Genomic DNA, 115,343 nt, shown 5'->3' with positions numbered 1-115,343 from the left:
TACGCCGACGATCCGACCGATGGCATCGCGCTGTTGCGCCGCAACCGCGGCACCGCATCCGAGCTGCGGCAGCGGGATCCGGTGGTGCGCCTGGCGCTGTCGACGCAGGCGATCGTGCTCGGCGATACCGACGCCACCCGCGACCTGCTCACCGAACTCGCCGAGGACTGCCGTGCCCAGGGTGCGGCGGGCTGGCTGGCCACCGTCGAATCACGCGTGGCCCAGGTGGAATTCATGGCCGGGCGGTTTCGCGAGGCGGAGCTGCTGGCCACCGAGGCCGCCCAGCTCGGCGACCATGCCGAGCAGCCGGTGCGCGGCACCCACGCGGCCGCGGTACTGGCACTGACCGCCGCCGCGATGGGCGATGCCGCACGCTGCCTGGAGCTGGTCGAGAGGTACTGGCAGGGGCCGCCCATCGCCGCCATGCACCGCACCCAATTCGATTGGGCGGTGGCGGTACTGGATATGGCCCGCGGAGACTTCGAATCCGCACTGGACCGGATGGAGGCCCTGGACCGCACCCCGATGAATCGGCACGGCCAGTGGCTGTCCGTCTACGCCGACCGCATCGAGGCCGCGGTGCGCACCGGCCGGCCGGAGCGGGCCCGGGAACCGCTGGAAGCCCTGCGGATCTGGGCCGCGGCACTGGAGGCCCCGTGGGCGGAGGCGCTGCTGCTGCGCGGGCGGGCGGTACTGACGGACGACCCGGATGCCTACACCCGAGCCCTGGAGCTGCATGCCGCCGCGGGTCGCTGGTTCGACCGGGCCCGCACCGGTCTGTTGTACGGCGAATGGCTGCGCCACCAGCACCGCTTCGCCGCCGCGCGCACCGAATTGCACACGGCCGCTGACTCGTTCGACCGGGTGGGCGCGAACTCCTGGGCGGAGCGGGCGCGCGCGGAGCTGCGTGCCGCGGGTGCGGTGGCGGCCACCGGCCGCGAATCCGTCGCGGCTTTGACACCGCAGGAACTGCAGGTGGCGCGGCTCGCCGCGACCGGAAGCACCAATCGGGAGATCGCGGCCCGCCTGTTCCTGAGCCCGAAGACGGTGGGACATCATCTGTCGCGGGTCTTCCGCAAGCTCGGGGTCGCCAATCGAGTGGAACTGGCCCGCCTGGAGCTGAATTGAGCCCGTGACGGTCCGGACCGAGACCGTGGTGACGAGGCGGACGTCGAATTCGGGGGAGGCCGCCTCGCCACACGGATCGGCGGCACGGCGAGGGATGCCGTACCGCCGCTGACCAGACTAGGAAGACGGCGGTCGCGCCGGTATCGGGCGAATGCCCTAATCGGCCGTGGCGGGCGGCGATCGATACCAGGGGGCGTCCGGTAAGCGAATGTTCGGAGCTGGCGGGGGCAGCCGGGATTCGGCCGCGACCTCCGCTACGGCACCAGCCCGCAGCAGCATCAGCCCGCTACAGCAGCGACCCGCAGCAGCATCAGCCCGCAGCGGAGCAGACAGCGATCAGCGGGGTGGATGCCAGTCGAGCGTGGGTGCCAGCGAGTTCAGCATCACCCGGCCCGGGAGCAGCCGCAATGCCAGATTCCGGGCCGCGACGGCCGGGAGCGAATGCCGCTGCGCGAGTGCGCCCATGAGATGGGAGCGCTCGGCGATGCCCTGCACGCGGGGACGCCGCGCGCGGTCGTAGGCGGCGAGTGCGGCGGCGGTCTCCTGGTGTGAGTCGAGCGCGGCCGCCAGCGTGAGGGCGTCCTCCAGGGCCTGATTCGCGCCCTGACCCAGATCCGGTGTCATGGCGTGCGCCGCATCGCCGAGCAGCGCGATCCGGCCGTTGGCGAAGCTGTCCAGATGCGGCAGTTCGAGAATGTCGTGTCGGAGCACCGCCGACTCGGTGGCGGCCGCCAACAGTTCGGGAATGGGGTCGTGCCAGGAACCGAAGCGACGTCGCAGCTCCACCAGCTCACCCTCGTCGCCGCACTGTCCGGCCGGAACACTCGCGGCGGCATAGAGATAGACCCGACCGTCCGGCAGCGGCGCGAGCCCGATCCGTTGGCCGCGCCCCCAGGTCTCCCCGCCGGAGCGCACCGGCCGCGGCGGGGAGACAACCAGCCGCCACGCCGTGTATCCGACGTAGCGGGGGCGCGGCGCGTCGGGCCATAGTCGCGTGCGGATCGAGCTGTGCAGACCGTCGGCGGCGATCACCAGATCGGCCCGCACGGTACCGCGGCGGTGCACCACCTCCACCTTGGCTCCGACCGTGCGCACCTCCTCCACCTCGGTGTCCACGTGCAGGGCATGATCGGGGACGGCGGCCCGCAGGCTGTCCACCAGATCGGCCCGATGCAGGACGACGAGGGGACCGAAGCGGCGTTCGAACTCTCGGGTGTCGGTGCGCGACAGCCAGCGGCCCGAGGGGGTGCGGATGCCCGCCGTGGTCTCCGCCAACGCACGCGCCCGGACGACAGCGCCGAGCCCGAGGGCGTCCAGGGCGCGCAGACCGTTGGGGCAGATCGAGATTCCCGCACCGACCGCACCGAAGTCACGGGCCTTCTCCAGCACCGCGACCTCCCACCCGCGCAGCCCCAACGCGCGGGCCGCCGCCAGGCCCCCGATACCGCCACCGACGACGATGGCTTCCCTGCCCATTGCGACTCCCTCCGACGAACACACCAACGCTAGGGACGGGTGTGCCGTGGCGCTATCGGGCGATCGCCCGTATCCGGTTCAGCCCGGCAGGATCTCGGCCAGAGCTTCGTCGAGCGTCGGATAGCGGAAGCGGAATCCGGCCTGCCGCAGTACCTCCGAGGTGGCATGGCGGCCGGTGAGCCCGAGGGCCGCGTCGGTGCGCAGCACCACCGCGCCGATCCGCAGTACGGCCGCCGGGGTGGGTGGTGCGGGCGGCCGGTGCAGGCGACGCCGCAGCGCGGCCATGAGTTCCCGGTTGCGCACCGGAAAATCGGTGGCGGCCACCAGGATTCCGTCGGGCAGCGTGACCTCCGGGGTCATTCCGAGGGCGGCCCGGACGATGGCCAGCCAGTCCTCGCGGTGGATCCAGCTGAACCACTGCTCGCCGCTGCCGACCCGGCCGCCCAGCCCCGCCTTGGTCAGCGTCGCCAGCCTGCGCACGGCGGGGGCGTCGGGATCCAACACGATGGAGGTGCGCAGAATCGTCCGGTGTTCGGCCGCGGCCCCGTCGAAGGCCCGCTCCCACGGTTCGGCGACGCCCGTCATCTGCGGCAGGCCGACCGGCAGCGGCGTGCGTTCGGTGCAGCGGGTCTCCCCCGCATCCGACCAGATGGCCGTGGTGCTGGCCTGCACCCAGTAGTCGAGCGGCCGGTCCAGGGTTTTCGACGCCGCGACCAGTGCGGCCGTGGAATCCACCCGGCTGTCGCGCAGTACGGCGATATTCCGTTCGGTCGGACGGCAGTCCACCAGCTTGCCCGCCAGGTTCACCAGCGCGGTCCGCCCAGGACCGCGCAGCGCCGCGACCCACTCGCCCTGGCCACGGCCGTCCCACTCCACCTGGGTGAACGGCAAGCTCGCGTCCGCACGCCGGGTGAGTACGGTCACCCGCTGCCCCCGGCACACCAGATCCGTCGCCAGGCTCCGGCCCAGCGCACCACTGCCCCCGGCGATCACCACCGTGAGCGCGTCCGCGGCGGGTTCCAGTCCGGCGGCCCGAGCCAGTCGCGCGAATCCGACGCGGGCATCGGCCTCCAGCAGACCACCGACCACCGTCCGCGCCACCGCCGCCGACATGCCGACGAAGGTGATCCGCTGCCCGACCACCGTCCCGCCGGTCCGCGGTGTGAGCGTCCACTCCACCCGCATGGTCCCGGCGGGTTCGGGCTGCTCGAGCACCAGGCGTCGGCCCGGCACCACCGTGGTGATCGTGAACGGATCGGCGAAGCGTTTGTGTACCGCCTCGTAGACCGGCCCTCGCGGCAGATACCCGCCCGTCACACCCACCTCGGGCGGCCCGGCCAACGTCACCGACGTGACCGCCGGATTCCACCGCGGCCACTGCCTCGGGTCCCCCACCACTTCCCAGAGGCGCTCCGCCGGAAGTGCGATGAACTGCGTGTACTCACCCATCGAACGCCGTCCTAACCCCGCGTTGCCGCGCTCCCCGTCGAGCGCGTACCCCCAATCTATTGCCGCCCGTGCGGTCGACACAGCATCTGCGGGCCGTGCTCTTCCTCACCCGGCGAACCGGCCATCGAGGCAGTCGACGAGGTCTTTGTGCCCTGGTCGGACACGACGCCCACCGGGGACGATCGGATCGTGGACACAGCGCCCCACACCTCGAACTTCGATGTGGTGGCCATCGCGTCATCCGCGGGCGGCCCCGCCGCGCTGACCCATGTCATCGGCAGCCTGCCCGCCGACCTGCCGGTGCCGGTGCTGCTGGTGCAGCATCTCGACCCGCGCCATCCCACCCTGCTCACCGGCATTCTCGCCCGCAGGTCCCGGCTGCCGGTCCGGCTGGTGCGCGGTGGGGAGCGGATCGAGCCGGGCACGGTGTATCTGGCTCCGCCCGCTCGTCACCTGCGGGTGGGGTCGAACGGGGAACTCTCGCTGTCCGACGAGAAACCCGGGCATTTCGTGCGCCCCTCCGCGGATGTGCGGTTCGAATCCGTCGCGGACCGCTACGGATCCCGGGCCATCGCCTGCGTGCTGACCGGTTCGGGCAGTGATGGCGCGACGGGTGCCAAGGAGGTCCGCAACCGCGGCGGCACCGTCCTCGTCGAGGATCCGCGCGAAGCGCGCTTTCGCGGTATGCCCGACCGCATACCGCCCGGATCAGCTCACGTAGGCGCGTTGCAGGATCGCCTCGGTGTCGATGCCGGTCGGCAGGGTGCCGAACGCGACGCCCCAGTCACCGCCGAATCGGGTGGCGCAGAAGGCGTCCGCGACCGCGGCGTTGCCGTGTCGCACCAGCTGCGCGCCCTGGAGCACCAGCGCCATCGACTCCACCACGCGGCGCGCCCGGTACTCGATATCGGCGAGATCGGTGAGTTCCTTGCCGATTCGGTCGATGGCCGCATCCAGGTGCGGATTGGCCCCGCGCGCCCGTGACACCTCGTCGAAATACGCCTCGACCGTTTCGGGCTGACGTCCCATGGCGCGCAGGGCATCCAGGGCCGCCACATTGCCGGAGCCCTCCCAGATGGACATGAGCGGGGCCTCCCGGTACAGCCGCGGCATCCCGGAATCCTCCACGTAGCCATTGCCGCCCAGGCATTCCAGCGCTTCGGCGGCATGCGCGGGGGCACGCTTGCACACCCAGTACTTGGTGACGGCCAGGGAGATCCGGCGCAGCGCGGCCTCGGCGGGATCGGTCGCGGCGCGGTCGGTCGCACCCGCCAGCCGCATCATGACGGTGGTGGCGGCCTCGGATTCGACCACCAGGTCGGCCAGCACATTGCGCATGGCGGGCTGGTCGATCAGCTTCTTGCCGAAGGCGTCCCGGTGGCGGGCGTGGTGCACCGCGTGCACCACCCCGGCGCGCATGCCGGTGGCCGAGCCGATCACGCAGTCCAGGCGGGTCATATTGACCATCTCGATAATGGTCTTCACGCCCGCGCCCTCCGCGCCGACCAGCCAGCCGGTGGCGTTCTCGTACTCGATCTCCGAGGAGGCGTTGGACTTGTTGCCCAGTTTGTCCTTGAGCCGTTGCAGGCGAAGGGGATTGCGCGAACCGTCCGGCAGCACGCGCGGCAGCAGGAAGCAGGACAGGCCGCCGGGGGCCTGCGCGAGGGTCAGGAACATGTCCGACATGGGCGCGGAGGTGAACCACTTGTGGCCGACGATGCGGTACGTGCCGTCGGATTGCGGTGTGGCCGTGGTGGTGTTGGCGCGGACGTCGGAACCGCCCTGCTTCTCGGTCATGGACATGCCCGCGATCAGACCGGCCTTGCCGGACGGCTCCCGCAGGCCGTAGTCGTATACCCGCGACGCCAGCAGCGGTTCGTACTTCGCGGCGAGTTCCGGATTGTGCCGCAGCGCCGGAATCACCGCGTAGGTCATGGAGATCGGGCACATATGGCCCGCGTCGGCCAGACCCCAGGTGTAGAACTTGGCGGCGCGCGCGACGTGCGCACCGGCGCGGTCGTCCTGCCAGGGCGTGCCGTGCAGGCCGTGTTCCACCGCCACCCGCATCAGATCGTGCCAGTGCGGATGGAATTCGACCTCGTCCACCCGGTGGCCGTAGCGGTCGTGGGTGCGCAGCACCGGCGGATAGTCGTTGGCCAGCCGTCCCCACTCCTGCGCCCGCGCCCCTCCGGCGAGCGCGCCGAGCTCGCGCACCTCGTCCTCGGCCCAGCCCGCACCCTCGCGGTGCAGGCCCTCGAGCAGCGCGGGATTGCGAGAGTTGTCGAAGGGGACGATGTTCGGCACCTGGTTGAACACGTCGTGGGTGTGCATGGGTGACTCCTATGTCGAGGATGCCCGCACGCCGAGGGCGCGCAGTGCGAAGGCGACGAGATCGGGCAGCACCGTCTCGCGTGGCAGCTCCTGGGCCAGCGGGCCGACCAGCACCTCACCGATCGCGCCGACCAGGGCGGTGGCGCTGGTGCGTGGATCCTGCGGTGGCAGTTGGCCATTGGCGACGCCGTCGGCCACGGCGGTTTCGAAGGTGTCGGCGAAGGCCCGGCGGAAACGCAGTCGCTCGGTGTCGACGGCGGTGTCCACCGGTTCGGCCAGCAGTACGTAGGCGAGTTTGGGATTCTTCAGGGCGCGTCCGGCGAAGGTCTCCACGGCGGCGGTGACCCGCTCCACCACGCCGCCGTCGGCGCTGGCGTCGGCCACGGCGGTGACCTCGCGGGTGACGACCTCGCGGAAGACGGCGGTCACCAGTTCGGCCTTGCCGCTGAAGTTCTTGTAGACGGTGCCGGTGGCGACACCGGCCGCGGCGGCGACGGTGGCCATGGACAGTCCGGCGAATCCCTGTTCGGAGAGCACCTTCATGGCGGCCCGCACGATCGCCCCGGCCTGGGCGTCCAAGCGGGCCTGCACAGCGGGGGTTCTGCGATACGCCACGAAAGAAGTGAAGCACGGATTCATTTCTTCGCGCAAGGGTATGTGCACGGTCGTGTGTACAGCGTATGGTCGGTCCCGTGAGCGTACGAGTCGAACGCAACGGCCCCGTGACCACCGTGATCCTGCACCGCCCCGAAGCCCGCAATGCCGTGGACGGACCCACGGCCGCGGCGCTGGCCGACGCCTTCCGGGAATTCGACGCCGACCCGACCGCCGCCGTGGCGGTGCTGTGGGGCGAGGGCGGCACCTTCTGCGCCGGGGCGGATCTGAAGGCGCTCGGCACCGAACGGTCCAATCGCGCGGCCGAGGACGGCGACGGGCCCATGGGTCCGACCCGCATGCGGCTGTCCAAGCCCGTCATCGCCGCCGTCTCCGGCTACGCCGTGGCGGGCGGACTCGAACTCGCGCTCTGGTGCGATCTGCGAATCGCCGAGCAGGACAGCACCTTCGGCGTCTTCTGCCGCCGCTGGGGCGTACCCCTCATCGACGGCGGCACCATCCGCCTTCCGCGCATCATCGGCACCGGCCGCGCCCTGGACCTCATCCTCACCGGCCGGGCCGTCGGCGCGGCGGAGGCCCTGCAGATCGGCCTGGTCACCCAGGTCGTCCCGCCCGGCGAATCCCGCCGCGCCGCAGAGGAACTCGCCGCCCAGCTCGCCACCCTCCCGCAAACCTGCCTGCGCTCGGATCGCATGTCGGTGCTGGAACAGGACGGCCTCGACGAGACCGCCGCCCTCCGCAACGAGTTCCGCCACGGCATGACCGCCCTCGCTGACGGCGCGCTCGACGGAGCCCAGCGCTTCGCCGCGGGCGCGGGCCGCGGCGGCCGCCCGGCCTGACCCGACCGCGCCGCGCCCGCCCGGCCACAACCGACCGACGGCGTCCAGACCAGGCAAGCGGACGCGGACGCGCCGGGTGAGTGCGTGACCGTGGGGTGAACCGCCACCCGTCGAAGCCATTCACGGCGAACACACCAGCACCGCACCCCGGCGCAGGCCGATCCACTGCGACCGCCCGCCGATCGATGCGGCCACCGTACGAGCCGGATGCGCGGACGTCGCGCGAACCGGCGTAACCATGGCACCAACCAGTGCGGCCGCCGGGAACCGGCGCGCGAACCCATGTGGCCGCCGCGCCCATGGTGCGGCCATCGCACCAACGGGCGCGGTCGTCGGGCGAGCCGGATGCGCGGACATCAGGTGGGCCGGTGCGATCGGGGTTCGGCGGCACCCATCGACTCGGCCGGGATCGAAGCTCGCCGGTTGTCGGTACCGGTCGGTACGCTGCCTGCGATGAACCGGCTGACCGTGGTGGACGAGATGTTCCTGCGGGCGCATCGGGGTATGGGTACGCCGATCGCACTGCAGGGGATTTGGCGTACCGCCGACCGGGTGGGGTCGGAGTTGCTGCGGGATGTGCACGAGGCGTTGCGAACGGGGCCGCTGGGGCGGCGGGTGGTGCGGTCGCGGATTCCGGGGGCGCGGCCCCGCTGGCAGGTGACCGGCTGGGCGCATCCGCTGGTGCTGGCCGGTGAGCCGCTGGCCGCGCACACCCTGCTGGAGTGGGCCGACGGTCAGGGTGCGGACCTCGATCCGGAATTCGGTCCGGGCTGGCGGCTCTCGGCCGCACCACTCGACGACGGCGGATCGGTTGTCGCCCTGACGTGTTCACACGCCCTGGCCGACGGCCGCGCCCTCACCCTGGCCGTGGACAACGCGCTGGCGGGCACACCGCTGGCGACACCCGCGGCCCCCCACTCGGATTGGGCGGACGCCCGCCGCCAATGGTCCGTCGTGCTGGGCGGCACCGCCCGCGCACTGCGCCGCGGCATCCCCCGCCGACCACCTTCTCCTTCGGCACGAGAAACACCGCCCGACCACCCGGACGCCGCCCCGCGCAGCGCCGTACTCCAGATCCCGGCCCGCGACTGGAACCGCGTTGCCGTTGCCCACGGCGGCACCGCCAACAGTCTCTTCGTGCACGCGGTGGCGAATATGCTGTGGTCCACGGGCTTTCCCGAGCCCGAGATCGCCGTCAGCCTCCCGGTGGACACCCGCGACGAACCCCGGGTGGACAACGACCTCGCCATGACCGAGATCGCCGTGCGCCGCACCGACACCCCGGCCACCATCCGCCACCGCGCCCGCGCCGCCTACGAACACCGCATGACCAGCCCGGGCGGTATGCCCGAGGAACTGCTCCAGGTGCTCCCGGACCGCTGGGCGCACGCGCTGGCCCGCGGCGCGGGCGAGCGAGACATCCTGTGCTCCAATATCGGAACCCTCCCGGACTCGCTGCTCACCCTCGGCCCACACCAGTGCACGGGCGTGGCGGCCCGCGCCATCCACCCGGGCCTGCGCGCCGACGCCTTCCCACGCACCCGCCTCTCCGCCTACTTCACCCGCATCGCCGACACCTACACCCTCGGACTGGTCGGCCTCGACCCCCAACGCATCCCCACCGCCGCGGACCTACGCGACCTCGCCAGCACCACTCTGGGTCGACTCGGCCTCACCGCCACACCCTGGTAGCGCCGGCCGCCACAGCCGCGCACCGCGACCTCAGCCCACCTCGTTGATGTAGAGCGAGTACAGGTATTCGCCGAACTGCGCGACCGTCCGGATGTCGGGCGGGGTGGTGAGGTAGTAGCGACGCTCGTACTCCGCGACATCGGCCGCGGTGAGCGGCCGGGTACCCAGATCGAGGGTGAGGTCGTAGGCGGCGCGCAGGGCCTCCAGGCTGAACGGCTCCTTTCCGGAACCGATTCGGGCCGCGGCCAGTGCGGCGGCGGACTCGGCCTCCCGCCGCGCTATGAAATCCAGCAGGCGCGTCGGCCCGCCCTCGGCGTCATCGCTATCGGGATCCATGAGGACCTCCCGGCACTAGATCGAATCACCTTCAGTGTGACCGTGATTCGATCTTTCGGCTACCCCGCCACCGGCGACCCCGCGATCCGGGCCAGCACATGGTCGGGTACCGGCACCCCCGGCTCCAGGTCGTCGGCCGGTACGGGGGCGTCCCACAGCTGCCGCAGCGGCAACACTCCGGCCCACACCCCACCGGCGGCGACATCCTCCGGTTCGTCGATCGGCCCGCCCTCACGCACCTTCACCGACGCCTCGGTGAGGTCGAGCGCCAGCACCAGCGTGCCCGCGAGCTCCTTCTTGGTCGGCTGCCGCACCGCGGGCCAGGCGCCGGGCGTGACATTGTCGACGACGATCCGCATGGCCCGCAGCTGCTCATCCGGATCGGTGACCGTGGTCGGCCGACCGTGGATCACGGCCGACCGGAAGTTGATGGACAGGTGCATCGCGGCACGCGCGTACACGATGCCGTCCACATGGGTGACCGATACCGACACCCCACCGCTGCTCGCGGCGCGCAGATTGCCCGATCCGGTGGAGCCGTGCAGGTAGAGCGTGTCCCCGTCGCGCCCGTAGATGGTGGGCACCACCAGCGGCGCGCCGTCGATCACCACGCCGAGATGGCAGAGGAACCCGGCGTCCAGGACGGCGTCCAGGACCGCTCGGTCGCTCCGAGCACGGTGCCGGTAGCGCGTCGGAGTGCTGCGCGGCGTGGGCGACAAGGGGGTCCGATTCGACGCTGTCTGACTCATATGACCAGCATGGCCGCGCCAATGGCCCAGTAGAATATCCATTTCTGGATGATTTCGACAGACCACTTTAGAGGCGGACCCTTGACGGCGACCACACCCGACGGCGCGGCACACCGCCCGACCGCCGCCGACGACCTCCCGATCGCGCTCGACCGCACGGCATCGACGCCGTTGTCGGCACAGATCGCGGACCGACTACGCGACGCCGCCGCCACCGGGGTCCTGCACCGCGGCGACCGCCTGCCCTCAACGCGGGCACTGGCGCTGCGCCTCGGCGTGAGCCGCACCGTGGTCACCGCCGCCTACGACCAACTGCACGCCGAAGGCTGGCTCGGCGGGCGACACGGATCCGGCACCTACCTGACCGCCGCCCCACGGCTGGCCCCGGAGTGGTCGCCGGCCGCCTCCGATGCGGACGAGGCGATGGATCTGGCCGATCTGGCCCCCGGCGCACCATGCGTGGAGGCCATCGACCGCGCGGCGTGGCGACGGGCCTGGCGGGCGGCCGCCGCCCCGATGCCCCTGGTCCGCCGCAACCGCGCCGGTGACCCCGGCTACCGCGCGGCGGTGGCCGAACACCTGCTGCGGCACCGGGGATTGGGCGCGTCCGGCGGCAGTGCGGTACTGGCCACGTCGGGCACCAGCGCCGCGGTGCGCGAGCTGGCAGCCACGGTGCTGCCCCCGGGCGCGGCGGTGGCCATCGAGGATCCGGGCTACCGCCGGGCCGCGGGCGCGTTCCGAGCGGCCGGAATCGAGTTGGTGCCGATTCCGGTCGACGACCACGGCCTGCGGGTGGACCTACTGCCGGATGGCGTGAGCGCCGTGTATTGCACTCCCGCGCACCAGTTTCCGCTGGGCGCACGGATGCCCGCCGAGCGGCGGGTGCGGCTCGTCGAATTCGCCCGCCGCACCGGCGCTCTGATCATCGAGGACGACTACGACGGCGAATTGCGTTACGACACCGCACCCTTGCCACTGCTGGCCAGCCTCGCCCCCGATGTGGTGGTGCACCTCGGCACCACCAGCAAGATCCTCACCCCCGCCCTGGGCATCGGCTGGCTCGTCGCCGCGCCCGCCGTCGCCGACGCGGTGCTCGCCCATCGCGAACACACCGGCACCGGCCCGGCCGCGGCCGGGCAGCTGGTGCTGGCCGAACTGGCCGCGCACGGCGATCTCGCCCGGCATCTGCGCCGACTGCGCCGCGAAATGCAGACGCGGCGCGCCATGGTGGTGGCAGAACTGCGTCGACACGGGCTCGGGGTGATCGGCGACGCCGCCGGATCACACGTGGTGGTGCCGTTGGCCTCGGCCACCGCCGAGGCGGCCGCGGTGGCGGCGGCGGAGCGGCGCGGCGTGCACCTCGGCCGCCTCGACACCCATTACGTCGGACCGCGACAGCTGTTCGGCGTGGCGCTCGGTTACGCCGCCCTGCCGCGCGCGGATCTGGCGGCGGCGCTGCGGACCGCCGGGGAGTGCCTGGCCGCGCCGTAGCATGGACGCGTGACCCGGCCCGGGTCGCGCCGCAACCGTCGCGGAGTGGAGGCTTCATGACCGATCAGGACATTCTCGCGCGTATCAAGACACTGGTGGATCGCGAGCACGAGCTGCGGTCCAAGACCACCGGCGGTGAGCTGGACCCGGAGAGCGAGCGCGCCCAACTGGCCGAGCTCGAGGTGCAGCTGGACCAGTGCTGGGATCTGCTGCGGCAGCGCCGGGCCCGGCTCGACCAGGGGCGCGATCCCGATTCGGCCCAGCCGAATTCCGCCCAGCAGGTGGAAGGCTATCTCCAGTAGGTTTTTCGGCCCCCGATCGGGGGCCGATTTTTTTGGGATTTGACTTATCCGAATTCGTGCGACACCATTGTCGACGTTCATGCACCTCGATAGGTGAGGCTCCTACGCGAACACAGGCCACTGATCTGACGACGTCGAGAGACGCCCAAGGTTAGGACAGGTCTTCCCGGATTAAGGGATGTACCCGAAGTGGCTTCCCGGCTCGATGCCGAGACACGTCGCGTAGTGCCGAAACTCTGACGAGAGGGGTGCTCACCAGGGAAACGTCCCTGGCCCGCTCCCTGCTGTGCTTTCGATTCGGCGTCCCCGCACGCCTCGGCCGCAAGGAGGTGAGATCCGCAGGATGACACCCGGTGGAAGTCCGTATCCGTCTCGATCACTCTGCATTGTCTCGCCCGGTCGCGGCATTCCTTCGAACTGACAGTTCGGCGAATTCAGCGCATTCTCAGGCAATTGTCATGTCCTCGACAATTGCCCATCCAGCGTGCCCGAATTCGGTTGAAAAGAGTTCGAAGCGATGAATCGCGGCCCTGTCACCGAGGAGTTCGCCATGACCTTCATCGCACGTCGTACCCCAGCCACGCTGACCACCGCCCTGCTCGGCGGCTGCCGCCGTGGCGCGCACCGCCTGTGGGCACGCCGGAATCTCACCCCGCAGGAGCGGGCCAACCTGCTGGCGGGCTACACGCCACCGGCAGTGGTCAGTGCCTCGCTGGGCTGCCACCCGAAGCGGTAGGCGGCCACGCACCGACACCCCACAGTCCCGATGCGGCTACCGCGCGAGGAGTACCTCATGACCATGTCCACTCCGCTGTCCCTCCAGCAGCCGGAACCACCCACCCATCGTCCGTCGCGCCGGGAACGCCGGGCCGCCGAGCTGGAGGACCGTACCCGCGCGGTCGGCGCGAAGCTGGTCGGCATCAGTGCCCGACCGGCGAAACAGGTGCTGCACGACCTGGATTCGGTGCGCGCGGGCCTCGACCACGCCGACGCCGATCAGCGGCTGGCGCAGTACGGCCCGAACAAGATCGCCCACGAATACGTTCCGCACTGGCTGGTGCAGCTGGTGCGGGCGTTCGGGAATCCGTTCATCCTGGTGCTGGCGGGCCTTGCCGTCGTGCTCTACCTGACCGGCGATGCCGAGGGCGTCATCACCATCGCCGTCATGATCACGATCAGTACGCTGATCCGGTTCTGGCAGGAGTTCCGTTCCAACCGGGCCGCCGAAGCACTGGCCCGGCTGGTCACCACCACCGCGGCGGTGGTGCGGCGCGATGCCGGCGCGCCGCGCGGCCGAGCCCGGGAGATCCCCATGGCCGAGGTGGTGCCCGGCGATATCGTGCACCTGGCCGCCGGTGACCTGGTGCCCGCCGATATGCGGCTCATCGCCGCCAAGGACCTCATGGTCGCCCAGGCTGCCCTCACCGGTGAATCGCTGCCGGTGGAGAAAGCCGACACCACCACCGGCGACACCCAGCGGCGCACCCGCGCCGACCCCGCCGATGCCGACAACCTGGTGCTGATGGGCACCTCCGTCACCTCCGGCACCGGTACCGGGGTGGTGGTCGCGACCGGTTCGGACACCTACTTCGGCTCCATGGCCGACATCATGGTCGGCGCGCATCCGGAGACCGCGTTCGACACCGGGGTGAAGCGGGTCGCCTATCTGCTCATCCGGTTCATGCTGGTCATGGTGCCCGTGGTGTTCGTCGTCAACGGCTGGAATCAGGGCGATTGGACCTCGGCGTTCCTGTTCGCGGTGGCCGTGGCGGTGGGCCTCACACCGGAGATGCTGCCGGTGGTGGTGACCGCCAATCTCGCCAAGGGCGCGGTCGCCATGAGCAAGCGCAAGGTCGTGGTCAAGCGGCTGAGCGCGATTCAGAATCTGGGTGGCATGGATGTGCTGTGCACCGACAAGACCGGCACCCTCACCGAGGACCGGGTCGTACTGGACCGATACCTGGACGTGCACGGGCGGCCGAGCGACGAGGTGCTGCGGCTGGCGTATCTGAACAGCCACTTCCAGACCGGATTGCGTAATCTGCTGGACCGCGCCGTCATCGACCGGATGGACGAGGCCGAGGAGGCCGTGGTCGACAGCCGCTATCGGCTCGCGGACGAGATCCCCTTCGATTTCGTGCGCCGCCGGATGTCGGTGGTGGTCAGCGACCGATTGGGCGGCGTCGCGGAGAACCAGCTCGTCTGCAAGGGCGCGGTGGAGGAGGTCGTCGCGCTGTGCCGGTTCGCGCGCGACGGCGACCGCGAGACCGCCATGTCCCCCGAGCTGCGCGAGCGCGTGATCGACGTGGCCGAGCGCACCAATCGCGAAGGGCTGCGGGTGGTGGCCGTCGCCACCCGGGCGGTGCCGATTCGGGACCGCTACACGGCGACCGATGAGACCGAATTGACGCTGGTCGGCTTCCTCGCCTTCCTCGATCCGCCCAAACAGGACGCGGCCGCGGCGCTGAAAGCCCTGGCGGACAACGGCGTCGAGGTGAAGGTGATCACCGGCGACAGCGAACTGGTGGCGGCGCGGGTGTGCGCGGACGTCGGCCTCGAGGTGGGCGAACCGGTCACCGGCACCCGGCTGGAGCTGACCGACGACGCCGACCTGCCCGAATTGGTGGAGCGCACCACGCTGTTCGCCAAGATCGACCCGGCACAGAAGGCTCGCATCGTGCGGACCCTGCACGCGCGCGGCCACACCGTCGGCTTCCTCGGCGACGGCATCAACGACGCGGCGGCGCTGCGCGAGGCCGATGTCGGCATCTCGGTGGACACCGCGGTCGACATCGCCAGGGAGTCCGCGGACATCATCCTGCTGGAGAAGGACCTTATGGTCCTCGAACGCGGCGTCATCGAGGGTCGCCGCACCTTCGGAAACACCATGAAATACATCAAGATGACCGCGTCGTCGAATTTCGGCAATGTGTTCTCGGTGCTGGTGGCCTCGGCGTTCCTGCCCTTCCAGCCCATGCTGGCGGTGCACCTGCTGGTACAGAACCTGCTCTACGACATCTCGCAACTCAGCATTCCGTGGGACCGCATGGACGAGGAGTATCTGCGCAAGCCGCAGCGGTGGAACGCCCGCGATCTCGGCCGGTTCATGCTGTGCATCGGCCCGACCAGCTCGATCTTCGATATGAGCACCTTCGCGCTGATGTGGTTCGTGTTCCAGGCCAACAGTCCCGAACACCAGACGCTGTTCCAATCCGGCTGGTTCATCGAGGGATTGCTCTCCCAGACGCTCATCGTGCACATGATCCGCACCCGGAAGATCCCGTTCCTCCAGTCGCGGGCGGCCCTGCCGGTGCTGCTGACCACGGGCACGATCATGGCCGTGGGCATCTGGCTGCCCTTCTCGCCGCTGGCGGACGTCCTCCGGATGCAGGCCCTGCCGCCGGCGTATTTCCCCTGGCTGGTGCTGACGCTGCTGAGTTACTGCCTGGTGGCGCAGTTGGCGAAGACGCTGTACATCCGGAAGTTCGGCAGCTGGCTCTGATCGGTTCGGCCCGGCCACGTATTGGCAACAAGTCAGTAGGGTCTAGCGGGCGGGTGGGTCGCGCCTATACCGTTTTCCAATGGTGGCAACGATCGATATCACTACTGCCGACGGCGTCGTCCGCGGTTCCCGGGGCCGCCGCGTGGCGCGCTGGCGGTCCGTCCCCTATGCGGCGCCGCCCGTGGGAGAGCTGCGATTCCGGGCCCCGCAGCCGGTGCGGCCCTGGGCCGGGGTGCGCGACGCCCGGGAATTCGGCCTCGCCGCGATGCAGCATCGCAGCGGCGCTCGCATCGGGCCGCGGCAGCAGCAGCCGACCGGTGAGGACTGCCTGACGCTCAATATCACCGCGCCCGTTGGGCACTCGGCCACGCCGCGCCCGGTCATGGTGTTCATCCACGGCGGCGGGTACATGATCGGCACCTCGGCGCTGGGACTGTATTCCGGGGCGCGGCTGGCCGTGCGCGGCGATGTGATCGTGGTATCGCTGAACTATCGGCTGGGCGGGTTCGGCTATGTGGACTTCAGCGAATATTCCACACCCGAGCGGCGATTCGAGTCGAATTTGGGGCTGCGCGACCAGGTGGCGGCGCTGGAGTGGGTGCGGCGCAATATCGCGGCCTTCGGCGGCGATCCGGACAATGTCACGATCTTCGGCGAATCCGCCGGGGCGCACGCCGTGTTGAGCCTGTTCGCGACCCCGGCGGCGGAAGGTCTGTTCCACCGGGGTATCTCGCAGAGCCCGCCCGCGGCGTGGGCGGCCAGCCCGGACGACGCCAAACTCTTCGCCCGCCGCTGCGTGGAGGGTCTCGGGGCCGGCCCGGAGGAGGCATCGCGTGCGCTGATCTCGGCCGGTGCCAATGACATTCGCCGTGCGGTGGACCGGGCCGTCGCCACGGTGCTGCGGGAGCAGCCGGGACTGTTCCCGGCCGTGCCCATGGTGGACGGCGACTTCCTGCCGCGCTCCCCGCTGGACGCGCTCACCGAGGGCAGCGCGCACCGGCTGCCGCTCATCATCGGCAGCAATCGCGATGAGGGGACGCTGTTCGCGCGGCTGTCCGATACGCTGCCGACCACGCCGGAACGCATTCGCAAGGTGCTCGCGCATTCCAGCGCCGAGGCCGCGGCCCAGGTTGTCGCCGCCTACCCGGGCTTCCCGGACCCGAAGGTCGCGGTGCGCATGGGTGGGGATTTCGTGCTGTGGCGGTCCACGGTGACGGCCATGGAGGGACACAGCCGGTACGCGCCCACCTACGGCTACCGCTTCGATTTCGCCCCGCGCGCACTGCATCTCGCCGGATTCGGAGCCACCCACGCCTTCGACCTGATCCCGGTGTTCGGGGCCAGCGACACCCCGTTCGGCCGGGCGCTCACCGTGGCGGGCGGTCAGCGCGGCATGCGCTCGGTGACCAGGCAGTTCCAGGACAACTGGCTGTCCTTCGCCCGCACCGGCGCACCGCTGCCGTCCTGGCCACAGTACACCGACGACCGGCGCACCACCATGATCATCGACTACCCGCCCCGCCTGGAGGACGACCCCGACCGCGCCAAACGCCTCGCCTGGCAGGGAATTACGGTACCGACACTGATTTGAACCGACCCGAGCGCGGCGAGACCGCCGGGCCGCGGGCACCCAGCCCACGCGCGGTCGCGCACGGCCGCGCCGATTGCGATGGCGATTACCGGCCGCCGTGGCCCGCAGGGTCGCCGCCCTACTTCAGCAGGCGCGACATGCGGCGGTCGGCGAGGATCTTGCCGCCGGTCTGGCAGGTGGGGCAATACTGGAAGGACTTGTCCGCGAAGGCCACCTCGCGGACGGTGTCGCCGCAGACCGGGCACGGCATACCGGTGCGGCCGTGCACCTGCATACCGGAACGCTTCTCGCCTTTGAGCCGCGCGGCGTCCTGCCCCACGGAACGCTCGACGGCATCGCGGAGTTCGGCGCGCATGGCCGAATACAGCCGGGACAGCTGCTCCGCGTCGAGAGTTCCGGCATTCGCGAACGGCGACAGCCGCGCGGTGTGCAGGATCTCGTCGGAATACGCATTGCCGATACCGGCGATGATGGTCTGATCGGTGAGCGCGTTCTTCACCCGCTGCGAGGTGCCGTGCAGCAGTTCGGCGAATTCGGGTTCGCTCACCGCCAAGGCGTCCGGGCCGAGGCGGGCGATGCTGGGCACCGCCAGCGGATCGGTGGTGAGCCAGACCGCGAGCCGTTTCTTGGTGCCCGCCTCGGTGAGGTCGAAGGCCGGGGTCGCGCCCTCCGGGGTGAACAGGTGCACGCGCAGGGCGAGCGGCCCCTTCCCCGGTTTGGGTGGGGCGGCGCCGGGTTCGTCGAGCCAGCGCAGCCAGCCCGCCCGCGACAGGTGCGTGATCAGCCACAGCCCGTCGCAGTCGATGCCGAGGTGTTTGCCCCAGTGCCCCACCCCCGTCACATCGCGCCCGGACAGCGCGGTCACCGGCGGATCGAAGGTTTTGAGCACACTCAGCGCCGCAATATCGACCCGACCCACGACCGCGCCCACCGCATGCTCGGCGAGGAATTGCTCCAGCGCCACGATTTCCGGTAATTCGGGCACAAACGCAGCCTACCGGCACCCACCGACATGGCGCCTGATGTGAACACGCCCTGGTCAGACAAGCGAGCGGCCCGCCAGCAACCCTTCGCGCGCCTCGCCGACCAACTCCGCCCACGGCCGCTCCCCGAGTTCGGTCACCCCGGATTCGCCCAGGAAGGCGCTGGAGACCACCGCGTCCGGAGTCAGCTCGGCCAGCACATCCAGGCTCGCGACCAGCGTGTCCTTATCGCTGAAGCCCTCCAGGTAACCGGCCCACCAGCGGCCGTCCTCGCCTCGGATGATGGTGTCGCCGGTGAACAGGTAGCGCTTACCTGCGATGGTGGCCAGGTAGTTGGTGCTGCCCACGGTGTGGCCGGGAGTGGGGATGACCTCCAAACCGTCGAACGCGGTGTGCCGCGTCGTGAACGGATCGTCCACGGTGGTGGCGGTGACCAGGTCCGCCTCCGACTCGTGCAGGTGCAGTCGGGTACCGAACCGCTCCTTCAGCGTGGCCAGGGTGGAGGTGATCTCGTCCTGGTGGCTGAGGTACTGGTCGGCGACCCCGCCGAGTTCGGCCATGCGATCGAACTCGCTCTCGATGCTGGTGTTGTAGAACAGCACGTTGCCCTCCGGGCGGGTCCACAGGTAGGCGCGGGTGGTCAGGCCCGGTGCCGGGTTCTGGGTTTCGGTGACCCACAGGTCGGTGGCGATGCGCTCCATGATTCGCTCCTTCGGTCCGGGCCGTTCGGCGGCCACTCGGTGCTTTCACCCGGAAGGCGCGAGACCGAATCCAGCGCCGCGAGATTCGGCGATTCCCGCGCGACACGGACCGCGAAACAATGTCCGGCACGAAATGTCAGCGGTGCGGGCACAAATGTCATAGTTGTCCAGACGTTTGCCCCCATAGGGTTTCGCGCTGTCGGCCAATTGCGAACGCCCCCTTTTGTAGGGCCGACAGTGTGGAAGCTCCGCCCGGGTGGCCCACCCCGCTCGGACGGGGCTTCCGAACACAGCGGGAAGCGCCCCGGCGACAGGTCGGTGCCGAGCGGCTGTCGGCACCGGTGTGCCGAGGGGATGATTCGATCATCCGGCCCGGCGTCGATCCCACCGGACCGAAGGCTCATCAACCAGCTAGTCGGTGCCCGGCGGCCGGTCGGTGTCCCAGCTGCTAGTTGGTGCCCAGTGGTCAATCGATACCCGGCGGCCGATCAGTGCCCAGCGGCCGGTCGGTACCCCAGCGGATCTCGCGCTGCGGCTGATAGCGGCAGACCAGGCCGAGGGATACGCAGGCGCGCAGATGTTCGGCCAGCTCCGGATGCGCGTGGTCCAGGCGGCGCAGGGCGTCGCGGACGCGGGCGGAGACGGTTTTGCGGGCGCGTTCGGCATCATCGCCGAGGCGGCGGGTGCGACCGCCCAGTCCGGCCGCGCGGCGGAGTTCGTCCAACAGGGCGGCGCGCTCGGTATCCAGTTCGGCGGCGCGGTCGTCGTCGGAGCGGGCTGTGGCGCGGTCGATTTCGTCGTCGAGCCGCTCGAGTCGGCGGCGGAACTCGGCCTTGGCGCGCTCGTCGAGCACGGTGTCGGCACCCAGGCCGCGGGCGGCCGACGCGGTGGCCGCGGCGGTGCCGGTGCCGGTGAGCAGTTCCATCGACGAGATGTCGTGCCCCGGATTCGCGATGAGCGTGTGCAGATCCCGCAGCCCCTTGATATCGGGCAGATGCGCCGTCTTTCCCGCGAACCGCAGCGTCCAGACGCCGTCGGCGAGCCGGAAGACATTGGTGGCCGGTTCGATCGCGGTGTGCGCCCGCAGCACCTCGGCCCGCGTCGGCGTCGTGCCCAACCTCCGCAGTTCCCGCTCCGCAGCCGCCCGCCACGGCACCGACCGCATGCGCCGCGCCGCCTCCGCAGCCGCCTCCAACTCGACCGCGGCACTGTCGCGATCGCCCGCCGCCGCGTCGAGCCGCCCCAGCCAGTAGGCGTACGGCCCGTACACCGCGCCGCCCCCGGCGGTCACCGCCCATAGCTCGCGCAAGGGAGACAGCGACTCCCGCACCGACTTCCGCAACTCCGCGTCATCGAGCACCACCGCCGCTTCCGCCAGCGCGATCAACGCCCCGGCGTGGAAATGCCGCGGATATGTCTCCAACAGCACCCGCACCTCATCCACCCCACGCCGCACCTCATCCACCAGCCCCGCCTCGTCCTGCCCCCACCACGGATCACCGGCCCCGGCAGACGTGGTGTCGCCCCCGGGAGACGTGGTGTCGGCCCCGGGAGACGCGGTGTCGGCCCCGAACGCAGTGGCGACCCCGAAAGAGGCCGTGTCAGTCCCGGATTCAGCACCGGCCCCGAGACACGCCGAGTCAGCTTTGAACGCAGCAGCGGCCTCGGGAGACATGCCGTCGGCCCCAAGCGTAGGGACATCCGAGGGAGACGCCGTGTCAGCCTCGGACACAGTACCGGCTCGGAAAGACGCCGAATCAGCCTCGAACGCAGCAGCGGCCCCGGGAGACGCCGAGCCCACCCCGGACCCAGTGGCGGCTAGGCGGCGCGCTGCGGCGAGCAGGAGGGGTGCGACGGCGTAGGCGCTGGGCAGCTGCCGGTAGCGGGCGGTGAGGCGGGCGATAGCGGGCTCGTCGGCGGCGGTCAGCGCCAGTGCCCAGCGCTGTTCGAGCCACAGTGGCAGGCGGTCGACCTCACCGCTGCGCTCGCCGAGGGCGTACGCGTCGTCGATGGCCGCCGCGGCGGCGTGGCTGCCCGTGACGGTGGCCAGTGCGCCCGCGCGGGAGCGGGCGATGAAGCGGGGGCGGGGCAGGCGGGTGCGGTCGGCGTAGGCGGTGAGGGCGGCCTGTTCGGAGTGTGCGCGCGGATCACCGAGTTCCAGCAGGGCCGCGATGCGCAGCACATACCCCTGAATCCGCAGGTCCTCATCGCCCACGCAGTCGGCGACGATATGGATCTCCGCCGCGAGCGCCAGCCGCTCGGCGGCCGTCCCCGGCCGCCAGACGGCATCGTGTCGCGCCAGCAGGCTCGCCCCGATCGTATGGGCATCCCCGCCGGCCCGCGCCAGCCGCAGCGCCCGCGCACTCATCTCCGCCGTGACCGCCTCGCCCCGGCGAGCCCGCCGCGACCACCCCGTGTGCACCCGCACCCGCGCCGCCGCCGCCAGCACCCGCACCGCCAGCGGATCCCCCTCCGCCCGCTCCCGCACCAGCCTCCGATGCGCCTCGTCGATGAGCTCGACCTCCCGCGCGGCCGCCCCCTCCGGATCCGTCATCCCGAGCCCCTGCAACCCGAGCACGGCCCGCGCGAACAACTCCGCCGCCACCCTCGGCACCGAATTCACCGCGTCGGTAACCGAATTCATTGCACCGGGCACCGACTCCACTCCATCAGGAGTGGACTCCATGTCACCAGGACACCCCTCCACCCGTACATTTGCCGACTCGCCCGCGCCGGGACACGACTCCATCGCTCCTTTTGCCGACTCACCCCCGCCGGGACACGACTCCACCCCAGCGGACACCGACTCCGGCCGCATGTCGCCAGTTGTCTCTCGCGTGTCACCCACGGGTGCCAGCCCACCGTCCGCCGGAGCACCATCCGCTTGGTCCGCACCGGTACGCGCTCCCTCTCCACCGCTCCCGCACACACGCGCGCCGTACCCGAGCTCCGCTGCGCCGCTCCTCCCTGCCGCATCCATCTCAACGTCCGTACCCTCGCCGCCGCGACCTCCACCCATTTCGCGGTCCGTGTCGAGCTCTCGCCTGTCCGTCAACCGTTTCGGATCGGGCCGGTCAGCCGATTCGCGGTGTGCCGCACGGGATTCGATGAGGACGGTTTCGTATGCCGCGCGGGCTTCCGGGAGTTCGCCCGCGCGGTGGGCGGCGGCGGCCAGGGCGAGGCCGAGGCGGCCACGGCGGGGGAGGTTGTCGGGGGGCAGCAGGGTGAGGGCTCGGCGGTAGTGGTGGGCGGCTTCCCCGGCGGCCGAGCGGGTGTCGGCGTCGGCGGCCGCGCTGAGCAGGTAGTGCAGGGTGCGGGCGGCAGCGGAGGGGTCGCCGGATCGGGTCAGCTGGTAGGCGTGGTGGGCGAAATCGCTTGCGGTCGCGCCGGTTACATCGCGGGGCAGGCGCTCCAGGGCGGTGAGGACGTCGGCGTGCCGCCGGTGCAGGTCCGCCGCGTCCAGCCGCGCCAGCAGGGTTTCGCGAATCAGGTCGTGTACGAAGACGAACCGGTCGCCGCTCGGCCCACCGAGGGTGGCGCCGGTGCGGCCGACCAGACGTGCGCGCACCGCCTGGGCGAGAGTGTCGGCCAGTTCGGCCGGGGTGGTGTCGAGCGCGGCGGCGACCACGGGAACGGCGAATTCGCGTCCCACCACCGCCGCAACACCGAGCGCCGCCACCACTCGCTCCGGGAGCGGTGCCAGTCGCGCGTCCAGGGTCTGGCGCACGCCCGGAGTCAGGGTGTCGATGGACCCGCCGCCATGCCACAGCCGCGTGGCCTGTTCCGCCAGAAAGGGATTGCCGCCGCTGGCGCTCGCGATGCGCCACGCGATCTCGGGCGGCGGTGTGCTCCCGGTCAGCCGGGCGGCCAGGGCGGCGGTCTCGACCCCCGACAGCCCCGACAGCTCCACCGTCTGCGCGGCCGCCCACACCTCCGGGAAAACCTCACGCAGCGGATGCTGTTCGGCGGCGAGCTCGGTATCGCGCACCGCGGCAACCACGGCGATCCGCTCGAACCAGGCATGGCGCGCGAGAAAGGTCAGCACCCGCACCGACTCCGGATCGGCATGGTGCAGATCATCGATCACCACGAAGACCGGACGCTGCCGCGCCGCGCTCACCAGTGCGGCGGTGATCGCATCCCCGATCTCGAACAGCGCCCAATTCCCCTGCACCGCTTGGCCCGAGCGCATGCCACCAAGTCCAGCGACATCCGCGGGCACCGCAGTGTCCGAAGTACCCGTGACGCCCGCCCTGCCCGCCGCGTCCGACATCCCCGCACCATCCGATAACCCCGCACTATTCGGGAACTCCACTGCATCCGAGAAGCCCGCTGAATCCGAGAAACCCGCAGCGTCGATGTATCCCGCAACCGCCGAGAATCCAGCGGCCCGCGTGGTCCGCGCCGAGCCCGAAGCCTCCGTAACCCCCGATCCGGGAACGCCTGAAACTCCGTCGCCCTCAGCAGGTCCCGCCTCGTCCGAGGCTCCTACCACGCCCGAGGCCCCCGCGACGCCCGAGGCCCCCGCCCTCTGCGAGGCCCCCGCATCGTCCGAGTCCGCTCCCCCCTGCGAGGCCCTGGGAGCGTCCGAGGCTCCCCCAGCCCCTGGCCGCGCGGCAGCAACCGGACGGCTCCTGGCACCCGGTTGCCCCCTGGCATCCGCTCCGGGCGTCCCCTCCGTCAGCGCGACCAGCGCCGCTCCGGCGGAATCGACGACCGCGGCCCACTCGTCGGCGTCACAACGATCCCGCAGCCGCCGCAGAATCTGCACCCACGGCCAGTACCCGGGCACGCCGTCCCCGCTCCAGGCGGTGGCCGCCAGCACCAGCGCCGCATCGGTGAACTCCCCGAGCACCTGCGTCATGAGCGCGGTCTTGCCGATTCCGGCCTCACCGGCGACGAGGATCAGCCCGCCGTGGCTGGTCAGCGTGCGGCGCAGGTGCTCGCGCAGCACCGCCGCCGACTCCTCCCGGCCGATGAGCGTCACCGGACCCGCACCACCTTCCGAACCCACCACCGGCAGCCTAACCCGGCGGACCGTTCCCGCAGGTCGGGAGCTCGTCGCCGGGCAACTCGGCGGATGATTCAGCTACGGCGCAGCAGATAGATGTCCATGATCCAGCCCTTGGCCGCGCGCAGCTCGGCGCGCCGGGTCACGATCTCCTGCTCCACTTTTCGCAGCGGCCCCGCGATGAGAGTCTCATCGGGCATACCGAGGTAGGCCCCCCACCAGATGTGCACGTCGTCGCCCGGTACGGACGTGAAGGAGCAGTCGCCGTCGAGCATGACGAGGGTGGATCGATCCGACGGCACACCCTCCTCGCGCAACCGCCGACCGGTGGTGATCTGCACGGGTGCGCCGATCTCGTGCAGCACCATGCGATGTCCGGCGGCGAGCGCCTGCGGGCTGGTGATGCCGGGGATGACCGTGTACTCGAACCGCACCCGCCCCCGGTCGAGCACCCGTTCGACCATGCGCAGGGTGCTGTCGTAGAGAGAGGGGTCACCCCAGACCAGAATGCCGCCCACGCCCTCGGTCGCGGCGAAGGCCGCCTCCAGCAGTTCGCTGCGCCGTTCGTGCCAGTCCGCCACCACCCCGCGGTAGGCGTCGTCCGCACCGGCGGCGGGCACCGACCGGTCGCGCGGCGGGTCGGGGATCTCCACGATCCGATACGGCCGCCGCGCGTGCTCCTCGAGGATGGCGGTGCGCACATCCACCAGTTCCCGCTTCTCGGCTCCCTTGCCGATGACGAAGAACACGTCCACCCGACGCAGCGCCTTGATGGCCTGCACGGTGACCTGGTCCGGATCCCCGGCGCCGATTCCGATCACATAGAGCTGCCGCACACTGCGTAAGCTTGCCAGGTGCGGAGTGGGTAGGCTTGCCAGGCGTGGACGCCCCCCGAGACATCCAGCACCGAGACACCCAGTACGAGGACCTGCTGCGGCTGGTGCTGGACAGCGGCACCCCGAAATCGGATCGGACGGGCACCGGCACCCGCAGCATCTTCGGCCATCAGCTGCGCTACGACCTGTCGCGCGGCTTTCCGCTGGTCACCACGAAGAAGGTGCACCTCAAGTCCATCGTCTACGAGCTGCTGTGGTTCTTGCGCGGCGACTCCAATGTGCGCTGGTTGCAGGAGCACGGCGTCAGCATCTGGGACGAGTGGGCCGATGCCGACGGCGAGCTGGGGCCGGTCTACGGCGTGCAGTGGCGTTCCTGGCCGACCCCGGACGGCGGCCATATCGACCAGCTCGCGCAGGTGCTCGAGACGCTGCGCACCGATCCGGATTCGCGCCGCATCATCGTCTCGTCCTGGAACGTGGCGGAGCTGAACCGCATGGCGCTGGCCCCCTGCCACGCCTTCTTCCAGTTCTACGTGGCCGACGGCAGGCTCTCCTGCCAGCTGTATCAGCGCAGCGCGGACCTGTTCCTGGGCGTGCCGTTCAATATCGCGAGTTATGCCCTGCTCACCCACATGGTGGCGCAGCAGGCCGACCTGGAACCGGGTGATTTCATCTGGACCGGCGGCGACTGCCATATCTACGACAACCACGTGGACCAGGTGCGCGAGCAGTTGAGCCGGGAACCGTATCCGTTCCCGCGGCTGCGGCTGCGGCAGGCCCCGACCCTGTTCGAGTACCGCTACCAGGATGTGGAAGTGCTGGACTACCAGCATCATCCGGCCATCAAGGCCCCGGTGGCGGTGTGAGCGCGGACAGCGCGGTGCGGGTGCGGACCGTCGGGCTCATCTGGGCGCAGACCCTGGACGGCGTCATCGGGGTGGACAACACCATTCCGTGGCGAATTCCGGAGGATATGGCGCATTTCAAGGATGTGACCTGGGGACACCCGGTGATCATGGGCCGTCGCACCTGGGATTCGCTGCCCGCGCGCTTCCGCCCGCTGGCGGGCCGCCGCAATATCGTGGTGACCCGCGATCCGGAGTGGGCGGCGACGGGTGCCGAGCGCGCCGGGTCGCTGGAGCAGGCGTTCGCCCTGGCCGGCGACGAGCCGGTATGGGTGATGGGTGGCGGTGAAATCTACCGTGCCGCACTGCCTTCGGCGACCGAACTGATGGTCACCGAGGTGGACGCGGATATCGCCGGCGACTGCTACGCCCCCGCCATCGGCCCGGAGTGGTCGGCCGAATCCGAACCGTGGCGCGAATCCACCACGGGTCTGCGGTATCGCTTTCGGCGCTATACGCGGTAACACGGATCACGCGAATATCGCGTGTACGGCAATTCCCGCACACGAACCGGCGAAATAGCCGAGCGGTTCGAGGCCGTCGGGCATACTCACGGATATCAGCCCGGCGAAAGGCAGTCCATGGACAAGAAATCGCTGACCGCGGTCGCCCGCCAGCAATTGAAGATCGCCGCCACCGCCTCGAGCGGGCGCAGTTCGCAGACGATCTACGGGGGGCACGCCCACTCCCTGCGCCAGACCGTGATCGCCCTGACGGCCGGTCAGAGCCTGGCCGAGCACGAGAATCCGGGTGAGGCCACCATGGTCGTGCTCAGCGGCACCCTGACCCTGATCAGCGGGACCAACGAGTGGAAGGGTTCGGCCGGTGACCTGCTGGTCATCCCCGACGCCCGGCACAGCGTGAAGGCCGTGGACGATGTGGCCTTCCTGCTCACTGTGGCGAAGTAGACGCCGGAGCAAACCTGCTGGTCGGTACAGCTCACCGGCAGACACAGGGCAACCGGAGGACCGCCGCACTCGATCGTGGTTCTAGGCTGGAGCCCATGGGTGAGCCGCAGCCGATACTCGACCCGCTGACACCCGCCGCGATCTTCCTCGTCGCCACCATCGACGAGGGGGGCGAGGCGGTGGTGCGCGATCTACTCGCAGACCTGCCCGGATTACGCCGGTCCGTCGGATTCCGGGTACCCGGCTCGGGACTGACCTGCGTGGCCGCCATCGGGTCCGCCGCCTGGGATCGCCTCTTCGCCGGGCCGAAACCCGCTCGGCTGCACGAATTCCCGGGCTACGAGGGCGACAGGCACCAGGCCCCCGCCACGCCCGGCGACCTGCTGTTCCACCTCAAGGCCGAGAATCAGGACGCCTGCTTCGAGCTCGCCATGAAGATCGGGGAACGGCTGGCCGGGGCGGCCACCATCGTGGACGAGACCCAGGGCTTCCGCTACTTCGAGCAACGCGACCTGCTCGGCTTCGTGGACGGCACCGAGAACCCCGAGGGGCAACTGGCCCGCTCCGCCACTCTGGTCGGCCCGGAGGACGCCGAATTCACCGGGGGCAGTTACGTGTACGTGCAGAAGTACCTGCACGACATGGACGCCTGGCGGGCGCTGTCGGTCCCCGAGCAGGAGCGGGTGATCGGCCGCACCAAGGTCGACGACTTCGAACTCGACGACGCCGACAAACCCGCGGACGCCCATATCGCCGTGAACGATCAGGACGACCTGGGTCAGATCACCCGGGCCAATATGCCCTTCGGCAGTGTGGCGGCCGGAGAGTTCGGCACGTACTACATCGCCTACGCGGCCGACCCGACCGTGATCGAGACCATGCTCGAGCGCATGTTCCTCGGCAGCGACGAGGCCGCCTACGACCGCATTCTCGATTTCTCCACGGCCGTCACCGGTACCGCGTTCTTCGCGCCCGCCACAAGCTTTTTCGATGAGCTGCCGGACGCACCCGCACCGGCGGCGCGGGAATCTCCGGAGGCGGACGATGTTGACATATCCGGTAACGGTTCCCTCGGTATCGGCACGTTGAAAAGGAGCTAAGGCATGAACAACCTCCATCGCGAACTCGCGCCGATCACCTCCGCGGCCTGGGCGGCCATCGAGGAGGAGGCGACACGAACCTTCAAGCGGCACATCGCCGGTCGCCGCGTGGTCGATCTGTCGGGTCCGCACGGGGCCGATTTCAACGCGGTCGGCCTGGGCCGCACCACCGTCATCAACCCGCCCGACGAGGGTGTGCAGGCGCGGCAGCGGCTGGTGGCCCCGCTGGTGGAGCTGCGCGTGCCGTTCAGCCTGACCCGCGAGGAACTCGACAATGTGGAACGCGGTGCGAACGACACCGACCTGGACGCGGTGAAGGACGCCGCCAAGAAGATCGCCTTCGCCGAGGACCGCGCCATCTTCGAGGGCTACCCGGCCGCCGCCATCACCGGCATCCGGTCCAGTACCTCCAATGAGCCGGTGAAGTTGCCCGGCGACCCGCGCCTGGTCCCGGAGACGATCGCGCAGGCGCTGAGCAAGCTACGCCTGGGCGGGGTGGACGGCCCGTACTCGGTGCTGCTGTCGGCCGACCTCTACACGGCGGTCAGCGAGACCTCCGACCACGGCCACCCGATCCGCACCCATATCGAACGCCTCATCGACGGCCAGATCATCTGGGCCCCCGCCATCGACGGGGCCTTCGTCCTGACCACCCGCGGCGGCGACTTCGATCTGCAACTGGGCCAGGACCTCTCGATCGGCTACCTGTCCCACGACGCCAACCAGGTCGAGCTGTACTTCCAGGAGAGCCTGACCTTCCTGGTGTACACCGCCGAGGCCGCGGTCCCACTGGAAGCCTGACCCGATACACCGGTCGTGCCCCGTACGGGGCCGTCGTCGTAGATTTCGCTGGTCACGAGCGTGTCACCAGACCAGCGGCCGCGAGCGCCAGTGCGCCGCCGATCCCCGGCAGCGCGCCGATTTCCGAGCCGTTCCGGCGACAGGCCGGGACCAGTGCGCTGCGGCGTCGGGGTGCGACGGAAAACCGGTCAGCCGGGTTCGACGAAGTCCCGGTACCGTGGCGCGGAACGACGGATGCGGGAGGCGCTATGACCACGGTGGTGCGGGCCGGGGTGGTGCCGCGCGGGCGCGCGGCCACGTACGGGTCGGTGGGGGCGCTGACGCTGCTGGCGGTGTGCGGGGCGACGGTGGCGGCCTTCGGGTTGAACCGGGTGTTCACCGGTATCGCGGTGGGAGCCGTCGCGGCCGTCGCCCTGCTGCTGGCGCTGTTCAAGCGCGACGGGGTGGTGCTCGGCGCGGACGCCATCGTGCGGCGGACGCCGTGGTCGGCGGAGACCATCGCCTGGGATCGGGTGGTGGCGGGCCGTTTCGCACTCGACGAGCACGGCCGCTGGGCGCTGGCACTGGATCTCAACGGGGGCGAGGAGCCGCACGGTGAACTGGTGTTGCTGTCGATTCCCCCGGTGGTGCGGCCCATTGCCAGCGCCTACGACATGCGCAAGCGCGAGCAGGTCGGCGAGATCCGAACCATGCTGCGGCACAAGCGTATTCCGGTGACCGTCCTGCCCGAGATCGCCGACGCGCTGACCCGGCACTGGAAGTTGGCCCCGCCCACGCAGTGAGCCGTCGGCACTCCCTAAGCTGGTTCGGGTGATTCGCACCGCTGCCCTGGCCCATATCCGCGATCGCCGTCTCATTCAGGCCCGATCGGTCGGCAAGGATGTCTTCTACATGGCGGGCGGCAAGATCGATCCGGGCGAGACGCCGGAGGCCGCATTGCACCGCGAGATCCGCGAGGAACTCGGTGTGGGCGTGACGGCGGTGAACGAACTCGGCGTCTTCCGCGCGGAGGCGTACGGCCACACGCCGGGCACCCGACTGCACATGACCTGCTTCACCGCCGAACTCACCGACGATCCGCGGCCCAGCAGCGAAATCGCCGAGATCCGCTACTTCACGGTCGCCGAATACGCCGCCATGCCGCACGTCGCCCCCGGCTCCCTCCTGGTCTTCCACCACCTGCGCGACCTCGGCCTCATCGACTGACCGGAGTCTCGGGCGGCCGGTGCGGGATCAGGGTGGCGGCGGCCAGGCCCAGCAGGAGGAAGATCGTGGCGGCCAGCAGGGTGGTGCGGGTGGCGTCGGTGAAACCTTGGAGCAGGGCGTTCAGCACCTCGGTGACGCCTTCGTGTTCGCGGACGCCCGCGATGGCACCGCCCGCCGATTCCCGGGTGGCGGTGGCGATGGTGTCGGCGGCCTCCTCGGGCAGGTTCGGCACCGCGGCCAGCCGTTCGGCCAGATCGTGGCCGAGCGCCACCGACAGCAGACCGCCCACCACGGCCGTGCCGAACGCCGAGCCGACCTGGCGCACCGTGCTCTGGGTGGCCGATCCCTGCCCGGAGTTCTCCGGCGGCACCTCCCCCAGCACCGTCCCGGTGAGCTGCGCCGACGCCATACCGAGCCCGATGCCGTAGACGGCGAGCATGCCCGCCAGCCACCACGCCGAAATATCCGGCGTCACGAACAACGCGGTCGCCGCCACCGCGACCGCCTCCAACCCCAGCCCGATCTGTACCACCCGCACCGGCCCGTACCGACGCACCAGTCCTTCGGCGATCCCGGCGGCCAGGAACGCACCGGCCGCCATGCCCGCGAGCACATAACCGGCCTGGAGTGTGGACAGCCCCAACACATTCACCATGAACAGCGGCAGCACGAACAGCAGACCGAATTCGCCCAGCGCCACCGCGAAGGCGGCGACATTGCCCCACCGGAAACTCGGAATCCGGAACAGCGCGGGGTCCAGCAGCGCCGAGCGACCGATCAGGATGCGATGCCGCTCCCAGCGCACGAACAGCCCCAGCGCCAGCACGCCCAGGGCCAGCAGCACCGGAACCGGCGATACCGGCGCATCGGCCGACCAGGTGAACCCCGGCAACGGGAACTCTCGCAGCGGCCGCCACCACCCGTAGCTCTGTCCTTCGATGAGGGCGAACACCACGAGCGCGAAACCCGCCGCGCTGAGCAGGAATCCGTCGACATCGAGGCCGGGCGCGGACTTACCCATCCGGGTCTCGGGAACGAACAGCAGCAGCCCGACCAGCACCACCGCCCCGAACGGAATGTTGACCAGGAAGATCCACGGCCAGGTGTGGTCGGTGGTCAGCCAGCCGCCGAGCAGCGGCCCGATGGCGGCCACTCCGGAGATGACCGATCCCCACACCGCGAACGCGATCACCCGATCCCGCCCACGGAAGATCGCGTTCATGGTGGCCAGGGTGCCGGGCAGCACCGCCGCCGCGCCGACGCCCTGCACGATGCGTCCCCAGATGAGCGGCCCGGCGCTGGTCGCGGCGGCGGCGAGCAGACTGCCCGCCACGAAGATCACCACACCGAGGGCGAAGAGCCGTCGACGGCCGAGCCGGTCACCGAGCCGTCCGCCGGTGATCAGCAGCGCGGCCAGCACCACCGCGTAGACGCTGGTGATCCATTGCGCCTGAGTGAAATTCAGGTGCAGATCGGCGATGATCACCGGCAGCGAGACCGCCACGATGGTGCCGTCCAGCACCACCATGGACAGTCCCAGCGCCAGCACCGCCAGCGCCAGCCATTTCCGCGCACCCGCTGGCGTCGCGGCCTCCAGCTCCACTTCCGACATTCGTCGCTCCCCAGGGTCGGGCAAGTCGTGTAGTCGTGCTGATGGTTCGCCACTCACTCCAGGCGGCGACGGAACCCGGTCCAGTGTAGCGGCGAAAAGTCCCATTCAAGAGCTTTGATAACGATTCCGAACGCGTTGTGCTGCACATTTGCCAGAACACCCACCGACAGGTCGGGATGGTGCCGGAAGGTTGCGCCCGACTTCTCCAGGGACAGCGCACCCGTCGATCGGATACGTTGAGAGACGTGTCGATGATGAAGGGCGCCAATGTTCCGGTGCCGAGTTCCGCGGTCCGCGTGGAGTTGGGGTGGCAGTCGGGTCCCGGGGTACCGGATGCCGACGCATCGGCCCTGCTCCTGATGTCATCGGGCAAGGTGCGCTCCGATGCCGATTTCGTGTTCTACAACCAGCGGCAGCATCCGTCGGGTGCGGTCAACCACGAGGGCAAGCAGCAGGGGACGCAGGTCACCGATGTGCTCTCGGTGCGACTGACCCAGGTGGAGCCGCAAATCGAGAAGATCGTCATCGCCGCCTCCTCCGACGGCGGCACCTTCTCCCAGCTGCGCGGCCTGCACGTGCGGGTGGTGGACGCCGATTCCGGTGCGGAGGTGGCCCGTTTCGACAGCACCGACGCCACCTCCGAAACCGCCTTCGTCCTCGGCGAGCTGTACCGCCGCCAGGGCGCGTGGAAGTTCCGCGCGGTCGGACAGGGTTATGCGGCCGGACTCGCCGGTCTGGCAACGGATTTCGGGATCTCCGTCGACGATGCCCCAGCGCAACCGGGCACCACGCAGCCGCAATCGACTCCGGCGCAGCCACCACCGATCCCGACACAGCCGCAACCGGACCCGGCATCCCAGTCCGGACTTCCTCCGCAGCCGCCCCAGTTCAACACCCCACCGCCCCAGCCGTTTACGCCCGCCGCCGCTCCGGGCTACCCGCCGCCGGGCCAGCAGCCGGTACCGCCGGGCCAGCAGTACCCCCCGCCGCCCGGCCACGGCCAGCAGTACCCGTCGCCGCCGCCACCGGGCTACCCCTCCGACCCGCACGGACCGCCCGGCCAGGCCCCCGGCTATCCGCCGCCCGGCCAGCCCGGCTACCCCATGCCGGGGCAGCATCAGTCCGGCCCGCAGGGCTACCCCGCACCGCCCGGCCAACATCACACCGGCCCGCAGGGCTACCCCGCACCGCCCGGCCAACACCACACCGGCCCACAGGGCTACCCGACACCCCCGGGCCAGCAGCAGACAGGCCCGCAGGGCTATCCGGCCCCGCCCGGCCAGTACCCGCCGCCGAATCCCGGCCAGCACCAACCGCCGTCGGCACCAGCCCCGGGTCAGTCCGCGCCCACGCCGTCGGTCAACCTGGGCAAGATCTCGTTGACCAAGGAGGCCCCGGCGGTCTCGCTGACCAAGCAGGGCGCGAATTCCGGTGTGATGCGGGTGAATCTGAACTGGACCGTCCCGAACGCCCCGACCGGCCTGTTCGGCCGCCGTCGCGGCGGCAGCGGCGGCCTGGATCTGGATCTGTGCTGCTTCTGGGAGCTCACCGACGGCTCCAAGGGCTGCATCAGCCCGCTCGACACCATGGGCAATCTGCACCGCGCCCCGTTCATCGAGCTGGATCAGGACGACCGCAGCGGCGCCAGCGCCGGTGGCGAGAACCTGTCCATCAATCTCGACCACACCGCCCAGTTCCGCCGCATCCTGGTCTTCGCCTCGCTGTACGAGGGCGCGAACGACTTCCGCGGCGTGCACGCCACCGCCACCCTCTACCCGGTGGGCTCCCCGCCGATCGAGATGACGGTGGACGGCTGCGTGGACGATTCCCGCGAAATGGTGCTCGCCCTGATCGAGAACATCAACGGCGAGTTGGTGGTTCGCCGCGAGGGCGTCTTCGTCCGCCCGCCGCAGGGCCGCAAGTACTGGGGCAAGCTGGCGGTGGATCAGGCGTACCGCTGGGAGCTCAAGTGGGGCACCTCCAAGGGCAAGTCCTGAGTCAGGGCTGCTCGACCAGGTCGATGGCGGCGGCGCGGATCTCGTCCGCGTCGCCGTGCCAGCCCAGCAGGTGCAGGATGGCGTCGGGGATCAACCGCTCGGCGTAGGCGGGTGACGCTCCTTCGTCGGAGCGGATATTGATCACCGATTCGACGAGTCGGAAGGGCAGCAGTTCGCTGCCGGGTGCGGCGTCGCCCGATTCCGACACCACGCGCGCGGCCAGTGCCTCGTAGTGGCGGCGCAGCTCGTCGCGGCGCTCCCGGAAGGCCGCGAACCGAGGCGAGCGTAGTTCCGGCAGCAGGTACAGCGCCCCGAGATTCCATCGGGCCGCGCACAGCTGCCGCACGTCGAACCAGGCCAGCGCGTACAGGCGCACCACTGCGGGCTCCGGCCGCCGCGCCAGCCGCTCCGCGAGTTCCAATGCCGCCGTGATGGTTTCGGCCAGCAGAGCGTCGAGGATGTCGTCCTTGGCGGCGAAGTGGTGGTACAGCGACGCCTGCCTGATCCCGACCGCGTCGGCGATGCCCCGGGTGGAGGTGCTGCCGTAGCCGTTGGCGGTGAACAGCTCGGCGGCGGCGTCGAGGATCTCGGCGCGCGGCGTCGTGCCCTGTCGGCGGCGGGGCTCGAGGCGGGGACGCCCGGGTCCGATATTGGTCACGGCCTCATTCTGTCCTATCCGGACTCGTAGCCCATTTCACCAGGTGAGAGGTTTCTGTCATTCGATAGAAATACACGCAACGCAGAAGTTACCGGCGGCCACGAGACGGATACACCGCCGTCACCGCCGATGCCATCGCACGGCGAAAACTCTCAGTCGATAGGTATTCGCCTCGATGAAGGACCCGCCGATGGCCGCCCGATCGTTCCCAGAGCCACCCCATCCGTCCTGCGCCCCGTCCACCGGAGGGGGCCGAGCATGATCGTCACCGGTATCGCGATCAGCGTGGTCGCCGTCATCGCCATCGGCCTGTTCGTGGCCCGCAAGGTGGACGGCGACAGCACCAACTTCCTGGTCGCCGGACGCTCCCTGGCGCTGCCTCTGGTGGCGGCCGGCCTGATGGGCCAGGCCGTCGATTCCAATGCGACCCTGGGCAATACCGACCTCACCAGTTCCCTGGGCTTCTGGGCCGGGGCCTCGCTGCCACTGGGCCTGGGCCTGTGCCTGCTCATCACCGGCATCTTCTTCGCCGCGCCGATGAACCGCATGGGCCTGCTCACCCTGCCCGACTTCTTCCGCATCAAGTACGGCCGCGGCATCGAGCTGACCTCGTCGCTGCTGATGATCTTCAGCTTCTGCATTCTGCTGGCGGGCAACCTGGTGGCCGGCGGCTACATCTTCGAGCGGTTCCTCGGCATCCCCTACACCGCGGGCGTGCTGCTCATCGTGACCATCGTGCTGTCCTACACCGTGGTCGGCGGCATGTTCAGCGACGCCTACACCGCGCTGGCGCAGATGCTGATCACCATCATCGGCTCGCTGGCCCTGCTCATCTGGGTCGGCTCCACCATGGGCATCACCATTCCGGAGGGCATGGGCCCCTTCGACTTCGGCCAGCTGACGAACACCTCCGAAGGCGCGCCGATCAACTGGGCGACCCTGATCTCGCTGGGCATCGGCGATATCGTCGCCATCGACTTCATGCAGCGCATCTTCTCGGCGCGGTCGCCGCGGATCGCCCGGCGGGCCTGCTTCGTCGCCGCCGCGGGCACCGCCGTCGTCGGCGTGCCGTACGCCATTGTGGCCCTGTCCATCTCGGGCGTGGTCGGCGACGGCGACGGGCCGATCCTGCTGCGCCTGCTGGCCGACCAGGCTCCGGCCGGACTCGCCATCCTGGTGCTGTCGGCCATTGTCGCGGCCTCCTGTTCGACGGCGAACGGGGCGATCCTCGGCACCGCCTCGGTGGCCACCCGCAATGTGGCCGGTCGACGCCGGGCCACCGACGCGGCCGGACACGACACCCTGCTGCGGCATGTGCGCTTCACCATGATCCCGGTGGTCGCGGTGGCGGTGCTGTTCGCGGTGCAGGTGCCGCAGACCGGCATTCTGCTGACGCTCGCCTTCGATCTCATGCTGGCCGGTCTGATCGTGCCGTTCGTGGCGGCGCACATCACCGATCGGGTGAGCAGCGCGGCGGCGGCCGCGTCCATCATCGTCGGCCTCGGCACCCGGCTGGTGCTGTTCGTGCTCACCCCGACCGTGTACGGCGCGGAGAACACGCTGTGGCATATCGACAATGACCTCATCACCGCGAGCTTCGACGGCTGGCCGACCTTCATCGCCTTCCTGGCGGCGCTGGTGACCTTCCTGGTGGCCCTGGCGGTCTTCCCGGCCCGCCGGGAACCGGTTGCCGCGGCGACCGCACCGCATCCGGCAGACCCGCGATCGGCCGACTCGCCGCCGGTCCCGGCGGACGCGGCCGCGCAGCCCGCCACGGTGCCGACGATATGAGGCGCGTGAGCACGCCGGACGGCGCCCAGCCGGGCCGCCCCGCCCTCGCCGTCATCATCACCGCGCTGCTGGAGCGGCTACTCGTGTGGGCGGTCCACCGGGCATCGGGCACACCGCCGTCGGAGCGGCGACATCCCAGACCCACCAACTGATTCCGCCCACCCCGGCTGTCATCCGGGGTGGGCAGCCATCCCGACTCGCGAAGGGAACCGATATGACAGGCACCGCATCCACCACCGAGGCACGGGCACACGCCCGATCACAGGCGGCGAGCGCGGCCACCGCTGGACCCGACCTGCCGGAAGGAATCGACGGCAGGACAGTCACCTTCGCCGCGCGTATTCCACCGGGCGGATACGCCACGGCGGTGCTCGGCCGGGGCACCCGCCTGCGACTGGCCGATCCGGCGGGCGCGGCCTGTGCCCACCTGTTCCTGCTGCGCGCCGAATCACCGTGGGAGCGGCTGAATGTCGCGGATACGGTGAAGGTGCCGTGGCAGGCGTACCTGGGTGCCGGGCATCCCCTGCTGTCGGACCAGGGCCGGGTGCTGGCGACCGTCGTGTCCGACAGCTCCGGCCACCACGACACCCTGTGCGGACCGAATGACGCGGCACGGCAGCAACTTCGCCTGGCGGCGGCCAAACACGGCCTGTCCCCGCGCGATCTCGGCCCGACGGTGTCGTTCTTCCGGGGCGTGCGCGTGGCAGCGGACGGCGCGTTGACCGCCACCGGCGGCGCGGGCGCGGGCGCGGCCGTCGACCTGCTCATCCATCTGCCGGTGACGCTGTTGATCGCCGCCGCCGCGCATCCGCTGGACGACACCCCGGTCACCGACCTGGATGTCGTCGCCTGGTCGGCCCCCGACGATCTGCCCCGGGTCCACAACCCCGACCCGGAATACCGGCGCGCGGTGGAGAACACCGAAACCGCTTGGCGCGCCGCACATCCACTGGAGGCGATCGCATGAGCGGCCGGGTGAGCAGCCGACTCGGCGCGGCCACACAGCGCCCCGATCATGTGCGAAAGGACACAGCATGAGCACCCTCGAACGCACCGTCGTCCTGGACGAGACCGTCCCCGCCCGCGTCGGCTGGTCCGCGGTGGTCCGCGCCGGTGACCGGCTCGACATCATCGACCTGCACGGCAATCAGGCGGTGGACTGCCTACTGTACTCGGCGTCCGATCACACCGAGCGCTACAGCGCCCAGGCCACCGTCGCCGCCCAGCGCAACATCTTCCTCACCACCGGCAGCGCCCTGCGCACCGATTCCGGCACCACGCTCATGACCGTCGTCGCGGACGAGGTGGGCAATCACGACACCGTGGCGGGCGCCTGCTCCCAGGAATCCAATACCCTGCGCTACGGCCACCACACCCGCCACCAGCACGCCTGCGTGGAGAACTTCCTCGCCGAGGGCATGAAGTGGGGCCTGGGCAAACGCGACCTGGTCTCGAATATCAACTGGTTCATGAATGTTCCGGTGGAGGCCGACGGCACGCTGGGCATCGTGGACGGGCGCTCCGCGCCGGGGAAGAAGATCAGCCTGCGCGCCGAGATCGACACCCTGGTGCTGGTCTCGAATTGCCCGCAGATCAACAACCCCTGCAATGGTTTCGCCCCCACCCCGGTGCGCATGGTGGTGAGCCGATGACGGCGGCGGTGACCCGCGCGACGGCCGCACCGGGCGCATCCGGTCGCCCAGCCGAAACGGCGGCATCCGGTGGCCGAGCCGAAGCGGCGGATTCCGCACCGGTGCAACCGGATTCGCCCAGCCCGGGTGCCGCGACAGTGCTGCGCCCCGGCATGCAGTCCACGGTGCAGGACTGGCCGGGGCGGGTGGGCTACTGGCACGTGGGCGTACCGCCCTCGGGCCCCATGGACGATCTGTCGTTCCGCCTGGGCAACCGGGCGCTGGGCAATCCGGAGGGTGCGGCCGGACTGGAATGCACGCTCGGCGGCCCCGCACTGCGTTTCGACGCACCGACCCGGGTGTGCGTCACCGGCGCACCGGTGACGGTGACGGTGAACGGCCAACCGGTCCGGCAGTGGCGCAGTGTCCGGGTGCCCGCCGGAGGAGTCCTGGACATCGGTGCGGTGCGCGGACCCGGCATGCGCAGCTATCTGCTCATCGCGGGCGGCATCCAAGCGCCCGAATACCTCGGCAGCCGTGCGACATTCACCCTCGGCAAGTTCGGCGGACCGCGAGGCCGCGCACTCATGGCCGGTGATGTGCTCACCTTCGGCGCACCGATCGGCCGCGGGAGCGCGGGCGTGCCGGGCGACGAACAGCCGGTGCTCACCCGCCGCTGGGAACTCGCGGTCACCGAGGGGCCGCACGGTGCGCCGGAGTTCTTCACCCGCGCCGATATCGACGCCATTGTCGGCACCGACTACGAGGTGCATTTCAACTCCGACCGCACCGGCGTGCGCCTCATCGGCCCCAGGCCGCAATGGGCGCGTCTGGACGGCGGTGAGGCCGGGCTGCATCCGTCCAACATCCACGACACCGCGTACTCCGTCGGCGCCCTGGACTTCACGGGCGACACCCCGATCCTGCTCGGCCCCGACGGCCCGAGCCTGGGCGGCTTCGTCTGCCCGGTGACCGTGGTGGCCGCCGACCGCTGGAAGCTGGGCCAGCTCACCCCGGGCGACACCGTGCGCTTCGTTCCGGTGCGCGCCGATCGGGCCGCCTCGCTGCACGCGATCGGGCCGGGCCGCCGGGCCGACTGGCCCATGGTGCTCTCCGGCGGCGGCGACGGCGATGACGGCGTCCTGGCGCGGCGGGAGAGCGAGGACGGCACCGCCATCACCTACCGGCGCGCCGGAAACGACGGCGTACTCATCGAATACGGCGAGATGACCCTGGATCTCGGGCTGCGGGCGCGGGTGCACGCCCTGCACGAGCACCTGCTGGAGCGCGCCGAGCCCGGCATCACCGAACTCACCCCGGGCATTCGCTCCCTCCAGGTGCGCACCGACCCGGACCGGCTGCCCACGGCCGCGCTGCTGGACCTACTCGCCGAGGCCCAGACGGTGCTGCCGGGCGCCGGGGAACTCGTGGTGCCCAGCCGCACCGTGCACATGCCGCTGTCCTGGGACGATCCCGCCACCCGGGAGGCCATCACCCGGTACATGCACGGCGTGCGCGCCGACGCGCCCTGGTGCCCGTGGAATATCGAATTCATCCGGCGCATGAACGGATTGGCGTCGGTGGACAAGGTTTTCGATACGGTCTTCGCGGCGGAGTATCTGGTGCTCGGCCTGGGTGACGTGTATCTGGGCGCGCCCGTGGCCACCCCGACCGATCCGCGCCACCGCCTGGTCACCACCAAGTACAACCCCGCCCGCACCTGGACACCGGAGAACGCCGTCGGCATCGGCGGTGCCTACCTGTGTGTCTACGGCATGGAGGGGCCGGGCGGCTACCAGTTCGTCGGCCGCACCACGCAGGTGTGGAACCACGCCTCGTCCGGTATCGGCGAGGAGCCCTGGCTGCTGCGCTTCTTCGACCGCATTCGCTGGTATCCGGTGTCGGCGGCGGAACTGCTGGACCTGCGCGCGGATTTCGCGGCCGGACGCGGAGCGCTGCGCACCGAGGCGGGCGAGTTCCGGCTCGCCGACCATCGCGCCTTCCTGGACGAGAACGCCGACTCCATCGCGGATTTCCGGGCGCGCCAGGCGGAGGCGTTCGCGGCCGAACGCGAATCGTGGCGTGCGGCGGGAGAATTCGCGGAGACGAAGGAGAGCACGACATGACGGTGTGGATTCGACGACGTACCGAGGCCGAGATCGCCGCCGACCCCGTGCCGGACGGCCCGCTGCGCGGGCTGCGGCTGGCGGTCAAGGACAATGTCGATGTCGCCGGACTGCCCACCACGGCGGGCTGCCCCGACTTCGCCTACGCCCCCGCCGCCGACGCACCCGCGGTCGCGGCCCTGCGGGCGGCCGGTGCGGTGGTGGTCGGCAAGACCAATCTCGATCAATTCGCCACCGGGCTGGTCGGCACCCGCTCCCCCTACGGCCCGGTGCCCAGCGCGCTGCGGCCCGAATTCATCTCGGGCGGTTCGAGTTCCGGCTCGGCGGTGGCCGTCGCACGGGGTGAGGCGGATATCGCCGTCGGCACCGATACCGCGGGCTCCGGCCGGATTCCCGCCGCGCTCAACGGGATCGTCGGCGTCAAACCGACCGTGGGCGTGGTGTCCACCGCGGGCGTGGTGCCCGCCTGCCGCTCCTACGATTGCGTGACCGTCTTCGCCGCCGATCTGGACCTGGCGAATCGCGCCATGGCGGTGATGGCGGCCGGTGCGCCGGACCGGCCCTGGCCCAGCGACATCCGGCTGGCCGCGCCGCCCGCGCCCGTGGTCGCGGTCTTCAGCGAGCTCCCGGAACTCGACGAGGTGTGGCGGGCGGCCTTCGCGCGCACGGTCGCGGCCCTGCGGGAGCGCGGGGTCACCATTGTCGAGATCGATCCGGCCCCGTTCCTGGCCGCCGCCCGCCTGCTGTACGACGGTGCGCTGGTGGCCGAAAGATACTCCGCTGTCGGAGAATTCGTGGACACGCATCTCGAGTCGACCGATCCGACGGTGGGCTCCATCATTCGCGCCGCCCGCGACCTGCCCGCCCACCGGCTGGTCACCGATCTGGCCGAACTGGAGCGGCTGCGCGGGCTTGCCATGGCGAGTATGACCGGAGCCGATGCCCTGCTCATCCCCACCGCGCCCGACCACCCCAGTATCGCGGAGGTGGCCGCCGACCCGGTCGGGGTGAACTCCCGGCTCGGCACCTACACCAACTTCTGCAATCTGTTCGACCTGTGCGCGGTGGCCGTTCCGGCCGGGACAGCGGGTGCCGCCCAGTTCGGGGTATCGGTGGTGGCGCGAGCCTTCGAGGACGCGGTGGCCCTGGATATCGCCGCCCTGGTGCTGCACCGGCGGCCGCCCGAATCCGCCTGGCCGATGGCGGCCGCGGCCAGCACCGAACTCGTGGTGTTCGGCGCGCACCTGCGCGGTCAGCCGCTCGCATTCCAGCTCGACGATCTCGGTGCGCGCTGGGCCGGTCCGGTGCGGACCTCCCCGCGCTATCGGCTGGCCGCCCTGGACACCACCCCGCCCAAGCCCGGGGTGACCCGCCTGCCCGAGGGCGAGGCGGGTGTCGCGGTGGCGGGGGAACGGTGGTTGCTCGCTCCCGCCGCCCTGGGCCGTTTTCTGAGCGCCCTGCCCGCACCCATGCAGCTCGGCGCGGTGGAACTCGAGGACGGTTCCTGGACAACCGGTTTCGGCTGCGACGCGGCGGCCGCGGCCGCCGGCAAGGACATCAGCGAGTACGGGGACTGGCGCGTGGCCCTGCGCGCGGGCGCGGTCGGCTGACTCCGGGGCGCTCACCGCAGGCCGCGGAAGAACTCCCGGATATCCTCGGTCAGCAGCTGCGGCTCCTCCATGGCGGCGAAGTGCCCGCCGCGATCGGCGACGTCCACCCAGTGCGTGATCGTGTGCTCGGCCTCCGCGAATTTGCGGATGCCGATGTCGTGCGCGAACACGATCGCGCCGGTGGGCACGCCGGAGTTGACCGGCTGCCGACCCCACGCCTGGTCCTGCGCGTAGCCGACATACGCCGCCGAGCCCGCGGTGCCGGTGAGCCAGTAGATCATCACATTGGTGAGCAGCCGATCCCGGTCGATGATCTTGTCCGGTGCCACGGGCCGCGGATGCGTCCACTCCCGGAACTTGTCCATGATCCACGCCAGCTGCCCCACCGGCGAGTCCACCAACCCGTAGGCCAGGGCCTGCGGCCGGGTGGACTGGATGGCGATATAGCCGAACTCCTCGTTCATGAACGCCTCGATCCGGTGGATGCGGTCGCGCTCGAGATCGGTGAGGGAGGCCAGCTCCGCCTCGGACAGCGGCAGTTCCGGAAGCGGCCCCGGTCCGTTCATGTGCACGCCGATCACATGCTCGGTCGCCACCCGGCCGACCTCGGGGCTGACCGCCGCGCCGATATCGCCGCCCTGGACGCCGTAGCGGTCGTAGCCGAGACGTCGCATGAGCTCGGCCCAGGTGCGGGCGATGCGTTCGACATCCCAGCCGGAGTCGGCCACCGGGCCGGAGAATCCGAAGCCGGGCAGCGACGGAATCACCAGGTGGAAGGCGTCTTCGGGATTCCCGCCGTGGGCGCGGGGATCGGTGAGCGGACCGATCACATCGAGGAATTCGACGATCGAGCCGGGCCAGCCGTGCGTCATGAGCAGCGGCACCGCGTCCGGCTCGGGCGAGCGCACGTGCAGGAAGTGGATGCGCTGTCCGTCGATCTCGGTGGTGAACTGCGGGTGCCGGTTGATCCGGTCCTCGGCGGCTTGCCAGTCGTATTCGGTGCGCCAGTAGTCGACCAGTTCGCGCAGCCAGTGCGTGGGCACGCCGGTGTCCCAGTCGTCGCCGGGCAGCGGTGCGGGCAGCCGGGCCGCGTCGAGTCGGGCACGCAGATCGTCGAGCTGGTGCTGCGGAATATCGATCCGGAAGGGGGTGATGTCGGTGCTCTGGTTGCTCATGAGAACTACGTTATGAGACACCTAGGACAGTTTCCGCCCTAGCTGTACGGCAGACTTCGGATTGTGTTGGAAACTTCCGCGCGACTGCTGCGACTGCTGTCGCTGCTCCAGACACCGCGCGACTGGACCGGTTCCGAGCTGGCGGAACGCCTCGAGGTGGATGTGCGCACGGTCCGCCGCGATATCGACAAGCTGCGCACCCTCGGCTATCCGGTGGACGCCGTCGCGGGCGTGGCCGGATATCGGCTGGGCGCGGGCGCGAAACTGCCGCCCCTGCTGCTCGACGACGACGAGGCCATCGCCGTGGCCGTCGGGCTCCGCACCGCGGCGGGCGGCACCATCGCCGGCATCGAGGAGAGCTCGCTGCGCGCCCTCGCCAAACTCGAACGGGTGCTGCCGTCGCGATTGCGGCATCGGGTCGCGGCATTGGAGGCGGCCACGGTCACCGTGCCCGCCGGGACCGCCCGAGTCGACCCGGATGTGCTGACCACACTGGCCGCCGTCATCCGCGATCACGAGCGCCTGCGCTTCGACTACCGCACCCATCAGGGCACCGAGAGCCGTCGCTCCGTCGAACCGCACCGACTGGTCCACACCGGGCGGCACTGGTATCTGCTCGGCTGGGATATCGACCGCGACGACTGGCGCACCTACCGCGTAGACCGCCTCACTCCGCGCATCCCGACCGGCCCGCGCTTCACCCCGCGCGACGCACCGGAAATCGATCCGGCGGGGTTCGTCTCGCGCGGCGTGAGCACCGCGCCGTATCGCTACCAGGCGCGGATCACGCTGTTCGCGCCCGCGGCGGTGGCCGCCGACCGGATCGCGCCGACGGTCGGCGTGATCGAGGCGGTCGACGCGGACACCTGTGTGCTGCACACCGGTTCCGACTCCCTCGACGAATTAGCCGTCTATGTGGGCGTTTTCGGTTTCGACTGCCGCATCCACGAACCGACGGAACTCGTCGACCACATCCGAACCCTCACCGCCCGGCTCGCGGCGGCCACCGGCTAGCGCGAGCCGTCCGAGGTCCGCTCGGCGTCGGGATGCACCGCGTCCCGGATCACCCGCAACCCGGCCACCATGGCATCGAGTTGCTCGGCACTGAGCCGCCCGATGAACCACTCGTCCACCGCGTCGAGGTAGGCGGGCAGCACCCGGGCCACCCGGGTCGCCCCGGCGGCGGTCAACACCGCGAAGAAGCTGCGCCGATCGCCCGGCGCGGATTCCCGCCGCACGAATCCATTGCGCTCCAACCGGTCCACGAGCCGGGTGACACCACTGGTCGACAGGCCCGTCTGCGCGGCCAGATCGATCATCCGCAGCTTGCGCCCCGGCGACCGGCTCAACCGCATGAGCGCATTGAGATCCAGCCCCGAGAGCCCGTACTCCCGCCAGGTCGGCTCCAGCTTCGCCAGCAGGCCCTCGTGCACCTCCAGGAACAGGCCGATGGTGGTGAGCCGGGGATCTTCGAAGAGGCGTTTGGGGTCCACGACAGCAGAGCCTAACCGCCTTCACTGCATCGCGGATAGTTGACACGCGGAACATTCGGAGCTAATACTTGCCTCAGCAATATTCCTCACAACAACTACTTGGAGGTTCCGGTGGCGGCAAGGCAGTGGGTGGCGGGTTTCCGGATGGCGACGGTGAATCCGACCGAGGCGATCAGGCTGGCCGAACCGCGCCGTTTCGCCGACGAGACGGTGCGGCAGGTACTGCACCTGGCGGGCGGTGGCGATCAGCTCCGGGTGCGGTTGACCAACCGCTACTCCGATCGGGAGCTCGTGATCGGCGCCGCGCGTATCGCGGTGCGCGCGCAGGGCGCGGAGATCGCGCGGGAGACCGACCGGGTCGTGCGCTTCGGAGGAGCCGCGACGGTACGGATTCCCGCTCGCGGCGAACTCATCAGTGACCCGGTCGCGCTGCCGGTGGCGGCCCGGACGGATCTGGTCCTGAGCCTGTACCTGCCCGAGGACACCGGACTCGCCGCGTACGCGCAGTTGCCCGGCGAGTCCGCCTGGGTGACGGCCGGTGACCACACCGCGGCCCCCGCCCTCCCCGACGCGCACGAGGTCACGTCGCAGTTCTTCGTCACCGGGGTCGATGTGCTGGCACCGGCGAATACGCCCGTACTCGTGGCGTTCGGTGACTCCTGGTTCCAGGGCACCGGTTCTACGCACGGAGCGAACCGCCGGTCGGTGGACGTGCTCAACGAGCGACTGGCACACGGCTGGGTGGTGAACCAGGGCATCGGCGGAAATCGGCTGCTCACCGAGCAGATCGGCGAATCCGGACTGGCCCGCTTCGAGCGCGATGTGCTCGCGGTGCCCGGCGTCGCCGGGGTGCTGGTGAACTTCGGCGTCAACGACCTGATTCTCGATGAGTACACCACCCCGGCGGACGAGCTGATCGCCGGATTCACCGAGCTGGCCCGGCGCTCGCACGCGGCGGGGCTACCCGTGTACGCCAACACCATCGGCCCGTTCGGCGGGGCCTACTACCCCGGTCTCGCCGTCGCGACCGGGCTGCCCGTACGGCGGCAGGTGAACGCATGGCTGCGCGGCACGGATGTCTTCGACGGCGTCTTCGATGTCGCCGCGGCAGTGGAGGATCCGGCGCGGCCGAATTTCATCCGGCCCGAATTCGACAGTGACGGTATGCATCTCAACGACGCCGGGGCGCGCGCTATGGCCGCGGTCATGGCGGTGCCCACGATTCAGGGCGTTCTGGGACCTGCCGCCTGACACTGTTTCAGGCCGCGCGTCCACAGGTCGTCGGCGATATCGCGGCCGAGTCGCACGCCACCGATATTCCGGGACAGATCCATCCCGCCATCCGGCCCGGTGGCGAAGGCGTCGAAGGACCAGTGCACACCGAGATAGACGCGGCTGCGGCCGTTCTCCTCCATCATCTGCCAGAGACCGCCCGGGAAGCGGCGGATGTGCCGGGGGCGGACCACGCCGTCGTTGTCCGTGGTGTGACCGTCGAGTTCCCCGGAAACGAAACCCATTCCTTCGGTGAGGGTGTCGGGGCCGTCGGCATCGACGCCGTAGAAGCGGCGGACCATCTGGAAGGCGGCCGCGCCGAAGGTGGCGTGCCCGGAGGGGTAGGCCGGGAACGGCGGGCTGAAGTTGAAGGCGACCACATTGCTGCGCGGTGCGCCGTAGGGCCGCCAGCAGGGGTCGCAGTCGGCGTCCAGGGCGTCCCCCGCGGTGCCGTCCGGCCCCATCGACGGATCGAACTCGCGAATGCCGAGGATCGGACGCCAGAGGTTGTGCCGGTACTTGTCGTCCCAGGCCAGAATTCCGGCATCGGCGAGCGCGGTGTTGACCAGCGCGAACAGCCGGGCGTTCTGATCGGCCGTGTTGTTCCGCGCCGCCGCGAGGTCGCGCACGATCTGATTGAAGAAGCGGGGCGGGGTGCCGAGCCCCTTGGCTCCGTCGTAGGCCCAGAACAGCCCCACCAGGGTTTCGGCGGCCGTGCGCGCGGCGATGCAGGGCGGCAGTGTGGCGGCGGCCTCGGGCGCGATGCCCTTCCCGCGCACCTCGCGCAATGCGTCGAGATAGCGCGGATCGTTCCCCTTCGGCGGCGGGTCCAGGGTGTAGCGGGTGGTCACCGCGAAACACCGCGAACGAGCGCCGTAGTCGGGCGCGTAATACCCCTGGGCCGGATTCACCGGGTCCGGGCGGTGATTGGGCGGAGCGGTATCGGGCGCGTAGTTCTTGTCGTCGGTACCCGGATCGCCCTTGCGGGCCCGGAGCACCGCGCGCGCGACGGCCTGTCCGTGTGCGGTGCCGCGACCGACGCCCGGACCCGGCAGGGCGGCCTCGCGCAGGGCCCGGTCCAAGCGACCGGTCTGCGCCGGATACAGCACCGAGAGGGCGGTGTGCGCGGCCACCGCGACGGCCGCCGCCACCGATGAGCCATTGGCCGCCACCGGCGGTGCGGTGAGCCAGGTGCCGTGCGGCGCACCGACGATGGAGAAGTACGCGTCGTGCATGGCCAGGTGCACGATGGCGAAGGCCCGTGAACTGCCGATCGGGCCGCGCACTCCGCGTTCGGCCTGCTTCGGTTCGGTGTGCGCGATCCGGTCCGATTCGAGCGCCACCGCATTCCAGTACAGAATCTGGTCCACTTGTCCTGCCTCCCAGGGGAATCGACTGCGACGGGCGGACGGAGATCGACATCTCTCGCCCGGCGCTGTCAGCATGCGCTGGTTTCCTGCGAGTCGCGGCAGTAGTCGGCTACCCGAATTCCCGGGGGCGATGGGACGGCCTCCGAGTAGCCCGCGTGTCCCACGTCCCCGGCGTTTCGGGTCGGGTCAGCGGGGTTTGACCTCGGCGAGCAGCTCCGGCCCGCGAGCCTCCAGCCGCTTGGTCGCCAGCGAGAGGCCCAGCAGCCCGAACCCGATCCCGACCGCGACCCCCACCGGCAGGGCCGACCACAGCAGAAACGAATTATCCAGGCTCGCACCGATTCCCAGCAGGGCGATGACGGGAAGCGATGCCACCAGCTGCCCCAGCCCCACCGCCAACTGCATGAGAATCTTCGCGCAGCCCGGATTGCCGGAGGACGCGAAGGGATTGCCGCGGTTCGGCGGCATCGGATAGGGGGCATAGACCGACAGGAAGATCACCGCGGCCGCGCCCACCCCGAGCAGGACCGGCAGCGTGGACAGCGCCCACGGGTACATATTCGTTTGCCCGACCGCGCCCGGCAGCACCACGGCGGCGATCACGGCGACCGGCGCGACCAGCAACAACCACGCCAGCACCCGGCCGCGTACATCCGCGCGCGCCGCATCCGGTGTGACCAGTGTCTGCCAGAGGGCGGTGCCGTCGAAGCCGTACAGATTGGTGGCCGACATGGCGGCCAGCCACACCACGAACGCACCCGCGAACGGCAGGAAGGTGGTGCTCCCGTTCTGGATGGCCAGGAAGACCGGCAGCGCGAAACCGATGAGCAGCAGCGGCAGCAGGGTGGCCCGGCGGCGGCCGTCGCGCCACCAGGTGCGCAGTTCCTTGCGGATGACGGCACCGGTCGGACTGATGGGCAGCAGGCGGTCCAGCAACCCGGCCCGCCCGCTCGCGCGCACCTCCTCGGCGGGCGCGGGTGGGGTGGTGAGGCGGCGGCCGAGCAGCCACGCCCACGCCTCCCACAGCAGCAGCGACAGCGCGGCCAGACCGGCCAGCGGCAGCAGTGCCCGCAACCAGTGGCCGGAGGCGGCGGACTCCACCGCGTAGGCGGCCCATCCGGACGGGACCGCGCGCAGCAGGGTGCCCACGCCCTCCGGGGCGTCGCGCAGTTTCGGGCCGAGACTGCCGACGATCAGATTGAGCGGGTAGTAGGCCAGCCCGAGCAGTCCGGCCAGCAGCACGCCGAGATCGCGGCCGCGGCGCGAGCGCATGGCCGCCCCGATCCACCCCGTGAGCGCTCGGGACAGCAGCACCACGAAGGCCAGTTGCAGCACGACGCCGACCACGGCCACCAGCACCGCGCCGATGCTGTATCGCGCCGCGATCAGCACCAATCCGGAGAAGGCGAGCAGATTCACCAGCACTGCCGGGCCGACGAAGGCGGCAGCCGCCAGACCGTAGGCGAGTTGCCGGTTGCTCAGCGGCAGCAGGCGGAAGTGCTCGGGTTGCAGCGTCTCGTCACTGCTGCCGGTGAGAATGGGCCCGCACAGCCAGCCCAGCGTCCAGGCGGTGTACAGGGCGGCGGCGATATTCGTCGCCCCGTAGAGATTGTCGGGCGCGCCGAAACCGACCAGCAGCAGGGTGATCGCGGCGGCGATGAGGCCGAAGACGATACCGAGCCAGAAGCCGATGGCCCCGCGCCCGCTGCGCATGCCGCGTGCGGTGAGCCGCAGCCGCATGCGGATCATCACGCCAACCACGACAGCCCCTCGTCTCCGGCCACCCGGCCGCCGACCAGCCGCACGAACGCCTCCTCGAGGGTGCCCTCGCCGCGCACCTCCGCGACGCTGCCGCCCGCCACCACCCGGCCGTGGCTGATCACCGCGACCTGATCGCACAGGTTCTCCACCAGCGCCATCACATGGCTGGAGAGCACCACCGAGCCCCCGGCGGCCACGAACCGCTGGAGAATGGTGCGGATGGTCGAGGCCGACACCGGATCGACCGCTTCGAACGGTTCGTCGAGCACCAGCAGTTTCGGTGCGTGCAGCAGGGCGGTGGCGAGCCCGATCTTCTTGCGCATACCGGCCGAATAGTCCACCACCACGGTGTTCTCCGCGCCGTCGAGTTCGAGCACGTGCAGCAGTTCGTCGGTGCGCTCCACCACCGTCGCCTGCGGCATCCCGCGCAGTAATCCGGTGTAGTTCAACAGCTCTCGTCCGGTGAGCCGTTCCGGCAGCGACAGCCCGTCCGGCAGCACCCCGACCATGGTCTTGGCCCGCACCGGATCGGTCCACACCTCGGTGCCGAAGATCCGGGCCGCCCCGTGGTCGGGCCGCAGCAGCCCCACCGCCATCGACAGGGTGGTCGTCTTACCGGCCCCGTTCGGCCCCACCAGCCCGAAGAAGGACCCGGGCGGCACGGCCAGGCTCACGCCCTCCACCACCCAGGGTCCGCCGAACTTCTTGTACAGCCCGTCCAGCTCGAGCGCCGGTCGCCCGTTCGCCTCCATGGTGCCCCTCTCCCGGGCGCTGCTCGCCCATCACGAATATAGGCGCGACCACCGTCGACGGTGACGAACGCCGCAGGCCGCAGCCCGTACGCCGCGTGGCCCGACCTCCCGACTCAGAGGCTATCGACTGCCCAGTCCGTGTCCCAGGTGGTGCGTGGACTGCCGCGTTCTCGAGACGAGGGCCGCCGGACACCGGCAATCGGGGCTATCCGGTGCCGCGGCTCGCGGCAGCCTCACGTCCGCGAGCTCGCGAGGCCCTCAGGTCCGATCGACGACGAATCCGTGGGCCGCGCACCGAGGAACCGGTCCGGATCTCAGGTCCGAGCTGACGACGGGTCCGCCGGTGCGGTGGGCTCACACCACACCGGCGGATCGCGGCCTAGTCGGTTGCCACGACTCGGATCTCGTCGCCCGCGGCGGCGGTGTCCTCGCCCGGCGCGGCGAACCAGTGCGTGACCTCTTCCTCGAGATCGGCCTCCGGACCGTCCTCACCCGGGAGCACCGACAGCGCGCCCGCGGTGGCCGCGGTGAGGAACTCGTCCACGGCGGCCGGGCCGGTGGCGGCGGTGGTGTAAAGGGTCGACTCGTAGTCGATCTCGTGCACCTCGCGGAGGCGGTCGGCGCGGTCGAGGGCGTCGGTCTGGGTGAGGGTGGCCCAGGTGCCGTCGGCTTCGCGGGTGACGAAGGCCGGGGTGTCCTCGGTGAGCGGGCGCACGCGGTCGGCGTAGGAGACCGGGTGGGTGGCCGCGGCGGCGATATCCGCCCGCACCTGCGGGTCGGTGGGGACCAGCCAGCGGATGTTCTTGGCGGCCGGTTCCTCGGCGATGCCGAAACCGGCTCCGGCGGCGAGGATCTCGCCGAAGGAGAGGCCGTCCGCGAACAGTGCCGCGGCACCCGCCTTCTGCACGGCCCAGGCCGCCACCACACTGTCCGCCGAGCGCGGCAGGGCGATGGCGACGATATCGCCGGGGCCCGCACCGCGGTCGATGAGCACCCGCGCCAGCTGGGAGGAGCGGCGGTCGAGCTCGTGGTAGGCGATCTCCTTGCCGTCGGCCAGCAGCGCCGGAGCCTGCGGGTCCTCCTCCACCACGGCCGCCAGTGCCTTGGCCACCGTGCGGTCGCCGAGGCGGGTGGTCTCCGGGGCGGTCTCCACCGCGGGAGCCGTGCTCTCGGCGAGGATGCGGGCACGTTCGGTGTCGTCGAGGATGTCGATGTCACCGATCAGGCCGGTCGGATCGCCCAGCAGCGCGTCCAGCACGCGGTGCAGGCGCGCCGCCAGCGTCGCCACCTCGTCGGCGGTGAACCGGCTGGTCAGGTACCGCATGGCGATCTCGATGGTCTCCTCGGCCATCACCACCAGCGTCATCGGGTAGTGGGTGTTGTCGTTGACGCCCACACCGGTGACCGACATGCCGTCGATGGAGCTGGCCGCGGCGACCGCATCCTTGTCCATCGGATACGACTCGAACACCATCAGGGTGTCGAACTGGCTGCCGATGCCGGTGGCCCGCTGGATGTCGGTGAGCCCGATGTAGTGGTGGTCGAGCAGATCGGCCTGCTCGCGCTGCACCTTCTCCAGCATGCCCTCGATGCTCAGGCGGTCGTCGATGCGGATGCGCACCGGCAGGGTGTTGATGAACAGACCCACCATGGTCTCCACCCCGGGCAGATCCGCCGGGCGGCCGGAGACGGTCGCGCCGAACACCACATCCCCGCGACCGGTGAGCCGGCCGACCAGGATGGCCCACGCGGTCTGCACCACCGTGTTCACCGTGACGCCCAGTTCACCGGCGCGCTTGGTGAGCGCGCGGGTGCGGTCGGCGTCGATCTCGGTGACGTGGCGGCCGATCTCGTAGGTCTCCTCGCCGCGCGGCTGCGGCGCGAGCTGGGTCGGCTCGGTGACGCCGGACAGCGCCCTGGTCCACGCCTGGAGCGAGGCGTCGCGGTCGCGACCGGAGAGCCAGGCGAGGAAGTTCCGGTACGAGGTGACCCGCGGCAGCGCCGAGGTGTCGCCGCGCACCGCGTACAGCACCAGCAAGTCCTGCATGAGCAGCGGCATGGACCAGCCGTCCACCAGGATGTGGTGGGTGGTGATCACCAGGTGCCACTGTTGGGTGTCGGTCCGGAACAGGGTGAACCGCATGAGCGGCGGTGCGGTCAGGTCGAAGTGCGTCGCGCGGTCGTCCTCGATGAGTTCGCGCATGCGCGATACCCGCTCGTCCTCCGGCAGATCCGTGAGGTCGACCTCCCGCCACGGCGCTTCGGCCCGGTCCAGCACCACCTGCACCGGCTTGCCGTCGGTATCGGTGACGAAGGCCGTGCGCAGGTTCGGGTACCGGTCCACCACACCCTGGGCGGCGGCGTGCAGCCGCGCCACGTCCACCGTGCCGCCGAGGTCGAGCACGGCCTGCATGGTGTAGACGTCCAGGGTTTGCTGGCTCTGGGCGATCATGGCCTGGAAGAGCAGGCCGCCCTGCAGCGGCGACAGCGGCCAGACATCGGCCAGCGCCGGGTAGTCGCGCTCCCACACCTCGATATCGGCCTGGTCGATCGAGACCAGGTTCATATCCGACGGCGTGAAGCCGCCCGCGTCGGCGCGCTGGGCGTGGGTGGCGAGCGCGGTCAGCGCCGCCACGAACAGGTCCGCGAACTCCTGTACCCGTTCCACGCTGAGCAGCCCCGTCGGGAAGGCGAAGGCCGCGCCCAGCTGCGGGCCGTCCTCGCCGTCGGTGACGATGGCATTGATGTCCAGGGTGGCGTTGGCGGGCATGTCGCGATCCATGTCCGCGTCCAGCTGCCCGAGGTCGGCCACCGGCACCCAGCCCAGTTCGGCGAGCTGTTCGGGCACCTCACCGGTGGAGACGCGGCCCAGGTAGTTGAAGCTGATCTGGCCCACATCGCGCAACCGGTCCCGGGTCTCGGGGTTGAGATGGCGCAGCAGACCGAAGCCGAGGCCCTTGTCGGGCACGGCGAGCAGCTGCTCCTTCACCGATTTGACGATGTCGCCCAGGGCTTTTCCACCCGCGAAGGCATCGTCGAGATCGGCCTCGCCCAGATCCAGGCGCACCGGGTAGGCGCTGGTGAACCAGCCGACGGTGCGCGAGAGGTCCGCGCCCGCGACGACGTCTTCTTCGCGACCGTGACCCTCGAGTTTGATCAGCGTCGCGGAGCGACTCGGTGAGGGGTGGTGGTCGGGCGACGGGTGGGCCAGCGTCGCGGAGCGACCCCATGAGGGGTGGTGGTCGGGCGACGGGTGGGCGAGGGATGCCGAACCCGTACCGCGCCAACGCGATACGGCCATGGCCAGCGCCGACAGCAGACCGTCGTTGACACCGCCCCGGTACAGGCCCGGGATGGCGGTCAGCACCGCATCGGTGACCTCGGCCGGAATGGTGACCTCGACCCGCTCGACCGTGGCGAAGGTGTCCACGGCCGGATCGAAGGCACGCGAACCCAGCAGCGGATCCGGCGTCTCCGTGACACCCTGCCAGAACTCGAGTTCCGCCACCCGCTCCGGCGCGGACGCCGCGTCCACCAGGGCGTGCGCCCACCGTCGCATGGAGGTGCCGTTCTCGGGCAGCGCGACCGGCTGCCCGAAGGCCAGCTGCGACCAGGCCGTGGCGAAGTCCGGGATCAGGATGCGCCAGGACACGCCGTCGACCACGAAGTGGTGGGCGGCGATGAGCAGCACGTCGCGGCGTTCACCCTCGAACGCGAACCACACGAACTGCACCATCGCGGCATTGGCCGGATCGAGGCGGCCCAGCGCACCGTCGAGTTCGGCCGACGCCACCCGCGACAGCTCCGCGTCGGAGATGTCGGCGGGCACCATGACCTTCTGCACCAGCGCGTCGACATCCACGGCACCGCGTTCCAGCGCCTCGAAAGCCCAACCGTCCGTGGCGTTTCCGCGCAGGCGCGCGCGCAGCACCTCGTGGTGGTCGAAGACCGCCCCGAGGGTGCCGACCAGCGCCTCCCGGTCGATGCCGTCCGGCAGCCGCAGCGCCATGGACTGCGAGAACCGCTCGTAGCTCGAACCACTCGACAGAATGGCCGTCATGATCGGCGTCAGCGGGATGTCGCCGACTCCGCCGCCGGGCAGTTCCGCGAGCTGCTGCTGTTCGGCGTCCCCACCGCGCACGGCCACCTCGGCCAGTCCGGCCACGCTGCGCTGCTCGAACACATCGCGCGGGCTGAACACGATGCCGCGCGCCTTGGCCCGCGACACCAGCTGGATGGACAGGATGGAGTCGCCGCCGAGCGCGAAGAACGAATCGTCCGCACCCACCTGCTCCACGCCGAGCACCTCGGCGAAGACGGCGGCCAACTCACCCTCCAGATCGCTGACGGGAGCCCGGAATTCGCGCGGAGCGAGCACCGGTTCGGGCAGCGCGCGCCGGTCGAGCTTGCCCGCGCCGGTCAACGGAATCTCGTCGATGACCGTGATCGCGGTCGGCACCATGTATTCCGGCAGTCGCGCGGCGGCATGTTCGGTGAGCGCGGCGATATCGATGGTGGCACCGGCCACCGGCTTCACATACGAGGCGAGGATGGTGGTTCCGGCCTCGGTCTTGTGACCGAGGGTGACCGCGAAGTCCACGCTCTCGAACGCCGTGAGCGCGGCGTCGATCTCGCCGAGTTCGATCCGGAAGCCGCGCACCTTCACCTGGAAGTCGTTGCGGCCCACGTACTCCACCACGACGCGGTCGAGCGCGTCGCGCCGCCAGCGCACCACGTCACCGGTGCGGTAGAGCCGGTCGCCCGGCGCACCGTACGGGTCGGCGACGAAGCGCTCGGCGGTGAGACCCGGGCGCGCGTGGTAGCCGCGCGCCAGTTGCACACCGGCCACGTAGAGCTCACCGGCCACGCCCTCGGGCACCGGGTGCAGGCGGGCGTCGAGCACCATGGCCCGCATACCGCGCACCGGTCCACCGATGACGACCGGATCACCGGCCGACAGCGGATCGGAGATATTGGTGGCGATGGTCGCCTCGGTGGGGCCGTAGGCGTTGTGGAAGCGCCGCGGCGCACCCGGGTTCTCCGACCACTTGGCCACCAGATCTGCGGAGACGGCCTCGCCGCCGGCGATGATCACCTCCATGCCGGACAGCTGCGCGGGGTCCAGCGAGGCCAGCACCGACGGCGTGATGAGGCCGACCGACACCCGCTCGCGGGAGATCAGCTCGCCCAGCTCGTCCCCGCCGTAGGTGCCCGGGGGCACCACCACGAGCGCGCCGGCCGCGCCGACCGCGAGCAGCAGTTCCAGCACCGACGCGTCGAACGACGGCGAGGCGAAGTGCAGTGCGCGCGAACCGGAATCGAGTCCGTAGCGCACCACCTGCTCCAGGCTGAAGTTGGCCAGACCCGCGTGGGTGACCACGACGCCCTTGGGCATGCCGGTGGTGCCGGAGGTGTAGATGACGTACGCGGCGTGCTCGGCCCGGATCGGAGCCCAGCGGTCGGCGTCGGTCACCGGATCGGCCGCGTAGCCCTCGGCTTGCGCTTGCACCCCGGCGTCGTCGAGGGACAGCCAGCCCGCCAGGCTCTTGACCGGCGGCAGCTTCTCGGCCTCGGCCGTGACGGTCAGGCCCAGTACCGCACCGGAATCCGACACCATGTGCGCGATGCGGTCGGCCGGGTAGGCCGGGTCGATCGGCACGAAGGCCGCACCCGACTTGGCCACCGCCCACACCGCCAGCACCGACTCGATCGAGCGTGGTACGGCGACGGCCACCAGCACATCCGGTCCGGCGCCGCGCTCGATGAGCAGTCGCGCCAACCGCGAGGACGCCGCGTCGAGTTCGGCGTAGCTGAGGGTCCGGCCCTCGAACACCACGGCCGCGCCGTTCGGATTGCCCTGGGCGGCAGTGCTCATCAACTCCGGCAGGGTGGCCGGGGCCACCGGTGCGCCGCCGGTGCGGGTGAGCAGGTCGGTGCGCTCGGCTTCGGCGAGCAGTTCGAGATCGCCGACCGGCCGCTGCGGCCGCGCGGTGAGCTGTTCGAGCAGGCGGGTGAAGCGCTGCGCGAACACCTGCACCGTGGCCTCGTCGAACAGGTCACGCGCGAAGGCGAATTCGGCGTACATGCCCGCGTCATCGGACGCTTCCCGGATGGTCAGCGACAGATCGAACTTGGCGGTGTCGTTGTCGAAATCGACGGCGGAGACCCGTAGCCCGGGCAGTTCGAAACTGGTGTCCGGCAGATTCTCGAACGACAGCACCACCTGGAACAGCGGATGCCGCGAGGTGGAGCGCTCCGGGTTGATCAGCTCGACCAGCCGCTCGAACGGAATGTCGGCGTGCGCGAAGGCCGCCAGGTCGGCGTCCTTGGCGTGGGCGAGCAGTTCGGCAAAGCCCCGCTGCGCGTCCACCTCGGTGCGCAGCACCAGGGTGTTGACGAACATGCCGATCACATCGTCGAGTTCGGCCTCGCCGCGGCCCGCGATCGGGGTGCCGATGGCGATATCCGAGGTGCCCGACAGGCGCGACAGGAACACCGCCAGGGCGGTGTGCACGACCATGAACATGGTCGCGTTCTGCTCCCGCGCGATGCGCCGCAGTCCCTGATGCAGGTCGGCGCCGATCGGGAACAGCACCCGGCCGCCACGGAAGGACTGCGCGGTCGGCCGCGGGCGGTCCGCCGGGAGGTTCAGCTCGTCCGGGAGGTCCGCGAGGGTGGTCTTCCAGAACGCGGCCTGTGCGGAGATGAGGCTCTGCGGGTCGTCCTCGGAGCCCAGCACCTGGCGCTGCCAGATGCTGTAGTCCGCGTACTGCACCGGCATCGGCGCCCAGCCGGGGGCCACACCGCTGGTGCGGGCGGCGTAGGCGATCATCACGTCGCGGGTCAGCGGGCCCATGGACCAGCCGTCGGCGCTGATGTGGTGGGCCACGAAGACGAGCACGTGCTCGACCGTGGTGGGCTCGGCCGTCCGGCCGCCGCTCAGGGCGGCGGTGGCGTCCGGGCCTACCGCGCGGCGGGTGGCGGCTTCGACCGCGTCCAGGATGCCGAGGGCGGATGCCTCGTGTTCGCCCACCTCTTCGGGGGTTTCGACGCGGAACAGCTTGGCGCGCAACGGGACTTCCGTTGTGACGTCGAAGCCGGTCGCGATGACGGCGGCGATGCGGTCGCGGATCTCGGTCGCGTCGACCGGGATCGGGGTCAGGTCCGGGACCGCCTGTGCGGCGGGGACGATGAGCTGGGTCGCCGTGCCGTCTGTCTGGGGGTAGATGGTGCGCAGGGTTTCGTGACGGGAGATCACATCCGCCACCGCCTGCTGCAACGCCTCCACATCCAGATCACCGGTCAAACGCACCGCGACCGGAATGTTGTACGCCGCCGACGCCGTATCGAACTGGTTCAAGAACCACATCCGCTGCTGCGCCAACGACAACGGAACCCGCTCCGGACGTGGTTGGGCCGTCAACGCCCGACGATCACCCGCACCCGCATGCTGCTCCACCCGCGCCGCCAAACCCGCGACCGTCGACGCCTCGAACAACACACGCACTGGGACGCGGGCATCCAACGCCGCACCGATCCGGGCCGCGACCTGGGTCGCCAGCAGCGAGTTACCGCCGAGGGCGAAGAAATCATCATCCGCGCCCACCCGATCGACACCCAAGACCTCGGCGAACACACCCGCCACGATCTCCTCGATCGGGGTCGCCGGCGCACGGAACGCCGTGGACTCGAACTCCGGCTCCGGCAACGCCTTACGATCCAGCTTGCCATTGACATTCAACGGCAGCGCGTCCAAGACCACAAACGCCGACGGAACCATATAGGACGGCAACGCCGCCGACAACGCCTGCTTCAACCCAGCGACATCCACACGCGCGGGCTCCGGGACGCCCGGACCAGTCGCGGAAGACACATCCGCGCCCGGGGTGCGCGGCTGCGCTTGCCCACCCTGCGCCCCTGGCGCAGACTGCCCAAGCGCGACCGAAAGCTCACGGCCCGAGGACGACCCACCAACCACATCGGACTCATCGAGCACATCCCACGCGGCGGGCGCATCCGACGTACCGAGCGCGAGCGACTCGGTGGACATGTTCCGCTCCCCCGACGCGGGGACCACGTACGCCACCAAACGGTCACCCGTGCGGGCATCCGACTTCGCCAACACCGCCGCCTGAGCCACCTCCGGCAACGCCAGCAACGCCGACTCGATCTCACCGAGCTCGATACGGAAACCACGGATCTTCACCTGGAAATCCGTACGACCCCGATACTCCAACTCACCCGAGGCCGACCACGCCACCAAGTCACCCGTGCGATACATCCGCGAACCATCAACCGCGAACGGATTCGCCACGAAACGATCCGCCGTCAAATCCGGGCGAGCGAAATAACCACGCGCCAACTGCGCACCCGCGAGATACAACTCACCCGCGACACCATCGGGCACCGGATGCAAACGCGCATCCAGGACATACACCTGGCTGTTCCACTCCGGCACACCGATCGACACCGAACCGGTGTCGGCGTCGGTCACCAGGTGCGTGGTGATCGACACCGCCGCCTCGGTCGGGCCGTAGAGATTGAACAGCTGAGCCTGAGCGTTGGCGGTGCGGAAACGCTGAGCCACCGCAGCGGGCAGGGCCTCACCGATGGCCAGCACACGGCGCAGCGAACCCGCCAGGCTGCCCCCTGATTCGGTGAGTAGCGCGTCCAGCATGGACGGCACCACGTGCAGGGTGGTGACCTGCTCGCGCGCCATCAACTCGTTCAGATACGCCGGGTCACGGTGGCCGTCGGCCGACGCGATCACCAAACGCCCACCGGAGACCGCCGCCGACCAGAACTCCCACACCGACAAGTCGAATGTCGCAGCCGTCTTGAGCAACACCGCATCATCGGCACCGAGATCGAACTCGGCGGTCTTCCACTGCAACTGGTTGACAATGGCGGCGTGTGGCACCGCCACACCCTTGGGGCGGCCGGTCGAACCCGAAGTGAAGATGACATACGCCGTGTGGTGCGGGCGCAGCGGGGCGACCCGCTCGGCGGCGGTGACGGCCGCGCCGTCCAGCATCGACAGGTCCAGCTCGTCCAGCGAGATGAGCGGCGCGACCTCGGTCGTGAATTCCGCTGCCGCGTTGGTGACCACGCACACCGGCGCGGCGGTCTCCAGGATGTAGCCGGTGCGCTCGGCGGGCTGATCCGGATCGACCGGCACGTACGCGCCACCGGCGACCGAGACCGCGTACATCGCCACCACCAGGTCCACCGAGCGCCGCAGTGCCAGCGCCACCCGCGTCTCCGGACCGACACCCTGCGAGATCAGGTGCCGCGCCAGGCGATTCACCCGGCGGCCGAGTTCGGCGTAGGTCAATGCCTCGCCGTCGGGGCCGATGAGTGCCACCGCGGTGGGCTTGGCCGCTACCGTCGCCTCCAGCATGGAGGCCAGCGTCGCCACCGTATCGGTGTCGTGCGCGGTGGCATTGCGCACAGTCAGCGACTCGGCGCGCTCGGCCGGGGCCAGCAGGTCGATGTCGCCGACGGGGGTGCGCGGCGCGGCGATGATCTCGCCGAGCAGTCGGGTGAAGCGGTCGACGAAGCTCTGCACCGTGTCGCGCTCGAACATATCGGTCGCGTAGGTGAAGAAGCCGGTAATGCCCTCGGGCGCACCGGTTTCGTCGTAGCGGTCGGTGGCGATGAGGTGCAGGTCGAACTGGGACAGCTCGGTGTCGATATCCAGTCCGGACACGGTCAGGCCGGGCAGTTCCAGGCTGGACTGGGCCAGGTTCTGGAAGGACAGGCCGACCTGGAACAGCGGGTGCCGGGCGGTGGAGCGCACCGGGTTGAGCACCTCGACCAGACGCTCGAATGGCACGTCGGCGTGCGCGAAGGCCTGGATATCGGTTTCGCGCTGGCGACGCAGCAGGTCGGTGAACGGCTCGTCGGCCGCCACCTGGGTGCGGAAGACGAGGGTGTTGACGAACATGCCGATCAGGTCGTCCAGGACGGCCTCGCCGCGACCGGCCATCGGGGTGCCGATGGCGATGTCGTCGGTGCCGGACAGTCGGGCCAGCAGCACCGCGAGCGCGGTGTGCACGACCATGAACAGGGTGGCGCCCTCGGTGCGCGCCAATTCGACCAGCGCGCGGTGGGTGTCGGCGTCGACGTGGATCTCGACCCGACCGCCCTGGAAGGACTGCACGGCGGGCCGCGGCCGGTCCGAGGGCAGGTCGAGTTGGTCCGGCAGCCCGGCGAGGGCCTGCTTCCAGTACGCGACCTGCTTGGTGGCCAGCGAGTTCGGATCGTCCTCGCTGCCGAGCAGTTCGCGCTGCCAGATGGAGTAGTCGGCGTACTGCACCGCCAGCGGAGCCCACGCGGGCTCGGAGCCCATGGCGCGGGAGGCGTACGCGGTCATGAGATCCCGGGTCAGCGGGCCGACCGAGGAGCCGTCACCGGAGATGTGGTGCACGACCATGGCGAGGACGTATTCGCCGTCGGCGGGAGCGACGCGCCCGGAGGAGGCAGCCTGCGTAACCACGGAGGGCGCCGTGTATGCCGTATCGACACCGCCGATCTCGAACAGCGCCACCCGCAACGGCACCTGGGTGGTGACGTCGAAGATGGTGGAGGTCAGTTCCACCACGGCGGCGGCGACATCCTCGATATCGACGCTGCGCACCTCGAGCTGCGGCACCGCCTGGGCGGGCGGCAGGATGACCTGCACCGGACCCTGGTCGGTCTGCGGGTAGACGGTGCGCAGGATCTCATGGCGGGCAACGACATCCGCGACGGCAGTGCGCAGCGCGTCCACATCGAGCGCGCCGGACAGCCGCACCGCCACGGGCACGTTGTAGGCGGCCGACGAGGTGTCGAACCGGTTGAGGAACCACATGCGCTGCTGCGCCAGCGACAGCGGGATGTGCTCGGGGCGCGGCCCGGCCGTGAGCGCCTTGCGGCCACCGGCCCCGGCGTCGAGTTCCACCCGGGCCGCCAGCGCGGCCACGGTGGACGCCTCGAACAGCAGCCGCACCGGCACCCGCGTGTTGAGCGCCTCGCCGAGGCGGGCGGCCACCTGGGTGGCGAGCAGGGAGTTGCCGCCCCAGGCGAAGAAGTCGTCGTCCAGGCCGATGCGGGCGGTGCCCTCGACGCGCAGCACCTCGGTGAACACCGCGGCCACGATCTGCTCGATCGGAGTGACCGGGGCGCGGAAGACCGCCTTCTCGAAGGTGGGTTCCGGCAGCGCCTTGCGGTCGAGCTTGCCATTGGCGTTCAGAGGCAGCACATCCAGCTGCATGAACACCGACGGCACCATGTACGACGGCAGTTCGGCCGACAGTGCGGATTGCAGGGCGCGCTTGTCGATCTCGCCACCGGCGGTCACGACGGACCCGGAGGAGGCAGCCTGCGTAACCACGGAGGGTCCCGTGGACGCCGTACTCGACGCAGCGCTCACCAGGTAGGCCACCAGGCGGTCGCCGACGCTCGGATCGTGGTGGGCGACGACGGCGGCGGACGCGACGGCGTCCTGGCGCAGCAGCGCGGCCTCGATATCGCCGAGTTCGATGCGGAAGCCGCGGATCTTCACCTGGAAGTCGGTGCGGCCGCGGTACTCCAGCTCGCCGTTCTCCGTCCAGGCGACCAGGTCGCCGGTGCGGTACATGCGGGAGCCGTTGTCCTCGAACGGATTCGCCACGAAGCGGTCGGCGGTGAGATCAGGTCGCGCGAAGTAGCCGCGCGCCAGCTGGTCACCGGCGAGGTACAGCTCACCGGAGACGCCCACCGGCACCGGCCGCAGTCGCGCGTCCAGCACGTACACCCGGCTGTTCCATTCCGGCGCACCGATGGACACCGACATCTCGTCGGCGTCGGTGACCCGGTGGCTGGTGATGGACACCGCGGCCTCGGTGGGGCCGTACAGGTTGAACAGCTCGGTGCGCGGGCAGGCGCGGCGCACCCGCTGCGCGACCGAACCGGGCAGCGCCTCACCGATGGCGAGCACCCGCCACAGCGAATCCGGCAGCCCGACTCGCTGCGCGTCGCCGCTCGCGGCCTCCGGATGCGGCGTCCCGGAGCCCGCCGTGAGCAGGGCGTCGAGCATGGACGGCACCACATGCAGCGTGGTGACCCACTCCCGGGCCATGAGTTCGTTCAGGTACGCCGGATCCTTGTGCCCGTCGGGCAGTGCGATGACGAGTCGGCCACCGCAGGCCGCGGCGGACCAGAACTCCCACACCGACAGGTCGAAGGTGGCGGCGGTCTTGAGCAGCACCGCGTCGGCCGGGTCGAGCCCGAATTCGGTGTTCTTCCAGAGCAGCTGGTTGACCACCGCACCGTGCGGCACCGCGACGCCCTTGGGGCGGCCGGTCGAACCGGAGGTGAAGATGACGTAGGCGGTGTTGGCGGCGGTCAGCGCGCGCACCCGCTCGCCATCGGTGATCGGCGCGGTCGGGTAGGCGGACAGGTCGATCTCGTCGATGCGCACCACGTCGGTCACGTCGGTGGTGAAACCCTCACGGCCCGTGGTGAGTACGGCGGCGGGGGCGGCCGTCTCCAGGATGTAGCCGACGCGTTCGGCGGGCTGGTCCGGGTCGACCGGCACATAGGCGGCACCGCTCTTGGCGACCGCGTACATGGCGACGACCAGGTCCACCGAGCGCCGAATGGCCAGGGCCACCCGGTCTTCGGTGCCGATGCCGCGCTCGATGAGGTGGCGGGCCAGGGTGTTGACCCGCGCGTCGAGTTCGGCGTAGGTCAGTGTGACGGTGCCTTCGGCGGTGTCGGCCACGATGGCGTCCGACTTCGGATCGGCGGCCACGCTGGCATCGAGCAGCGACACCAGGGTGGCGTCGCGGTCCACCGGCTGCGCGGTGTCGTTCCACGCCCGCAGGATGCGCTCGCTCTCGGCCGCGTCCAGCAGGTCGATCTCCCCGACCGGCACCGCGGTGTCGGCGAGCACGGCGTCGAGCACCCGCAGGAACCGGTCGGCGAAGCCGCGCACCGTGGATTCGTCGAACAGATCGGTGGCGTAACCGAATTCGGTGAGGATCTCGGCCGGGGTGCCGTCCTCGGCGTACCGGTCGTAGAGCGTCACGTGCAGATCGGTCTTGGCCAGCTGCGATTCGAACTGGACCGGGGCCACGTGCAGACCGGGCAGCTGGAAGCTGGTCTCGGCCAGGTTCTGGAAGGACAGGCCCACCTGGAACAGCGGGTTGCGGGCGGTGGAGCGCACCGGGTTCAGCACCTCGACGAGCCGTTCGAACGGCACGTCGGCATGGGCGAAGGCTTCCAGGTCGCGTTCGCGCACCTCGGCCAGCAGCTCGGCGAAGGTCGCGCCGCCGTCCACCCTGGTGCGGAACACCAGGGTGTTGACGAACATGCCGATGAGATCGTCGAGTTCCCGCTCACCACGGCCCGCGATCGGGGTGCCGACCGCGATGTCGTCGGTGCCGGACAGGCGCGACAGCAGCACCGCCAGCGCGGCGTGCACGACCATGAACAGCGACGCGTTGTTGGCGCGGGCCAGTTCGTGCAGGCGGGCGTGCCGCTCCGGGTCGATATCGAAGCGCAGCGCCTTGCCGTGGAAGGACTGGGCGGGCGGGCGCGGGCGGTCGGTGGGCAACTCCAGCTGGTCGGGCAGCTCGGCCAGGGCCTGCTTCCAGTAGGCGACCTGCTGTGCGGCAAGCGATTCGGCGTCGTCCTCGGAGCCGAGCACCTCGCGCTGCCACAGCGCGTAGTCGGCGTACTGCACCGGCAGCGGAGCCCAGCTCGGGGCGTCGCCCTCCACGCGCGCCATATAGGCGGCCATGACATCGCGTGCCAGCGGGCCCATGGAGGAGCCGTCGGCGGAGACGTGATGGACGGTGAAGGCCAGTACGTGTTCTTCGGCCGGGGCATCGGTGATGCGGAACAGCCGCACCGCGATGGGCACCTCGATGGTGACATCGAAGGTGGTCATGGCGAATTCGACGATCTTGCCTAGTAGGCCCTCCTCACGCACGCCCTCGGGGACGAGCATGAGATCGGTCTGCGAGGCCGGCAGGATCTCCTGCCGCGGTCCGGCCGCACCGCCCGGGTAGATGGTGCGCAGCACCTCGTGGCGGGCGATGACATCCCCGATGGCCTCCTCCAGCGCGGTGAGATCCAGGGTGCCGGTGAGTCGCACCGCCAGCGGGATGTTGTCCACCGCCGAGGTGCTGGTGTCGAACTGATTGAGGAACCAGTAGCGCTGCTGTGCCGGGGACAGCGGAATCGACTGCGGCCGTTCCCCCGCCACCAGGCGCGGGCGGGCACGTCCGGATCCGGCATTGCGTTCCACGCGAGCGGCCAGCGCCGCCACGGTGGACGCCTCGAACAGGTCGCGCACCGCGAGCCGGGTGTCCAGGGCCGCACCGATGCGGGCGGTGACCTGGGTGGCGATCAGCGAGTTGCCGCCGAGTTCGAAGAAGTCGTCGTCCACGCCGACCCGGCCGAGGCCGAGCACGTCGGAGAAGGTGTTGGCGACGATCTCCTCGATCGGGGTGGACGGGGCCCGGAACACCTTGGCCTCGAACACCGGCGCGGGCAGCGCCTTGCGGTCCAGCTTGCCGGAGGCGTTGAGCGGGAAGGCGTCCAGCACCACGTAGGCGGACGGCACCATGTAGCCGGGCAGCTCGTCGCCCAGGGCCGCGCGCACCGATTCACTGTCGACGACCTGGCCCGCGGCCGGGATGACATAGCCGACCAGCTGATCGCCGAGGCGGTCGTCGTGGCGCACCACGACCACCGCCTGCGCGATGGCGTCCAGCGCGGTGAGCGCGGATTCGATCTCGCCCAATTCGATGCGCAGACCGCGCAGCTTCACCTGGAAGTCGGTGCGGCCCAGGTATTCCAGCTCGCCGACGTCGGTCCACTTCACCAGGTCGCCGGTGCGGTACATGCGCTCACCGGTGCCGAACGGATCGGCCACGAAACGGTCGGCGGTCAGATCCGGGCGGCCGACGTAGCCGCGCGCCAACTGCACGCCCGCGAGGTAGAGCTCACCCGCGATACCCGGGGCGACCGGGTGCAGCCGCGAATCCAGCACGTACACCCGGGTATTGAAGACCGGCGCACCGATCGGCACCGAAGCGATGTCGGCGTCGGTCACCTCGTGGAAGGTGACGTCGACCGCGGCCTCGGTGGGGCCGTACAGGTTGTGCAGCTTCGCACCGGTCAGCTCGCGCAACTTCTGCGCGGTCGGCGCGGGCAGCGCCTCACCGGAGGCGAAAACCTGGCGCAGACTGGTGCATTCGGCGGCACGATCCTCGGCCACGAAGACCGACAGCATGGACGGCACGAAGTGCGCCGTGGTGACGCCGTGCGCGGTGACGAGTTCGGCCAGGTACGCGGGGTCGCGGTGGCCGTCCGGCTTGGCGACGACCAGGGTCGCGCCGATCTGCAAGGGCCAGAAGAATTCCCACACCGACACGTCGAAGGTGGCCGGGGTCTTCTGGAGCACCACGTCGTCCGGGGTGAGGCCGTAGGCGGCCTGCATCCAGACGAGGCGGTTGACGATGGCCTCGTGGCTCACCGCGACGCCCTTGGGGCGACCGGTGGAACCGGAGGTGAAGATCACGTACGCGATATTCGACGGGGCCAGCGGCGCACGGCGTTCCGCGTCGGTCAGCGGGGCGTCGCTGTAGGCCGACAGATCCAGGCGGTCGATGCTGTGTATATTTGCCCTCCGCTGCGCTCCGGGCGGGTTCGCGGCGCTGAAGGTCCCGGTTCTTCCCTCCTCCGCTCCTCCGCTTCGCTCCCCCGCTCCGTCAGTCCAGAACCGGGACGCGCCGCGAACCAACGGAGCGTCGCCGTCCGTGGCGACGGGGTCACCGTCGGAGGTGGTGTGCAGGTCGGTGTCGGAGGTGGTGAGGACGCACACCGGCTGGGCGGTGTCGAGGATGTACTCGGTGCGCTCGGCGGGGTGGTCCGGGTCCAACGGGACGTACGCGCCACCGGCCAAGGTGACCGCATACATGCCGACCACCAGGTCCAGGGAGCGGCGAATGCCCAGGGCCACATAGGATTCCGGGCCCACGCCCTGGGCGATGAGGTGGCGGGCCAGGCGGTTCACCCGGGCGGTGAACTCGCCATAGGAAACACTTGTCCCCTCGAATACCAGGGCGGTGGCATCGGGGCTGGTCAGGGCCTGCGCCTCGAACATCGACACCAGGGTCGCGGTGCGGTCGACCGCTACGCCGGTGGCGTTCCAGTCGTGCAGCACCAGGGCGCGTTCGGACTCGTCGAGCAGGTCGATATCGCCGACGAAGGAGGTCGGCTCGGCCACCACCGCGCTCAGCATCCGCACCAGCCGCTCAGCGAAGCCCGCGACCGTGTCGGCCTCGAACATATCGGTGGCGTAGGCGAATTCGGCGTACATGCCCTCGACCGCACCATCATCGCCGAGGCGTTCGGTGAGGTTGAGGTGCAGGTCGAACTTGGAGGTGACCACGTCCAGCGGAACGCCCGCGACCTCCAGGCCCGGCAGGGTGAAGCTGGCCTCGCCGGTGTTCTGGAACGACAGCATGACCTGGAACAGCGGGTGGCGGGCCTGCGAGCGCGGCGGATTCAGGATTTCCACCAGCCGCTCGAACGGCAGGTCCGCATGGCCGAAGGCGGCCAGGTCGGCGTCCTTGGTACGGGCGAGCAACTCGGTGAACTTCTCGCCGGTGTCCACGCCGGTGCGCAGCACCAGGGTGTTGACGAACATGCCGATGGCGTCGTCCAGCACCGCTTCGCCACGGCCCGCGACGGCGGTGCCGATGGCCACGTCGTCGGAGCCGGACAGGCGCGACAGCAGGGCCGCGAAGGCCGCGTGCACAACCATGAAGAGGCTGGCGCCGTGTTCGCGGGCCAGGCGGTTCAGGCCGTCGAGCAGGGCGGCGTCGATGGTGAACTCGTGCACGCCACCCTGGTTGGAGGCCACGGCGGGGCGCGGGCGGTCCGACGGCAGGTCCAGCTGGTCCGGCAGCCCGGCCAGCGCATCGGACCAGTACGACACCTGCTGCGAGATCAGCGAGTCCGCGTCGTCCTCGGACCCGAGCACATCGCGCTGCCACAGCGCGAAATCGGCGTACTGCACCGGCAGCGGAGCCCAGCCGGGGGCGTCGCCGTTGGCGCGCGCCGCGTAGGCGACCATGACATCGCGTGCCAGCGGGCGCACCGACCAGCCGTCACCGGAGATGTGGTGCACCACGAAAACCAGCACGTGCGTGGGCTGTTCGGCGTCGCTGACGCGGAACAGCTTGGCGCGCACCGGGACTTCGGCGGTGACATCGAAACCGGTGAGCACCAGTTCGCTGATGGCGGCGGTGATGTCGGCTTCGCCGACCGCGACCGGTCCCAGGTCCGGAATGCGGTAGCCGGCGGGCAGGACGACCTGTACGCCGCGACCGCGATCGTCGGTCGGGTAGTAGGTGCGCAGCACCTCGTGCCGGTCCACCACATCCCCGACGGCGCGGCGCAGCGCGTCCACATCGAGATCGCCGGACAGCCGCACGGCCATCGGAATGTTGTTGACCGCCGACTGGGCGTCGAAGCGGTTGAGGAACCACATGCGCTGCTGCGCCAGCGACAGCGGAATCTCCTCGGGCCGCTCCCCCGCCACCAGGGCGCGGCGTCCGCCGCTGCCGGTCTCGGTCTCCAGGCGCACCGCCAGGGCCGCCACGGTGGGGGCCTCGAACAGCAGGCGCACCGGCACGCGGGTGTCCAGGGCCGCGCCGAGGCGGGCGACGACCTGGGTGGCGATGAGCGAGTTGCCGCCGAGCTCGAAGAAGTCGTCGTCGACGCCGATGGCCTGATCGGTGCCCAGCACCTCGGCGAAGACGCCGGCGACGGTCTCCTCGATCGGAGTGGCGGGGGCGCGGAACTCGCGCGCCTCGAACTCCGGCTCGGGCAGAGCCTTGCGGTCGAGCTTGCCGTTGGCATTGAGCGGCATGGCGTCGAGCGCCACCAGGGCGGCCGGAACCATGTAGGACGGCAGATGCGCCGACAGGTGCGCGCGCAGGACGTCGGCGTCGATCGCACCGGCGCTCGGCACCACGTAGCCCACGAGGCGGTCGCCGGTGCGGGCGTCGGAGCGCATCACGACCACGGCCTGCGCCACCGACTCGTGCGCGGTGAGCGCGGATTCGATCTCGCCGAGCTCGATGCGCAGACCGCGCAGCTTCACCTGGAAGTCGGTGCGGCCCAGGTAGACCAGCTGACCGGCGCCGTCCGGCGCACCGCTCGCGGTCGTCCACTTCACCAGGTCGCCGGTGCGGTACATCCGCTCGCCGGGGTGGAAGGGGTCGGCCACGAAGCGATCCGCGGTCAGGTCGGCCCGGCCGACATAGCCGCGCGCCACCTGCGCGCCCGCCAGGTACAGCTCACCGGCGACACCCGGGGCGACCGGGTGCAGCCGCGAATCCAGCACGTAGGCACGGGCATTCCACACCGGCGCGCCGATCGGCACCGCACCCTGCACGTCGTCGTCGGCCGCCGCGTAGGTGGCGTGGACGGTGAACTCGGTGGGGCCGTACAGGTTGTGCAGCTCGGCGGCATTGATCCGGCGGTACGCCTGCACCGCATCGGCGGTGAACGCCTCACCGGCCACCAGCAGGGTGCGCAGTGAGGTGAGCGCCGCCGGGTCCGCGCTGCCCGCGAACACGGTCAGCATGGACGGCACGAACGAGGTCATGGTGACCCGCTCGGCCGCGATGATGTCGGCGAGATACTGCGGATCGCGGTGCCCGTCGGGTGCGGCGACCACCATGCGGCCGCCGGTGGCCAAGGGGCCGAACAACTCCCACACCGACACGTCGAAGGTGGCGGGGGTCTTGAACAGCACCACGTCGTCGGCGGCGAGCCCGTATTCGGTGGTGATCCAGCGGATCTGGTTCACCGCCGCCGCATGCGGCACCGCGACGCCCTTGGGGCGGCCGGTGGAACCGGAGGTGAAGATCACGTACGCGGTATTGGCGGGTCGCAGCGGCCGTGCCCGCTCGGCGTCCAGCACCGGAGTGGCGGCGTGGCCGGTGAGGTCGAGAGTGTCGATCTCCACCGCGTCGTGGGCGGTCCGGTAGGCGTCCCGGGCGGTGGTCAGCACCAGGGCGGGGCGCGCCACCTCGAGCACGTAGTCCAGGCGCTCGGCGGGCTGGTCGAGATCCAGCGGCACGTACGCGCCACCGGCCTCCAGTACGGCGTACATGGCGACCACGAGGTCGGCGGAGCGGCGAATGGCCAGGGCCACCAGCGATTCCGGACCGACACCCTGGGCGATCAGATGCCGGGCGAGGCGGTGGACCCGTTCGCCGAACTCACCGTAGGTGAGGGTGCTTCGGTGCGCGGACGGTCCTGTCCCCGAAGCGGACAGACCTGTCCCCTCGAAGGTGAGCGCGGGCGCGTTCGCGCTGGTCGCGGCCTGTGCCTGGAACAGCGACACCAGTGTCTCGGCGGCCCCGTCCGGCACCCCGTCGACGATGTCGACGGCGGTGTCGTTCCAGGTGTCGAGCACCAGCCGCCGCTGGTCGTCGGCGAGCAGGTCGATATCGCCGATCGGCCGCTTCGGTTCGGTGGCAACGGCTTTCAGCAGCGCCTCGAACCGCTGGCCGAATTCGACCATGGTGTCGGCGTCGAACAGATCGGTGGCGTAGATGAGTTCGGCGGCGATGCCCGACGGCGCGGCGGCGGCACCGGACGGCGCGGCGCCGTTGCCCGACACCGGTGCGGCCGCGTTCATCTCCTCCAGCACCAGTTGGAGGTCGAACTTGGCGGTGTCGATGGGCATCTCGACGCCGCTGGCGGTGAGGCCGGGCAGCTCCAGTTCGGCCGGGCCGGTGTTCTGGAACGACAGCATGACCTGGAACAGCGGGTGCCGGGCCTGCGAGCGCGCCGGGTTGAGGATCTCCACCAGGCGCTCGAACGGCAGGTCGGCATGGCCGAAGGCCGCGATATCGGTGGCACGCACCGACGCCAGCAGTTCGGTGAAGGAGCTGCCGCCGTCGATCGGGGTCCGCAGCACCAGGGTGTTGACGAACATGCCGATCAGATCGTCCAGGGCGCGTTCGCCACGGCCCGCGACCGGCGTGCCGATGGCGATATCCGCCTCGCCGGACAGTCGCGACAGCAGCGCCGCCAGCGCCGCGTGCGCGACCATGAACAGCGTCGCGCCGTTGGCGCGGGCCAGTTCCACCAGACCGGCATGGGTGTCGGCGTCGATCCGGAAGGTGTGCGTCGCGCCGCGCCCGCTGGCCACGGCGGGGCGCGGCCGGTCGGCGGGCAGGTCCAGCTGTTCGGGCAGACCGCGCAGGGTGTCGCCCCAGTACGAGATCTGCTGGGAGATCACCGATTCGGGATCGTCCTCGCGGCCGAGCACCTCGCGCTGCCACAGCGCGAAGTCGGCGTACTGGACCTCGAGCGGCTGCCAGGCCGGCTCGCCGCCCTCGACGCGCGCGCTGTAGGCGGTCATGACATCCCGGGTGAGCGGCAGCATGGACGCGCCGTCTCCGGAGATGTGGTGCACCACCAGGGCGAGCACATGTTCGGTCGGGGTGATCTCGAACAGGCGGGCCCGGAACGGCACCTCGGCGGTGACGTCGAAGCCGCGCAGCACCAGATCCGAGAGCGCCTGCGGCAGTTCGGCTTCGGTGACGTCCACCGGGGTCAGGTCGGGGATGACCTGGGCGGTGGGCACGATCTCCTGATGCGCGGTGCCGTCGATCTCGGGGTAGCGGGTGCGCAGGGATTCGTGGCGCGCCAGCACGTCCGCGACCGCGATCTGCAGGGCCTGCCGGTCCAGCAGACCCGACAGCCGCACGGCGGCCGGAATATTGTCCACGGCCGATTCGGGATCGAACCGGTTGAGGAACCACATGCGCTGCTGGGCCAGCGACAGCGGCACCAGCTCGGGCCGCGGTTGCGGGGTCAGCGCCTGGCGCGCGCCGGTGCCGGTCCGGCTCTCGGCGCGATCGGCCAGGGTGTGCACGACCGATGCCTCGAAGATCTCGCGCACGCCGATCTGGGTGTCCAGGGCGGCGGACAGCCGGGCCGCCACCTGGGTGGCGGACAGCGAGTTGCCGCCCAGGGCGAAGAAGTCGTCGTCCAGGCCGACCCGCTCCAGGCCGAGCACCTCGGCGAAGACACCGGCGACGATCTGCTCCACCGGGGTGGTCGGGGCGCGGAAGACCGCGGCCTCGAACACCGGCGCGGGCAGCGCCTTGCGGTCCAGCTTGCCGGAGGCGTTGAGCGGGAACTCGTCGAGCACCATGAGCACCGACGGCACCATGTAGGACGGCAGCTGATCGCCCAGTTCGGCGCGCACCGCGTCGGCGTCCACGGTCCGGCCCGGTGCGGCGATGACATAGCCGACCAGCTGATCGCCGGTGTGCTGGTCGTGGCGCACCACGACCACCGACTGCGCCACCGAATCCAGTGCGGTGAGCGCGGTTTCGATCTCGCCCAGTTCGATGCGCAGACCGCGCAGCTTCACCTGGAAGTCGGTGCGGCCGAGGTACTCCAGCTCGCCGTCGGCGGTCCACACCACGAGGTCGCCGGTGCGGTACATGCGGGCGCCGTCACCGAACGGATTGGCCACGAACCGATCCGACGTCAGATCCGGCCGCGCCACGTACGCGGTGGCCAGCTGATCACCCGCCAGATACAACTCACCCGCGACACCCACCGGAACCGGCCGCAACCGCGAATCCAGCACGAACACCTGGGTGTTGAACACCGGGCGGCCGATGGCGACCGTCTCGATGTCGGCGGCGGTGACCTGGTGGTAGGTGACGTCGACCGCGGCCTCGGTGGGGCCGTACAGGTTGTGCAGTTCCGCGCCGGTCAGCTCGCGCAGGCGGTGCGCGGGCTTGGGCGAGAGCGCCTCACCGGAGGCGAACACCATCCGCAGGCTGGTGGCCTGCGCGGCCGCCGCCTCGGCGACGAACACCGCGAGCATGGACGGCACGAAGTGGGTGACCGTGACACCCTCGCGGGCGATGAGCTCGGCGAGGTAGGCGGGATCGCGGTGGCCGTCCGGCTTGGCGACCACCAGATGCGCACCGATCTGCAACGGCCAGAAGAACTCCCACACCGACACGTCGAAGGTGGACGGGGTCTTCTGCAGCACCACGTCTTTACCGGTGAGGTTGTAGGCGTCCTGCATCCACACCAGACGGTTGACGATCGCGCCGTGCGGCACGGCCACGCCCTTGGGGCGACCGGTGGAGCCGGAGGTGAAGATCACGTACGCGGTGTTGTCCGGCCGCAGCGGCACCAGCCGGTCGGCGTCGCGCAGCGGCGCGGCCGAGTAGCCGCTCAGGTCGAGCAGGTCGATCCGCACCTGCGCGGTGTCGATGTCGAGATCCTCGCCCGAGGTCAGCACGGTGACCGGGTCGGCGGTGTCGAGGATGTACTCGATGCGCTCGGCCGGGTGGTCGGGGTCCAGCGGCACGTACGCGCCACCGGCGGCGACCACGGCGTACATGCCGACCACCAGGTCGATGGAGCGGCGCATACCCAGGGCCACACAGGTTTCCGCGCCGACGCCGCGCTCGACGAGCCAGCGGGCCAGACGGTACACCCGCTCGCCGAATTCGGCGTAGGTAACCGCTGTCCCTTCGAAGGAGACGGCGACGGCGTCCGGGGTGCGGGCGGCCTGCGCCGCGAAGAGCGCGATCAGGGTCGCGGCCGCGTCGCCGTCGGCGGTGCGCACGATATCGCCGTTGATGGCGGCCACATCGGCCCCACCCGGATTCGACACCAGGATGGACAGGTCGAAGTCCAGGTCGACGGTGGTGTCGTTCCACTGCTCCACCACCAGCGAGCGTTCGGCGGCGTCGAGCAGTTCGATATCACCCACGGCCGCACCGGGTTCGGCGGTGAGGGCGTGCAGCACCCGCACCAGGCGGTCGGCGATACGGCGAACGGTGTTCTCGTCGAACAGATCCCGCAGGTAGCCCGCGCGAATCCGCAGGCGGCTGTCGAGCTGCGCGATGAGCGTCAGCGGGTAGTGGGTGGCGTCGGCGGCGTCCAAACCGGTGACGGCCATACCGTCGATATCGGCGGCCTGCGCGCGCAGCCCGTCGGCGTCGACCGGGTAGGACTCGAACACCACGAGGGTGTCGAACAGTCCGCCGACCCCCGCCGCCGACTGGATGTCGGCCAGACCGATGTAGTGGTGGTCCAGCAGGTCCGCCTGCTCGCCCTGGGTGCGGGTGAGCAGCGCGCGCACCGTCTCGGCCGGATCGAAGGAGATGCGCACCGGAACGGTGTTGATGAACAGGCCGACCATGGATTCCACCCCGGCCAGCTGCGCCGGGCGGCCCGACACGGTGGTACCGAACAGCACGTCGTCGCGGCCGGTGAGACGGCCGAGCAGCATGCCCCACGCGGTCTGCAGCACGGTGTTCGGCGTGACACCGAGCTGTGCGGCCAGGTTGGTCAGGCGTGCGGTGGCGGCCTCGTCCAGGTCGAAGAAGTACTCGCCGGACAGCGCCGTGATCTCCCGGCTCGCATCCGGCCGGGTGAGCAGGGTGGGCTCGGAGACTCCGCGCAGCGCCCGCTGCCAGGCCGCGAGCGAGGCCGGACGATCCTGCCGCGCAACCCATTCCAGGAAGTTGCGGTAGGAGCGGACCGGCGGCAGCGCGCTGCTGTCGGCGCGGGTCGCGTACAGCACCAGCAGGTCCTGCATGAGCAGCGGCATGGACCAGCCGTCGAGCAGGATGTGGTGGTTGGCCACGGCCAGCCGCCAGCTGTCGGCACCGGTGCGCACCAGTGTGAAGCGAATGAGCGGCGGCTGCGTCAGGTCGAAGCGCCGCATCCGATCGGCGGCGATGATCTCATCGGCGGCGGCCGACCGTGCGTCGGCGTCGGTATGGCTCGCGCTCAGGTCGTGGTCGGTCCACGCCACCCGCACGCTGTCGAGCACCAGCTGCACCGGGTTGCCCGCCGCGTCGTTCAGGTAGGCGGTGCGCAGGATCTCGTGCCGGTCGATCAGCGCCTGGGCGGCGGCACGCAGGCGGTCGGCGTCCACGCGGCCGGTGAGGGTCAGCACCGCCTGCGCCGTGTAGACGTCCACCGAGGTGGCGGCCAACTGCGCGTGGAAGAGCAGACCGGCCTGCAGGGCCGACAGCGGCCACACCTGATCGAGGCCGGGGAAGCGGCGCTCCCACCCGTCGATATCGCGCTGGGTGACCCGCACCAGACCGAAGTCGGACGGCGTGTGCCCGCCCGCGTCGGCCGAATCCGCATGCCGGGCAACGGCTTCCAGTGCGGAGGTCCACAGCTGACCGAAAGCGGCGACCTCGTCGGCGTCGAGCAGGGTGCTCGGGTAGCCGATATTAGCGGTGAGCTTGTCGCCCACCACGATGGCGTTGATGTCGATCGGCGCCATGGCGGGCATGTCGGCGTCGTACGCGCCACCGAGATCGCCCAGTTCCGGGGCCGGAATCCAGCCGAAGCCGCGCAGCGCCTCGGGCACATCGCCCTCGTTGACCCGGCCCAGGTAGTTGAAGCTGACCTGGCCCGGCAGTTCGGCGGGCAGCTGTCCGGCGGTGGCCGGGTTCAGATAGCGCAGCAGGCCGTAGCCGAGGCCCTTGTCGGGCACCGCGAGCAGCTGCTCCTTGACGGCCTTGATGGCGCGGCCCATGGCCGGGCCACCGGCGAGGGCGGCATCGACATCGATCTCGGACAGGTCGAAGCGCACCGGGAAGATGGCGGTGAACCAGCCCGCGGTGCGGGACAGGTCGGCACCCGGCACGACCTCTTCCTCACGGCCGTGGCCCTCCAGACGGATGAGCGTCGTGGAGCGACTCGGAGCGGGGTGGTGGTCGGGCGACGGGTGGGCGAGGGCAGACTTCTCCCCCGCACTCTCCCCCGCGGTACCGACGGGCGTGATCCCCCGGTCCGCGCGCCACTTGGCGACGGCCAGCGCCAGCGCGGTCAGCAGACCGTCGTTGACACCGCCGTGGAACAGCGCGGGCACCGTGGTGAGCAGCGACCGGGTGACCTCGCCGGACACCTCGACGTGGTGCTTGCGCACAACCTCGGTGACGTCCACGGCCGGATCCATGGGCCGCGCGGTGAGCAGCGGATCGGGGCCGTCGACCACGCCGCGCCAGTACTCCAGCTCGGCGATCCGCTCCTCGCTGCGGGCCTCCCGCTCCAGCGCGTGCGCCCAGGTGCGCATGCTGGTGGCGGGTGCGGCGAGTTCCGGCGTCTGACCGGAGGACAGCTGTCCCCAGGCGGTGACGAAGTCGGGCACCAGGATGCGCCAGGTGACGCCGTCGACCACCAGGTGGTGGGCGGCGACGATCAGGCGACCGGCACGGGTCGGCTCACCCTCGGACGCCGGGGACGGTTCCAGCCATACGAACCGGATCACCACGCCCGCGGCCGGATCGAGCCGGTCCAGGGTGGCGTCCAGGGCGGCCGACGCGGTGTCGAACAGCGCGGCGTCATCGAGCGCGGCGTCGAACACGGTGTGGTCGATGAGCGCGTCCACATCCACGGTGCCCGGCGCGGCGGTCTCCACCGTCCATTCACCGGAGTCGTTGCGGTACAGACGCGCCCGCAACATGTCGTGGCGGTCGATGACGGCCGCGACGGTGGCCGCGATACCGGCGCGGTCGATGCCGACCGGCAGTTCCAGGGCCATGGTCTGGTTGAAGCGGCCGAACGAGCCGCGCCGCTCCGCCATGAACCGCACGACCGGGGTGAGCGGCAGCTCGCCCACTCCGCCGCCGGGCAGCTCCTCCAGCTTCGGCGCGGTATCACCCAGCGCCGCGGCGGTTTCGGCCACCGCGGCCAGTCCGGCCACGGTGCGCTGTTCGAACACGTCGCGCGGACTGAACACCACACCGCGCGCCTTGGCCCGCGACACCAGCTGAATGGAGACGATGGAGTCACCGCCCAGGGCGAAGAACGAGTCGTCGATACCGACCCGATCCAGGCCCAGCACCTCGGCGAAGACCTCGGCGATGGTGTGTTCCACCGGATTACGCGGCGCGCGGAAGGCGGCCTCGGTGGTGAACACCGGCTCCGGCAGCGCCTTGCGGTCCAGCTTGCCGACCGGGGTCAGCGGCACCCGGTCGATGGTCATGATCGACGACGGCACCATGTAGGCGGGCAGGCGCTGCTCCACATGCGCGGTGAGGGTCGGCACGTCGATGACATGCCCCTGCGCCGCGACCACGTACGACACCAGCGACACCGCACCGGCGGCATTGCGGTGGCCGATGGTGACGGCGAAGTCCACGGTGTCGTGCGAGGCCAGCGCGGCGTCGATCTCACCGAGTTCGATGCGGAAACCGCGCACCTTCACCTGGAAGTCGGAGCGGCCCACATACTCGACCTCACCGCGACTCCAGCGCACCACGTCACCGGTGCGGTACATCCGCGCGCCCGGCACATACGGATTCGCGACGAAGCGATCCGCGGTCAGGCCCGGCCGCGCGTGGTAGCCGCGCGCCAGCTGAATGCCCGACAGATACAGCTCACCCGCGACACCCTCGGGCACCGGCCGCAACCGGTCGTCGAGGATCAGCGACTGCATACCCCGGATGGGGCCGCCGATGGTGACGGTCTCCCCCGGCGTCATGGGGCCGCTGATATTGGTCATGATGGTGGTCTCGGTGGGACCGTAACCATTGTGGAAGGCACGAATACTGCCGTCCGCCAACGGAATCGCCCACTTGGCCACCAGTTCCGGCGGTACCGCCTCACCACCGGCGCACAGCATGCGCAGGCTGTCGAGCCCGGTGGGATCGAAGGTGGCGATGGCCGCCGGGGTGATGAAGGCGTGCGTCGCACCCTCGGCGCGGATCAGCGCGGAGAGCTCCTCACCGCCGTAGACACCCGGCGGCACCACCACGAGGGTGCCCGCCGGACCGACCGCGAGCAGGAACTCCAGCATGGACGCGTCGAAGGACGGCGACGCGAAATGCAGTGCCCGCGAATCGGTGTCGAGGTGGTAGCGCTCGATCTGCTCGGCACTGAAGTTGGCCATACCGGCGTGGGTGACCACGACGCCCTTGGGCAGGCCGGTGGAGCCGGAGGTGTAGATGACATACGCCGGATGCTCCGGCCGCAGCGGGCGCGCCCGCTCGGCCGCGGTGACCGGCGCGCCGTCGTAGCCGTCCAGCTCGAGCTCGTCGAGCACCAGCCACCGCGCCGATTCCGGCAGTCCGTCGCGCACCGAAGCCACGGTCAGACCGACCGGGGAACCCGAGTCGGTGACCATGTGGGCGATGCGGTCGGCCGGGTAGGTCGGGTCCACCGGCACGAAGGCGGCCCCGGTCTTGGACACCGCCCATTCGGCCAGATAGGAGTCGGCCGAACGCGGCACGGCCACGGCGACCAGATCCTCGGTGCCGATGCCGCGCTCGATGAGCAGGCGCGCCAGGCGATTCGACCGCGCGTCGAGTTCGGCGTAGGTGAGCTCGACGCGGTCCTCACCGACGCGGCCGGGGTAAACGACCGCGATGCCCTGCGGATTGCGCGCGACGGCGTCGGCCATGAGCTCCGGCAGGGTGCGCGCGGGCTCGGCGGGCGCACCGGTGCGGGCGATCAGGTCGGCGCGTTCGGTGGCGTCGAGGATGTCGATGCCGCCCACGGTGATCTCGGGATCACCGGCGATGGCGGTCAGCACCCGCTCCCAGCGCTGCGCGAAGGCGGCGGCGGTGTCGGCGTCGAACAGGTCGGTGGCGTAGGTCAGGGCCAGCGCCATGCCGTCGGTTCCGTGCTCGGACAGGGTGAACTGGAGGTCGAAGCGGGCGACGTTCTCCTCGAGATCCAGCGCGGAGACGGTCAGGCCGGGCAGCTCCAGGCTGGTGCGATCCAGGTTCTGGAAGGCCAGCACTACCTGGAACAGCGGGTTGCGCGCCTGCGACCGCTCGGGGGCGAGCAGTTCCACCAGCCGTTCGAACGGCACGTCGGCATTGCCGAAGGCGTCCAGGTCGGTGCGGCGCACCCGCTCCAGCAGATCGGTGAAGTGCTCGGCCGGATCGATGGCGGTACGCAGCACCAGGGTGTTGACGAACATGCCGACCAGATCGTCGAGCGCCTGCTCACCACGACCCGCGACCGGGGTGCCGATGGCGATGTCGTCGGTACCGGACAGACGTGACAGCAGCACGCTCAAGGCACTGTGCATCACCATGAACAGTGACGAACCCCGCTGGCGGGCAACATCTTCCAGTGCCGCGACGAGTTCCGGTGACAGCGTCCGGTGCAGCGTCGCGCCGCGATGGGAGGCCACGGCCGGGCGCGGGCGATCCGCGGGCAGGGTCAGCTCGTCCGGAATGCCGTCCAGGGTGCGCTGCCAGTAGCCGACCTGGCGGGCGAGCAGCGATCCGGCGTCCTCCTCGGAGCCGAGCACCTCGCGCTGCCAGATGGCGAAGTCCGCGTACTGCACCGGCAGCGGGGACCAGCCGGGCACCGCGCCCTGGGTGCGCGCGGTGTAGGCGGTCATCACGTCGCGGGTCAGCGGCCCCATGGAGAAGCCGTCACCGGCGATGTGGTGCACCACCACGACCAGCACATGCTCGCGCGCGTCCGCTGTCCCGGCGCCATTGCGGCCCGAGGCGGCGGTCAGCTCACCGGCCTCGGCGGCCGCCGACCCGTCGGTCGACGGGAGCGCGGCCGCATCGTCGGCCCGCGACTCCACCGCATCGTCGGCCCGCGACTCCACCGCATCGTCGGCCCGCGACTCCACCGCATCGTCGGCCTTCGGCTCCGCCACCACCCGGTACAGCCGGGCGCGCAGCGGAACCTGCTCGGCCACATTGAATCCGGTCGTGGCGAAGTCCGTCACCCGCGCGGTCAACTCCGCGGCGGTTACCTCGACCGGGTGCAGGTCCAGACGGACCTCGTCGGCGGGGACCACCACCTGCATGGGGGTGCCGCCGTGCTCGGGGTAGCGGGTGCGCAGCGACTCGTGGCGTCGCACCACATCCGCGACGGCGAGTTCCAGTGCGGCGGTGTCGAGTTCACCCGTCAGGCGGATGGCCAGCGGCAGGTTGTAGGCCGCCGAACCGGTGTCGTACTGGTTGAGGAACCACATGCGCTGCTGCGCGAACGACAGCGGCACCAGTTCGGTCGCACCGCGCTGGCGGGCGACCAGCTTGGCGCGCGAGATGCCGTCGGCATGCGATTCGATGCGGGCCGCCAGGGCCTCCACGGTGGACGCCTCGAACAGGGTGCGCACCGCGACGGAGGTGTCGAGAGCGGACCCGATGCGCGAGACCACGCGGGTGGCGATGAGCGAGTTGCCGCCCAGATCGAAGAAGTCGTCGTCCAGGCCGACACGCGGCAGCTCGAGGACATCGGCGAAGACGGCGGCGACGGTCTCCTGCACCGGGGTCTCCGGCGCGCGGAAGGCCCGGGCCTGCACCGCCGGGGCGGGCAGCGCGCGGCGATCCAGTTTGCCGTTGACGGTCAACGGGATTCGATCGAGCACCACCAGCGCCGACGGCACCATGTAGGACGGCAGCCGCTCGCCCGCACCCGCACGCACGGTGTCGAGGTCGGGCGCGGCGCCCTCCTCGCCCACCACGTAGGCGACGATGCGCTGATCGCCGGGCTGATCCTCGCGCACGATGACCGCGGCCTGCGCGATACCGGGCTGCGCGAGTACGGCGGCCTCGATCTCACCGAGTTCGATGCGGAAGCCGCGCACCTTGACCTGATCGTCGGCGCGCCCGAGGTATTCGAGTTCGCCGAAGCGGTTCCAGCGGGCGACGTCGCCGGAGCGGTACAACCGCTCACCGGGCACGCCGAACGGGCTGGCCACGAACCGGGCAGCGGACAGGTCCGGGCGGCCCAGATAGCCGCGTGCCAATTGCGGCCCGGCCACGTACATTTCGCCCGCGACACCGACCGGAACCGGATGCAGGCGGTCGTCGAGCACGTACACCCGCAGGCCCGCGATGGCGCGACCCACAATGCTGCCGGTGGCGGCCGCGATGGTGGCGGCGTCGAGCGCGCGGTGCGACACGTGCACCGTGGTCTCGGTGATGCCGTACATGTTCACCAGCACCGGCGCGCTGTCACCGTGGCGGGCGATCCAGTCACCGAGGCGGCGCAGCTCGAGGGCCTCACCGCCGAACACCACATACCGCAGCGCCAGCGGCGCGACGGCGGTACCGGATTCCCGGCTGGCCACCGACGCGATGCGATCGGCCTCGGCCAGCTGGTAGAAGGCCGACGGCGTCTGGTTGAGCACCGTGACCCGTTCGCGGCGCAGCATTTCCAGGAACTGCTCGGGCGAGCGCGAGGTGTAGTAGTCGACCACGACCAGTTTGCCGCCGTAGAGCAGCGGTCCCCACAGCTCCCACACCGAGAAGTCGAAGGCGTAGGAGTGGAACAGCGTCCACACATCCGCTGCGCCGAAACCGAATTCGCGATCGGTATTGGCGAACAACCGCACCACGTTGGCGTGCGACACGGCCACGCCCTTGGGGCGGCCGGTGGAGCCGGAGGTGTAGATGACGTAGGCGACATGCTCGGGCCGCAGCGGGCTGAGCCGTTCGGCGTCGGTCACCGGCGCGTCGTCGGCGTCCTCGATATCGCCCGCCTCGACGGTGTACCCGTCGAGCACCACGGTCGGCAGCGTGGCGGGCAGTTCCACCTGCACGGTGGAATCGACCACGACGCTGGTCGGAGCCGAATCCTGGAGCAGGAACGCGATGCGATCGGCCGGTGCGGTCGGGTCGACCGGCACGTAGCCCGCGCCGGTCTTGATCACCGCGAGCAGCGCGACCACCAGATCCAGCGAGCGCGGCAGGATCACCGCGACCAGGGATTCCGGTCCGGCCCCCTCCGCGATGAGGCGGCGGGCCAGCACATTGGCGCGCCGGTCCAGTTCCGAGTAGGTCAGCTCGTCGTCGCCGAAGCGCACCGCCACCCGCGTGGGATGGGCGGCCACCGCGGCGTCGAACAGACCCGACAGCGTGGCGGTCGGATCGGCGAACGGTCCACTGCCGCGGCCAACGGCGGAACTCGCGGCTCCCTCCGTGGTGACGCGAGCTGCCGCCTCCGGGCGCGTCGCGAGTTCCGCGGCATCGGTTCCCGCGGAGACCCAGCGCTCGGCCACATCGTGGCGTTCGGCCTCGCCGAGCAGGTCGATATCGCCGATGACGGCGGCCGGGTCCTCGGCCACCGCGCGCAGGATGCGCACCAGGCGGTCGGCGAAGGCGGCCACGGTTTCGGGGTCGAACAGTTCGGTGGCGTAGTTCCAGGACAGGCCGAGCGAACCGTCGGCGCGCTCGCCCACGGTCAGCTGCACATCGAATTTCGCCGTGCCCGGGTCGAATTCGACGACATCGACGTCCAGACCCGGCAGCGAGACCGAACCCGCGTCCTTGGCGGAGGCGGCCTCGAAGGTCAGCGCCACCTGGAACAGCGGGTGGTGCGCCTGCGAACGCTGCGGGCTGAGCACATCGACGAGACGTTCGAACGGCACGTCGGCGTGCGCGAAGGCGGCCAGGTCGGTGCGGCGCACCTCGGCGAGCAGATCGGCGAAGGCCGCGTCCGAGCGCACCGGCGTGCGCAGCACCAGGGTGTTGACGAACATGCCGACCAGATCGTCCAGGGCGCGGTCACCGCGTCCGGCGATCGGCGTGCCGATGGCGATATCGGTGGCGCGCGACAGGCGCGACGCCCACGCGGCCAAGGCGGCGTGCACGACCATGAACAGGGTCACGTCATGGTCGCGGGCCACGGCCGACAGCGCCCGGTGCACCTCGGCGTCGATCGAGAAGTCGTGCGTCCCACCGGCATTGCCGGCCACCTCGGGGCGCGGCCGATCGGCGGGCAGTTCGATCTGGTCCGGCAGGTCGCGTAGCTGTTCGGTCCAGTAGGCGAGCTGTCGCGCCGCGGCCGAATCCGAGTCCTCCTCGGATCCGAGCACGGTGCGCTGCCACAGCGCGTAGTCGGCGTACTGCACCGGCAGCGGAGCCCAGTTCGGGGCCTCGCCGCGGCTGCGGTCCAGGTAGGCGGCGACCACGTCGCGCAGCAGCGGGCGCAGCGAGAAGCCGTCACCGCTGATGTGGTGCAGCACCAGCACGAGCACGTGTTCGCGCGGGCCGAGGGTGAGCAGGGTCGCCCGGAACGGCAGTTCGCGCGTGACATCGAAGTGCACGCCGGCCGCCGCGGTGACGCGGGCGATCAGATCGTCCGCCTCGATCTCCTCGGCGTCGAGATCGAAGGAGACCTCGCCCGGGGAGAGGACACGCTGGTAGCCGTTGCCCTCCACCTCGGGGTAGACGGTGCGCAGGGCCTCGTGGCGGACCAGCACGTCGCCGATGGCGGCGGCGAGGGCGGTGGCGTCGACCTCACCGGTGAGGCGCAGCGCCACCGGGATGTTGTTGACGGCGGTGCGGTTGTCGAAGCGGTTGAGGAACCACATGCGCTGCTGCGCGGGCGACAGCGGCACCAGCCGCGCCGACTCACCGGTGTCCAGGGTCACCGGGGCGGGCCGCTCCTGCGGTGTCAGCGGCAGTCGCGCGCCGGTGCCGACGCGCGATTCCAGGTGCGCGGCCAGCGCCGCCACGGTGGACGCCTCGAACAGGGTCCGCACCGGGATATCGGCGTCGAGCGCGGCCGACAGGCGGGCCGCCACCTGGGTGGCGATCAGCGAGTTGCCGCCCAGTTCGAAGAAGTCGTCGTCCAAGCCGACGCGTTCCACGCCGAGCACCTCGGCGATGGTGCCCGCCACGGTCTGCTGCACCGGGGTGGCCGGGGCGCGGTAGACCTTGGCGGCGAAGGTGGGGGCAGGCAGCGCCTTGCGGTCCAGCTTGCCCGAGGCATTGAGCGGGAAGGCGTCCAGCACTATAAAGGCGGCGGGCACCATGTAAGCCGGAAGCTGTTGGGACAGCTCGGCTTTCACGGTCTCCAGATCGATGTCACCGTTCGCGACCAGGTAGGCCACCAGTTGGTCGCCGGTGCGCTCGTCGTGGCGCACCACGACCACCGCCTGCGCCACTTCAGCCATGGCGGTGAGCGCCGACTCGATCTCGCCCAGTTCGATGCGCAGACCGCGCAGCTTCACCTGGAAGTCGGTGCGGCCCAGGTACTCCAGCTCACCGTCGGCGGTCCAGGTGACCAGATCACCGGTGCGGTACATACGAGCGCCGTCACCGAACGGATTCGCCACGAACCGATCCGAGGTCAAATCGGGCCGCGCCACATACGCGGTGGCGAGCTGATCGCCCGCCAGATACAGCTCACCCGCGACACCCACCGGAACCGGCCGCAACCGCGAATCCAGCACGTACACCTGAGTGTTGAACACCGGTGCGCCGATCGGCACGGTGTGCACGTCGGCATCGGTGACCTCGTGATAGGTCACGTCGACCGCGGCCTCGGTGGGGCCGTACAGATTGTGCAGGCGCGCACCGGTCAGGGCGCGAAGCTGCTGCGCGGTCGGGCCGGGCAGCGCCTCACCGGAGGCGAACACCTGGCTCAGGCTGGTGGCGCGGGCCGCGGCGGGTTCCGCCACGAACACCGCGAGCATGGACGGCACGAAGTGGGTGACCGTGACGCCTTCGCGGGCAATGAGTTCCGCGAGATAGACCGGATCCCGATGCCCGTCCGGCTTGGCGACCACGAGACGCGCGCCGACCTGCAACGGCCAGAAGAACTCCCACACCGACACGTCGAAGGTGGACGGGGTCTTCTGCAACACCACGTCGTACGCGGCCAGCCCGTACTGGGCGTGCATCCATACCAGGCGGTTGACGATGGCGGCGTGCGAGACGGCGACGCCCTTGGGGCGGCCGGTCGAACCGGACGTGAAGATGACGTAGGCGGTATTGCCGGGCCGCAGCGGAGCGCGGCGATCGGCATCCGTCACCGGGGTGTCGGCGAAGTCGGAGAGATCCAGTTCGTCGATGCTGTATCTATTCGCGGCGCTGGAAGTCCCGGTTCTTCCCTCCTCCGCTCCTCCGCTTCGCTCCCCCGCTCCGTCAGTCCAGAACCGGGACGCGCCGCGAACCGACGGGGCGTTGCCGTCAGGGGCGGCGGGGTCGGTGTCGGTGTCGGAGGTGGTGTGCAGGTCGGTGTCGGAGGTGGTGAGCACGCACACCGGATCGGCGGTGTCGAGGATGTACTCGGTGCGCTCGGCGGGGTGGTCCGGGTCCAGCGGGACGTACGCGCCACCGGCCAGGGTGACGGCGTACATGCCGACCACCAGGTCCAGGGAGCGGCGCATGCCCAGGGCCACGTGGGATTGCGGGCCGACGCCCTCGGCGATGAGGAAGCGGGCCAGCTTGCGTGCCCGTGCGGCGAACTCGGCGTAGGAGAGAGTTGTCCCCTCGTACGAGACCGCGGGTGTGTCGGGGGTGCGCTCGACCTGGGCCTCGAACAGGGAGACCAGGGTGGCGGCGGCGCCTGCGGCGTCCTCCGGCAGGGCGGCGGCCAGGTCGAAGCCGGTGGCATTCCAGGAGTCGAGCACCCGGGTGCGCTCGGCAGCGCTGAGCAGTTCCAGATCACCCACGCGCACGGTCGGATCGGCGGCCACGGCCGACAGCACCCGCACGAAACGCTCGGCGAAGGTGTCGGCGTACGCGCCGTCGAAAAGATCGGTGGCGTAGACGAGTTCGGCGTCCATGGCCGCCACGTCGGCATCGGCGGCGACCTCGCTCAGCGTGAGCTGGAGGTCGAACTTGGCGGTCTGCTGGTCGATATCCAGCTGTGCCACGGTGAGACCCGGCAGTTCCAGGGCCGCGCGGCCGAGGTTCTGGAACGACAGCATGACCTGGAACAGCGGATGCCGCGCCTGCGAGCGGGCCGGGTTGAGCACCTCGACCAGGCGCTCGAACGGCACATCGGCGTGCGCGAAGGCTTGCAGGTCGCGCTCGCGGACCCGCGTCAGCAGCTCGGCGAAGCTCTCGCCGGTATCGACCCGCGAGCGCAGCACCAGGGTGTTGACGAACATGCCGACCAGGTCGTCGAGGGCCTGTTCACCACGACCGGCCACCGGAATGCCGACGGCCACATCGTCACTGCCGCTCAGGCGCGACAGCAGGGCGGCGAAGGCACTGTGCACCACCATGAACAGGGTGGTGCCGTGGGTCTGGGCGACCCGGTTGAGCGCGGTCACCAGCTCACCCGGGAGCTGGAAGCGGTACATCCCGGCCCGATAGGAGGCGACGGCGGGCCGCGCCGCGCTGGACAACCGCAGTTCGTCCGGCAGTCCGGCCAGGGTGTCGCGCCAGTAGTCGAGCTGCTCGGTGATGAGTGAGCGCGGGTCGTCCTCGGAGCCGAGGGTTTCGCGCTGCCACAGCGCGTAATCGGCGTACTGGACCGGCAGTTCGGCCCAGCCCGGGGCCTCGCCCTCGCTACGCGCCACATACGCGGTGATGAGATCGCGCACCAGCGGATTCATCGAGAAGCCGTCGGCGGCGATGTGATGGGCGACGAGCACCAGCACGTGGTCGTCGGCGGTCGCGTCAGGCCCGGAGGAGGCAGCCTGCGTAACCACGGAGGGGCCCGCGGCCGCCGCATCGGATACTGCGGTCAGGCGGTAGACGCGCAGTCGCAGCGGCGGTTCGTCGGTGACGTCGAAACCCTGGGTCACGAATGCGCCGATGGCGCCGAACAGTTCGGTTTCGGCGACCTCCACCACGTCCACCACCGGGATGGCGCGGACGGCGGGCAGCACCTGCTGGTAGGCGATGCCGTCGGCCGACGGGTACACCGTCCGCAGCGACTCGTGCCGCGCCACCACATCGGCGACCGCGCTGCGCAGCGCGTCCAGATCGACCGCGCCCGTCAGCCGGACAGCGGCCGGAATATTGTTGGCGGCCGACTCGGTGTCGAAGCGGTTGAGGAACCACATGCGCTGCTGTGCCAGCGACAGCGGCGGGTGTTCGGGGCGGGCGCGGGCCGTGAGGGCCTGGCGCACACCGGTTCCCGCATGCGACTCCACCCGCGCGGCCAGTGCCGCCACGGTCGGGGCCTCGAAGAGCACGCGCACGCCGACCTCGGCGTTCAGCGCGGCGCTCAGCCGCGCGACGACCTGGGTGGCGACCAGCGAATTCCCGCCCAGTTCGAAGAAGTCGTCGTCCACGCCGACCCGCGGCAAGCCGAGCAGATCGGCGAAGATCTGCGCCACGATCTCCTCGATCGGCGTGGCGGGCGCGCGGAAGCGCTTGGCCTCGAACACCGGGGCGGGCAGTGCCTTGCGATCCAGCTTGCCGGAGGCGTTGAGCGGGAACTCGTCCAGCACCACCAGCGCCGCGGGCACCATGTAGGCCGGAAGCGACTGCGCCAGTGCGGCCTTCACCGCGTCTACATCGACAACGGCCTCGGGCTCGCGCACCACGTAGCCCACCAGTTGATCACCGGCGTGGGCGTCGGCGCGCACCACCACCACCGACTGGGCGACACCCGGCTGCGCCAGCAGCGCGGCCTCGATCTCGCCGAGTTCGATACGCAGACCACGCAGCTTCACCTGGAAGTCGGTGCGGCCCAGGTACTCCAGCTCACCGTCGGCGGTCCAGGTGACCAGGTCACCGGTGCGGTACATACGAGCGCCGTCACCGAACGGGTTGGCCACGAAGCGATCCGCGGACAGGTCGGGACGGCCGAGGTAGCCGCGGGCCAGCTGATCGCCCGCGAGATAGAGCTCACCCGCGACACCCGGCGCGACCGGGTGCAAGCGCGCGTCGAGCACGTAGACCTCGGTGTTCCACACCGGACGACCGATGGGAACCGCGATCTCGTCGGCATCGGTGACCTCGTGGTAGGTCACGTCGACCGCGGCCTCGGTGGGGCCGTACAGGTTGTGCAGCCGCGCACCGGTCAGTTCACGCAGCTTGTGCGCGGTCGGTGCGGGCAGCGCCTCACCGGAGGCGAACACCTGGCGGAGTGTGATTGCCCTCCGCTGCGCGCCGCGAACCAACGGAGAGTCACCGTCGGCGGCGTCGAGCGCCGCCACGAAGACGGAAAGCATCGACGGCACGAAGTGCGCGGTGGTGACGCGTCGTTCGGCGATGAGCTGCGCCAGATACACCGGGTCCCGGTGGCCGTCCGGCTTGGCGATGACCAGGCGCGCACCGGTCTGCAAGGGCCAGAAGAACTCCCACACCGACACGTCGAAGGTGGCCGGGGTCTTCTGGAGTACCGCGTCGTCCGCGCCGATCGGGTACTCGTGCTGCATCCACAGCAGGCGGTTCACGATGGCGGCATGCTCGACGGCCACGCCCTTGGGGCGGCCGGTCGAACCCGAGGTGAAGATGATGTAGGCGGTGTGCTCCGGCCGGATCGGCCCCATCCGTTCGGCATCGGTGATCGGGGTGTCGGCGAAGCCGTCCAGGCGCAGCGTATCCACCTCGAGCACCGGCACATTGCGGCCGGTCACGAAGTCGTCGCGGCTGGTGGTCAGGATGGCGGCCGGGCGCGCGGTGTCGAGCACGTAGTCGATGCGCTCGGCGGGCTGGTCCGGATCCAGCGGCACGTACGCGCCACCGGCCTCCAGCACCGCGTACATGGCGACCAGCAGATCGATCGAGCGCCGGATGGCCAGTGCCACCGGAACTTCGGGGCCGACGCCGGTCGCGATGAGCTTGCGGGCCAGGCGATGCACCCGGGCGGAGAATTCGCCATAGGCCAGCGTCACATGGTGACTCGATGAGGGGCGGTGGTCGGGCGACGGGAGGGCGAGACTTGTCCCCTCGAATTCCAGCGCGGGTGCGTCCGGGCTGGTCAGCGCCTGGGCCTCGAACAGCGAGACCAGGGTCGGCGCAACGCCTTCCGGCAATGCCGGCAGCACGGAGGTCAGGTCGAATCCGGTGGCGTTCCACTCGGTAAGCGCCCGCCGCTTCTCCTCGGCGTCGAGCAGTTCGATATCACCGACGGGCCGCTGGGGATCGGCCGTGACCGCGTCCAGGATGGTGTGCAGTCGCCGCGCGAAGGCGGCCACCGTCGGCTCGTCGAAAAGGTCCAGGGCGTAGGAGAACTCGGCCGACATGCCGACGTGCTCCCCGTGCGCGTCCTGGGCCTCCTGCAGGGTGAGCTGGAGGTCGAACTTCGCCAGCCCGGCGTCGTAGTCGATGCCGTTGACCCGCAGGCCGGGCAGCTCCAGGCTGGTCTGGCGGGTGTTCTGGAAGGTCAGCATGACCTGGAACAGCGGATGCCGTGCCTGCGAGCGGGCCGGGTTGAGCACCTCGACCAGGCGCTCGAACGGCACGTCGGCGTGCGCGAAGGCGTGCAGGTCGGTATCGCGGGCGGTGGCGAGCAGATCGGCGAAGCTGGCCTGCCCGTCCACCTCGGTGCGCAGCACCAGGGTGTTGACGAACATGCCGATCAGGTCGTCGAGCGCGGCCTCACCGCGACCGGCGACCGGGGTGCCGATGGCGATATCGTCGGTGCCCGACAACCGCGCCAGCAGCACCGCCAGGGCGCTGTGCAGCACCATGAACAGCGAAGCGTTGTGCTGGCGGCCCAGATCCACCAGCCGCTGCTGGGTTTCGGCCGAGATGACGAACGGGTAGGTGCCACCGCGGTAGCTGGCCACGGCGGGCCGCTGCCGATCGGCGGGCAGCACCAGTTCGTCCGGCAGGTCGGCGAGCGCCCGGGTCCAGTACTGAATCTGCTTGGAGATCAGCGATTCCGGATCGTCCTCGGAACCAAGCACCTCGCGCTGCCACAGCGCGTAGTCGGCGTACTGCACGGGCAGTTCCGCCCAGGCCGGTGCCTCCCACGAGGTGCGGGCCGCGTAGGCGACCATGACATCGCGGGCCAGCGGTCCCATGGACCAGCCGTCGGCGGAGATGTGGTGCACCACCATGCCGAGCACGTACTCGGATTCGCTGATCTCGAAAAGCCGTGCGTGCAGCGGCACTTCGCTGGTGACGTCGAAAGCCATGGACGCCAGCTCGATGAGGTGCTCGACCAGATTGCCCTCGGTGACCGGCACCGGGGTCAGGTCGGGCACGATCTGCGCCGCGTCCAGCACCCGCTGCACCGGACCGTTGCCGGTCTCCGGGAAGACCGTGCGCAGCGATTCGTGCCGGTCGATGACGTCGATGACGGCGACCTGCAGGGCGGCCACGTCGAGTTCACCGGAGAGCCGGATGGCGACCGGGATGTTGTTGACCGCCGATGCGGTGTCGAAGCGGTTGAGGAACCACATGCGCTGCTGGGCCAGCGACAGCGGGATGTCGGCGGGCCGCTCCCGTGCCACCAGGGCCTTGCGCGCACCGTCACCGGCGTGCGATTCCACCCGCGCCGCGAGGGCGGCGACGGTGCTGGCCTCGAACAGCATGCGCACCGGCACCCGGGTGTCGAGTGCGATACCCAGGCGCGAGGCGACCTGGGTGGCGATGAGCGAGTTGCCGCCGAGTTCGAAGAAGTCGTCGTCCACGCCGACGCGGGCGATGCCGAGGACCTCGCCGAAGATCTGCGCGACGATCTCCTCGATCGGTGTTGTCGGGGCGCGGAATTCGCGCACCTCGAACACCGGTGCGGGCAGCGCCCGGCGGTCCAGCTTGCCGGAGGCGTTGAGCGGGAAGGCATCCAGCACCACGAACGCGCCCGGCACCATGTACGCGGGCAGGGTGCGGTGCAGCGCCGCCTTGACGCCGTCGAGGTCGATCGGCCCCCCGGCCACCACGTAGGCGACCAGTTGATCACCGGCGACGGTGTCGATGACCAGCACCACGGCCTGGTTGACCGACGGATGGTCGAGCAGCGCGGTCTCGATCTCGCCGAGTTCGATGCGCTGGCCGCGGAACTTCACCTGGAAGTCGGTGCGGCCGATGTAGTCGATGACCCCCGGCTCGTTCTGATTCCAGCGCACCAGGTCGCCGGTGCGGTACAGGCGCGAACCCGGCTCCCCGAAGGGGTTGGCCACGAAGCGTTCCGCGCTCAGCTCGGGTCGGCCGAAGTAGCCGCGCGCCACCTGCGCGCCACCCAGGTAGAGCTCACCGGGCACCCCGACCGGCACCGGCCGCAGGCCCTCGTCGAGCACGTACGCCTGGGCGTTCCACACCGGACGCCCGATCGGCACCGAGGTCGGGGTCGGCGCGGTGATGGGCGCGTAGGTGGCGTGGACGGTGAACTCGGTGGGGCCGTACAGGTTGTGCACGGACGCGGTGGAGAAGCGCCGGAAGGCGGTGACGGTGGCGGGCGGCAGCGCCTCACCGGCGACCAGCACCGCACGCAGCGACAGGCATTCGGCCGCCGAGGCGCTACCGGCGAACACGCTCAGCATGGACGGCACGAACGAGGTCATGGTGACGCGGTGGCGACCGATGACCTCGGACAGGTACATGGGGTCGCGATGCCCGTCCGGCGCGGCGATGACCAGCTGCGCGCCGACGGCCATGGAGCCGAACAGCTCCCACACCGACACGTCGAAGGTGACCGGCGTCTTCTGCAGGATCACATCGGTGTCGTCCATGCCGTATTCGGCGGTGATCCAGGCGATCTGGTTCAGCACCGAGGCGTGCGAGACGGCCACGCCCTTGGGGCGGCCGGTCGAACCCGAGGTGTAGAGCACGTAGGCGGTATTCGAACTGCGCAGCGGCGCATGCCGTTCCGCGTCGGTGATCGGAGCGTCGTCGAACTCGCCGAGGTCGAGGGCGTCCAGGCGCAGCACCTGGCAGTCCCGGCCGTCCACGTCGTCGTCAGTGGTGGTCAACAGCACCACCGGCCGCGAGCTGGCCAGTACGTACTCGGTGCGCTCGGCCGGGTGGTCCGGATCGATCGGCACATAGCCGCCGCCCGCCGCGTGCGTGGCGTAGATGGCGACGAGCATGTCGACCGAGCGGCGAATCCCCACCGCCACCAGCGATTCCGGACCGACGCCGACGGCGATGAGCTTGCGCGCCAGGCGGTTCACCCGTGCGGAGAACTCCGCGTAGCTCAGCTCGGCGGCAGGACCGAACAGGCCGCCGCTGCGCTCACCCGGATCGAAGATGAGCGCGGTGGCGTGCGGCCGCTGCCGCACCTGGCGCTCGAACAGATCCACCACGGTGACCGCTCTGTCCGATGCGGCGGCCACGGGACCTTCCATGGCCCGCCCGTCTCCCGCCACCGCCCTCAACGGGGAGCCTGACGGCTGGCCGGAATCGCCTCGAGCCGCCTCCGCCAGGCCCAACGAGGCCGCCGTCGGCAGTGCGTGCGCGGTGTCGTTCCAGGCGCGCAGCACCGTGGCACGCTCATCGGCCTCGAGCACGTCGATATCGCGCACCACGGTATCCGGTGCGGCGACGGCGGTTTCGAGGACGCGCAGGTAGCGGCGGCCGAAGGCGGTCACGGTCGCGGCGTCGAACAGATCGGTGGCGTAGGAGAGCACCACCGACAGGCCGGCGGGCTCACCGCGCAGCCCGCGCTGCTCGGTCATGGTCCACTGCAGGTCGAACTTGGCGATATCGACCTCGAGCTCGTCCGCGGAGACGGTCAGGCTCGGCAGCTCCATGGTGCCGTGCGACATCTCCTGGAACGACAGCATGACCTGGAACAGCGGATGCCGCGCCTGCGAACGGGTCGGGTTGAGCACCTCCACCAGGCGCTCGAACGGCACATCGGTATTGGCGAAGGCCGCGAGATCGGTTTCCCGGGTGCGGGACAGGAAGTCGGTGAAGCTCTGCGCGCCGTCGACCTCCGAGCGCAGCACCAGCGTGTTGACGAACATGCCGATGAGGTCGTCGAGCGCTTGCTCACCGCGACCGGCCACCGGGGTGCCGATGGCGATATCGGTGGTGCCCGACAGTCGCGCCAGCAACACGGCCAGGGCGCTGTGCATCACCATGAACAGCGAGACACCCTGGGTGCGAGCCAGATTCGTCAGCGCGGCGTGCAGTTCGGGATCGATGTCGAAGGTGACCCGGCTGCCCCGGAAGGACTGCACCACCGGGCGGGGCCGATCGGCGGGCAGATCCAGCTGATCGGGCAGGCCCGCCAGCGCGTCACGCCAGTAGGCGATCTGCTTGGCGGCCATGGACTCCGGATCGGATTCCGAACCCAGCAGCTCGCGCTGCCAGATGCTGAAGTCCTGGTACTGCACCGGCAGCGGCGTCCACGCGGGCTGCTCCCCGGCCGTGCGCGCCAGGTAGGCGGCGGTCATATCGCGCGAGAGCGGCCCGAAGGAGAAGCCGTCCGCGGCGATGTGGTGCACCACGAAGGCGACGGCCAGATCGGTGCCCTCGGCGGCGGAGTCGACGCGGAACACCCGCACCCGAATGGGCAGCTCGCGCGAGACATCGAAGCCGACGGAGGCGAAATCCGCCAGCGCCCGGGGCAGTTCGGCCTCGTCGATATCGTGGACCTCGATGCCGAGATCCACCTCCGACATGGGCAGCACCAGCTGGTAACCGCCGTCCCCGGATTCGGGGAACAGGGTGCGCAACGACTCCTGCCGCGCCACCACGTCGGTCAGCGCCACCTGGAGCGCGTCGATGTCGACCTCGCCCTGCAACCGCACCACGAACGGCAGGTTGTAGGTGGGCACGGTGGGATCGAACTGGTTGAGGAACCACATGCGCTGCTGGGCCAACGACAGCGGCACCCGTTCCGGGCGCGGCTGCGCGACCAGCGGCGGTCGCGAAACCTCGTCCGGCGCGGTCGTTTCCACCCGCGCGGCGATTCCGGCGACGGTGGGGGTCTCGAACAGCGCGCGTACGCCCAGGCGTGCCCCGAAGGCGGCGGAGATGCGCGACACGACCTGCGTGGCGACGAGCGAGTTGCCGCCCAGATCGAAGAAGTTGTCGTCCACGCCGACGCGCCCGTGCCCGAGCACATCGGCGAAGATGCCCGCCACGATCTCCTCGGCCGCGGTGCGCGGCGCTCGGAATCCGGCGGCGTCGACACTGAACACCGGTTCCGGCAGTGCCTTGCGGTCCAGCTTGCCGGAGGTGTTGAGCGGGAAGGCGTCCAGCACCATGATCGACGCCGGAACCATGTAGCTGGGCAGCTTCTCGGCCACGAAGCGGGTCAGCTCCGCCGGTTCCACGGACTGGCCCGGGCCCGGCACCACGTAGGCGACCAGCTGCTGACCGGTGGCGGTGTCCATGACCAGCACCACGGCCTGCGACACCGACGGGTGGGCGAGCAGGTCGGTCTCGATCTCGCCGAGCTCGATGCGCTGACCGCGGAACTTCACCTGGAAGTCGGTGCGGCCGATGTACTCCAGCACACCGACAGCATCCGATTCGCCGCTCGCGACGGTACCCGATTCGCCGCTCGCGGCGGTACCCGATTCGCCGCTCGCGACGGTGTTCCAGCGCACCAGGTCACCGGTGCGGTACATCCGCTCGCCGTCGCTGGAGAACGGGTTCGCCACGAACCGGTCCGAGGTCAGGTCCGGGCGGCCCTTGTAGCCGCGCGCCAGCTGGCGGCCCGCGAGATACAGCTCACCCGCGGCACCGATGGCGGCCGGTCGCAGCCGCGAATCCAGCACGTAGACTTCGACATTCCACTCGGGCACACCGATCGGCACCGTGACGGTGTCGGCGGCGGTGTTCTCCCAGTAGGTGACCGAGACGGCGGCCTCGGTGGGGCCGTACAGGTTGTGCAGGCCCGCGTTCGTGATCCGGCGGAAGCTCGCGCCGGTCTCCGGCGGCAACGCCTCACCGATGACGAAGACGTACTTCAGCGTGGCGCACTGCGCCGCGGAGGCGTGCGCCACGAACACCGTCAGCATGGACGGCACGAAGTCGGTGACGGTGACCCGGTGCCGCTCGATCATCTCCGCCACGTACAGCGGATCCCGGTGCCCGTCCGGCGTCGCGACCACGAGTTTCGCGCCGACCAGCAGGGGCATGAAGTAGCCCCACAGCGACACGTCGAAGGTGGTGGCCGTCTTCTGGAGGTACACGTCGTCGGCCGTCATCGGATACTCGTGCAGCATCCACAGCTCTTGGTTGACGATGGCGTGGTGGGTCACCGCCACACCCTTCGGGCGGCCGGTGGAGCCCGAGGTGTAGATGACGTAGGCGGTATTCGAGCTGCGCAGCGGGGCGACGCGATCCGCGTCGGTGACCGGCGAGTCGGAGTAGGCCGAGGTGTCAAGGGTGTCGAGCTCGACCCGACGCACGGACTCCGGAAGGTCGAGATCGTCACGGGCGGTGGTCAATACGCAGACCGGTGCCGCGGACTCGAGGATGTAGGCGGTGCGGTCGGCCGGATGGTCCGGGTCGATCGGCACGTACGCGCCACCGGCCCGCAGCACCGCGTGCATGCCGATGACCAGCTCCAGCGACCGCCGCATCCCCAGGGCGACCAGCGATTCCGGGCCCACACCGTCGGCGATGAGGAAGCGCGCCAGGCGATTGACCCGCGCGCCGAATTCGGCGTACGTCAGGGTCTCGCCCTCGAAATCGAGGGCGATATGGTCCGGCGTCAAGGGGATCTGCGCGTCCAGCAGCGCGGGCAGCGTGGTGTCGGGGACCTCGTGGCCCGCCTCGTTCCACTCCACCAGCGTCTTGGTGCGTTCGGCGGCGGTGGTGACCGGCAGGCTCCACACTGCCTGCTCGGTGTCGGCCGCCAGGAAACGGTCGAAGAACTCCAGGAAGCGCGCATGATGGCCGCGCGCTTCGTCTTCGGTGTAGAGGTTCGGATTGGTCTCGAAGTCGATGTGGTTCCGGGTGCCCTTGACCGACTGGTAGAAGTTGACGCCCAGGTCCTCGATGGAACCGGTGGACAGCACGCTGTACTCGCCCACCACGTCACCGAGCACGACCTCGTTGTGGAACAGCATGATGTTGACCCACGGGCCGAAGAACTCGCGGGTCACCACGCCGTCGCCCGCCGCGTCGCGGCGAATGTCCTCGTGGCGGTAGCGCTGGTGGCGCAGCGCGCCCGCGACCGCCACGGTCACCTGGCCGAGTAGGTCGGTCACGGTGGTGTCGTGGCCGACGTGCAGGCGCAGCGGCACGATATTGGAGGTCGCGCCGCCGGAGCGGCGCATGGCCGCGGTGGTGCGGGCGGTCACCGGCAGGCTGAGGATGACGTCCTCGGTGCCGGTCCACTGCGCGAGGTAGGTGGCGAACCCGGCGATGAGCAGGCCCGCGGGCGTGGTGTCGTAGCGGGCAGCGGCGGCGTCGAGCAGACTGCTCTGGTCGTCGGACAGGGCGGCGCTGGACACCCCGTTGAGCGGGGCGGGCGGCGCGGAACGACCGGCGAGGCTGGAGCCCTCCTCCAGACCGGCCACCCGCTCGGCCCAGTACTCCTTGTCGCTGGTGAAGCGCTTGGAGTCGCGGTAGGCGAACTCCTGCTCGACCAGGGTGCGCAGGTCGGTGGCCTTGGACGGCGTCGGCTGCTCGCCGCGCACGTAGGCGGTGTAGATCTCGGCGACCCGTGTCATATAGGTCACGGCGCCCAGACCATCGAGCGCGATGTGATGGATTCGGGCGTACCAGAAGTAATGATCGTCACCCACCCGCAGCATGGCCGTGCGGATGAGCCGGTCCTCGACGATGTTCAGCGGGCGGCTGTAGTCGGCGCGCATCCACGCCTGGGCGGCGGCCTCCGGATCGGCCTCGTCGCGCAGGTCGATCTGGTAGATGGTGCGATCGAGCGTGGGGTCGACCATCTGCATGGGCTCGCCGTCGCGCTCGACGATGCGCAGGAAGCCGGAGCCGACCTCCAACGATCCGTCGACCATGGCCTGCTCGAGCAGCGGAATGTCCAGCTCACCGCGCAATTCGACGTACTGGGCGATATTGATCGGCACCTGGGGGTCCAGGTGCTGGGCGTACCAGATGCCGAGCTGCGCCGGAGACAGCGGAAAAAGCTCCCCCGAACCGGGCGTCACTTCCCCGCTAGCTTCGCCGTTGCCGCCGAAATCCAGCCGGTCCAACCCAAACCTCGCTTCCGGAACACCACAGCAGCGCTCCCCGCCGACACCCGTGCAGGACGCACGGCTGTGCCCGCGGCGTCCTGTTCGGGGTTCATTTCGATATCAATCAGACAAAAATGTTCACAAGGGCTATCCATCCCGCCGTGCGATCTCGTTACATGGGCACGACCACACTCGCGGGCCGGAAAACGGCCGTTTTCAGAACTTTGCTGCTGACCACCGAACCAATCTACCGCCCGGAGTGGCCACAGGACCAAAAAGGGTCATAGCCCTTCGCTATCAGGGCATTTCATCATTCATGGGATGAAATATGGCCGCGGTCGCGGCCCGGATCGTAGAGGTGAGACTGCGCACAGGACACCGATTCGGCCAGCGCCCGCCCCACCATGATCACGGCCGCCTGCCGCAGCCCCCGCTCCTCCACCCGGTCGGCGATATCGGCGAGCGTGCCCCGCACGATCACCTGCTCGGGCTGACTGGCCCGGTAGACCACGACCACCGGACAGTCCGCGCCGTACTCGGGCACCAGCTCCCGCGCCAAGGGCCGGACCCGGGTGATCGCCAGATGCAGCACCAGCGTGGCCCGCGTCCGCGCGAAGTTCCCCAGCGCCTCCGACTCCGGCATGGCCGTCGACCGCGCCCGCGTCCTGGTCAACACCACCGACTGCACCAGCTCCGGCACCGTGAGCTCCGCCCCCAGTAGCGCCGCCGCCGCGGCGTACGCGGGCACCCCCGGCGTCACATCCCAGGGAATCCCGAGCGCGTCGAGCCGCCGCGTCTGCTCGGCCAGCGCCGAATACAGCGACGGATCCCCCGAACACAACCGGGCCACATCCTTGCCCTCCCGCGTGGCCCGCGCACAGTGCGCCACGATCTGATCCAGATTCAGCCCCTGCGTATCCACCAACTCGGCCCCCGGTGCACAGTGCCCCAACACCTCGGGATCCAGATAGGTCCCCGCGTACAGCACCACCGGCGCCGCCGCCAGTACCCGCACGGCCCGAACCGTCAGCAAATCCGCCGCCCCCGGCCCCGCCCCGACAAAGTGCACCGTCACCCCCGCGAGTGTATGGAGTCGCGAGGGGGAACCGGCGGCGGCATCGGGCGAGAGTGCACCGCACCGGCTCCCCGTCGGATCAGTCCGCCATGCCGAAGGCGGCGATGACCTTGGTGGGGCGGAGGCGGACCACCAGTTCGCCGGGGACGCCGTTGCGTGTGCCGAATTCCTCGGCACGGTCCGAGCCCATGTAGCGGCCGCCGATGGCGGTGGCGGTGCGGACGAGTTCACCGAGGTCCTCGGAGGTGGTGGCCTCGCCTTGGACCTGCACGAAGCCATAGGGCGGTTCCTCCAGGTCCACGCAGAGCGCGAGGCGGTTGTCGCGGGCGAGGGCCTTGCCCTTGGCGGAGGTCTTGCCGGTATTGAAGACAAGTTCGTCGCCCTCGACGATGAACCAGATCGGCGTCACCACGGGACGGCCGTCGGCGGCGGTGAAGGCCAGCTTGCCGGTGCGGGTGCCAGCCGAGAGGAAGTCGCGCACTTCGGGATCGGAGAGGGATGCCATGACCCCACGCTACGGAGGACGGCGGACGATCCCCGCCAAGCGGACGCGGGACACGCCTCCGCGTTCTATAGAAGATCCCGATTGTTCTTAGAATGGCCTCGTGGAGGACATCGGCGCCATCGGCGTACTGCAGGATCCGGTTCGGCGGCGGCTCTACGAGTACGTGACCGGTCGCGGCGAACCGGTGAGTCGCAATGAGGCCGCGGCGGCGGTCGGAATCCAGCGCCCCCTGGCCGCGCACCATCTCGACAAGATGGTGGACGCCGGACTGCTGGAGACGGAGAGTCGGCGACTGTCCGGGCGGTCGGGGCCGGGCGCGGGGCGACCGGCGAAGCTCTACCGGCGAGCGGCGGCGGAGCGCCAGATCTCCTTGCCGCCGCGTGACTATCGGACCGCCGCGGATCTGCTGGCGCAGGTCGCCGAGGAGGCGCGGCTCGATGTCGAATTGGCGGCGGCGGCCCGCAGGCGGGGTGCGGCGCTGCGGGGTGGTCGCGAGCCGGTGCGCGATCTCGAGACGGCCGCGGCGGTCCTGGCCGCACGGGGGTACGAACCGTTCGACGCGGACGGTGTGCTGCGCATGCGCAACTGCCCCTTTCACGCCCTGGCCGAGGCGTATCCGCCACTGGTCTGCGGGATGAATCTCGCCCTGCTCGAGGGCTGCCTCGGAGATTCCGATCGGGTTCGGGTGCGCATCGACCCGCGGCCCGGACTGTGTTGTGTCGCCGTCGAGTCTTCTAAAACAAATGAAGATTGACATAGAGCCGAGGCCGTGGTGAGCTGAGCCCATGACCGGCCATCACCTCGCCCAGCTCAACCTGGCCATCCTCCAGCACCCCCTCGACGATCCGCGCATGGTGGAATTCACCTCGAACCTCGAGCCCATCAACGCGCTGGCTGAGAGTTCCCCCGGCTTCGTCTGGCGGCTCGTGGACGATTCCGGCAAGGACGCCACCACCATGCGGCCGTTCGGCGATGACGTGATCGTCAACCTGTCGGTCTGGGAGAGCCGGGAAGCATTGTGGGACTATGTCTATCGCAGCGAGCACCTGGAGTTCCTGCGCAGGCGCGGCGAGTGGTTCAAGCGCCCGCGCCAGGACATGATCGTGCTGTGGTGGATTCCGGCCGGACACACCCCGACGCTCGAGGAAGCCGTCGAACGCCTGACCATGCTGCGCTCCAACGGTCCTTCACCCCAAGCGTTCTCGCTGCGCGAGAACTACTCCGCCGCGGACGCACAGGTACCGGCCTGAGCGCTCACGCCACCCGGCGCCGCAGCGCGTCGATGGGGGTTTCCGATGATGGTCTCCGGAGAAGTGTTGAACGGCACCGGGCCGCCGATCAGACGGTGGTCGTTGACTCGGCCGCGGCGGGCACACCCGAGGCGGCGGCACTGGAACTGGCGCGGGTCACCGGAACCCAGCAGTTCACCCGGTGATCAGATCGCGCCGTACTCACGCGCCCGCGCCACCGCCGAGGTGCGCGACTTCACGCCGAGCTTGGCGTAGATGTGCACCAGGTGGGATTTGACAGTGGTCTCGCTGAGGAACAGCCGCCGACCGATGTCACGGTTGGACAGGCCGTCCGCGACCAGGCGCAGCACCTCGATTTCCCTGGGGCTCAAGGTGGTATCGGGTTTGCGGACCCGGGTCATGAGCTTCGAGGCGACCGACGGCGACAGTACGCTCTCGCCCGCCGCGGCGGACCGCACGGCGGCCAGCAGTTCGGACGGCGGCGTGTCCTTCAGGATGTAGCCGACCGCCCCCGCCTCGATCGCGCCGAGAATGTCGGCATCGGTGTCGTAGTTGGTCACCACCAGCACACTGGGTGGATTCGGCAGGGCGCGCACCGCCGCCGTGGCATCGGCCCCCGACTTGCCCGGCCCGAAACGCAGGTCCATCAGCACCAGATCCACCGGGGTGGTGGCGCAGAAAGCGACCGCCTCATCCGCCGTCGTCACCTCGCCGACCACCTCGATATCGTAATCGACCTGCGCCGCACCGGAATCCAGCAGGGCGCGCAGACCCGCCCGGACGATGGCGTGGTCGTCGGCCAGCAGGATCCTGATCATTGCTGATCCTCCAGGGGGAAGGTGATCGTGACGGCGGTGTGCCCGGGTTCGGATTCCACCTCCATGGTGCCGCCCTGCTGCTCCACCCGGCTGCGCATGGCGGTGAGACCGAAGCTGCCGGACGGCGGGTGGGCCAGCACGGACGCCGGTATTCCGACGCCGTCGTCCACCACATCCAGGTGCACGGCGTCGTCGGCGTAGGTCAGGGTGATGCGCATACGCTCGGCCTCCGCGTGCCGCACCACATTCGAGACCGCGCCCTGGGCGATGCGCACCAGGGCGGCCTCCATGGGCATGGGCAGTCCGTGCGGGGTGCCCTCCACCAGCATCTCGGTCTCCAGGCCCGGGGTGGCCGCGCGCTGGGCGATGCGTTCCAGCGCCTGGGTCAGGGACTGCCCCTCCAGCGCGGCGGGCGTGAGTTCCGCGATGAGCTGGCGGGTTTCGACGAGGCTGTCGGCGGCGGTCTCGCGGGCCAGCCGAATCTGTTGCAGCGCGGGATGATCGGGGGTAGCCCGTTCGGCGGCATGCAGCAGCAGTTGAATACTGCTGAGGCCCTGGGCCACCGTGTCGTGGATCTCCTGGGCCAGACGCTCACGCTCGGCCAGCTTCCCCGCGGTGCGTTCGCGTTCGGCGAGAGTCTCACGGGTGGCCAGCAATTCGTCGATGAGGCGCTGCCGTTCGGCGGCCTCGCGGTACAGGGCGGAGTACCCGAGTCCGATGGCCACCGCCACCACCGCACCCAGGATCGGCCCGACCACGGCCCCCACCGACCAACCCCGATGCATGGCGAATCCGAACACCGACAGCGCGGTGGCCGCCACCACCGCCAGCAGACCCCAGTAGCGCGGCAACAGGTGCAGGTAGAGGAAGAACAGGCCGAAGACCAGGTACACCGCGTCCGGGGCGAGCATGACCAGACCGAGCCAGAGCGCCGTGATCGCCAGCAGCCAGACCCGCGCCGCCGTCGGACGACTCTTGAACAGCGCCCCCGCGAAGTAGACGCCCAGGAATGCGCCCGCGATCACCACCACCGCGACGGGATGGGAGTTCGACACCAGATTGCGCGCCGCCACGAAGACCGTCAGGGTCACCACCAGGGCGTGCAGGCCGAGCTGCAAGGCGGCGAAGACGGGGGTCAGGGGCGATCGGTGCACGCCAGACAGCTTATGCCCGGCTATCGGGGCGGCATCCATCGAAAGTTGGAAACACCGCCCCACCGTTCGCTGGTCGGCGTTTCGTTCCGCGGCGCGATGGCCCGGACCCGGATCGGCGACAGAGTGGAGGCATGTTCGTCGCGCTCCGAGATCTGCGCGCCGCCCGCGGCCGCTTCCTGCTCATCACCCTGGTGGTCACCATGGTGGCGCTGCTCGTGAGTTTCCTCAGCGGCCTCACCTCCGGCCTGGCGCACCAGAATATCTCCGCCGTGCAGTCGCTGCGGGCCGATGCCGTGGTGTTCGCCGACACCGGCGGCGAAGCGTCGTTCGACACCTCGACGCTGACCGCCGAGCAGGTGGACGCGTGGCAGCGCACCGGCGGCACGGTGGATCCGATCGGCATCAGCCGCACTCGCGCCACCGCCGCGGGCGCGCCGCCGACCCAGGTGGCGGTGTTCGGGGTCGACGGCACCCCGTTCGGCAATCGAGTGGCAACCACGTCGGGCGAGGTGGTGCTCAGCAGCGCGGCGGCCGGGCGGCTGCACGCGAACGCCGGGGACACGGTCGAACTCGGGTCGGGCGTGTTCACCGTTCGGGGTGTGACCGGCGACGATTGGTACGCGCACACGCCGGTGGTGTGGATGACGCTGTCGGACTGGCAGGCGCTGAGTCCCGGATCCGGTGCGGCCACCATCCTCGCGGTGTCGGGGGTCTCCGACCTCGCGGCCGCCGACGCCGCCGCGCACACCATCACCACCTCCACCGCGGATTCGCTGTCGGCGATGAGTTCGTATGAGGCCGAGAACGGTTCGCTCACTCTCATGACGGTCATGCTCTTCGCCATCTCCGCACTGGTGATCGGCGCGTTCTTCACAGTGTGGACGATTCAGCGCACCGGCGACATCGCGACGCTGAAAGCCCTGGGCGCGACCACCGGTTCGCTGGTGCGGGACGCGCTCGGGCAGGCTTTGGCGGTGTTGCTCATCGGCGTGGGGCTCGGGGTCGGCGGCACGGCGGTGGCGAGCCTGTTCCTCGGCGACGCACTGCCTTTCGTGCTCAGCGTATCCACGACGCTGTTCCCCGCGGTCGTCCTGATCGTCCTCGGTCTGCTCGGCGCGGCCTTCGCCCTGCGCTTCCTCGTCACCACCGATCCGCTCACCGCACTCAACCAGTCCCGCTGACAATGGCTGCCGCACAGGAGTTCTCGATGCCCACCGCACTCACCGTCACCGATCTGACCCTCACCTACCCCGACGGGTCCGACCGCATCACCGCGCTGGACCGGGTCGCGCTGACCGTGCGCGGCGGCGAGATCGCGGCCATCACCGGCCCGTCCGGCTCCGGCAAGTCCAGCCTGTTGGCCGTGGTGTCCACGCTCATCCGCCCGGACTCCGGCCACGTCGTGCTCGACACCGGATCCGGCGCGACCGACCTCGCCCGGCTCGGCCGCCGCGAGGCCGCGGCCCTGCGGCGTGGACAGATCGGCATCGTCTTCCAGCAGCCCAACCTCATCCCCGCGCTCACCGCCCTGGAACAGCTGGAGGCCATGACCCATCTGGGCCAGCGCCTGCTGGTCTCGCCCGCCCGCCGCCGGGCCACCCGCACCCGCGCCCGCGACCTCCTCGCCGCCGTCGGCCTCGCCGACCACGCCCACAAGCGCCCCGCCCAACTCTCCGGCGGTCAGCGCCAGCGCGTGAACATCGCCCGCGCCCTCATGAACGACCCGGCGCTGCTGGTAGTCGACGAACCCACCAGCGCCCTCGACCAGGAACGCGGCGCGGCCGTCATCGACCTCATCATCGAGGTGGCCCACACCCACCACCCCGCCACCCTCCTCGTCACCCACGACCCCACCCACCTGCACCACATGACCACCGTCCACACCATGCTCGACGGCCGCCTCACCCCTGCCCGCCCCGCCCACCTGGCGGCCTGAGCACCGACGGTGAACCGGTGGCGGACCCCACTCGACCGATGCCGCCACCGGTCCTCCCGCCTCGCGGGGGTCACCGCCGAGTCGGATGATGTCGTCTATTTTCCGCCAGCATCGCTGTCCGATTTCCGGCAACGTGGACCCGGTGACCGCACCGCACCCCAAGACCGTCGTCCAACAGGCCTGGCAGGCCTTCGCCACACACGACTACGACACCATCGCCGCCTGCTTCACCGAGGATGCGCAATGGCTGGCGCCCAGCGGAAACGCCACCGCAACATTCTTCAACGGACCGAGTCACATCATCGGGCGGGCGGCCATCTCGAACTTCCTCGCGCACGACTTCCCCAAGCTCTTCGCCGAGAACGTCTCGATCGACTTCCGCGGGTTCTACGCCGAGGGCGACCACGTCATCGTCGAGGAAACCATGAGCGCGACCCTGTCCAACGGCAATGCCTACCGCCTGGACTACTGCTTCGTCTTCGAGCTGAAGGACGGGCAGATCCACCGGGTCCGCGAATATATGGACACCGCCGCGGGCCACCGTATGGTCTTCGGCGAACAGCCGGCATAGAACGGTTTGGCAACGCCTGTCACCCAGGCGAGGGTCGGCTCGATCCCCCGCCGGAGCCCGCCTCCATGACGTGGCCCAATTCCTCGACCTCGTCCGCGACGATCTGATCCGCACCGCCGATCACCGGCGTCGCATCGACCCGGAGACATCCTCGACGATCACGCAGGACCCCTCGGCACCACCACAGCGTGGAGCGTGCCGCCGGAACCCGGAGCGCGGCGTGGAGCCACCGTGATCGTGCGGGCACACAACGACCGGCCGTAGTCGCGCCTGGCGACCGAGACGGGGCTCGTGCAGTGCTCAGCCACAGCAGGCGTGGAATCCGCCGACCGGCGTGCCGGTTGTGTCTGCGGCGGCCGCGGCTTCGACGTCGCGAAGAATCCGGGTTCGGTCCTCGGGGCCGAGGTACCGTCCCCGGCTGACGACGGCGTGGATGCGGGTCGTGTTGGTGATCGCCGCCAGTGGATCGGCGTCCAGGACGACCAGATCCGCGAATTTCCCGGGTTCGACCGTGCCCGTGAGGTGTTCCATGCCGAGGCAGCGGGCGGCGTCGCGGGTCGCGGCCTGCAGTGCTCGCAAAGGCGGAAGCCCCGCCTGTACCAGCAACTCCAGCTCCTCGTGCAGGGCGAAGCCCGGGAATACGAAGGGATTGGCGCAATCCGTACCGGCCACGATGCCGACGCCCGCGGCGTGCATCGCCCCGAGCACCCGTACGCGCGCCCGGTGATTGGCCTGCATGGCGGCGCGGATCGGCGCCGGCTCGCTCTGCGCGCCGAGGTTCTGCCACCACGTCTTGAACGACGGCGGCATATAGCGCAGACGGTCGTCGCTCGGGTCGCCGGGCGGTCCACCGGACAGGAACCGCTGCATCACCACCAGCGTCGGAGACAGCCAAGTGCCCCGCCGGATCATTCGATCGGCAAGCGCCTCAGCGATGTCCGGGCTGAAGGTCTGTGCCGCGGTCTGTTCGAGTAGGGGCGCGAAGGTCCCGACGTTCAAGGTGGACGGGTCCATGGCGCGGAGTTCGGCGTGCAGTTCGGCCGCGCGCGACGAGGTCGCGACGAGCATGCCGATCATGTGCTCGAGGGTGTGCTGTCCCATGTCGACCGCCTCGCCGACCGCCACCTGAGTGGGCAAGTGCCCCGCGAACCGCAATCCGGCTCGGTGCGACTCGTCGGCGACGGCCAGATAGGTTTCTCGGCTGAGTAGCGAATAGACCTTCACGAAATCGGCGCCGTCGCGCTGTGCCTGCCGCACCGCGGCCCGCCCGTCCGCCTCGGTGGCCACCACCTGCGACTGCGGCCAGATCCCGGGCGGCCCGTCGATGATGTTGCTGGCCACCACCATTCGTGGCCCGAATGCTTGTCCCAGCTCGATCCGCCGCCGCAGGTCGCGGGTGCGCGGTGTACCCCACATTTCGCGAATCCCGGTCACACCGTGGACTACATGCAGTGGCGGGAAGATCCGTTCCGTCTCCGTCTGGTGCACATGCATATCCCACAGGCCGGGGATGACGAACTTGCCCGCCAGATCCACCACCGGCACCCCGGGCGGCAGCGGAATATCGGCTTGTCGCCCGACAGCCAGGATCCGATCACCCGCCAGCACGATCGCTGCCCCAGGTAGCGGGGCAGCATCCGTGCCCTCGATCAGCGTGGCCCCGGAAAGCACCCGCACCGGCGCCCCGTCATCAGCGTGCGCCCGGCCCCCTCCCATGACACTGCCCACCGCCGCGCCTACCGCACCCATGCCCAGCAGCCTCAGAAACTCCCCTCTGCTCCAACCATCCACGACCTACACCACCCTCACTCGCCGGAAGACCTCAGACATCCGGCTCTCGTTGTTGATTCTCCGACACGATGAAACATGGGTTGGCCCCTTCTGCTGGTCGAGGGCTTGTGAACGGTGGACCCGGCTGCGATGAAGACTGTTTGACCTGGTCAGCCAGAGGTGCGGGTGACCATGTGCAGCGCTAACTGGGCGTGGAACCGGGCGAGTCCGTCGATATCGTTGCCGGGGTGTGGTCCGGCGATTTCGGAGAGCCGAATTGCAACGTTTGCCATCGCGGTCGCCACGAGTTTCACCTCGTTGGCGCCGTCGTAGTCGGGCACCGCGAACTGATCGTTGGCTATCCCGGCTTCGATGATGTTCTCGATCCTGCGCCGGTTGGCACGCCGGAATTCGATTTCGCGCCGGAGGTAGTCCTCGCTCAGTTCGACGTAGTCGATGTTGGCGACTTTGGTCGCCTGCGGGTTGAGCAGTGCGAAGCGGGCCATGGTCTCGATGAGTTTGAACAGGCGGTCGGCGGGGTCGTCCGGGTCGGCTGCGGCCTCGGCGGTGCGGATCAGGGCTGTGAGTTGGTTGCCGAATCGAGCCAGGATGGAGAACAGCAGTTCGTCTTTGGAGGTGAAATGGTTGTACATCGCGCCGGGTGTCAGGCCGCATGCCACCATGATGTCTTTGACCGACGTGCCCCGGTAGCCTTGGGCGGCAAAGCGTTCCAGGGCCACGGCCTCGATCCGGCGCTTGACCGGGCTGTCGGACTGGACGTTCGCCGTGGCGGTCGTCTTTTCAACCACTGACTCGTCTCCTGTCACTTCCACCACCACATGATGGGCTGAATGTCCGTTCACACATCATCCTAGAGTTGCGGCGTTCGCCGAGGCGGCCCGGCGGTCGGCGGCCATTTGTTGTCGCTGGTTCGGCCTTCAGTCGATGCGGTCGCGACGGACGGTGATTCCGGCGGCGTCGCGGTCCCAGGTATCGGGGGTTATCCCGGCCGCGCGCAGCGCGTATTTCTCGACCTTCCCGGTCGGCGTCTTGGGCAGCTCGGCCAGGAATCGGACGTATCTGGGGATCATGAAGTGCGCCATGCGCGGACGCAGATACTCGATCAGGTCCGCCGGAATCAACTGGTGGCCGTCGGCCAGGGCGAGCACGACGAGAACCTCTTCCTCACTGTGCTCGCTCACCACCCCGACCGCGGCGGCCTCCTGGACGGCGGGATGCGCGAGCAGTTCGGCCTCCACCTCGAAGGAGGAGATGTTCTCCCCGCGCCGCCGAATGGCGTCCTTGGCACGGTCTACGAAGTAGAAGTTGTTCTCACTGTCCCGGCGAAACAGGTCGCCGGTGTGGAACCAGCCGTTGCGCCAGACTTCGGCGGTCGCGTCCGGCATCCGGTGGTAGCCGGCGTTCATGGTCCATGGCAGGTCGGCCCGGACGATCAGCTCGCCCACCTCGCCGACTCCGATTTCCCGGTCGTGCCCATCCACCAGACGCACCTCGACACCGGGGCGCGGCTTGCCACACGAGCCGATCGCCGTCGGATTCGGTGCGGAGACGATCGGATTGGACGTCTCGGTCATATTGAAGACGGTCAGCACCCGGACGTCGAAGCGCTCGGCGAAGGCGATGGCATCCGCCGTGAGGGGCACGGTCAGCGCGAACCGCAGCGGATTGTCGGCGTCGCCGGGGCTCGGCGGCCGTTTGGACAGGAAGGATATGGGCGCTCCCAGCAATGTGCACGCGGTGGATTCGGTCCGGCGTACGACATCCCAGAACTGTTGTGTGGCGAAGCCGCGGCTGATCGCGATCGAGGCGCCCAGCGCGAGTGCCCCGTTGACCGCGAGGGTTGCGGCGCCGTGAAAGAACGGGGTGTTGATCAGGTACCTGTCCGTTGCGCCGAGGTGGCCGCGCATCACCGCCATGGCCGTCGTATGGGCGTGCAGGTGCGGGCACCGCACCCCCTTGGACGGTCCGGTGGTCCCGGATGTGTACATGATCGTCTGGATATCCCACGGCTCGACCAGCCGCCGCGGCCCGGTGAACCCGGTCGGGTCGGCATCCATCACCGCCGCTCCGACGACCGCCCAGGCCGCCGGTTCGGATGGTTCGGCCGGTAGATCGCCGAGCACGACGACGGTCTTCAGCCCGGCCGGGTCGACGGCCCTGAGCCTGTCCACCAGATCCGGGTGGACCACGGCGACCTGTGCTCCCGTATTAGCGACCACGTGAGCCAGCAGCTTTCCTTTGTAAGCCAGGTTGACCGGCACGTAGACGGCGCCGATAAGGTTGATCCCGAACCAGATCGCCAGCACGTCGGGCCCGTTCGGCAGCCATACCAGAATCGGGTCGTCCTGCTCGACGCCCAGCTGCCGTAGCCCGGCGGCGGCCCGCTGGGCCTGTTCCAGCGCGTGGCGGTACGTCCAGCTCGGCTCGTCGCTGTCGTCGAAGACGGCGAATATCCGGTCCGGATGCTGCGCCGCGCCCTTGGTGAGCAGGGCGGGCAGGACGCACTCGGCCGCTGCGGGAATGTCGTGCTGTGTCATGGTTTCTTCCGCTCCGCGACGCCGCGCCGCGGCGTCGAGCGCGCACATTCGGCCGACCACACTGCCAGGGCCGCACCTCTCGATGGTATCCCGGTGCCGGTTTCGGGCCGGACGAGCGCACAGCGGCTGCGATGGTTCACTCGGGCGCTCCGTGATCGGCGGGAAGGACGGACAACGCGAGCACGGACTGCCCGTCCGGCCCGTGGTAGACGCGCTGGTCGGCGATCTTTCCGACGGCGTCGGCGCCGATGGTGTTGCCGGTGTTCAAGTTCCGGTCGAAGCGCGGGAAGTTACTGCTGGTCACGGTCAGTCGCAGTTGATTGCCCGGTCGGAAGCGCCAGGCCGTCTCTCCGCAGTCGATCCGCAGCCGGGTCGGCGTGCCGGGCTCCAGAGGTACCTCGCGGTCCAGACCGTCGCGGTAGCGAGCCCGGGTGATGCCGTCGACCACGGCGATCGACCGACCGTCCGGGTACACCTCGCTGAGCCGTGCGACGAAGTCGGTGTCGGTCGCCGACGAAGAGACCGTCAGCTCCAGCAGCACCGGCCCGACCACATCGAGCTCCTGATCCAACGGGGCTGAGGTGTAGCAGAGCAGGTCCGGTCGGCGTTCCAGGAACGACACATCCCGTGGTCCGGTGACCTCATTGCCCAGCACCACCCGGCCACCGTGAGTGGGTACCGGGTGCTGCGGGTCGTAGACGTATGCGTCGTACCGGTTTCGACCGGGCGCATTGTCCACCAGCCGGCCGTTGCCTCCCGCGGTACGGGCATCGCCGTCACTGGTGAGCACGAACTCCCGGGTTTTCACCCCGGATGGTGGCCATTGCTGAGCGGTGCGCCATTCGTTCGCGCCCATTAGGAAGTACTCCACCGGGGGCAGGTCCGTCTCGACGCCCCGCAAGTGCCGGTCGAAGAAGGCCAACTGCTTCGCCGTCAGCCCGGCGGCCCCTTCGGCCAGCACTCCGAAGTTCATATCGCCCTGTTCGGCCGGGGCGTTCTGCCCGTGCGCCCATGGCCCGACGATCATCCGGTGTTCGGTGGCGCATGCCGTGTCGGCTCCGGTCAGTTGGACGTATCCACGGACACCGGCGTCGCAGTAGATGTCGAACCAGCCTGCCAGCGACAGGCTCGGTACGGCGATGGAGTCGAACGCGATCTGCGCTGTCGTGGAGAACCGGCCGGCCAGGGCATCGCCGCGATCGACCACGGCACCTGAGGACAGGCCCGGCATCTCCGACAGTGGCAGGTGATGGGTTGCGAGGTCCGGATCGGTGACGATCGCGCCGACAGCGACCAGCAGCTCCGGATCGATCTCCTCACCGCGAGACTGTCGAGTCGTCAGCGATTCCAGCGTCATGTAGGCCAGCCAGGACACCAATTGGACCAGTGGCACCGCACCGCCGTCGGCGCGGCGTTGCAGCTCGCCACCCGCCGCGATGGCCGGCGCGATCGCCCTCAGGTGTGGCGGATGCAGGGCCGCGCCCATCCACTGGACAATGCCGAGGTACGAGCCGCCGATCATGCCGACGTTCCCGTCACACCACTGCTGCGCGGCGATCCATTCGACCGTGTCGTAGGTGTCGAGGCCCTCCTGCTCCCACATGATCGGCGTCCAGACGCCGTCGGAGGCGTAGCGGCCCCGCGTGTCCTGGACGACGACGGTGTACCCCGTGTGGACCGCGTCGGTGGTCCGGAACCAGTCGCTGTTCGGCATCGCGGCGGCCTTGTTGTACGGCAGCCGTCGCAACAGCACCGGCCGGGGCGATCGATCCGCCGCGCGCCAGACGTCGCCGCGCAGGATGACACCATCGCGCATGGGCATCTCCACGTCGCGGTCGACGATCATGCCGGGCCGGGTACCGAATGTCGTCTCCATCTGCCCACTCTCTTTCCTGTTCCTCGTGGTTCGACTCATCCGCGCACCCACCCACCACTCCAGGAGGCGGTTCGCCGCGACGAGCCCGGAAACCCCTGCACCGACGATCGCCACCTCCGCTGACACTCGCAAGGGGATGCGGCATGGCTGCCCCTTCCAAGGGTAAATGAATGACCATATACTAGGCTCGAGTTCACGATGTCGGAACCCTGGGCGCGCAAAGCCTCGACGCCGGTGCCGTGGTCGTAGGTTTACGAACATTCATTCATACCGATTGGGATGGTGCCTGATGGCGATCGAAGGAACTGTCGAGCCGCGCTTCGAGCGCGTCCGCGCCGCGTTCGAGGAGAACTTCGACAAGCGCGGTGAGATGGGCGCTGCGTTGTGCGTCTACCACGAGGGCCGGTCCGTCGTGGATCTCTGGGGTGGGCTGGCCGACAGGGCGCGGCAACGGCCATGGACGATCGATACGCTGGCGCCCATCGACTCGGTGAGCAAGGGGCTCACTGCGATCTGCGGTCTCATGCTCGTCGATAGCGGAGAACTGGACCTCGACGCGCCGGTGGCGAAGTACTGGCCGGAATTCGCGGCGGCCGGCAAGGAGGACCTTCCGGTGCGCTTGCTGTTCACCCATCAGGCCGGACTGCCTGCGGTCGATCGGTGGATCACCATGGCGGATCTGGAGAGCTGGACGCCGATGGTGGAGGCGCTGCAGGAGCAGACGCCGCTGTGGACACCGGGCACCGCGCACGGATACCACGGGGTGACCATGGGTTACCTCGTCGGAGAGGTGATCCGGCGCATCAGCGGATTGACGCCCGGTGCCTTCCTGCGGGAGCGAATCAGTCCGGCGCTGGGTGGTCTGGAGGTGTGGATCGGGCTGCCGGAGGCGGAGGAGTCGAGGGTCGTGGCCGTCGAGCGAGCCGATATCAGCCCGGAGGCCACGGTGGCGGCGTCGACCGGCGACGAACGCTACGACGCGTTCCTGGCCGAAATGGCCGAGCTGTGGGCGTCACCGTGGTTCCTCGCGGCGTACGCCGACCCGGACAAGCGGTCGATCGAGCCATCCCTGACCAGGTCCATCGGCGCCCGCACCATGGGGCCGATCGAGATCGGCGAGGACATGAACAGTCGGCGGCACCACGCGGCCGAGGTGCCCTCGGTCACCGGCATCGCGGGCGCCCATTCGCTGGCGCGGTTGATGGCGGCCCTGATTGGGGAGGTCGACGGAGTTCGGCTGATCGGCCCGGAGCTGACCGCCGAGGTGGCCCGCCGCTACGCGAGCGGACCGGATCAGGTGCTGCGGGCCGATACCGCGTGGGGGCTGGGTTTCCATGTGCCCGGCGGGATCTTCATGCCCGATTTCGGCACCGGGCACGCCTTCGGACATGCAGGCGCCAACGGAACGCTGGCCTTCGCCGACCCAGACCGCAGCCTCGCTCTGGGGTATCTGCGAAGTCTCCAGGAGTGGTCCATTCCCGACAACCGCTCGACGCCGCTGGTCGAGGCGGTCTACGACTGCCTGGACAGCGCCACTCCCCCTGTTGGATAACTCTGCGACGGGGAACTGGTGGCGGAGGCTTCTCGGCCGATGCCGCCACCGGTTCCCCGTGATCGATCAACCAGTCAGAGTTGGCCGGAGTCGGCGATGCGGATGGGGGCGGTGGTGGCGCCGGAGTCGGTGCCGGAGCGGGCTATGGCGTCGAGGAGGGGGAGGCCCTCGGTGATCTGGCCGAAGACTACGTGGCGGCCGTCCAGCCAGGGGGTTTCGGCGAAGGTGAGGAAGAACTGGGAGCCGTTGGTGTCGGGGCCGGAGTTGGCCATGGAGAGAACACCGGGGCCGGTGTGGGTGCGGGTGAAGTTCTCGTCGGCGAACTTGCCGCCGTAGATGCTCTCGCCGCCGGTGCCGTCACCGGCGGTGAAATCGCCGCCCTGCGCCATGAATCCGGGAATCACCCGATGGAACGCGCTGCCCTTGTAGTGCAGCACCGCCCCGCTCGAACTGGTCCCCTTCTCTCCCGTGCACAGTGCCCGGAAATTCTCGGCGGTCCGCGGCACCGCATCCGCGAACAACTCCATGACGAGTCGGCCCACCGGCTGCTCGCCGATGGTGATGTCGAAGAATACGTGCGGATTGTGGCCGTGCGCGGCGGCGGTTCGAGCGCCGAACGCCACGGCTCCCACGGCGGCGGCGGCGGATGCGAGAGCGGACCTGCGAGACAGCGGAGTCATCGACCTTCTTCCTGTTCGGATCGGACGGCAGCATGCCATATGCCGGGCAGCACCGGGTCCGAACCGCACAGGGGTTGGCGATTCTCGCACCGAATACGACGGAAAGGGTATTTCGAAAGCCGTCTGCCAAACTGATGAAAGCCATTGCCTCGCAACCCACTCCGTATCGTGTTCGACGCGCTAGCCTGCGTCCATGCCCAGCGTCTGACACGAGGTGGTGATCGATCTGTTCCGCCAGCGCCCTCAACTGGCGGTCGAACTGCTCACTCTCGCTGGAGACCAGCAACTACCAAGGTTCGACAACGCCCGGCTGGAGTCGGGGGACTTCCCCGACATCTGCCCGACCGAGTACCGGGCCGACACCGTCGTCGTGCTAACCGAAGACTCGACCCCGGTCCTCGCCGTCGTGGTCGAGGTGCAACTGCGACCGGACGGCGACAAGACCTGGAGTTGGCCGGTCTACCTGACGACGCTTCGGGCACGGCTGCGGTGCGCAACAGTCCTGCTGGTGCTGTGCCCTGACGAACACACCGCCCACCGCTGCCGCACCCCGATCACCGTGGCCCCCGCCTTCGTGCTCACACCTACGGTTATCGGGCCGGCGAATGTTCCGGCGGTCACCGACGCCCGGTCCACGGTCGCGAACCCTGAACTGGCCGTCCTCTCGGCGATCGCCTATCGCAACCGTCCCGAGCGAGACGCGGTCCTGACCGCACTTGTCGAGGGCGCGCTCGATGTTCCCCATGGCAAAATGTATGTCGATCTGGTGATGGCCATCCTGCCGCGGACAGCCCGGAGCTTCCTGGAGACTCTCATGACTACCGGCACCTACCAATACAAGAGCGAGTTCGCCCGGCGCTACTTCTCCGAGGGAGAAGCAAGGGGCCAAGCACAGGGAGAGGCCCGCGCATTGCTCACTGTCCTGCACGAACGTGGGATGGTGCTGCCGGAGTCGGCTGTCACACGGATCCACGAGTGTGATGACACCGAGTTGCTCAACACCTGGATCGCGCGTGCGGTAACCGCTGGCAGCCTCGATGAGGTGTTCGACGACTGAAGGTCACGACCGCAGGGCCCGGTCGATGCGGGAGCGCAGGGTGCGGAGTTCGGTGGCCAGTTCGGGGGGAGCGTGGAGGTCGAAGTCGACGCCGAGGTCCAGGAGGCGGTGGGCCAGCCATTCCGGGGAGTCGTCGCGGTGGGCGTCGAGGCGGCAGGTGCGGTCGTCGAGGGCGACGATGTCGCCGGGGACGTCGCCGAGGCGACCGGTGACGCGGTGGGCGGGGGCGTGGATGGTGGCGCGAACATGGAATGTCGGTGTGCCCCAGTCGGTTCGCTCACCCGCCACGTAGGCGGCGGGGCTGTCCGCCGGTAGCGGGCGTGGGGTGAAACGCGCGGCGGTGGGGTGCGGCCGGGTGATGCGATCGACACGGAAGGAGCGCCAGGCGTCGCGGTCGAGGTCGTAGCAGACCAGATACCAGCGGTGGCGGGTGGATACGAGGCCGACGGGTTCGGTGTGGCGGCGGGATTCGGCTCCGGCGGGCGACCGGTAGGTGAAGCGGACCCGTTCGCGATTGGTGACGGCGGCGGCCAACGCGGTGAGGATGTCCGGATCCACCGGAGCGCGGACCGGAGCCGGTGCGGCGGTGGCGGTGGCCAGTACGCGGACGCGGCGGCGGAGCTTGACCGGGAGCACCTGTTCGAGCTTGGCCAGGGCGCGGACCGACGCCTCCTCGATACCCGTGACGGCCGTACCCGCCGCGACGCGCAGTCCCACCGCGATCGCCACGGCCTCCTCGTCGTCCAGCAGCAGCGGCGGCAGCGCCGCTCCCGCCACCAGGCGGTATCCCCCGGCCGCGCCCAGGGTGGCCTCGACCGGATACCCCAGTTCGCGCAGCCGCTCGATATCGCGGCGCACCGTGCGATCGGTGACGCCGAGCCGTTCGGCCAATTCGCTCCCCGGCCATTCACGCGGGGTTTGCAGCAGGGAGAGCAACCGCAGCAGTCGCGCCGATGTGTCCGTCATATTTCTCAGTGTGCCGTTTATCTAGGACCAAAACAGTCCTATATGGCCCATAACTTGGTCACCGGACAGCCCGAACGACACAGGAGCCGGTAATGACCCGCGAGATCCGCCCCTTCCGCATCGACATCCCGCAGACCGATATCGACGACCTGAACGACCGCCTGGCCCGCGCCCGCTGGTCCGCGCCGCTGCCGGGGCAGGACTGGGACAAGGGCGTGCCGGTCTCCTACCTGAAGGAGCTGGCCGAGTACTGGCGCACCGAATTCGACTGGCGTGCACAGGAAGCCGCGCTCAACGAATTTCCGCAGTTCATCACCGAGATCGACGGCTCGGACGTGCACTTCCTGCACGTCCGCTCGCCCGAGCCGGACGCACTGCCGCTCATCCTGACCCACGGCTGGCCGAACACCTTCGTGGAGTTCACCAAATCCATTGGCCTGCTGACCGATCCGCAACGGTACGGCGGCGACCCGGCCCAGGCGTTCCACGTGGTGATCCCGTCGGTCCCCGGCTTCGCGTTCTCCGACGCGCCCCGGGAACTCGGCATGTCGCCCCGCAAGGTCGCCGAGATGTGGGTGGAACTCATGGACCGGCTCGGCTACGACCGCTACGGCGTCCAGGGCGGCGACCTGGGCGTGTACGTGGTGCAAGAAATGGCCATCGCCGCACCGGATCACGTGGTCGGCGTGCACATCGACGGCGGAGTCGGCATGCCGACCGAGGCCGACGTACCGGCCATGAACGCCGAGGAACGCGCCGAGTGGGACATGATGCAGCAATGGATGACGGGTGTGGACCACCACGTCCTGCTGCACGACGCCCCGGAGACCTTCGCCGCGGCGTGGACGGATTCCCCGGTCGGCCTGCTGGCGTGGCTGGTGCACAAGTTCACCGAATTCGCCCCGCTGGCCGACCATGTCGAGCAGGCCGTCGAACGCGATCACCTGCTCACCAATATCAGCCTGTACTGGTTCACCAACACCGCCGCCACCTCCAGCTGGCCCATGTACAACGGCCTCGGTGACGACGGCTTCGCCTGGCCGAAGGGCCAGCGACTGGTGCCGATGGGCGTCTACGGCGGCGGCTCGGCCCTCATGCGCCGCCTCGCCGAACGCGACAACCTCATCACCCACTGGCCCGAGGGCAATACCGGCAACCACTTCGTGGCCATGGAACTGCCCGAGATGCACACCGCCGACATCCGCGCCTTCTTCGCCGAGATGCGCTGACCGCACGCACCTGCCACAGTGTCGCCATGGACGATGAGGTTCGGGCGGCACCGTGGAGGTCGTGACATCGCTGCCCGCCGACACCCCGCTGTCGCGGGTGGCGGCGGCCGTCCGGCGCATCGAGGAACTCGGATTCGACACCGTGCACATCTCGGAGACGGTGCACGACCCGTTCGCCGCCTGCGCGCTGGCCGTCGAGCACAGCAGCACGCTGACCATTCGCACCAGCATGGTCGTGGCCTTCGCCCGCAGCCCCATGGTGACCGCCTGTGCCGCCTGGGATCTGGCTTGCTGGTCCGGTGGGCGGTTCCAGCTCGGCATCGCATCGCAGGTGCGCGGCAACGTGGTCGGCCGCTACTCCATGCCGTGGACCGATCCGGTGGCGCAACTCGGCGACTACATCGCCGCGCTGCGGGCCATCTTCGCGGCCTTCCAGCACGGCACCCCGCTGGATCATCACGGCAGCCACTACCACTTCACCCGGCTCCAGCCGTACTTCGACCCCGGACCGCTGGACACGCCCGCACCCGCCATCTGGATGGGCGCGGTGAACCGGCGCATGACCGAACTCGCCGGTGCGGTGGCCGACGGATTCGTCGCGCATCCGACGGGTTCGCATCCCCGAACGCTGCTGGAGCAGACACTGCCCACCCTGCGCGCCGGTGCGCGCGGCCGGGATCGTGCCGATGAGCCGAGGGTGGTCGTGGTGCCCAAGGTCGTCACCGGCCGCGATCGGGAGGCCCTCGCCCGAGCCCGCGAGGCGGTGCGCTCCGAACTGGCGTTCCTGTACTCCACGCCCGCCTACCGCGGCACCCTCGATCGGCTCGGCCTGGGCTCGGTCGCGGACGAACTCACCGCCGCGGCCCGCGCGAAGGACTGGACTCGACTTCCGACGATCCTCACCGACGAGTCCGTCGCGGAGCTGGTTCCGCAGGCGACCTACGCGGAGCTGCCGGAGCTGCTCGCCGAGCGATACCGCGGCCACTGCCATGGCATCGCACTCGGAGTCCCATCGGACCCTCGCGATGACGACGAGTTCCGCCGACTGCTGACCCGCATCCGGGCCATTCGCTGAGTCGCGGTCACCACTTGCGGGCGGCGAACCACCCCAGCAGGCTCGGGTCGTCCACGGCGGTGGGGGCGACCACGGACTCCGGATCGGCTCCTTGGAGCAGTTTCTTCAGCGGCACCTCGAGTTTCTTGCCGGTGCGGGTGTGCGGGATGGCGGGAGCGGCGATGATCTCGTCGGGTACGTGCCGGGGCGACACCTCTTCGCGGACAGCGGTATCGATGCGTCGTTTCAGGTCGTCGTCGAGTTCGGTGCCGTCGGTGAGGACGACGAACAGGGGCATCCAGTAGCCGCCGTCGGGTTGTTCGATGCCCAGGACGAGCGATTCGGTGATCTCGGGC

Annotated in this window: 61 protein-coding genes, 2 pseudogenes and 1 riboswitch (1 of these 64 running past the window's edge); of the genes and pseudogenes, 34 read left to right on the top strand and 29 right to left on the bottom strand. The window is 69.9% G+C overall.

The window, feature by feature from the left end; genetic code table 11:
- Positions 1–1,128: the end of a LuxR C-terminal-related transcriptional regulator gene (locus tag QJS31_RS22180; protein WP_306357594.1), read on the top strand. It extends 1,581 nt beyond the left edge of the window; only the last 1,128 of its 2,709 coding nucleotides appear in the window; the start codon falls outside the window, past its left edge; the stop codon is at positions 1,126–1,128.
- A gap of 336 nt (positions 1,129–1,464) precedes the next feature.
- On the opposite strand, the gene QJS31_RS22175 is transcribed toward QJS31_RS22180, so the two are convergent.
- Positions 1,465–2,604, bottom strand: coding sequence for an FAD-dependent monooxygenase (locus QJS31_RS22175; protein WP_306357593.1), 1,140 nt, complete (start codon positions 2,602–2,604; stop codon positions 1,465–1,467).
- Positions 2,605–2,682: 78 nt separating this feature from the next.
- Positions 2,683–4,053, bottom strand: a complete 1,371-nt coding sequence (locus tag QJS31_RS22170; protein ID WP_306357592.1) for a DUF1731 domain-containing protein — start codon at positions 4,051–4,053, stop codon at positions 2,683–2,685.
- A 147-nt stretch (positions 4,054–4,200) separates the two neighbouring features.
- On the opposite strand from QJS31_RS22170, the pseudogene QJS31_RS37415 reads away from it, so the two are divergent.
- Positions 4,201–4,689, top strand: a pseudogene (locus QJS31_RS37415) (chemotaxis protein CheB); the annotation flags it as partial.
- A gap of 72 nt (positions 4,690–4,761) precedes the next feature.
- Here the strand turns inward: QJS31_RS37415 and QJS31_RS22160 are convergent.
- Together QJS31_RS22160 and QJS31_RS22155 are read right to left on the bottom strand one after the other, a co-directional pair.
- A complete protein-coding gene (locus QJS31_RS22160; RefSeq protein WP_143979267.1) occupies positions 4,762–6,384 on the bottom strand; it encodes an acyl-CoA dehydrogenase family protein in 1,623 nt (540 codons plus the stop codon).
- A 9-nt stretch (positions 6,385–6,393) separates the two neighbouring features.
- Positions 6,394–6,999, bottom strand: coding sequence for a TetR/AcrR family transcriptional regulator (locus QJS31_RS22155; RefSeq protein ID WP_282785166.1), 606 nt, complete (start codon positions 6,997–6,999; stop codon positions 6,394–6,396).
- 77 nt (positions 7,000–7,076) lie between these two features.
- Between QJS31_RS22155 and QJS31_RS22150 the strand changes: the two genes are divergently transcribed.
- Positions 7,077–7,838, top strand: coding sequence for a crotonase/enoyl-CoA hydratase family protein (locus tag QJS31_RS22150; protein WP_306357591.1), 762 nt, complete (start codon positions 7,077–7,079; stop codon positions 7,836–7,838).
- Positions 7,839–8,291: 453 nt separating this feature from the next.
- Positions 8,292–9,530, top strand: a complete 1,239-nt coding sequence (locus QJS31_RS22145) for a hypothetical protein (protein ID WP_282786222.1) — start codon at positions 8,292–8,294, stop codon at positions 9,528–9,530.
- Between the two features lie 30 nt (positions 9,531–9,560).
- Here the strand turns inward: QJS31_RS22145 and QJS31_RS22140 are convergent, their stop codons facing one another.
- The gene (locus tag QJS31_RS22140; protein WP_029931126.1) at positions 9,561–9,866 is read right to left on the bottom strand and encodes a hypothetical protein; all 306 of its coding nucleotides are present in this window, start codon (positions 9,864–9,866) and stop codon (positions 9,561–9,563) included.
- Positions 9,867–9,925: 59 nt separating this feature from the next.
- Positions 9,926–10,615 (bottom strand): pyridoxamine 5'-phosphate oxidase family protein, encoded by a 690-nt coding sequence (locus QJS31_RS22135; RefSeq protein ID WP_282786223.1) that lies wholly within the window; start codon positions 10,613–10,615, stop codon positions 9,926–9,928.
- Positions 10,616–10,696: 81 nt separating this feature from the next.
- Between QJS31_RS22135 and QJS31_RS22130 the strand changes: the two genes are divergently transcribed.
- The 5 genes from QJS31_RS22130 (at position 10,697) to QJS31_RS22110 (ending at position 17,501) form a co-directional block, all read left to right on the top strand.
- Positions 10,697–12,106: a PLP-dependent aminotransferase family protein gene (locus QJS31_RS22130; protein ID WP_306357590.1), complete on the top strand. Its 1,410-nt coding sequence runs from the start codon at positions 10,697–10,699 to the stop codon at positions 12,104–12,106.
- Between the two features lie 56 nt (positions 12,107–12,162).
- Entirely contained in the window at positions 12,163–12,408 is a 246-nt protein-coding gene (locus tag QJS31_RS22125; RefSeq protein WP_029931123.1) for a DUF2630 family protein, read from the top strand.
- Positions 12,409–12,486: 78 nt separating this feature from the next.
- A riboswitch (M-box (ykoK) riboswitch) is annotated at positions 12,487–12,663 on the top strand.
- A gap of 295 nt (positions 12,664–12,958) precedes the next feature.
- Positions 12,959–13,144 carry a hypothetical protein gene (locus QJS31_RS22120; RefSeq protein WP_306357635.1) on the top strand — a complete coding sequence of 62 codons (186 nt, stop codon included), beginning with the start codon at positions 12,959–12,961 and terminating at the stop codon, positions 13,142–13,144.
- 57 nt (positions 13,145–13,201) lie between these two features.
- Positions 13,202–15,910: a magnesium-translocating P-type ATPase gene (mgtA, locus tag QJS31_RS22115; RefSeq protein WP_306357589.1), complete on the top strand. Its 2,709-nt coding sequence runs from the start codon at positions 13,202–13,204 to the stop codon at positions 15,908–15,910.
- A gap of 79 nt (positions 15,911–15,989) precedes the next feature.
- Entirely contained in the window at positions 15,990–17,501 is a 1,512-nt protein-coding gene (locus tag QJS31_RS22110; protein ID WP_306357588.1) for a carboxylesterase/lipase family protein, read from the top strand.
- A gap of 118 nt (positions 17,502–17,619) precedes the next feature.
- On the opposite strand, the gene QJS31_RS22105 is transcribed toward QJS31_RS22110, so the two are convergent.
- The 4 genes from QJS31_RS22105 to cobF form a co-directional block, all read right to left on the bottom strand.
- Complete coding sequence (locus QJS31_RS22105; protein ID WP_282784451.1) at positions 17,620–18,486, bottom strand: Fpg/Nei family DNA glycosylase; 867 nt, start codon at positions 18,484–18,486, stop codon at positions 17,620–17,622.
- 54 nt (positions 18,487–18,540) lie between these two features.
- Positions 18,541–19,185 carry an MBL fold metallo-hydrolase gene (locus QJS31_RS22100; RefSeq protein ID WP_282784453.1) on the bottom strand — a complete coding sequence of 215 codons (645 nt, stop codon included), beginning with the start codon at positions 19,183–19,185 and terminating at the stop codon, positions 18,541–18,543.
- Positions 19,186–19,651: 466 nt separating this feature from the next.
- Positions 19,652–24,199, bottom strand: a complete 4,548-nt coding sequence (locus QJS31_RS22095; RefSeq protein WP_306357587.1) for an ATP-binding protein — start codon at positions 24,197–24,199, stop codon at positions 19,652–19,654.
- Positions 24,200–24,270: 71 nt separating this feature from the next.
- Positions 24,271–25,032 carry a precorrin-6A synthase (deacetylating) gene (gene cobF, locus QJS31_RS22090; RefSeq protein ID WP_282776492.1) on the bottom strand — a complete coding sequence of 254 codons (762 nt, stop codon included), beginning with the start codon at positions 25,030–25,032 and terminating at the stop codon, positions 24,271–24,273.
- A 44-nt stretch (positions 25,033–25,076) separates the two neighbouring features.
- On the opposite strand from cobF, the gene QJS31_RS22085 reads away from it, so the two are divergent.
- The 7 genes from QJS31_RS22085 to QJS31_RS22055 all read left to right on the top strand — a co-directional run bounded on the left by QJS31_RS22085 (position 25,077) and on the right by QJS31_RS22055 (position 29,952).
- Positions 25,077–25,898: a thymidylate synthase gene (locus tag QJS31_RS22085; protein WP_372341552.1), complete on the top strand. Its 822-nt coding sequence runs from the start codon at positions 25,077–25,079 to the stop codon at positions 25,896–25,898.
- Positions 25,895–26,401: a dihydrofolate reductase gene (locus tag QJS31_RS22080; RefSeq protein ID WP_372341551.1), complete on the top strand. Its 507-nt coding sequence runs from the start codon at positions 25,895–25,897 to the stop codon at positions 26,399–26,401. Before QJS31_RS22085 ends, QJS31_RS22080 begins: the two co-directional genes overlap by 4 nt.
- Positions 26,402–26,518: 117 nt before the next feature.
- Entirely contained in the window at positions 26,519–26,845 is a 327-nt protein-coding gene (locus tag QJS31_RS22075) for a cupin domain-containing protein (protein ID WP_282776493.1), read from the top strand.
- 95 nt (positions 26,846–26,940) lie between these two features.
- Positions 26,941–27,945, top strand: coding sequence for a Dyp-type peroxidase (locus QJS31_RS22070; RefSeq protein WP_282776495.1), 1,005 nt, complete (start codon positions 26,941–26,943; stop codon positions 27,943–27,945).
- 3 nt (positions 27,946–27,948) lie between these two features.
- Positions 27,949–28,746 (top strand): family 1 encapsulin nanocompartment shell protein, encoded by a 798-nt coding sequence (locus QJS31_RS22065; RefSeq protein WP_282776498.1) that lies wholly within the window; start codon positions 27,949–27,951, stop codon positions 28,744–28,746.
- 248 nt (positions 28,747–28,994) lie between these two features.
- Positions 28,995–29,528, top strand: coding sequence for a hypothetical protein (locus tag QJS31_RS22060; protein ID WP_282776500.1), 534 nt, complete (start codon positions 28,995–28,997; stop codon positions 29,526–29,528).
- A 28-nt stretch (positions 29,529–29,556) separates the two neighbouring features.
- Positions 29,557–29,952, top strand: a complete 396-nt coding sequence (locus QJS31_RS22055; RefSeq protein ID WP_282776501.1) for an NUDIX domain-containing protein — start codon at positions 29,557–29,559, stop codon at positions 29,950–29,952.
- Here QJS31_RS22055 and QJS31_RS22050 read toward each other — a convergent pair.
- On the bottom strand, positions 29,942–31,564 hold the full coding sequence (locus tag QJS31_RS22050; RefSeq protein ID WP_282776502.1) for a DHA2 family efflux MFS transporter permease subunit: 1,623 nt from the start codon (positions 31,562–31,564) through the stop codon (positions 29,942–29,944). The two genes, QJS31_RS22055 and QJS31_RS22050, sit on opposite strands and share 11 nt — an antisense overlap.
- Before the next feature lie 251 nt (positions 31,565–31,815).
- Here QJS31_RS22050 and QJS31_RS22045 point away from each other — a divergent pair, with 251 nt between their 5' ends.
- Complete coding sequence (locus QJS31_RS22045; RefSeq protein WP_282776533.1) at positions 31,816–33,561, top strand: TerD family protein; 1,746 nt, start codon at positions 31,816–31,818, stop codon at positions 33,559–33,561.
- 1 nt (position 33,562) lies between these two features.
- Here QJS31_RS22045 and QJS31_RS22040 read toward each other — a convergent pair whose 3' ends face one another.
- On the bottom strand, positions 33,563–34,219 hold the full coding sequence (locus tag QJS31_RS22040; protein WP_029930169.1) for a TetR/AcrR family transcriptional regulator: 657 nt from the start codon (positions 34,217–34,219) through the stop codon (positions 33,563–33,565).
- 258 nt (positions 34,220–34,477) lie between these two features.
- Here QJS31_RS22040 and QJS31_RS22035 point away from each other — a divergent pair, with 258 nt between their 5' ends.
- The 6 genes from QJS31_RS22035 (at position 34,478) to atzF (ending at position 41,377) form a co-directional block, all read left to right on the top strand.
- Positions 34,478–36,010 (top strand): sodium:solute symporter family protein, encoded by a 1,533-nt coding sequence (locus tag QJS31_RS22035; RefSeq protein WP_282776504.1) that lies wholly within the window; start codon positions 34,478–34,480, stop codon positions 36,008–36,010.
- A 5-nt stretch (positions 36,011–36,015) separates the two neighbouring features.
- Complete coding sequence (locus QJS31_RS22030) at positions 36,016–36,162, top strand: hypothetical protein (RefSeq protein ID WP_306357586.1); 147 nt, start codon at positions 36,016–36,018, stop codon at positions 36,160–36,162.
- 62 nt (positions 36,163–36,224) lie between these two features.
- Positions 36,225–36,977 carry a DUF1989 domain-containing protein gene (locus QJS31_RS22025; protein ID WP_282776508.1) on the top strand — a complete coding sequence of 251 codons (753 nt, stop codon included), beginning with the start codon at positions 36,225–36,227 and terminating at the stop codon, positions 36,975–36,977.
- 67 nt (positions 36,978–37,044) lie between these two features.
- Entirely contained in the window at positions 37,045–37,662 is a 618-nt protein-coding gene (locus QJS31_RS22020) for an urea amidolyase associated protein UAAP2 (protein WP_282776510.1), read from the top strand.
- Positions 37,659–39,767, top strand: a complete 2,109-nt coding sequence (locus QJS31_RS22015) for a 5-oxoprolinase/urea amidolyase family protein (RefSeq protein ID WP_282776512.1) — start codon at positions 37,659–37,661, stop codon at positions 39,765–39,767. The genes QJS31_RS22020 and QJS31_RS22015 overlap by 4 nt, the downstream gene beginning before the upstream one ends.
- A complete protein-coding gene (gene atzF / locus QJS31_RS22010) occupies positions 39,764–41,377 on the top strand; it encodes an allophanate hydrolase (protein ID WP_282776514.1) in 1,614 nt (537 codons plus the stop codon). Before QJS31_RS22015 ends, atzF begins: the two co-directional genes overlap by 4 nt.
- 11 nt (positions 41,378–41,388) lie before the next feature.
- Here atzF and QJS31_RS22005 read toward each other — a convergent pair whose 3' ends face one another.
- A complete protein-coding gene (locus tag QJS31_RS22005) occupies positions 41,389–42,552 on the bottom strand; it encodes an epoxide hydrolase family protein (protein ID WP_282776516.1) in 1,164 nt (387 codons plus the stop codon).
- A 63-nt stretch (positions 42,553–42,615) separates the two neighbouring features.
- Between QJS31_RS22005 and QJS31_RS22000 the strand changes: the two genes are divergently transcribed.
- Positions 42,616–43,566 carry a YafY family protein gene (locus QJS31_RS22000; protein ID WP_282776518.1) on the top strand — a complete coding sequence of 317 codons (951 nt, stop codon included), beginning with the start codon at positions 42,616–42,618 and terminating at the stop codon, positions 43,564–43,566.
- Here QJS31_RS22000 and QJS31_RS21995 read toward each other — a convergent pair.
- A complete protein-coding gene (locus QJS31_RS21995; protein WP_282776520.1) occupies positions 43,563–44,045 on the bottom strand; it encodes a MarR family winged helix-turn-helix transcriptional regulator in 483 nt (160 codons plus the stop codon). The genes QJS31_RS22000 and QJS31_RS21995 overlap by 4 nt on opposite strands.
- A 111-nt stretch (positions 44,046–44,156) precedes the next feature.
- Here QJS31_RS21995 and QJS31_RS21990 point away from each other — a divergent pair, with 111 nt between their 5' ends.
- A complete protein-coding gene (locus QJS31_RS21990; RefSeq protein WP_306357585.1) occupies positions 44,157–45,296 on the top strand; it encodes a GDSL-type esterase/lipase family protein in 1,140 nt (379 codons plus the stop codon).
- Here QJS31_RS21990 and QJS31_RS21985 read toward each other — a convergent pair.
- The 6 genes from QJS31_RS21985 to QJS31_RS21960 all read right to left on the bottom strand — a co-directional run bounded on the left by QJS31_RS21985 (position 45,269) and on the right by QJS31_RS21960 (position 96,516).
- Complete coding sequence (locus QJS31_RS21985) at positions 45,269–46,687, bottom strand: vanadium-dependent haloperoxidase (protein WP_306357584.1); 1,419 nt, start codon at positions 46,685–46,687, stop codon at positions 45,269–45,271. The two genes, QJS31_RS21990 and QJS31_RS21985, sit on opposite strands and share 28 nt — an antisense overlap.
- A gap of 186 nt (positions 46,688–46,873) precedes the next feature.
- Positions 46,874–48,448, bottom strand: a complete 1,575-nt coding sequence (locus QJS31_RS21980; RefSeq protein WP_282776526.1) for a hypothetical protein — start codon at positions 48,446–48,448, stop codon at positions 46,874–46,876.
- Positions 48,436–49,200: an ABC transporter ATP-binding protein gene (locus QJS31_RS21975; protein WP_029930180.1), complete on the bottom strand. Its 765-nt coding sequence runs from the start codon at positions 49,198–49,200 to the stop codon at positions 48,436–48,438. The genes QJS31_RS21980 and QJS31_RS21975 overlap by 13 nt, the downstream gene beginning before the upstream one ends.
- 379 nt (positions 49,201–49,579) lie before the next feature.
- Complete coding sequence (locus tag QJS31_RS21970) at positions 49,580–94,954, bottom strand: non-ribosomal peptide synthase/polyketide synthase (protein WP_306357583.1); 45,375 nt, start codon at positions 94,952–94,954, stop codon at positions 49,580–49,582.
- Between the two features lie 292 nt (positions 94,955–95,246).
- The gene (gene cobM, locus QJS31_RS21965; RefSeq protein ID WP_282782438.1) at positions 95,247–96,011 is read right to left on the bottom strand and encodes a precorrin-4 C(11)-methyltransferase; all 765 of its coding nucleotides are present in this window, start codon (positions 96,009–96,011) and stop codon (positions 95,247–95,249) included.
- A 79-nt stretch (positions 96,012–96,090) separates the two neighbouring features.
- Entirely contained in the window at positions 96,091–96,516 is a 426-nt protein-coding gene (locus QJS31_RS21960; RefSeq protein ID WP_282782440.1) for a PPOX class F420-dependent oxidoreductase, read from the bottom strand.
- A 100-nt stretch (positions 96,517–96,616) separates the two neighbouring features.
- On the opposite strand from QJS31_RS21960, the gene QJS31_RS21955 reads away from it, so the two are divergent.
- Together QJS31_RS21955 and QJS31_RS21950 are read left to right on the top strand one after the other, a co-directional pair.
- Positions 96,617–97,270 (top strand): metalloregulator ArsR/SmtB family transcription factor, encoded by a 654-nt coding sequence (locus QJS31_RS21955; protein WP_306357582.1) that lies wholly within the window; start codon positions 96,617–96,619, stop codon positions 97,268–97,270.
- A 31-nt stretch (positions 97,271–97,301) separates the two neighbouring features.
- Positions 97,302–97,766: a DUF3291 domain-containing protein gene (locus QJS31_RS21950; RefSeq protein WP_282780523.1), complete on the top strand. Its 465-nt coding sequence runs from the start codon at positions 97,302–97,304 to the stop codon at positions 97,764–97,766.
- 185 nt (positions 97,767–97,951) lie between these two features.
- On the opposite strand, the gene QJS31_RS21945 is transcribed toward QJS31_RS21950, so the two are convergent.
- Both QJS31_RS21945 and QJS31_RS21940 read right to left on the bottom strand, forming a co-directional pair.
- The gene (locus QJS31_RS21945; protein ID WP_282780525.1) at positions 97,952–98,584 is read right to left on the bottom strand and encodes a response regulator transcription factor; all 633 of its coding nucleotides are present in this window, start codon (positions 98,582–98,584) and stop codon (positions 97,952–97,954) included.
- Positions 98,581–99,738: a sensor histidine kinase gene (locus tag QJS31_RS21940; RefSeq protein WP_282780527.1), complete on the bottom strand. Its 1,158-nt coding sequence runs from the start codon at positions 99,736–99,738 to the stop codon at positions 98,581–98,583. The genes QJS31_RS21945 and QJS31_RS21940 overlap by 4 nt, the downstream gene beginning before the upstream one ends.
- Before the next feature lie 131 nt (positions 99,739–99,869).
- Here QJS31_RS21940 and QJS31_RS21935 point away from each other — a divergent pair, with 131 nt between their 5' ends.
- The 3 genes from QJS31_RS21935 (at position 99,870) to QJS31_RS21925 (ending at position 102,245) form a co-directional block, all read left to right on the top strand.
- Complete coding sequence (locus QJS31_RS21935; RefSeq protein ID WP_282780528.1) at positions 99,870–100,919, top strand: ABC transporter permease; 1,050 nt, start codon at positions 99,870–99,872, stop codon at positions 100,917–100,919.
- A gap of 26 nt (positions 100,920–100,945) precedes the next feature.
- Positions 100,946–101,674: an ABC transporter ATP-binding protein gene (locus QJS31_RS21930; protein ID WP_282780530.1), complete on the top strand. Its 729-nt coding sequence runs from the start codon at positions 100,946–100,948 to the stop codon at positions 101,672–101,674.
- A gap of 142 nt (positions 101,675–101,816) precedes the next feature.
- A complete protein-coding gene (locus QJS31_RS21925; RefSeq protein WP_282780531.1) occupies positions 101,817–102,245 on the top strand; it encodes a nuclear transport factor 2 family protein in 429 nt (142 codons plus the stop codon).
- A 300-nt stretch (positions 102,246–102,545) separates the two neighbouring features.
- Here the strand turns inward: QJS31_RS21925 and QJS31_RS21920 are convergent, their stop codons facing one another.
- The 4 genes from QJS31_RS21920 to QJS31_RS21905 form a co-directional block, all read right to left on the bottom strand.
- Entirely contained in the window at positions 102,546–103,994 is a 1,449-nt protein-coding gene (locus tag QJS31_RS21920; protein WP_282780533.1) for an amidohydrolase family protein, read from the bottom strand.
- A 191-nt stretch (positions 103,995–104,185) separates the two neighbouring features.
- Positions 104,186–104,878, bottom strand: coding sequence for a TetR/AcrR family transcriptional regulator (locus QJS31_RS21915; protein WP_282780534.1), 693 nt, complete (start codon positions 104,876–104,878; stop codon positions 104,186–104,188).
- Between the two features lie 75 nt (positions 104,879–104,953).
- Positions 104,954–106,573 carry an AMP-binding protein gene (locus QJS31_RS21910; RefSeq protein ID WP_282780536.1) on the bottom strand — a complete coding sequence of 540 codons (1,620 nt, stop codon included), beginning with the start codon at positions 106,571–106,573 and terminating at the stop codon, positions 104,954–104,956.
- 136 nt (positions 106,574–106,709) lie between these two features.
- Complete coding sequence (locus tag QJS31_RS21905) at positions 106,710–108,710, bottom strand: CocE/NonD family hydrolase (protein ID WP_306357581.1); 2,001 nt, start codon at positions 108,708–108,710, stop codon at positions 106,710–106,712.
- A gap of 28 nt (positions 108,711–108,738) precedes the next feature.
- Between QJS31_RS21905 and QJS31_RS21900 the strand changes: the two genes are divergently transcribed.
- Entirely contained in the window at positions 108,739–110,001 is a 1,263-nt protein-coding gene (locus QJS31_RS21900) for a serine hydrolase domain-containing protein (protein ID WP_306357580.1), read from the top strand.
- A gap of 74 nt (positions 110,002–110,075) precedes the next feature.
- Here QJS31_RS21900 and QJS31_RS21895 read toward each other — a convergent pair whose 3' ends face one another.
- Positions 110,076–110,681, bottom strand: a complete 606-nt coding sequence (locus tag QJS31_RS21895) for a peptidylprolyl isomerase (RefSeq protein WP_282780541.1) — start codon at positions 110,679–110,681, stop codon at positions 110,076–110,078.
- 214 nt (positions 110,682–110,895) lie between these two features.
- On the opposite strand from QJS31_RS21895, the gene QJS31_RS21890 reads away from it, so the two are divergent.
- On the top strand, positions 110,896–111,738 hold the full coding sequence (locus tag QJS31_RS21890; protein ID WP_282780543.1) for a hypothetical protein: 843 nt from the start codon (positions 110,896–110,898) through the stop codon (positions 111,736–111,738).
- A 3-nt stretch (positions 111,739–111,741) separates the two neighbouring features.
- Here the strand turns inward: QJS31_RS21890 and QJS31_RS21885 are convergent, their stop codons facing one another.
- Positions 111,742–112,704: a YafY family protein gene (locus QJS31_RS21885; protein ID WP_282780545.1), complete on the bottom strand. Its 963-nt coding sequence runs from the start codon at positions 112,702–112,704 to the stop codon at positions 111,742–111,744.
- A 92-nt stretch (positions 112,705–112,796) separates the two neighbouring features.
- Here QJS31_RS21885 and QJS31_RS21880 point away from each other — a divergent pair, with 92 nt between their 5' ends.
- Together QJS31_RS21880 and QJS31_RS21875 are read left to right on the top strand one after the other, a co-directional pair.
- Positions 112,797–113,933 carry an epoxide hydrolase family protein gene (locus QJS31_RS21880; protein ID WP_282780547.1) on the top strand — a complete coding sequence of 379 codons (1,137 nt, stop codon included), beginning with the start codon at positions 112,797–112,799 and terminating at the stop codon, positions 113,931–113,933.
- A gap of 52 nt (positions 113,934–113,985) precedes the next feature.
- Positions 113,986–115,008, top strand: coding sequence for a TIGR03617 family F420-dependent LLM class oxidoreductase (locus QJS31_RS21875; protein ID WP_282780550.1), 1,023 nt, complete (start codon positions 113,986–113,988; stop codon positions 115,006–115,008).
- A 7-nt stretch (positions 115,009–115,015) separates the two neighbouring features.
- Here QJS31_RS21875 and QJS31_RS21870 read toward each other — a convergent pair.
- Positions 115,016–115,343, bottom strand: a pseudogene (locus QJS31_RS21870) (acetoacetate--CoA ligase); the annotation flags it as partial.

The organism is Nocardia sp. CC213A (assembly GCF_030766805.1).
Lineage (GTDB): Bacteria > Actinomycetota > Actinomycetes > Mycobacteriales > Mycobacteriaceae > Nocardia > Nocardia otitidiscaviarum.
Note: the sequence above shows the minus strand (reverse complement) of the source record. Positions and strands in the feature narration are given on the sequence as shown.

What these genes read in the sequence shown, in the direction of transcription:
- QJS31_RS22175 (WP_306357593.1), bottom strand. Translation starts at nt 2,604, where the DNA reads ATGGGCAGGGAAGCCATCGTCGTCGGTGGCGGTATCGGGGGCCTGGCG.
- QJS31_RS22170 (WP_306357592.1), bottom strand. Translation starts at nt 4,053, where the DNA reads ATGGGTGAGTACACGCAGTTCATCGCACTTCCGGCGGAGCGCCTCTGG.
- QJS31_RS22160 (WP_143979267.1), bottom strand. Translation starts at nt 6,384, where the DNA reads ATGCACACCCACGACGTGTTCAACCAGGTGCCGAACATCGTCCCCTTC.
- QJS31_RS22145 (WP_282786222.1), top strand. Translation starts at nt 8,292, where the DNA reads ATGAACCGGCTGACCGTGGTGGACGAGATGTTCCTGCGGGCGCATCGG.
- QJS31_RS22140 (WP_029931126.1), bottom strand. Translation starts at nt 9,866, where the DNA reads ATGGATCCCGATAGCGATGACGCCGAGGGCGGGCCGACGCGCCTGCTG.
- QJS31_RS22135 (WP_282786223.1), bottom strand. Translation starts at nt 10,615, where the DNA reads ATGAGTCAGACAGCGTCGAATCGGACCCCCTTGTCGCCCACGCCGCGC.
- QJS31_RS22125 (WP_029931123.1), top strand. Translation starts at nt 12,163, where the DNA reads ATGACCGATCAGGACATTCTCGCGCGTATCAAGACACTGGTGGATCGC.
- QJS31_RS22120 (WP_306357635.1), top strand. Translation starts at nt 12,959, where the DNA reads ATGACCTTCATCGCACGTCGTACCCCAGCCACGCTGACCACCGCCCTG.
- mgtA (WP_306357589.1), top strand. Translation starts at nt 13,202, where the DNA reads ATGACCATGTCCACTCCGCTGTCCCTCCAGCAGCCGGAACCACCCACC.
- QJS31_RS22110 (WP_306357588.1), top strand. Translation starts at nt 15,990, where the DNA reads ATGGTGGCAACGATCGATATCACTACTGCCGACGGCGTCGTCCGCGGT.
- QJS31_RS22100 (WP_282784453.1), bottom strand. Translation starts at nt 19,185, where the DNA reads ATGGAGCGCATCGCCACCGACCTGTGGGTCACCGAAACCCAGAACCCG.
- QJS31_RS22075 (WP_282776493.1), top strand. Translation starts at nt 26,519, where the DNA reads ATGGACAAGAAATCGCTGACCGCGGTCGCCCGCCAGCAATTGAAGATC.
- QJS31_RS22070 (WP_282776495.1), top strand. Translation starts at nt 26,941, where the DNA reads ATGGGTGAGCCGCAGCCGATACTCGACCCGCTGACACCCGCCGCGATC.
- QJS31_RS22065 (WP_282776498.1), top strand. Translation starts at nt 27,949, where the DNA reads ATGAACAACCTCCATCGCGAACTCGCGCCGATCACCTCCGCGGCCTGG.
- QJS31_RS22060 (WP_282776500.1), top strand. Translation starts at nt 28,995, where the DNA reads ATGACCACGGTGGTGCGGGCCGGGGTGGTGCCGCGCGGGCGCGCGGCC.
- QJS31_RS22050 (WP_282776502.1), bottom strand. Translation starts at nt 31,564, where the DNA reads ATGTCGGAAGTGGAGCTGGAGGCCGCGACGCCAGCGGGTGCGCGGAAA.
- QJS31_RS22045 (WP_282776533.1), top strand. Translation starts at nt 31,816, where the DNA reads ATGATGAAGGGCGCCAATGTTCCGGTGCCGAGTTCCGCGGTCCGCGTG.
- QJS31_RS22035 (WP_282776504.1), top strand. Translation starts at nt 34,478, where the DNA reads ATGATCGTCACCGGTATCGCGATCAGCGTGGTCGCCGTCATCGCCATC.
- QJS31_RS22025 (WP_282776508.1), top strand. Translation starts at nt 36,225, where the DNA reads ATGACAGGCACCGCATCCACCACCGAGGCACGGGCACACGCCCGATCA.
- QJS31_RS22020 (WP_282776510.1), top strand. Translation starts at nt 37,045, where the DNA reads ATGAGCACCCTCGAACGCACCGTCGTCCTGGACGAGACCGTCCCCGCC.
- QJS31_RS22015 (WP_282776512.1), top strand. Translation starts at nt 37,659, where the DNA reads ATGACGGCGGCGGTGACCCGCGCGACGGCCGCACCGGGCGCATCCGGT.
- atzF (WP_282776514.1), top strand. Translation starts at nt 39,764, where the DNA reads ATGACGGTGTGGATTCGACGACGTACCGAGGCCGAGATCGCCGCCGAC.
- QJS31_RS22005 (WP_282776516.1), bottom strand. Translation starts at nt 42,552, where the DNA reads ATGAGCAACCAGAGCACCGACATCACCCCCTTCCGGATCGATATTCCG.
- QJS31_RS21975 (WP_029930180.1), bottom strand. Translation starts at nt 49,200, where the DNA reads ATGGAGGCGAACGGGCGACCGGCGCTCGAGCTGGACGGGCTGTACAAG.
- QJS31_RS21960 (WP_282782440.1), bottom strand. Translation starts at nt 96,516, where the DNA reads ATGGCATCCCTCTCCGATCCCGAAGTGCGCGACTTCCTCTCGGCTGGC.
- QJS31_RS21950 (WP_282780523.1), top strand. Translation starts at nt 97,302, where the DNA reads ATGACCGGCCATCACCTCGCCCAGCTCAACCTGGCCATCCTCCAGCAC.
- QJS31_RS21945 (WP_282780525.1), bottom strand. Translation starts at nt 98,584, where the DNA reads ATGATCAGGATCCTGCTGGCCGACGACCACGCCATCGTCCGGGCGGGT.
- QJS31_RS21935 (WP_282780528.1), top strand. Translation starts at nt 99,870, where the DNA reads ATGTTCGTCGCGCTCCGAGATCTGCGCGCCGCCCGCGGCCGCTTCCTG.
- QJS31_RS21930 (WP_282780530.1), top strand. Translation starts at nt 100,946, where the DNA reads ATGCCCACCGCACTCACCGTCACCGATCTGACCCTCACCTACCCCGAC.
- QJS31_RS21920 (WP_282780533.1), bottom strand. Translation starts at nt 103,994, where the DNA reads ATGGGTGCGGTAGGCGCGGCGGTGGGCAGTGTCATGGGAGGGGGCCGG.
- QJS31_RS21910 (WP_282780536.1), bottom strand. Translation starts at nt 106,573, where the DNA reads ATGACACAGCACGACATTCCCGCAGCGGCCGAGTGCGTCCTGCCCGCC.
- QJS31_RS21905 (WP_306357581.1), bottom strand. Translation starts at nt 108,710, where the DNA reads ATGTTCGTAAACCTACGACCACGGCACCGGCGTCGAGGCTTTGCGCGC.
- QJS31_RS21900 (WP_306357580.1), top strand. Translation starts at nt 108,739, where the DNA reads ATGGCGATCGAAGGAACTGTCGAGCCGCGCTTCGAGCGCGTCCGCGCC.
- QJS31_RS21895 (WP_282780541.1), bottom strand. Translation starts at nt 110,681, where the DNA reads ATGACTCCGCTGTCTCGCAGGTCCGCTCTCGCATCCGCCGCCGCCGCC.
- QJS31_RS21885 (WP_282780545.1), bottom strand. Translation starts at nt 112,704, where the DNA reads ATGACGGACACATCGGCGCGACTGCTGCGGTTGCTCTCCCTGCTGCAA.
- QJS31_RS21880 (WP_282780547.1), top strand. Translation starts at nt 112,797, where the DNA reads ATGACCCGCGAGATCCGCCCCTTCCGCATCGACATCCCGCAGACCGAT.